The sequence below is a fragment of the Ruegeria profundi genome (assembly GCF_001507545.1).
In the GTDB taxonomy this organism is placed as follows: Bacteria; Pseudomonadota; Alphaproteobacteria; order Rhodobacterales; family Rhodobacteraceae; genus Ruegeria; species Ruegeria profundi.
In genome coordinates this window covers 1-113163 of record NZ_LQBP01000006.1, presented here as the reverse complement: position 1 = coordinate 113163, position 113163 = coordinate 1, and the positions used below count along the sequence as shown (strand labels likewise).

The window sequence follows — 113163 nt, the reverse complement described above, 5'->3', positions numbered from 1 at the left end:
CGGCTGATCTTTCGGCCAACCAACATGGCACTGGCCGCGATCTGTTTGCTACCTTCCGCGATACCGTCGGTTCAGCCGACACCGGCGCCAGCATTTTCGGAGCTTAAAGATGTCCAAAACTCAACGCACCCGCGAAATCTGCGGTCTTGCCCCAATTGTTCCGGTTCTGGTGGTCGATGATGCCGCGCAGGCCCGCCCGTTGGCCGAAGCCTTGGTCGCTGGTGGTCTGCCCGCCCTCGAAGTCACGTTGCGGACACCTGCGGCTTTGGATGCTATTCGCGCGATGGCGCAGGTCCCTGGCGGTGTTGTGGGTGCAGGCACGCTGGTCACGCCCGAAGATGTCCGGGCCGCGAAAGAGGCGGGCGCGCAGTTCGGAGTTTCACCCGGTGCAACGGATGCCCTGATTGCTGCCTGCGAAGCCGAGGGGCTGCCTCTTCTACCCGGGGCGGCCACGGCAAGCGAGGCAATGCGCCTGCTAGAAAAGGGCTATGACATGCTGAAATTCTTCCCGGCCGAGGCCTCGGGTGGTGCACCGGCCCTGAAAGCCATCGGCGCACCGCTGCCGCAGATCACTTTCTGCCCCACCGGCGGCGTATCAACGGCAAACGCTCGGGACTACCTGTCGCTTTCAAATGTCATCTGTGCTGGCGGAAGCTGGGTCGCACCCAATCAGATGGTTGTGACCGGAGATTGGGCCGGGATCGAAACACTAGCACGTGAGGCTTCAAAGTTGATGGATTGACGCAGGATTTTGCTGCGATAGGGTGACCACAATTCAGACAGGTTGACCTCATGACACAGCAATACTCTCTCGCGCAGGGGCGTGAATATCTGGCGATTCCCGGCCCTTCTGTCATGCCTGACGCGGTTTTGCAGGCGATGCACCGCCCGTCGCCCAATATCTATGACGGCGCGCTGGTCGAGATGATGCCCGGTTTGACGCGCGATTTGAAACGCGTGGCGCGTACCGAACATCACGTCGCGATCTACATTGCCAACGGTCACGGCACGTGGGAGGCCGCGCTGTCCAACGTCATCGCGCCGGGTGAAACGGTGCTGGCACCGGCGTCCGGACGATTCACCCATGGCTGGGCCGAAATGGCCGAAGGGATCGGTGCCAAGGTTTCGCTGCTTGATTTCGGAATGTCCTCAACGTGGGATCTGGATCGCATTGCAGAGGCGTTGCGCGCTGACACGACTCATCAGATCAAGGCGGTGCTGGCTGTGCATGTGGATACGTCCAGCTCAATCCGAAACGATATCCCGGCATTGCGGGCGGTGCTGGACGATTTGAATCATCCGGCATTGCTCATGGCGGATTGTATCGCGTCGCTGGGTTGCGACCGGTTCGAAATGGATGCTTGGGGCGTTGACGTCATGGTCACGGCGTCCCAGAAAGGCCTTATGACCCCGGCAGGTGTTGGCTTTGTCTTCTTCAATGACAAAGCGCAGGCCAAACGGGCGGAAATGCCCCGTGTTTCGCAATACTGGGACTGGCAGCCGCGCGTCACACCCGAGATGTTTTACCAGTATTTTAACGGCACAGCCCCTACACATCACCTGTATGGCCTGCGCGCGGCGCTCGATTTGATTCACGCCGAAGGGATCGAGGCTATTTGGGCCCGCCATGCGCGCCTTGCCAAGGCAATCTGGACCGCATGTGAAATCTGGGCGCAAGGTGACGCGCTTCAACTGAACGTTGCAGATCGTGCGCATCGTAGCCACGCTGTGACTGCGTTGCGGCTGACGGATGGGAGAGGAACACCGCTGCGTCGCTTTACCGAAACCCAGTTGGGCCTGACCCTTGGAATAGGATTGGGGATGGAGGATCAGGATGGTTGCTTCCGTCTGGGCCATATGGGCCATGTGAACGCACAAATGGTGATGGCGATGCTTGGTGGTATGGAAACCGCTATGGCCGCGTTGAGCATTCCGCGCGGCTCGGGTGCCTTAGAGGCCGCGGCCGCCGTTCTTGCTGACCAGATTCAGGGCTAGACCCGTCAGTCTACGCTTTCGCAGCCTCCAAAGCTTTGGGCAGTGCAGCGGCGAAAGCATCCAGATCCGCTGCTTTTCCGCAGCTCACGCGGATACAACGGTTCTGCGGTGGGGCAAATGGCATTCGTACAAAGACACCCTGATCGACCAGAGACTCAAGAACTGCCTTGGCAAAAGTACCGTCCCGTCCACAATCAATTGCCACAAAATTGGTAGCTGACGGTAAAGGGTCCAGCCCGTTTTCACGTGCTATCTGGGCGATCCGCTCTCGCGCGGCACTGATCTGAGTCTGAACCTGCGATAGCCACACGACGTCTTGTAGGGCTGCCAAAGCTCCTGCCTGCGCGGCCCGGTTCATGCCGAAATGGTTGCGCACCTTGTTGAAGGCTGCGATCAATCCCGGCGCGCCAATCGCATAGCCGACCCGCGCACCAGCCATGCCGTAAACCTTGGAAAACGTACGCATCCGGATCACACGCGGATCATTCGGTGAAACCGGTGCTGCCGTACCATCCGGCGCACATTCCACGTAGGCCTCGTCCAGCACTAAAAGGCAGCCCTGGGGTAATGCCTCCATCGCCTCGACGATATCAGCGCCACTGTGCCAACTGCCCATCGGGTTGTCGGGATTGGCGAGATAGATCAGCTTTGCGGCCACCTCCGCGGCTTTGTCAAACAGCGCCGCAGGGTCCTCGTGATCATTCCGATAAGGGACTTTGTGCAATACGCCGCCAAACCCGACGACATGGTAGTTGAAGGTTGGGTACGCCCCGTCCGAGGTCACAACCGCATCACCCGGCCCAACGAGCAGCCGAACAAGATACCCCAACAGGCCATCGATCCCTTCGCCGACGACGATATTTTCTGGTGAAACGCCGTGATGATCCGCCAGCGCATGACGCAGATCGTGGTTCTCTGGGTCGCCGTACATCCAGATATCCGTTGCCGCCATCGCCTCGATTGCCCGGGGCGAGGGGCCAAAAACGCTCTCATTTGCGCCCAAACGTGCCACGAACGGGGCGCCACGCTGCCGCTCCTGCGTTTCGGGGCCGACAAAAGGCACGGTGGCGGGTAGCGACAGGGCAAGTGGGGTGTAGCGAGGATTGGTCATACGCTGAAATAACCGCATGGTCGTAGGACACGCAACCATGTGCTGCCCCGACGTTGTGGTGGAACTTGCCAATGCTTCCGGGCAAAGTTGGCCTAACCGGAGCTTGGAGGACCGCATGACACGCGTATCCGTCGAATACAAAGATCACATCGCACATGTTACGTTGACCCGCGGCGACAAGATGAACGCGCTGGATGACGCGATGATCAAGGCCCTGCTGTCAGCGGGACAAGAGGTTGAGGCCTCGGATGCTCGCGCCGTCATATTATCTGGCGAAGGCAAGAGCTTTTGCGCTGGGCTTGATATGGCGAGCTTCGCAAAAATGGCTCATATGGACCCGACCGAATGGTTGATGGAACGCAGCCATAACGGCGCAAATGAGATGCAGGAACTTGCCCTGATCTGGCACCGCATCCCAGTGCCGGTGATTTGCGCCATTCAGGGTGTGGCCTATGGCGGTGGTCTGCAAATTGCGTTGGGGGCAGATATCCGCATTGCCCACCCCGAGGCCAAGCTGGCGGTGATGGAGATGAAATGGGGCATCATCCCCGACATGGGTGGGATGGTGTTGCTGCCGCGATTGGTGCGCTCGGACGTGCTGCGCCTGTTGACCTACACTGCGCGTCCAATCGGGGCGCAGCAGGCGGCCGAGTGGGGATTGGTCACCAAACTCTCGGACGATCCGCTGACCGAGGCGCAGGCACTGGCCGAAGATATTGCTGGCAAAAGCCCATCCGCGATTCGCGCCGCGAAACGCCTGATCGAGGTGGCCGAGACCAGTTCGCGCGCAGACGTGCTTATGGCGGAGTCGGGTGAACAGGTGGAGTTGATTGGTAAACCCGATCAGATGGAGGTTGTGATGGCGCAGATGCAGGGCCGAAAGCCTGAGTTTAAGTAGTCAGCGCAGGAAGTTACGCCGCGCACCACGGCGCTTGTATGTGTTGGATTTGGTGAGTGCAGCCTAAACCCCTCTGGCAGCATCAAGCTTTTCGCGATTCTACGCCTTCTCAGGAAGCACAGCAGCTTGCGCAATGATTCGATACCCGGCCGCGATGACCGGATCGCTGTAGGTTTCGTCGACACGGCAGGGCAGAAGTCTTTTCTGAACGCGTTGAAAACAATAGAAAACCCCCACTGCGGGGCTGCGCGGTGGGGGTGTTTCGCTGTGGAATGAAAGAAGGTCAGGCGATTTCGTCTAGACGGGCGAGGGCTTCGTTCAGCTTGGCCTCTTCTTCTTCGCGGGCGGCGAGGTTGGCTTTGGCCTCCTCAACCACCTCCTCAGGGGCCGAAGCCACGAATTTGGGGTTGTTCAGACGTCCGCGCAAGCCGCCAAGTTCTTTGGCCAGCTTGCCCTTGGCTTTCTCCAGCCGCTCTTTTTCCGCGCCGATATCGATGATATCCGCCAAAGGCAGGCCGAAGGATGCACCGGGCGCAGCGATTGAGATCGTGCCTTTAGGCAGCTCGTCGGCCTTGGTCAGGCTGTCGATCCGCGCGAGACGCTTTATCAACGCCTCGTTCCGGTCCCATGCGGCTTGGCCATTCGCGTCGATCTCAGTCACCAGCATCGGCACATATAGCCCAGCCGGCACCCGCATTTGCGCACGGGCCGAGCGGGTGTTTTCGATCACCGAGATCACCCAGTTCATTTCGCGATCCGCGTCGGCGTCGATTAGGTCGGCAGCGGCATAGGTCGGCCAGTCGGCGTGGACGACCATTTTCGCGCGGTCGCCGGTCAGACCCCAGAGTTCCTCGGTGATGAAGGGCATGATTGGGTGCAGAAGGACCATGCACTGATCCAAAACCCAGCGCATTGTGGCGCGGGTCTCGGCCTGCGCCTCGGCGTCATCGCCTTGCAGCAGCGGTTTGGACAGTTCTACGTACCAGTCGCAGACTTTGCCCCAGACAAAGGCGTACAGACCGTTGGCCGCATCGTTGAAACGATAGCTTTCCAGCGCCGCGTCGACCTCTTCCCGCACGCGGGCAGTCTCGCCGATGATCCAGCGGTTTACGGCCGCCTTGGGTTTCAGATCGGCCACATCCAGTTGCGGCACGGCGTCGGTGAAGACCTCGTTCATCTCGGCGAAGCGCACGGCATTCCACAGCTTGGTGCCGAAATTGCGATAGCCGGTGATGCGTTCGCGGGACAGTTTCAGCACGCCGCCAATCGCCGCCATCGAGGCGTTGGTGAACCGCAACGCATCGGCGCCGAATTCGTCCACGATCTCCAGCGGGTCGATGACGTTGCCGGTGGTCTTAGACATCTTCTTGCCCTTCTCGTCGCGGACGAGCTGGTGCAGGTAGACGGTGTGGAACGGGATCTGATCGACCACGGCCAGTTGCATCATCATCATCCGGGCGACCCAGAAGAACAGGATGTCGAAGCCGGTGATCAGAACGTCCGTGGGGAAGTAGCGGCGCATCTCCTCGGTGTCCTCGGGCCAGCCCAGCGTTCCGATGGGCCAGAGTCCGGAGGAGAACCACGTGTCGAGGACGTCGGGGTCGCGGTAGATATAAATCCCATTTCGTTTGTTGGGAGGTAGACTCAGGATGTGTTTGATCGCTTCAGCTTCGGAATTGAACGCTTCGACATTTTGCCTTGTTCGTTCTCGAGCTAGAGCTAAAGCGGCTTCCTTATCAGGCGCACAATAGACGAGTGCTTCTGCGCCGAGGTTCCCTTTTCTAATTTCAGAAAGTTGTTGTTCGATTTCGTCTATCGTTGCTTGGATTTGCTCCTGCCGCTCTTCATCTTCCACACGCTTAGCGACCGCGGCTTCACGCCTCAATTCTTCTATTGTTCGAGCGATAATTGCTTCTCTATCTGCGGCATACCAAACCGGAATCTGATGTCCCCACCACAGCTGGCGCGAGATGCACCAGGGCTCGATGTTTTCCAGCCAGTGGTAATAGGTTTTCTCGCCCGATTCAGGGATGATCTTGACCGTGCCGTCCTTGACCGCATCCAGCGCGGGTCCGACAACCTTTTCGGCGTCCACGAACCACTGGTCGGTGAACATCGGCTCGATGACCACTTTCGAGCGGTCGCCGAAGGGCTGCATGATCGGTTTGCTCTCGACCAGAGGCACCAGTTTCTCCGCGCCCTCATGATCTGGCTTTAAGGCGGTCGACCCCAGTCGCGGGTCATCCGCGCGGGTCATCACGGCCAGACCGTCCGCAGTGATTTCTTCCACCACCTTCGCGCGCGCCTCGAACCGATCGAGCCCACGCAGGTGATCGGGGACCAGGTTGATCGCGTCGATCTCGTTCTCGGTGAATGTACGACCGCGCGCGTATTCCTGCGCCTTGCCCGCCTCTTCGGCATAGGGCGCGCCATCGGCCCGCATCGCGCCTTTGGTGTCCATCAGGCGGTACATCGGAATGCCGCCGCGCTTGGCGACCATGTTGTCGTTGAAGTCATGCGCACCGGTGATCTTCACCGCGCCCGAGCCGAAATCAGGATCGGGGTAGTCATCGGTGATAATCGGAATCTGACGGCGATGCTCTTTCGGACCAACCGGGATTTCGCAGAGTTTACCAACAATTGGCGCGTAACGCTCATCCGAGGGGTGAACGGCCACCGCGCCGTCACCCAGCATGGTTTCCGGTCGCGTCGTGGCGATCGAGATATAGTCGCGCTCTTCCTCGAGGATGACATTCCCATCCTCGTCCTTCTCGACATAGGTATAGGTCTCGCCATCGGCCAGCGGGTATTTGAAATGCCACATATGGCCCGCAACTTCGATATTCTCGACTTCAAGATCCGAGATTGCTGTTTCGAAATGCGGGTCCCAGTTGACCAGTCGCTTGCCGCGATAGATCAGGCCCTTTTCGTACATGTCGACAAAGACCTTGATCACCGCATCGTGGAAATTGGCCGAGTTCTCATGCCCCGTGCGCGGATCACCCGCAGCACCAGCCATGGTGAAAGCATTGCGGGACCAGTCACAAGAGGCACCCAGACGCTTTAGCTGTTCAATGATCGTGCCGCCGTATTCACCCTTCCACTCCCAGACTTTCTCAAGGAATTTCTCACGCCCCAACTCACGACGACCCGGTTGCTGCGTCAGCATCAGCATCTTTTCGACCTGCATCTGTGTGGCAATGCCCGCGTGGTCCTGACCGGGTTGCCACAGCGTGTCAAAGCCGCGCATCCGGTGCCAGCGGATCAGGATATCTTGCAGCGTGTTGTTGAACGCGTGGCCCACATGCAAGGCACCCGTCACGTTGGGCGGCGGGATCATGACGGTAAAGCTTTCGTCGCGCGATTTGTTCGCGCCTGCCTTGAAGGCTCCGGCCTGTTCCCAGGCCTCGTAGATGCGGGCCTCGGCCTCGGCCGCGTTGAATGTCTTTTCCATCGCCATGGGGTGCGTCCTGCGTCATCAATCTTGGGTCAGCGCCTGCAATAACGAATGCTTAAAGGAAGGGGAAGGGTCTGCGGACCCTCTGGACATTGGACAGGTGGAACCTAATGTCGCCCCTACAGGCCGCCGCAGGAGCAACCCATGGAAAAATTCGGAAAAAGTCAGCCGGTGAAACGGACCGAGGATCAGCGGTTTCTGACCGGGCAAGGGCAATATATCGACGACTCGGTGCCCGCTGATACGCTGTATGCTGCCTTCTTTCGCAGTCCGGTCGCGCATGGACGGATCAAGGCGCTGGATCTGGGCGCAGCGCGTCAGGCGGACGGTGTGCGGCTGGTCTTGGCGCTGGACGATTTGGCAGAGGCCGGAATCGATACTGTTCTCAGCGCAACGACGTTGTCGAACCGCGATGGCTCGAAGGCGGCAGCACCGGAACGGCATATGCTGGCCAAGGACCGTGTGCGCTTTGTAGGCGAGCCTGTCGCCGTGGTGATCGCAGAAACACAAACACAGGCCCGCGATGCGGCTGAACTGATCTGGATCGAAACCGAGGACCTGCCCGCCAAGCTGGATTTGGCTAGTGGTGGTGAACCGCTGCATGACGACGCGCCCGACAACCGTGCGTTTGACTGGGGTTTGGGTGATGAGACGGCGACCGAGGCGGCCTTTCAGAATGCGGCCCATACTGTCCGGCTGGATGTGGCTGACAACCGGGTCATAGTAACTTCTATTGAACCGCGCGGGTGTCAGGCGCATTGGGCTGGCGAACGGTTGCACTTTGCTTACGGCGGGCAGGGTGTCTGGGCCATGCGTGGACAATTGGCGCAGAAGCTGAAGCTGGAACCTGACTCCATCCGTGTCACGACCCCGGATGTTGGCGGCGGGTTTGGCATGAAAGCCATGCCTTACCCCGAGTATTTCTGTGTTGCCGCAGCTGCGATGAAACTAGGCCAGCCCGTTCATTGGATGTCCGACCGGTCCGAGGCGATGCTGTCAGACCATCACGGTCGTGATCTGACTTCTCTGGCAGAGCTGGCTTTTGACGCAGATCACAAGATCACTGCGTATCGCGTGCACAGCAAGGTCAATCTAGGGGCCTATAACAGCCATTTCGGGCAGGCGATCCAGACCAGCCTGTTCAGCAAAGTATTGATGGGCGTCTACGACGTTCAGACAACTTTCCTGAGAGTCGAGGGCTTTTATACCAACACCACGCAGGTTGACGCGTATCGTGGGGCGGGTCGGCCCGAGGCGATATATGTACTTGAACGGGCAATGGACCGCGCCGCGCGTGAGCTTGGCGTCGACCCATGGGAGTTACGCCGCAAGAATTTCATCCGGCCCGAGGCGTTCCCGTACAAAAGCGCAACGGGCGAAACCTATGACGTTGGTGATTTCAACATGGTCCTGTCGCGCGCGGGCGAGCAAACCCGCGGCTTTGCCGATCGCAAGGCCGCTGATGCCGCGCGGGGTCTGATCCGGGGGCAGGGTCTGTGTTACTATATCGAAAGTATTCTGGGTGATCCCTCCGAGAACGCAGAAGTGGAATTCTGCGAGGATGGAACCGTGAAGCTTTACGTCGGGACGCAGTCGAATGGGCAAGGGCATGAAACGGTTTATGCCCAATTCCTGTCGGATCAAACGGGCATTCCGATGGATCAGATCACTGTTGTTCAGGGGGACAGCGATCAGTTGCCCCAAGGCGGCGGAACGGGGGGGTCGCGCTCGGTCACGGTTCAGAGCACAGCTACGCTGGCGACAGTTGACGTCATGATCGCCGCATTCACGCCTTATCTCGCCGATAAGATGGGGGTGGAGGAGGCTGAGGTGAGCTTTGACCACGAAACATTTCGCGCGCCGGTTTCAAACCTGACACCGACATTGACTGAGGCGGCAGAGATGGCGCGCGCCGATGGACGCACCGACCTGATGAAGCATGAGGCGCGCATCACGCTGGACGCGCGCAGCTATCCCAATGGCGCCCATGTTGCAGAGGTGGTTGTCGACCCTCAAACGGGTGAGACATGGGTTGACCGGTATACCGTGGTTGATGATTTCGGAAACCTTATCAACCCGATGCTCGCCAAAGGTCAGGTACATGGCGGTGTTGCACAGGGTATCGGTCAGGCGCTGAGCGAGCATGTGGTTCATGATGCGCAGGGGCAACTGCTCACGGCTTCGTTGATGGATTACGCCTTGCCTCGCGCCACCGAGATACCCATGATTAAGTTTACCTCGGCGCCGGTTCCGTCAACGTCCAACCCGATGGGAATGAAAGGATGTGGTGAGGCCGGCACCGTGGGTGCACTGGCCGCAGTGGCAAACGCGGTTCAGGACGCGCTTTGGGAACACGGGGTGCGGCAGGCGGATATGCCCTTCACACCCCTCAGAGTTTGGGAAATGCTGACACATGAATCTGTCGCGGCTGAGTAGAAAGGTACTGGGATGGCTCGGACGGCCTTTGCGGTCCGAACACTCGGCCGAGGCGTTGCACCGCGAGCCTATTAGTCATGTCATTATCCTCGACGGCACAATGTCGACACTTGAGCCGGGTTTTGAAACCCACGCCGGCCAGACATTCCGCTTGTGTCAAGAGATGGGCAGCAAGGTCTCGGTTTTTTACGAAGCAGGGGTGCAGTGGGAAAGCTGGAAATCCTCGCTTGATGTGATGATGGGGCGCGGTGTCAACCGACAGATCCGTCGAGCTTATGGGTATCTCGCATCGCGCTACAAACCCGGCGATCGGGTGTTCTTTATCGGGTATTCACGCGGGGCTTATGGCGTGCGCAGCCTTGCGGGTGTGATTGACATGATCGGCTTGCTCAAGGCGGAACATGCGACTGAGCGCAACATCAAACAGGCTTATCGCCACTACGAATGCAATCCAGACGGAATGGCAGCGCAGGTTTTCCGCCAGCGGTTCTGCCACCCGGAGGTTGCTATCGAGATGATTGGGGTCTGGGATACGGTCAAGGCGCTCGGTCTGCGCCTGCCTCTGCTGTGGCGCTGGGCCGAGGACAAGCATGCATTCCACAATCATGAACTTGGCCCCGCCGTCCGGCACGGGTACCACGCGATTGCGCTGGACGAAACACGCGAAGTTTTTGAGCCGGTGCTTTGGAAATGCACGCCTGACTTCAAGGGTCACGTTGAACAGGTCTGGTTCCGGGGAACGCACGGCGATGTCGGCGGGCAATTGAACGGTTTTGAAGAGGCGCGCCAGCTTAGCAACATCTCACTTATCTGGATGTTAGAGAAGGCCGAGCGGCACGGGCTGCCGCTGCCTGAAGATTGGCGTCACAGGTTTCCCGCCTCGACTTCTGGACCGTCAGTTGGAACGTGGCGAGGTTGGGGTAAGATTTTTCTGCTGCGTAAACATCGCACAATAGGCCGCGACCGGTCTGAGCGGTTGCACGATTCGGTTTCGCCAGAGGAACTGCCGGGATGGGTTGCGATGCCGGATGTGCCTTCGCATCCCGCGCAATAGATAAAGCCAAAGGGCCTTGGTCCTAGTCCACCGAATGGAAACACTTGTCTTTTAGTGCAATTCGTCCAAGACCTGTGGACCTCGGAAACGATAGGCTTTTGTCCGAATGCGTCGGAATGGCACTAAACATCACAGGAACTGCCGGTGAAGTGCTGGCCGATGTTTGGCCAGCGCCGTGTAGCGATTCACGTGATCAAACCATTGTTTTTGTTTGCGGCTTTGACCATCGGCGCCGGTATCACCGACGACGGTCGCGGCGTGAACTCATCGGTTGGAAGGCAACGCCCACATGAGCCTCGCAATAGGGTTTGCCGGGCTCAACGGGCAGTCCACAGAACCAGAAGTCCTCGGTTGCGGGGTCGCCTACGGGCCATTTGCATGTCTTTTCCGTTAGCTCCATAAGCGTCAGCTTTTTGGCCTTTTTCTCGATCTCATTGACCTTGGCAAGCGCTTCCGGGCTGATTTCATTGGCCGAGGGCTGAGGCGGCAGCGGCTGACCAGCCGGGATGATCTGGCGGCGTGCGGGCGCGGCGGGCTTCGCCTCAGCCGTTGGGGCGGGGGCAGGGCGGGCCGGTTCGGTTTTTGGCGCGGGTTTGGGCTTCGCCTCGGCCTTTGGTGCAGGAGCCGGTTTTTCCTTGGGTTCCGACTTGGCCGGGGCCGCGCCTGTGGCGCGGTTCGACAGGCCCAGACGGTGGACCTTGCCGATCACGGCGTTGCGGGTCACGCCACCCAGTTCCTTGGCGATCTGGCTTGCCGACTGGCCCTCGCCCCACATCTTTTTCAAAAGTTCTACGCGCTCGTCAGTCCAGGACATCATTTGCCTTTCAAAAGCGGAAAGCGGCCCCAGATTCGGACCGCCTTGGGAATTCGTATCAGCCCCCTATTCTAATCACTGCGCACCGAGTTACAAGCAGTCTTCGAATCAGGTTAAGGATCAAGGATGCAAATTCCCTTTGAGCAGAACAAACGCCGTTTCGGAACGGTCAACTGGATGGGCCTGTACACGCTGGCCAAGCGCGAGACCCAGCGCTTTCTAGTGGTATGGACGCAGACCCTGTTGGCACCTTTGGTGACTGCCGGGTTATTCCTGCTGATTTTCAACATCGCCATTGGCCCCAGCCGCGCTGACGTAATGGGCGTGCCATTTCTGACTTTCCTTGCGCCCGGCATAATGATGATGACCGTGATCCAGAACGCGTTTGCCAACACCTCGTCTTCGATGGTGATCGCCAAGGTGCAGGGAAACATCGTCGACACGCTGATGCCGCCGCTTTCACCATTGGAAATCCTACTGGGGTATTTGGCCGGGGGGATCGCGCGTGGTGTTCTGATCGCTTTTGTTATCGCGCTTGCGCTTGCTCTGGTGCTGGGCTTGGTGCCGCAGAACCCGTTGATTGCATTAATTTTTGTTATTCTCGGAGGTGCCTTCATGGGCGCGCTGGGTCTTTTTGCCGGGATTTTTGCCAACAAGTTCGATCAGATGGCGGCCATTACCAACTTTATCGTCACACCGCTCGCCTTCTTGTCTGGCACGTTTTACTCGGTCGAAGCGCTGCCGCCTATTCTGAACCGCCTAAGCCATGTAAATCCGGTTTTCTACCTGATCGACGGATTACGTCATGGCATGATCGGAGTGTCCGACAGCGCTCCGGCGTTGGGGATTGCAGTGTGCAGTGGCGCGACCTTGGCTATTTGCGCCGTGACCTGGCAGATGTTGCGCAAGGGGTACCGGCTGAAGGCATAGGGCGCGAAATTTTTTTGCCCGAGGCGGGTTCGGCCGATCTTTACGTGAAGCTTGGTAAACCTTCGGCCTACGCGGTTCTGACACGCGCTTCGCGCCAGACAAGAATAAAGCCTCCGGTTAGAATGATGGCTGACCCAAGCTGGCTGATTGCGTCCGGAATGACGCCAAACACGGCAAAATCGTAGAGGGCTGCAAAAATCAGCGTGGCATAGCTGATTGGGGCCACAAAAGATGCATCCGCCCGCGCCATCCCGTTGACAAAGCAAGCCTGTGCGCAGGCCATCAGTAGGCCGATCCCCACCACCGCGGCCCATTGTTGGGGCGTTGGCATCTGGAACACGAAGCTGACCGCGATTGAGGCAATGGTCAGCCCCATCGCGTTGTTGATCAGCAGAATCTGTATCGGCCTCTCACGCCCGGACAGCTTTTTGATGAAAATCAACTCCATCCCGATCATCATAGCTGCTGTCAGAGCAAGCAAGGCCGCAGGTTGAAAGCTCGCGGGCGTTGGACGCAGCAGGATCAACGCTCCGGTCAGGGCCACGGCAGCGGCCAGCCAGCGCCACGGTCCCACACCCTCTTTGAGCAACGGAATTGCCAGAACCATGGCGAAGACAGGGTTCAGAAACGATAGCGCGGTGGCATCCGCGATTGGAATGAAAGCAACCGAGGCAAACATCAGCGTGATCCCCGCCCAGCCAAAGCTTGTCCGTCCGATATGCAGACCCCAATGTGGGCGGCTCAAACGCGGGCGTAGTACGCCGACTGCGCCGAGGATCGCCAGAAACGCGAACAGAAACCGCCCATGGCTGATTTGCATCGGATGCAAGGCCGGACCCAGTGTGTCTGTCCCCAAGGCTTTGGCCAGCAAAGTTGTGCCCGCGATAAAAGCGCTGGCGGCAACGATCAGCAGAGCTGCGAGGGGGGGATTATGTCGTGCCGGAGTCATGGCTCAGCGGTGCGTCACTGTGCAGGGAATGGCAAGCAGGAAATGCCGCGTATCACGTGAAACTTCCGTGACGTGAATTTCAGGGTTTCCACTGAGCGCGTGCCCCGCTATACCACGTCACATGATCAAACGTGCAAATATCCTGCGCCTCCGACGCCGACGCTTGACCGCGTAACCGGCCAGTTTGATCACTTGCGCGCTGTAAAACCGCGCAGACCCCACCAAATCTGTTGACGAACATGGGCCTCGTGTATCACTCACAAGGCTTAACTTATCTGAAAAGGATGATCCGATGATCCCGTCCGTTCTGCCGACCTATAACCGCGCGCCATTGACATTCTTAAAGGGTGAAGGCGCCTGGCTGACCGAGGCGGACGGCCGACGTTTTCTGGACTTAGGTGCCGGGATCGCGGTGAATGCACTGGGCCATGCGCATCCGGCGCTGGTGAATGCGTTGACGGAACAGGCGCACGCGCTGTGGCACGTATCGAACCTGTATCACATCCCTCAGCAGCAGGCGCTGGCCGACAAGCTGGTCGAGCATACCTTTGCCGACACTGTCTTTTTCACTAATTCCGGCACCGAATCCTGCGAATTGGCGGTGAAGATGGCCCGCAAGTGCTTCTATGATCAGGGCCAGCCCGAGCGGGTCGAGGTCATTACCTTCGACGGTTCGTTTCACGGGCGGTCTTCGGCAGGTATCGCCGCGGCCGGGTCCGAGAAGATGACCAAGGGTTTTGGCCCGCTTCTGCCCGGTTTCGTGCATGTCGCGTTCGGCGATCTTGATGGCGTCACCAATGCCATCACCGAAAAGACCGCAGCGATTATGATCGAACCGGTTCAGGGCGAAGGCGGCATTCGCCCTGTGCCAGATGCCGAATTGAAGGCTTTGCGCCAGATCTGCGATGACAATGGGCTGCTGCTGATCCTTGACGAGGTACAATGCGGCATGGGCCGGACCGGCAAGCTGTTTGCGCATGAATGGGCCGGGATCACTCCGGACATCATGCTGGTCGCCAAGGGCATTGGTGGGGGCTTTCCGCTGGGCGCGGTGCTTGCGACCGAAAACGCCGCAAGCGGTATGACCGCTGGGACGCACGGGTCGACCTATGGTGGAAACCCTCTTGGCTGCGCCGTGGGCTGTGCGGTTCTGGATCAGGTCGCAACCCCTGCCTTTCTTGAAGGCGTGAGCCGCAAGGCGGGATTGCTGCGTCAAAAACTGGAAGGTCTGGTGGCTGATCACCCCGAGGTTTTTGAGGAGGTACGCGGCGTGGGTCTGATGCTGGGATTGAAGTGCAAGGCCCCAAATCTTGACGTGGTGAATGCAGGCTATGACAACGAAGTCATCACCGTTCCTGCGGCGGACAATGTGATCCGGCTGCTGCCGCCGTTGATCCTGACCGAGGATGACATCGCACAGGCGATGATCCGCCTTGATAAAGCCGCCAAGCAGATCGAAGCCCAGCTTGCGGACGCCTGATTTTTTGTTGTTCCGGGGCCTTGTCCCTGGGCAACCCAACCAATAGCCAGAAGTGAAACGAAATGAACCATTTCCTTGATATCCACAAAACGGACGCGGGCGATCTGCGCACGATGATCAACACGGCCGGAGAAATGAAAATGGCCCGCCATGGTCGCCCCAAGGCCGCACCGGATGATGATCAGCCGCTAAAAGGCCGCATGGTTGCGCTGATCTTTGAAAAGCCCTCGACCCGGACGCGCGTGTCCTTCGATGTGGGTGTACGTCAGATGGGTGGGCAGACCATGGTGCTGTCCGGCAAGGATATGCAACTGGGGCACGGTGAAACGATTGCAGATACGGCCCGCGTGATGTCGCGCTATGTCGACATGATCATGATCCGGACCTTTGACGAAACCATTCTTACGGAGATGGCGGAATACTCGGACGTGCCGGTCATCAACGGTCTGACGGATCGAACGCATCCGTGCCAGATCATGGCGGATGTTCTGACATTCGAAGAACATCGCGGGCCGATCAAAGGCAAGAAGGTGGTCTGGACCGGCGACGGGAACAATGTCTGCGCCTCATTCCTGCATGCGGCTGGTCAGTTCGGCTTTGACCTGACCTTCACAGGCCCGGCGCAGTTCGACCCCGAGGAAGAATTTATGGGATTTGCCCGTCAAAAAGGGTCGAAGATCGTGGTTGAGCGTGATCCGTTCAAGGCCGTTGAGGGCGCCGATCTTGTGGTCGCTGACACTTGGGTTTCGATGCACGATTCCCAATCCGCCAAGGAACGCCGCCATAACCTCCTGCGCCCCTATCAGGTCAATTCCGAGCTGATGTCACATGCCAAACCCGACGCATTGTTCATGCACTGCCTGCCTGCGCACCGCGAGGAGGAAGCGACATCAGAGGTCATGGACGGGCCGAACTCGGTGATCTTTGACGAGGCAGAAAACCGTTTGCACGCGCAAAAGGCGGTTATGCGCTGGTGTCTGGGTGTCTAACTGCGGCGGCGGATATCCCACACGCGCAATCTGATCAGCGTTCGGGCGGCTGCCAACACGGCCAAGGCGCACAAAGCTGTCTTGGTCATGATCTCCATCGTGCCTTCGATCAACATGGCATGTACAACGCTGCCGATGATGGTGACGGTGGCCAGCCCGGTGTGGCTCAACCTCCAGACCCGAAACCGCAGGGCCAGACGTTGTCGGTATATTCCCAGCGTGGCGGCCGCAAGTGCCGCCCACATTGCGACGACTCCCCAAGCTGAAAACGGTGTGGGTGAGACAAAAAGCAACGCGTCAACCACGTCTGGTGGGCTGGTAACCCAGAGCCCAGCCACATGGATCAAAATGGCGATGACCAGCGTGACGCCGACCCATCTGTGCCAGTGACGACTTTCCAAGGGGGTCAACCCGGGCAGGTCTCGCCCTGCCAACAAGGGCTGCAGGACCAAAAGCCCCATGCTCAGCACTCCGGCGAAACCGGCCAGGATGTAGATCGGATCGCGCCAAGCCAAAAGTGGGCTGAAGGCCGCCGCAACAAGCGGCACCGCCAAGACGGCGGTCACAACAGCCCAGATCACAAGAGTCCGGATCACGAAGGTCAGACAGGTTTCAGGACAAAATGTGCCGCCAGTGTCTGGTCCTTGGAACTGGCCATAACCGGGCGCAGGAATACGGTTTCGAAATCTCCGCTGTCATAGGCTAAGTGACCATGTGGCTGCCCAAAGGCGGGTACGATTTGCGGCATCTCAAGCCGGAATTCACCATTTGCATCAGTCAGGGTCGCGCCGTGGCTTTGCGGGTCACGTTCGTGACCTTCGGTGGTGTGCGCCCATATCTGAATGCGCTGGCCGGGCAGCGGGGCACCGTCACCCGCGCGGCGGACTGTGCCCGTCATCCAGAACCCACCACCGCCGATCCGGTCAACGATTGGTGCGCCAGGGCGGTAGTTGTTGGACCCTCCGCGCATGGAAGGCGTCGGTGCCAATCCGGCTGCGCGCGCGGGCAGCAGCAGCCCCGTGCCGCCGGTGGCCAGTACTGCCCCGCCCAAGGCCATCACAGAGCGGCGGGATAAGTGTGGATGCGTCATAACGGAACCTCCTGAAGGGATTCATGCTTGGCAACATAGATAGCACGGTTCAGATCAGTTCCGAGTTGACGATCACGATTCTGTGATCATTCTCGTCCTGGCCGAATTTCTTTGACCTATCGCGGGCAGGATGTCCGCAACAGGTGAGCATATATGCACCCACATGCCAAACTTCCGCACTCCGATTGTGCGCCGCTGCGTCTGCCATTGTGAACGAAACGCTCTATACTCCGAAACAAGTAAGTTATCTATTTGATCGCAGGAGTGACGTCATGAGTTGGAATCCGACCCACAGCCCCGAATGCCTGTCTGAAAATGCGGCGTTGGACACTTTGATCATTCCCCGCGCCCGTGATCTGGGCGGGTTTGAGGTGCGCCGGGCATTGCCTTCGGTCAAACGTCAGCTCGTCGGACCATTCATTTTCTTCGACCAGATGGGTCCGGCTGAATTCATCACCGATGGCGGGATTGATGTACGCCCGCATCCGCATATCGGACTCGGGACGGTCACTTATCTTTACCAAGGTGAGTTTGAGCACCGCGACAGTCTAGGCACGCATCAGATGATTTACCCCGGCGAGGTCAACTGGATGGTTGCCGGTCGCGGCGTGACCCATTCTGAGCGCACAAGTGCAGAAACCCGAAGCACAAAGCACAGCCTGTTTGGCATCCAGACCTGGATCGCGCTGCCCGAAGCGCATGAGGATATGGCACCCGACTTCGAGCATCACAAACAGGCTGCGTTGCCGCACATTGAGGACTCCGGTGTCAGCGCCCGGCTAATCCTGGGGTCGGCCTATGGTGAATCCAGCCCGGTAACGATGCTGTCGGAAACCTTTTATCTGGATGTCCAGCTTGACCCGGGCGCATCCTTTCCCCTGCCAGAGGATCACGAAGACCGAGGGGTTTATGTTACGCAGGGCTCGGTCGAAATTGCGGGTGATACATTCGACGAGGGAAGGATGATGGTGTTCCGCCCCGGTGATCCCCTTTCGGTGAAAGCCGGACCAGCGGGGGCGCGCCTGATGTTGCTGGGCGGCGCGACCATGAACGAAGATCGCTACATCTGGTGGAATTTCGTGTCATCCTCGAAAGAAAAGATCGAGGCGGCCACGCGCGAATGGAAAACTGCGGATTGGGCGAATGGCGCTTTTCATTTGCCACCGGGCGATGATGAGGAATACATCCCGATTTCGAAAGAGCTGGAGCGGACCAGCCCGAGGTTGGCGCGCTGACCACGCGTCAGGGGGGCTTGCCCCTGACCCCTTAGACAGCGATCCTATTAGGTGCGGAGGGTTGCCATGAGGATTGTGATCGCGGGGGCAGGCAGCATAGGATGCTATTGCGGTGCACTGTTGGCGTCTTCAGGGCACAGAGTCACGCTGTTGGGCCGCAGCCGCATTCTTGACCCCATACGCGACAAGGGGCTGACGGTGACGGATTTCTCTGGCCTTTTGCGAAACGTGGCCGCGCAGGACGTTACCCTGACTGACGACGCCAGATGCCTTGCACATGCAGATGTGGTTATCGTGGCCGTCAAGGCCGGTGCGACATCGGACATGGCCACTCTGATTGCGCAACACACCCCGGTTTCCACGCCGGTCCTGTCCTGGCAAAACGGGATGGACAACGCGCGCTGTCTACGGTCGATATTGCCGGACCATGATGTCCGTGCCGGGATGGTGCCGTTCAACGTTGTACCGACTGAACCGGCTTGTTTTCACCGTGCCACCTCTGGTGAAATCGTCATCCAAAGCGGCCCCGGAGCGTTGGCTCAAAAGCTGGGCTGCACTGACCTGCCAATCGTGGAGAGCGACACGATTGACGCCGTCCAGTGGGGTAAGCTGCTGATAAACCTAAATAACGCTCTGAATGCACTGTCGGGATTGACCTTGAAAAAGCAACTGCTGGACCGGAATTGGCGTCGGCTTATGGCAGATCAGATGTCCGAAGCTTTGTCCGTTCTCAAGGCTGCTGGCCATCCTGTCGCGTCGACCACGCCGCTGCCGGCGTGGATGACGCCATACATCCTGCGCCTGCCGACGCCTGTCTTTTCCCGCATTGCGGCCCGCATGTTGACCATCGACCCAAGCGCACGCACCTCAATGTCGTATGATTTATTGGCAGGCCGTCCGACCGAAATCGACAGCCTGCAAGGGGAAATCATGCGTCTGGGCCACCAATTTGGCGTCGCAACACCGATCTGTGCCAAGGTCAGCGCCCTTATTAAGCAGGCACCAGAGGCTGCGCTGTTACCGGACCAAATAGCACCCTAAGGGTGTCAGACAAAAGCCGTCAGAAACACGAAAATTGCCGCCGACATCGCCGCCGCAGCAGGAACCGTGACGACCCAGGCCGCGACGATAGTCATGAAATGCGAGCGACGCACCAGCTTGCGACGTTGATGTTCTTCGCGCGCCAGACGCTGTTCGGGCGGGCGCTGACGGTTTGACTGTTTCCAACGCTGGTCCGAATGCCATTCGCGATAGAACCCAACGCCGAACACGGCACCAACGGCGATGTGGGTTGAACTGACGGGCAGACCCAGCCAGCTGGCCACGATCACGGTGATTGCTGCCGAGAGGGCCACGCAAAATGCGCGCATCGGGTTCAGCTTGGTGATCTGGCTGCCCACCATTTTTATGAGCTTCGGACCAAAAAGAAACAGGCCAAATGAAATACCAAACGCTCCGATAACCATGACCCATGTAGGGATCGACACTTTCGAGGCGAAATCGCCGAACTCGGCGGCGTGTACAATTGCGGCCAACGGGCCAACGGCGTTGGCGACATCATTCGCGCCATGTGCGAAACTGAGGAACGTCGCTGAAATGATCAAGGGCAAGCCGAACAGCGTTTTCAAAGACTTGGTGCGATTTTCCAGCCCTTCGGACTTGCGCCGCACCCATGGCACCGTCACTGACCACGCCAAAACTCCAAACGCCAGCCCGATCATCAGCGCCACCTCAAGATCGATCTTCACGATACGTTTCAGACCTTTGACCGAAAGATAGGTTGCAAATGCACCTGCCATAACGGCCACAAGGATCGGAACCCACCGCCGGGCCGCGGCAATCTTGTCGTCCTGATACTGGATTTTTGCATTGATAAGCGCCAAAAACATGGCGGCGATCACACCGCCCAAGACGGGCGAGATCACCCAGCTGGCGGCAATCGCGCTCATGGTGCCCCAACTTACCGCGCTCAGCCCCGCAGCGGCGATACCTGCACCGACCACGCCGCCCACAACGGAATGGGTGGTCGATACCGGTGCGCCGAACCATGTCGCGATATTGACCCACATGGCCGAGGAAATCAGCGCGGACATCATGGCCCAGATGAACACAGAGCTGTCCTGAACGGAGGCCGGGTCGATAATTCCTTTAGAAATGGTCGAGACCACGTCCCCACCGGCAAGCAAGGCCCCTGCGCTTTCTGCGATTGCGGCGATGACGATCGCGCCGCCCATGGTCAGGGCATTGGCGCCAACGGCTGGCCCCATGTTGTTGGCAACATCGTTTGCGCCGATATTGATCGCCATGTAGGCCCCAAAGACTGCCGCAGCGACGACGATCAAACCGCCATTTGCCTGCCCGAAAAAGACCGCAGCCGACAATCCGGCCAGGGCGATGAAGGCCAGCGCAATACCTGGGGCCAGAATCGGGCGCACGATGTGTGAATTCGCAGTTTCAACCCGCGAAATGCGGTTTAGATCGCTGTCCAGAGCTTGCCAGCGTTTTTTGGAAAGTGTGTCCGACATCAGATTTCTTTAGGTGGCGTGGATCGAGTGGCGCGCGTATCCGGTTTCAAAACACGGGGCAAGCTGACTCACAAAGAGTTGTTGCCAAAGCGTTACAATTGCTGAAGAAGCGCGCTCAGCTCCGGTTCACGGACCAGTTCAGCCGCCTGTTGCGGGGGAAACCAGCGCCGGTCTCGCTGTCCTGCCTCGGGGTAGTTCTCAGCCAGCCCTTTGACACGTATGCGATACACGTTGGCGTGCACCGGAATGGACGAGCCGTCGTCCATAACCTTGTCATAGCTAAAATGACCGATTGAGGTACGATCCAAGTGATCCGGCTGCACCCCAGCCTCTTCCCAGGCTTCCTGTTGCGCGGTTTCGGCTCCGTCTTTTCCGTTGATTGGCCAGCCCTTGGGAATGACCCAACGCCCCGTGTCGCGGCTGGTGATCAACAGCACCTCGGGCCCGTTCGGCGTGTCGCGCGTGCATATTGCGGCGAACTGCACCCGTGGGGGGCGCCGGAAAACAGGCCGCGCCACCTCTTGCCAGATTTTTTGATACCATGTCGACATTGATGAGTTTGAGCTTTTGCCACCGAGTGAACGTGATGGTGAACTTACAGTTGAAAAGGGGTATTTCAACCACCCCTTAAAAACAGACCGTTTTGCAATGAGTTGCGAAACTACCGCCGCCTTTTTGCCCGCAATGTCGGATCGGCCTGTGTCGGGTCTTCGGGCCAGGGGTGTTTGGGGTATTGCGCGCGCATGTCCTTTCGGACGTCAGCATAGGTTCCCGCCCAGAAACCGGGCAGGTCGCGGGTGATTTGGATCGGGCGCTGTGCCGGAGACAGCAGGGTGATCTTCAGTGCCTCGCCCCCCACAATCGGATGCTGTGTGACACCGAACAGCTCTTGCAGACGCACCGAGATCTCAGGCACCGCGCCGCTGTAGTCAATCGCCACTTTGCGCCCCAAGGGCGTTTCAAACGACCCAGGTGCGCGGCGGTCCAACTCTTGCATCTGGGTCCAGTCCAGCCGCGTGCGCAGGGCGGGTAGCAAATCAAAGCGTTTCCAGTCCTCGGCATTGCGCACACCGGACAGCATGGGCAGTAGCCAATCTTCAAGTGTGTCTATCAACCCTTCGGTCGTAAATTCAGGCAGGTCCGCTCCTTCGGCCCGTATCAGTTCTACCCGAGCCGCCAATCGCGCCGCTGCCCCGTCCAGCCGCAATCCCAGGTCGCGAACGCCATCCAGCATGGCCTGCGCGACCATCTCGTCGGGTACGTCTTTCCAGATCCGGTCACTCAAAGTGATCGCGCCCAGCCTTTCCTGCTTGCGCGCCACAACACGACGGTCGCGTTTCGACCACTCACAACTGTCTACCCAGTTGATCTGATCCGCGAACAGGTCTCGGATTTCGCGTTCTGAAATTTGTGCGGCCATGCGCACGCGGGCTTCGCGTGGGTTGCCGTCCGTATCCGTGACCACCAAATAGGGCGCGGCGGCGAGGGTATCATCGCTGTCCAGTACCACACCTTTTCCGCCAGACAGAACGTAACGGGGCGTGTCACCCTTGCGCCGTTGCCCGATGCGGTCGGGATAGGCCAGTGCGGCCATTGCGGCAGGGCTTAGATCGCTGGCGTTTCCTTTGGTGCGCAAACGCTTGGCTTCGGCCCTTATGCGGTCCGCGACGCCGGTGTTCAGCTGCCAGACGCGGTTGCGTTGAAACGCTTGCGGGTCGCGCAGGGCCTCGAGCCGGAGCAATATATCCGCTGGTGCTGCTTTCAACGGGTCGCGTTCAGCCATGAGCGCGGCTAAAGGCGCAGCATTAGGTCCTGCGTGTTCAAGCATGTGTGCCAGTCGCGGATGCAACGGCAGCGCGGCAAGAGCGCGCCCGTGGTTGGTGATCCGCCCTTTGGCGTCCAGCGCGCCCAGCATGGAAAGCAGCGCCTTGGCTTCGGCCATTGTGCCTTCGGGTGGGGATGTCAGGAACGCCAGATCGCAGGGTTCCGCACCCCACAGCGCAAGTTCCAAGGCCAGCCCGGTCAGGTCCGCTGCCTCAATCTCGGCGGGCGGGTAGGCGGCGAGCGCGCCTTCCTCTCCTTTGGACCACAAGCGGTAGCACACCCCTTCTGCAACACGACCGGCGCGGCCTGCGCGCTGCGTCGCCTCGGCCCGTGTCACCCGTTCGGTCACCAGGCGCGACATGCCAGATCCCGGATCGAACCGCGCGCGCCGGGCTTGTCCCATGTCGACAACGACCCGGATGTCGGGGATTGTAAGAGAGGTTTCGGCAATCGAAGTGGCCAGCACCAGTTTGCGACCGCGTTCCACCGGCGCAATCGCGGCACGCTGGGCAGCAAAAGGCATCGCTCCGAACAGGGGGCGCACCGTGCACTCCGCTGGCAACAGTCCGGACAAAGCGCCCTCGGCCCGGCGGATTTCGCCCTCACCGGGTAGGAACACCAACATGCCGCCACCCGTGTCGCGCGTTTCCCGCTCGGCGCGAACGACCAGATCGACCAGCGCGTCCAGACGCCGCGCTTGAACGCCTAAGGGCCGGTCTAACCAACGCGTTTCAACCGGGAAACTGCGGCCTTCGGACGTGATCAGCGGTGCATCCATCAACCGACCGACAGGCTCTGCATCCAGCGTCGCGGACATGGCCAACAGGATCAGATCATCGCGTAGCGCACCGGTGACTTCCAAACACAGGGCCAGCCCCAGATCCGCGTTCAAAGAGCGTTCGTGGAATTCATCGAAGATCACCGCGCCAACACCGGGCAGGTCAGGCTCGGATTGGAGCATTCGGGTCAAGATACCCTCGGTCACAACCTCGATCCGGGTTGCTTTGGACAGTTTTGCGTCGCCGCGCACGCGGTAACCGACTGTTTCGCCCGCACGTTGACCCAGAGTTTCCGCCATACGCTCGGCGGCGGCGCGCGCGGCCAGCCTGCGCGGCTCCAGCATCACGATCTTGCCATCGCACAAGCCCGCTTCAAGCATGGCCAGAGGTACGCGTGTCGTTTTACCCGCCCCCGGAGGCGCCTGAAGTACAGCGCGGCCCGAAGCCTTTAGGGCGGCAAGCAACTCTGGGATGGTGTCATCGATTGGCAGGCGTGTCATGCGCGCTTTATCTGCCAACCGTCCGGCAAGGTCCAGTTCCGCAATCGGCGCAGCCCCAAGCTCATGTACGGTTTTCGAACAAGCGCCACGCCAAGAAGGGGCAATAAGAAATAAGAAGCGAGTCTTGTGGGCGAATGGGGACATCTTGCGCATTTCCCAAACGCTCTGGACAAATACGGTATTCCCGCGGCAAGTAGTCATGCCGCAAAAGATCGGGGTTGAAATGGACATACGCAGCCTGGGTGACAGGATTTTGAAAGGCGAGCGTCGTGCGCTGGCCCGCGCAATCACTTTGGTCGAAAGTGGCCGAGAGGATCACAGGGCGCAGGCGACGGAATTGCTGACCCATTTGGCGAAATCCAATCGGCAATCGCTGCGTATCGGACTGTCGGGCACTCCGGGCGTTGGTAAATCCACCTTTATCGAGAGCTTTGGCATGATGCTAATCGAACAGGGCTTGCGCGTGGCGGTGCTGGCGGTTGATCCTAGTTCGACCCGGTCGGGAGGCTCCATTTTGGGCGACAAAACCCGGATGGAACGCTTGAGCCGTGAGAAAAACGCCTTTATCCGACCATCCCCCAGCCAGTCTCATTTGGGTGGCGTTGCCCGACGAACGCGTGAAGCGATTGCCTTGTGCGAGGCTGCTGCTTTCGATGTGGTCCTGATTGAAACCGTCGGTGTTGGCCAGTCCGAGACCGTGGTGTCCGAAATGTCTGATTTATTCCTGTTGCTTCTGGCTCCCGCAGGTGGGGATGAGTTGCAGGGTGTCAAGCGCGGTATTATGGAAATGGCGGATATGATCCTGGTCAACAAGGCGGACGGGGATTTGAAAGCCACCGCGACCCGGACCTGCGCCGATTATGCCGGTGCCCTGCGCCTGTTGCGCAAGCGCCCGCAGGACCCAGAGGGTTTTCCCAAGGCCATGACCGTTTCGGCGGTCGAGGAACACGGGTTAGAGAAGGCCTGGGCCGAGATGCAGTCCCTGGTCCAATCGCGTCGGGAAAGCGGCCATTGGGATGCCAATCGCGCCGCACAAGCGCAGTACTGGTTCGAGCAGGAAGTCCGTGCCGCCCTGTTGGCAAGGTTAACAACCCCGCAGGCGCGTACCGACATGGCCCATCTGGGTGCTCAGGTCCGCACCGGTGAATTAAGTCCTTCGGCGGCGGCCGAAACCATGCTGGCGTCTTTGCTGCCGCGTTAGGCGGCGCGCCGCGGTACACAGTTCCGATAAAAGTTTCGTCATAGACTAAAGATCGCAAGGAACCGTGCTATTCTAACGGTCTGAATGTGCTGGACTGGTTTTGATGCCCAGAATTGACGGGACAAACGGTGACGATGATATCGACGTCACGAATGACAACGGAACGCTGAACGGTGTACCGCAGGGCAGCCCAATCGACAATATTCGGGCGCGCGGCGGTGATGACGACATAGACATCACCAACAGTACGATCGCCAATAATGTCCTCGGAAATGCCGGGAATGACACTATCACCGTTACAAACAGTACGGTGGGCGGGCGAATTGCCAGCGGCTCGGATGCGGATACGGTCGATATCACAGGATCAACCGTTGGCTCCATTCGTCTGGGCAGTGGAAATGACACGCTGAATTTCAGCAGCACAACGGTTGACGGAGACATTCGCGGGGGCGGAGGCACAGACACGCTGAACCTGCCGGCCGGGACAGTTATCGACGACGTCGCGTTTGGCAGGATCACCGTCGAGGACGGTGTTCGATATTCGGTATCCAGTGGCACGTTTACTCTGCCCTCTGGCATTGTGGTTACCTATTCGGCCTTTGAAAACGGGGCGGGCGTTCCATGCCTTGTCCGGGATACTGGTATCCTGACACAGAATGAGGTGCGACCAGTTCAATGCCTGCGGATTGGCGAAATGATTTTAACTCTGGAACACGGGGCGCAGCCGATCCGGTGGATCGGACGGCGCCGGTTTGACCGTGCCGCCTTGTTGAACAATCCGCGCCTATGGCCGGTTCGGATTCTGGCGGGGGCGCTGGGCAACGGGTTGCCCCGGCGCGACCTCTTGGTATCGCGTCAGCACAGGATGCTCGTGCGCTCGAAGATCGCAGAGCGGATGTTTGGGACAACCGAGGTTCTGATTCCCGCAATCAAACTGACCGCATTGCCGGGCATATTCATCGATGACAGTGTGCAACGCGTCGAATATTTTCACCTGCTCTTTGACTGCCACCAAGTCATCTTTGCCGAAGATGCACCGACCGAAAGCCTGTTTCTTGGTGAGGAAGCCCTGAAAACGCTGGGCTCGGATGCCAGACAAGAGATATTCGAGATTTTTCCCGAACTGCGCGACAAAAAGCTGATACTGAAGCCCGCTCGCCTTATCCCGCGTACGCAGCAGCAGAAGCGTTTGCTTCAGCGGCACCACAGAAACAAAAAACCCTTGTTGCGGAACCCACAACCAACCTGCTCTGGCTTGCACGCAAAGATTTCGTGCGAGCCATCTTGACCCCCTTGGCGATTCCCACTACACGCATCCAACCAGTTTTCGGGCGCGACTTCGGGTTGCGCCTCTTGTGATTTGGCCGCAGGTGTTTTACCCGGCCTCCAGAAACAAAGGAAGAAACCATGTCGCGCCGTTGCGAACTGACCGGAAAAGGCCCGATGACTGGCAACAATGTCAGCCATGCCAACAACAAAACCAAACGTCGTTTCCTGCCGAACCTGAACGATGTTACCTTGCAGTCGGAAACACTGAACCGTGGCGTCAAGCTGCGCATTTCGGCGGCTGCGCTGCGCTCGGTCGATCACCGCGGTGGTCTGGACGCGTTCCTGGCCAAAGCCAAGGATGAAGATCTGTCAGCAAACGCGCTGAAGGTGAAAAAGGAAATCGCGAAGGCGCAAGCCTCGGCCTAATTCCTTTTCAGACCGCGAAGAATTCGAACCCTGTACCGATTGGTGCAGGGTTTTTCTTTGCTCGCCGTTCTTCAATTGGAAATAAATAACGCCGCTTGGTGATATTGTTCACATACAATGCGCCCTTTTTAGCTTATGTTTGTTCATATTCATCTGACGGAGTTCAGTCACATGTCATATAAAACTTCTGATTATTTCTCCCTGTTGGCTGCCTTTTTTGGCAAATCGGTTGGGACATGCTTTCGGATGCAACGGCAGGTGAACAGGTTGCATACGAGCCTGACCAAGGGGTCTGTCAAACGTCCACCTGCGGACAGTTGACACGATACCAAGTTCTGCGGGCTTTGGGCGCATCCGATTGTGCTTGAAGCTCGCTTTGTGTCGGGCCTATACCTAGCGCAGGATGAAACCCGTTCTGAACAGACTCTTGCCATTGGCGATTTCTCTGCTTGTCATCTTGACGGGGCAGGGCGTGGCTGCGTCGCGCGGAATGGATGGCCCGGTGGGGCAGATGGTTCTGTGTACAAGTACAGGCCCGGTAGTGGTCTATATGGACGCCAGCGGTCAACCAACGCGACCTGCACATTTCTGCCCAGACTATGCCTTGGCGCTATTGGGCGCGATCGACGTTCCGGCGTTGGATTTACCGTTGGCGTCGAAGGTCACCCAGCCTGCTCCGCTGCGGAAGGCAGACAACTTGATTGCTTTGCCGGTCCCGAGAAAACCAGCGCGCGCGCCGCCTATTTTTCTCTGAAACCCTCTGTAATATTGAATGAAATCTAGACCAGGAGAGACGCGATGTCCCTCAAATCCAACCTGTTGGCCACGATGGCTGCGGTTACCCTTGCAACAACTGCATTTGCGGAAAGTACCATTGCAGTTGACGATGCCTACGCCCGGTCTTCGGGAAAAACGGCTAAGGCCGGCGCGGCTTTTATGATGATCCAAAACAGCGGTGACACGGATGACCGGCTAATAGGCGCGAAATCGGATGCGGCTGCGCGTGTCGAGTTGCACACGCATAAGATTGATGACGCCGGCGTGGCCAAGATGATCGAAGTCGAAGAAGGCTTTGTCATTCCGGCTGGCGAAACTTATATGCTGCAACGCGGTGGCGACCACGTGATGTTTATGGGCCTGACCGCACCCTTTGAGCAGGGCGCGAAAGTTCCCGTAACACTGATTTTTGAAAACGCCGGGGAAGTCGAAATAGAGATCCCGGTTGATCTTGATCGTAAAGACAAGGGCGGTCACGGGTCTCATTCCAACTAGGGCAACGCCTGTCTTCGGGCCGCTGCGCGGCCGTCATCCATGCGTCAGGCCGGGTCATACCCGGCCTGCTGTCGTTTTCGCCGATCCGTTAGCGATTGACGACCCGCATGGCAACACGGTCATGGGCGCGTTTGAATCGTGCAGTCAGCCAGAACATCATCGCAGAAAACGCCAATGCGCCGAAGGCGATGGCCCAACCCAGCGCGACCATGCCGCTGCCCGGCCAGAATATGAGAACCAGTCCGATTAGCAGTGCGATAATCCCCGAATTGCGGACCGATGGCGCGTCGGGATGCTGATCCGACATTTGTCGCCATGCCATCAGCGAACCAACCCCGACAATGAGTGCCCAAGCACCCAAGAGGAAGAAGGTCAGGCGCGCCACGCCCTCGGGCCAGATCAACAGCACCAAACCAATCAGAAGCGCGCCGATACCGACCCCTCCGATCAGACCGCGCCGCCCAAAGCCCAGCAGCGTCAGGCTGCCATCCACGATCAGGACCAAGCCAACAAGGCGCAACAGCAAGGAAATACTGCCAGTTGGCCAGAACAGTGCTGCAATCCCCAGAAGCCCGGCCAAAATGCCACGCAGCAGGAACGTCCACCACAGCCCGGCAAGTTGATCGCCAAGGGCATCACGGTTGTCCAGGCTGCCCACCTCAAGGATTTCTTCGCGAGGGGAATTGGGATCGGTCATTGTACCCTCCTGACGTATCAGGGCTTCACTATAGGTTAAAATCTCACTGTGTGTCTGCTGTTATCTACGGCTGAGCAGACCCTCTACCCAGCGTGGGACCGTTTCCGTTGCCGGACCGAGTATGACATTGTCAAAGCTGGAAGCGCCAGACGAGGGGTCAAGGTTCAGTTCCACCGTGCGGGCACCGGAGCTTTGAGCTTCGTAAACGAACGCGGCAGCGGGGTAGACCTGGCCTGAGGTGCCAATGGCTGCAAATAGGGTCGCTTCGGCAAGGTGGTCATAGATTTCATCCATGAAATAAGGCATCTCGCCAAACCAGACCACATCGGGGCGGGCTGCAGGGGCGGTGCAGGCTGTGCAGGGCTCACCTACCATCATCTCGGGCGGAGCAGGCCATCGGTGACCGCAGGACGCACAGAGCGCACCGGCGAGTGTACCATGCATATGGATCACGCCTTGCGCACCGGCGGCTTCGTGCAGGCTGTCGACATTCTGGGTGACGAGTGTGACCTTGCCGTGAAAATCCTTTTGAAGACGCGCCAGTGCCTCATGCGCTGCATTGGGCCGCGCCTTTGCGGCTTGTATGCGGCGAGCGTTGTAAAACTCATGGACAAGGGCAGGGTTGCGTGCGAACCCTTCGGGCGTGGCGACGTCCTCAATCCGGTGCTGTGACCACAACCCGCCTTCGTCGCGAAAGGTGCCTAATCCGCTTTCGGCGGAAATCCCGGCCCCGGTCAAAATGACGATCTTTTCCATCCTAGCCTCATGCGATAACCCTTGCCCATGACCCACCGTATCCTCTTTGTCTGCTTGGGCAATATCTGCCGTTCCCCTGCTGCCGAGGGCGCGTTTCGCGCGCGTGCGCCGCATTGCATCACCGACAGTGCCGGGACCTCGGGATGGCATATTGGTGATCCGCCTTATGGGCCGATGCAGGCTGCAGCGCGTGCACGCGAAATTGACCTCAGCGGCCTACGGGCACGGCAATTCGTGGCCGAGGATTTTGACAGTTTTGATCTGATCATAGGAATGGACGCAGATAACATCAGGAATATCGAGGAATTGCGACCTGCCGGAAACGAAACGCCTGTGCGATTGCTTACAGATTTTGCGCCAGAGTTGGGTACGGATCATGTGCCGGACCCCTATTATACGCGGGACTTTGATGGCGCTTTGGACTTGATCGAAGCCGCTGTTGCGGGACTTGACGCGTATCTTCGGCGCTAACCCATTACCCTGAGGCGATCCGCAAGCCACGGCAGTTGTGCCAGCGCCGGATCAACGACCTGGTTGCGCATCAAGCGGCGCATCATGCCGGCAACATCCTGTGGCACCTGATCAGACCAGTCGTTTCGCGTAAACAAGGAAATGGTGCGTGCGAAATCACCGAACGGGGCGGGGTGTGCCTCAAGCGCGTCGTGAAACCGTGTTGCCCGCATGTAGCCAAGCGGCGTGGTGATTGCCCAACCCAGCCCACGCGCCACCATCGCCATCAGGGCCAGATGCGAGCCGATTTCGAAACGTTCCTCGTAGTTGAGCTTGTGCCGAGCCAAGTGGGCCTCAATCTGCCGGCTGATAAGCTGTTCGCGGGCATAGCGCAGAAACGGCAATTCCTGTACCGCATCTGTTGCACCTTTCGGCGTTACCAGAATAAATGGATCCTGCACCAGCGGGTATTCGACCACGTCTTCGAGCACCTCACCGGAATGGGCCGAAACCACCAGATGCAGGCGCTGTGCCTCAAGCTCATCGAATAGGTCGAGGCTGGGCAGGGTGATCAGCTTGAACTTTGACCGGGTCAGGCTGTCGGCCAACAACGTGGCCAGCCGTGGGGTCAGGTCGTTGTCGAAGTCATCAATCAGCCCGATGGACAGCGTGGTGAGATGCCCCAGATCCATCAAGGTCAGCTCGCTCTGGGCCATTTGAAGCTCGGCCAGAACCGCCTCGGTCCGGGCAAGAAAGCTGCGTCCGGCCTGGGTCAAACGCATCGGACGCCGACCATGATCGACCAGATCGGTGCCCAGAGCATTTTCCAGATTGCGCAGTTGCTGCGACACTGACGGTTGGCTGAGCCCCGTGATCTCGGCCGCCTGCGCAACCGAGCCTGTCCGCGCCAAGGCCTCGAACACTTCGAGCCCGCGCAGGGTCAGCCCTTTCATAACCATCAGATATCCCTTTCGCTGCGCCTTTTCTGGGGTGCAGCGCGGGTCAGGTCAAGGTTTCAGAATAGGTCAGCTACAGATCGCCTGCGCCATCTGGCCAAAGTTCTGATACCGATCCCACAACGCATCGTCACGCGCCGTCCGCGACATCTTTAACTCTTGCGCCTGATGAGGGTCCTGAAACCATTTCGAGATGGTTTTCTGATCACTGCGCGTCAGCGCCTGATCTGCCACTCGCTGAATGCAATTGCACCGGTCGCGCGTTGCCTCTGCCCGGTCGGATGCAAGGCAAGCGCGTTTAATATTCGCCGCCTCAAGGGATTTTGGCGCCACAGCCAAGATAGACGTGGCACAAAGTGCGATCAGAAGGAACTTTGTCATGCTCATGCCTCGTTGTTTTGCCTACCCGGACGGGTCTTGCGCCCCTCTCGGTCTAGGCGGAAGTATGAATCAAACGGGGTGCCTGTTCAATGGCCAAGATCTCCCGTATCAAAAATACCGCTTCGCGTCTTGTAAGCGCTAATCTTGCCGTTTTTGTGGCTGCCGAGGCAAAGCCTGCAAGGTCGCTGAAAAACAAACTGTCCGGATTCGCAGCGCAGGACGCCGGAGAAGACAAAAGGCTTTCGGACGCCGCGCCATTTGCAAGGATCACAGCGTGCTGGTCCAGCAAAAGGTGATGATAACACGCGGTTTTCTTGTCGGACAGCCATGCAGCGCCAGCATCAACAAAGCTGATGGCCGGGGCAAACACCTCTGACGAACCGAAATGCAATTCGGCCATGGCGTGTGTGATCAACAACCTATGTTGCTGCGACACCAGCAGGGGGGCAAAATTTGACAGCGTTCCACAGGGGATTTCGACCATTTTGAACCGCCCGGTCGCGATCACATTTTGCATTCCGACCCACCGCACGGGGACATACCCACTGTCTTGCGTCCAGACCTTATCGCCCGGTTTCAATTTTTCTATGCGGATCTGGCCTTGATCAGTGCGAATCCACGTGCCGCGGTCATAGCAGATCGGTGTGACGTAATCGGCTGCTTGGAAACTTGGCCCTTCCTGCGTATCGACCACAGTCAGCTTCACGCCGGCTGGTGGGAAATCGCCGGGGCCGCCGATAAATGCGATGCCTTCGACGGTTGCGTAGGACAGGTTCGAGTTGTTTACGTTGAACGCCACGGCCTGCCATGTGTTGGTACCATCGGTCAGCGTGATGCCATATTCGGCCTCGACCCGGGTGCCATCGTTGAACAGAACGCCGTCGATCGTCTGATCACCGTCCAGACGTTGGTTCCCGTCATTGTCGGCAAATCTATTATCGCTGCCGTTATCTCTGATAAAAACCTCGGTCGCAGACCGCGAGTCGATCGTGATTGTTTCACCAATCAGATGAACCCCGGTCCCCTGATTGAGACCGTCGAGCCCCTGTGGAACCGAGACCGAGAGTTGGCTTTCTCCCAGTATGAAAATGGAATATCTCGCCATAAACTAAACTGCTCTTGAATTGGTATTTTAGTCTCTTGCTAGCAAAATCACCTCTTGACCTCAATTTTAGGTGAACGGCACAGGTGTAACTGTTGCAAATGGCAAACGAACGTGGCGCTTCGCCGCTTGACGGGGCCTCATTCTGCGGACATATCCCACTGCATGACAGACCTTGCTCATATCCGTAATTTCTCCATCGTCGCGCATATCGACCATGGCAAATCCACCCTTGCCGACCGGCTCATACAAGAGACCGGGACGGTGCAGGATCGCGACATGAAGGAACAGCTGCTTGACAGCATGGATATCGAGCGTGAACGCGGCATTACCATCAAGGCCAACACGGTCCGCATCGACTACACTGCCGACAACGGCGAAAAATACGTGCTGAACCTGATCGACACTCCAGGCCACGTGGACTTTGCCTATGAGGTCAGCCGCTCCATGCGCGCGGTGGAAGGTTCACTGCTGGTCGTCGACTCCACCCAAGGGGTCGAGGCGCAGACGTTGGCCAACGTGTATCAGGCCATCGACGCCGATCATGAGATCGTGCCGGTGCTGAACAAGATCGACTTGCCCGCGTCTGACTGTGACCGTGTCGCCGAACAGATCGAGGATGTGATCGGCATCGACGCCACCGACGCCATTCAGGTTTCCGCCAAGACGGGGCAGGGCATCCACGAAACACTTGAGGCCATCGTGCAGAAACTGCCTGCACCGCAGGGCAATCTGGACGCGCCGCTCAAGGCGATGCTGGTGGATTCGTGGTACGACGCCTATCTCGGCGTCATCGTTCTGGTTCGCATCATGGACGGCACGTTGAAAAAGGGCATGCGGGTCAAGTTCATGTCGAACGGCACCCTGCACCATGTCGACCGCGTCGGCGTTTTCCGTCCCGCGATGCAGATGGTCGACTCGCTTGGCCCCGGTGAGATCGGGTTTCTGACAGCGTCCATCAAACAGGTCCGCGACACCCGCGTCGGTGATACCATCACCAATGACCGCAACGGCACTGACAAGGCTTTGCCTGGCTTCAAACCCGCGCAACCGGTGGTGTTCTGCGGCCTTTTCCCCGTCGATTCAGCCGAATTCGAAGACCTGCGCGACGCGATCGAAAAGCTGGCGCTGAACGACGCTTCGTTCTCTTACGAAATGGAAACCTCAGCCGCGCTGGGCTTTGGCTTCCGCTGTGGCTTCCTCGGCCTGCTGCACCTTGAGGTCATCCGCGACCGCATTGAACGCGAATATGATATCGAGCTTATCACCACAGCGCCGTCGGTGATCTACCACGTCTTCATGAAAGACGGTGAGATGATCGAGCTGCACAACCCCGCCGATATGCCGGACCTCAGCAAGGTCGACCACCTTGAGGAGCCGCGCATCAAGGCGACCATTCTGGTGCCCGACGAATACCTGGGCGACGTGCTGAAACTTTGTCAGGACCGCCGCGGCATCCAGATGGACCTGACCTATGCGGGCCAACGCGCCATGGTCGTCTATGACCTGCCGCTTAACGAGGTCGTCTTCGACTTCTACGACCGCCTGAAATCGGTGACCAAGGGTTATGCCAGCTTCGACTACCAGATGACCGGGTACCGTGAGGACGCGCTGGTCAAGATGTCGATCCTTGTCAACGACGAACCCGTCGACGCGCTATCCACCATGGTCCACCGCGACCGGGCCGAGATGCGGGGCCGGGCGATGTGCGAAAAACTCAAAGACCTGATCCCGCGCCATATGTTCAAAATCCCGATCCAGGCCGCCATCGGAGGCAAGGTCATCGCCCGCGAGACCCTCTCGGCCCTGCGCAAGGACGTGACCGCCAAATGCTACGGAGGCGACGCCACACGGAAACGTAAACTGCTGGACAAGCAGAAGGCGGGAAAGAAAAAGATGCGTCAGTTCGGGAAGGTTGATATTCCTCAGGAGGCGTTTATTAGCGCCTTAAAAATGGACAGCTAAAAGCTGGCCATTTTTACGGCGGGTAGGCGAAAGCGGTTGGCGCAGCCAACTGCGTGCCCACACGGTAGTCGGACAACAAACATTTAGTTTGAAGGGCATGCTTGAGTGCATGTGCGTGCTATGAGAAGTTATTGAAACGCAACCAATTTAGGCGTTTCCAATGAGCGAATACGATAGACACTTCAAGCTAACTGAAACCCGCGACCATGAAATTGTGGTATTTGAAGAGCAGTACCGGTCTCTACGTAAAGAAATCTTAGATCGGCAACAGAGACGTTTCTTTATCGTTGCTGGTGCTGCACTGGGAATACCCAGTGTGTCCGGTTTGAAAATAACTGGCGTAATGGAAGGAACATTTTTGTACATTGTTCCGCTAGTTGTTGTCGCAATGTCATTTTTGTTTGTCATTGAGGTTAACGGCATCGCGAGAGCCGGGCGTTTTATTGAAAAACGTATTGAAAACCAATTTAAGAATGTGGCGGGCTGGGAGCATTTCCTGAAGGACTTGAGAGCTACAAACGATCTGACGCCTTCGGTAGTAAAGGTAGCGAACTCAAGCTTTTTGATCCTGATGGCCGTATACTTTGTTTTTTCCGCTTTAGTTTCCGCTTCAAGGCTCTGGTATCGAGAAGTCGGAGATGGTGGAGGTTTTTTTGAAGCTGCGCAGACTAGTGGGGCATTCTGGTCATTGACCTATTCAGCGTTCATGTTGGCTGCATTTTTTGCTTGGATCTATGGGATGTGGCCCCATTTGAAGTTCTCAGCCGAAACCCACAAGTGAAGCATTCAAACTCTAAATGTTAACCCCCGACCGGCGGCACTGCCGGGCCGCGCTGACCTGTCCCTGTAATACCGAAGAATTGTCTCCCCCAAAACACCCAACCCACCTAACAATCCAATGGGCCATTCATGAAGTTTCCCTAGCGTAACTTGCAGTCTCCCCAAGCCACCCCAATCTCGTAGTCACAGGTTTCACGTAGCCTGCGGATCGGCTTGTCCTACAGAACTGGCCCGTCCGACAGGTGAACCGAAGCGTTTCCGGCCCGTCCGGTCTGTAGGGGTACTGGCTGCGGTAGGTCGCGGCGCGTAATAGGTAATCACGGCCGGGTCGGAGCGCTTCTCAAGAACGGACACCTTAACTGGGCTGTGTGTTGTCTTGCGGAAACGCTGCCGTCCGATCTTCCCCCGCATGCTCAACGCGCCACCAATGACGGTCGCTGGCAATGTGATTCGAGGGAAATGGGGCCTGAGGCTCTAAGAATGCCCCCAGTTTTGAATGCTCAAGCAGCCCGATGACCTTCGCACCTGCAGAAAACACTCGAAAACCGGGAGTTTTCGGCCAGATTGACTTATCCACCAGTAAAGCTGCACCGCAGCAAGATTTCCCGGGTTATCCACAAAGCTCTCCAGCCGGATATCAACATCTTATCCCCGTCAAATTTTCATGCTGCAGTGCTATTTTCTTGTCGGACACTCAGACCAATGCAACAGTCATTCCATCGCAACGGTTCTCAGGAACCTGAGCGGAGCGCAAAGGCCAGGGGGTCGCAGCGGTGAAAGAGAGTTCTAGGACTTTTCCTTTCACAGCAGGGGCTTACCGGTGGGTGATTGACTGGGTCGGAGTTACCTTCGGATCAGGTGGTCATCTTCTCAGACGGCCGGCGCGTGCTGCGAAGTGCCGCTTGGTGCTAGGCAGTGGTTTCGGCCCTTTCCGGGGCTGAGGCAATCGGTTCGGAACGTCCCCCGGACGTACCGATCCACTAAGGCGTCAGGAGTGTCCGCAAGGATACATGCATGGACCGCGTCTGCGCACCTGACGCCTTTTCCTTTACGCGTCTTAGAAGAACAAGCAGGGCACCACTCTATCCCTTGTATACAAGGGAACGGGGTTCTTGTGATGCCACAAGAACCCCGTCGACGTGTCAGAAATGCAATACCGCGTCTATGCACCTGTACGACTGTACTTACAGTGTATCGGTGTCGATTTCAACTACATCTTGGGCGCGAGGCCCATAGAGTCACAGATTGTAGGGGGCGGTCTACAGGCTCTGCTGAACGTCCGTGGCCGCATTCTGGATCGCGTCGCCAGCTTTCTCAATATCTTTGCCAGCGCCTTTTGCCGTTTCGCAGGCGGTAAGGGTAAACAAGGCAAGCCCCAACAGAATCGCACGGATCATCGGTGTCTCCATTTGTGTCAGTCGAATGCTGCGTAACAGTTTTCCCAGCGCGGAACCAGACCATACGGCGCAGCCTCTGTTGAACCCGGCAAGTCGCACAAACACCGGGTACTGAACTGTTATTTGGCAGAAAACGAGTGGAATGCGCCGCAAGAGATGACAGGCGCGCTATTCCTCGCCATTGAATAGGTCATAGACGAGTGCAAGCAAGCGGCGCGGGCGGTCATCTGCAAGGCGATAGTAAATTGCCTTGCCCTCCCGTCGCGGTACAACAAGCCCCTCAAGCCGCAAACGTGACAGTTGCTGCGACACGGCGGCCTGTCGGGCTGACAACAGCTCTTCCAATTCGGTCACGGATTTTTCACCCGACACCAGATGGCACAGGATCATCAACCGGCCCTCGTGGCTGATGGCCTTCAGGAAATTTGCCGCGTGGGCGGCGTGGGCGACCATCTTGTCGAAAGCCTCGGGCGTTGCATCCTGCGATACTTGGGTAAGGGCCATTGGTTATTTCCTTGTTTGCCCCAGGAGCGGGGTAGTTTGTGAGTGGTTTCGGTGCTTTTGAATAGAACCCTAGCTATATAGTCTGTCTGTGCATTTCTACATGCACGGATCAAAATGGTGTGATGTGAAGGTGTTAATATGTGATTAACTTTTTTCACCCGGGTCCTCGCCAACGCCTGTTTTGCTGTCGTATCGCCGCGGTAGTGGATGAAGTATCGTGGCCCCCTTGCAGCCCCCCGATGGCGACACTAAGACTCGGGTAACGTTTTTTTGGGTAGTGTCCCAATCCATAGCAAACAGGCAGGTTCATAATGTTCGATCCAGTTGACACCTACATGAATACGCTCGTTCCCATGGTGGTCGAACAGACCAGCCGGGGCGAACGCGCTTACGACATTTTCTCGCGCCTTTTGAAAGAGCGGATCATTTTCATCAATGGTCCGATCCACGACGGGATGAGCCATCTGGTGGTCGCTCAGCTTTTGCATCTTGAGGCGGAAAACCCCAGCAAGGAAATCTCGATCTACATCAACTCGCCCGGTGGTGTTGTGACCAGCGGTTTGTCGATCTACGACACAATGCAGTACATCAAGCCGAAATGTTCGACATTGGTTATCGGTCAGGCGGCGTCGATGGGGTCGGTTTTGCTGGCCGGTGGCGAGAAGGGGATGCGGTTTTCTCTGCCTAACAGCCGGATCATGGTTCATCAGCCCAGCGGCGGATATCAGGGTCAGGCCAGCGATATCATGATCCATGCGGCCGAGACGCAGAAACTGAAAGATCGCCTTTACGACATTTATGTACGTCACACGGGTCAGACCAAAAAGGCGGTTGAAAAGGCGCTGGATCGCGACAATTTCATGAGCCCGGAAGAGGCGAAAGATTGGGGTCATATTGACGAGATCGTCGAAAATCGCGCCAAAATGGACGGCGAGGATTCCTGAACTCACACCCGCGCGTCGGTAGCGCGGGTAACATTTTGAGATTGTAGCCGTCTCGGTGCTGGCCTAAGCTGCACCATAAGACAATAAGCGCGGCCGGATGACGGCCGCAGGGAAGAAGCCCGAAAGGTAGAACATGGCGACGAATTCAGGCGGTGACGGCAAGAACACGCTCTACTGTAGCTTCTGCGGCAAGAGCCAGCATGAGGTGCGCAAGCTGATTGCCGGACCGACCGTGTTTATCTGCGATGAATGCGTCGAACTATGCATGGATATCATCCGCGAGGAAACCAAGGCCAGCGGGCTGAAATCCTCGGATGGTGTTCCGACGCCAAAAGACATATGCGAGGTTTTGGACGATTACGTAATCGGTCAAGCCACAGCCAAACGCGTTCTGTCGGTTGCCGTTCACAACCATTACAAGCGCCTCAATCATGCTCAGAAAGCGGGCAGCGATATCGAGTTGGCAAAGTCCAACATCCTGCTGATCGGCCCGACGGGGTGCGGCAAGACCCTGCTGGCACAAACGCTGGCGCGGATTTTGGATGTTCCGTTCACCATGGCGGACGCGACGACGCTGACCGAAGCCGGCTATGTGGGTGAGGATGTTGAGAACATCATTCTCAAACTTTTGCAGGCCAGCGAATACAATGTTGAGCGCGCGCAGCGCGGTATCGTCTATATCGACGAGGTCGACAAGATCACGCGCAAGTCTGAAAATCCTTCGATCACGCGCGACGTATCAGGTGAGGGTGTGCAACAGGCGCTGCTTAAGCTGATGGAGGGCACCGTGGCCAGCGTACCGCCGCAAGGTGGGCGTAAGCATCCGCAGCAAGAATTTCTGCAAGTGGACACCACCAACATCCTGTTCATCTGTGGTGGAGCGTTTGCCGGGCTTGACAAGATTATCGCGCAGCGTGGCAAAGGCTCGGCGATGGGCTTTGGTGCTGATGTGCGTGACAATGACGAGCGCGGCGTAGGCGAGATCTTCCAGGATCTGGAGCCTGAAGACCTGTTGAAATTCGGATTGATCCCTGAATTCGTCGGTCGTCTGCCGGTGTTGGCAACGCTTGAAGATTTGGACGAAGATGCGCTTGTCACGATCCTGACCAAACCTAAAAATGCCCTGGTTAAGCAATACCAGCGGTTGTTTGAGCTGGAAGATGTTGAGCTGGCCTTTACGGATGATGCGTTGAAGTCGATCGCCAAGAAGGCCATCGAACGCAAAACCGGAGCGCGTGGCCTACGCTCGATCCTGGAAGACATCCTGTTGGATACGATGTTCGAACTGCCTGGCATGAAGAATGTGACCGAAGTTGTGGTCAACGAAGAGGCAGTGTCGTCCGACAAGCAGCCGTTGATCATTTACGCGGATGCAGCGGAGTCGGCCTCGGCGGGATAAGTCCTTAACAGTAAATCAGAGATGGCGCGGCAAAGACCGCGCCTTTTTCTTGTGAGGTCAACATGACGATCAAACGCATATCTTCGGGCGGAGAGTATGAGGCCAAAGTCGGCTATTGCCGTGCGGTTGTTGCAAAAGGCTTTGTTTTTGTGGCCGGAACTTGCGCGCAGGGTGACGATATTCCGGAAGACATCGTTGGTCAGTGCCAGTCAGCGCTTGATGCGATTGGTAAAGCGTTGGCCGAGGCTGGCGCAAGTTTCGCAGATGTCGTCAGGGTGAACTATTACCTTCCGGACATGAGCGAGTTTGAACTGTGTTGGCCGCTACTGGTTGAAACATTCGGCGCGAATCCCCCGGCCGCTACTGTGACAGAATGCAACTTAATTACTCCTAAAGACCGTATTGAGATCGAAGTGACCGCTGCGTTGCCGTAATAGTGAGTGCGGTCCTAGCGACACTGGACCTTGGCGTGCCTTTGGTCCATATCTGCGGTGATAGAAATGCCGGAGGCAGCCGATGGGTATCTTGAACACATTATTGCGGGCCGTGACCTGGTGGAATGGGGCCACTTTGGGCACGCAAATTTACACCGCGCGTAAAGGCCAAAAAGTCGGCGAGGACAATGAGGGCAACGTCTTTTATCGCAACGCCGACGACAGCAAACGCTGGGTGATTTTCAACGGTGAGGCCGAGGCCAGCCGGATCGATCCTGATTGGCATGGCTGGTTGCACCGGACGTGGGATGAGCCGCCGACCGATAAGCCGCTAAAGCACAAGACCTGGGAAAAGCCGCATCAGGAAAACCTGACAGGCACTGCGATGGCCTATACGCCTGCCGGATCCCTGCGCCGCAAAGACCCGGTCGAACGCACAGACTATGAGGCCTGGAGCCCGGAATAAACGAGGCGAGCAATGTCGACTTACAATTTAACCGAAGTATTGGTCGGTGGGGCCGTATTGGCCTCTGCCGTTGCGTTTGGCGTGTATGCCAGCCAGTCCACCGGACTGTCGCAGAGCGCCACGGGCTACCAGTTAGAGGCTTCGTTTCGCTCACTCGAAGGGGTGAGCGTTGGTACGGATGTACGGCTTGCCGGTGTCAAGATCGGTACGGTGACAGGGGTAGATCTGAACCCTGACACTTACCGTGCGGACACGACGTTCACGATCCGGGATGGCATACTGGTGCCTGACGATAGCGCCATTGTAATTTCGTCCGAAGGGTTGCTCGGTGGCAATTTTGTCGAAGTGATGCCCGGCGGTTCGCCGTTTTTCTTTGAACCCGGTGATCAGGTTACGGATACGCAAGGCGCGGTCAGCTTGATTTCGCTCTTGGTCAAATTCGTGGCCGGAGATGGCAGCGAATGAAACACTTTGCCCTTGGCGCTGCACTGTTGGCCGCGACGACTGTTTCAGCACAACAAAAGGTCCAGTCCGGCCCCGGGGCGATTCTGCGAGGGCTGGACAAGGTCAGCGGCCAGACCGTGGATGTCGAAATGCAAAGCGGTCAAAGCGGAGAGGTTTTTGGACTGGACGTCGCTTTGGGAGATTGTCGCTATCCGCCGGAAAACCCGACGGGTGATGCCTTTGCCTATCTGACGATATGGGAAAAAGGAAAGTCGGATCAGCTGTTTGACGGGTGGATGATCGCGACCTCTCCGGCATTGAACGCGCTGGATCACGCCCGTTACGATGTCTGGGTCATACGTTGTATAACGCCCTCGGCTGATTGAGCTAGTGGCGCCGTGAAATCAGCGCTGGCGTTAATCGCCTCTTCCAGTTCCTTTCGGTATTGCGAGCGCGGAATTTCGATCGCGCCAAGGGACGCCAAGTGCGCCGTGAGGAACTGAGTATCGAACAATCGAAAACCGGTTTGACGCAGACGATCCACCAGATAAGCCAATGCGATCTTTGAAGCGTCCTTTCGGCGGGAAAACATGCTCTCGCCGAAAAAGGCTGCCCCCAGCGTAACGCCGAAAACGCCGCCAACCAATTGGTCGCCCTCCCAAATCTCTAGCGAGTGCGCCTGACCTGAGTGATGGATTTTCAGGTATAGGTCACGCAGTTCAGCATTGATCCAGGTATCAGAACGGTCGGCACAGCCATCGACCACTCCGGCGAAGTCCTGGTTGATCGTTACCGAGAACCCGCATTTTCGAATGCGACGCGCCAGACTGCGGGAAACGTGAAAGCCATCCAAGGGAAAGACGCCGCGAAACTTGGGGTCAACCCAGAAAAGCTCGGCCGCGTTGCGGTGCTCGGCCATCGGGAAGATACCGATGGAATAGCCGTGCAGTAAAAGGTCCGGGGAAAGGCTCATCTGGAATGCTCAAGGGGCGAAGGATTGGTGTCCTTCGCCCCCGGTATGTTACTGGGCCATATTTTCCTCAAGCCAGTGCTCCAACCAGTGAATGTTGTAGTCACCGCTGTGAATATCGGGATCCTGCAACAGGGCGTGAAACAGAGGCACGGTGGTGTCAATGCCATCGACGATCAGTTCACCCAGCGCGCGTTCCAGCCGTGCCAGTGCCTCGGCCCTGTCGCGGCCCTGAACAATCAACTTGGCGATCAGCGAATCGTAATAGGGCGGGATCGAGTACCCGTCATACAGCGCCGAATCCATACGTACCCCAAGGCCGCCGGGCGCATGGTAAGCCGTGATCTTGCCAGGGCAGGGGGAGAAGTTCGGCAGTTTCTCTGCGTTGATCCGAACCTCGATTGCGTGGCCGTTGATCTCCAGATCGTCTTGGCTGAACGACATCTCTTCCCCGGCGGCGACAAGGATTTGCTCGCGCACCAGATCGACGCCAAAAATGCCTTCGGTTACAGGGTGTTCCACCTGCAGGCGCGTGTTCATTTCGATGAAATAAAACTCGCCGTTTTCATACAGGAACTCGATTGTACCCGCACCGATATAGTTGATTTTTGCTACGGCATCGGCACAAATCTTGCCGATCTTCGCGCGTTCTTCGGGGGTGATGCAGGGGCCGGGGGCTTCTTCGAACACCTTTTGGTGGCGGCGTTGCAGCGAACAGTCGCGCTCACCCAGATGCACCGCGTTGCCCTTCCCGTCGCCAAAGACCTGAATCTCGATATGGCGCGGCGTGGTCAGGTATTTCTCGATGTAAACCTCGTCATTGCCAAAGGCGGCTTTGCCTTCGGCGCGTGCGGTCAGGAAGGCGCTTTCCATCTCATTGGCGCTGCGGGCGACTTTCATACCACGTCCACCACCGCCGGCAGTGGCCTTGATGATGACGGGATAGCCGAACTCTTCACCGATCTTTTTTGCAGCTTCCAAATCAGGCACGCCACCGTCCGATCCGGGAACGCAAGGAACACCCAGTTCCTTCATCGTGTCCTTGGCGGTGATCTTGTCGCCCATGATGCGGATATGCTCGGCGGTTGGGCCGATAAAGGTGATGCCGTGATCTTCGACGATCTGAACGAACTCAGAATTTTCGGACAGAAAGCCATAGCCCGGATGGATCGCCTGCGCGCCGGTGATTTCACAGGCCGAGATGATGGCAGGTACCGAAAGATAGCTTTGCGGGCTGGGGGCCGGGCCGATACACACCGATTCGTCTGCCATGCGCACATGCATCGCGTCGCTGTCGGCGGTGGAGTGGACGGCGACCGTCTTAATCCCCATCTCGCGCGCGGCGCGGATGACGCGCAGGGCGATCTCGCCTCGGTTGGCAATCAGGATCTTGTCGAACATGGGCCCGCCTTACTCGATGATGACCAGAGGGGAGCCGAACTCCACTGCATCGCCGTCTCCGACCAGAATGCGTTTGATTGTGCCCGCCTTGGGTGCGTGGATGTGGTTCATGGTCTTCATCGCTTCGACGATCAACAGCGTGTCGCCTTCGGATACAGATGCGCCGACCGAGATGAACGCGGGCGCGCCCGGTTCGGGTTGCATGTAAACGGTACCAACCATGGGTGACGTCACCGCGCCGGGATGGTTTGCCGGGTCTTCAACAACGGCGGGCGCATCGGCAGGGGCAGGAGCAGGGGCGCCAGTGGGTGCGGCAGGTGCAGCGGTCGGAACGGCGACCTGAACCGGAGCGGCAGCGGCCTGGGTCAATCGGCTGACGCGTACGTTCAGGCTGTCTTCTTCGCCATATTCACGTTTGACCTGCAATTCCGTCAGGTCATTTTCGCGCAGCAATTCTGCCAGTGCCTTGATGAATGCCACATCCGCTTCGTGTTTGGTGTCTGTCATGAGTGTCCTCGACGGTTCCCCTTTGGCCCGTCTGTTCCTGCGGGCTTTGGTCTGATTACGCAGCGTTATAAGCCAAGCGCCCGGTCATGAAAAGCGCAGTCTGGCCTTGTGGGAAGGCGGTTTTTTCAGGTTCTCGCAAGGCAAAAGGGGTTAAAGCGGCATACCCGAAAGTTTCGCCACCAGTTCGGGCAGTTTGCGGGCGCCGAATTTCTCCAGCAGGCGCGCTCGGTAAGCTTCGATCGTGCGATAACTCAACTCTAACTCTGCCCCGATTTCTTTTGCCGACAGTCCACGGCAGGACAGGATGGCGACCTCGCGTTCGCGGGCGGTCAGTTCAACCAGCGGACGTTCCTCGGAAATGTCGGAAAAGCTCCAGATTCCATGGCGGAACGGATCATCGGGCGTTAGTGAGCGCCCACGCGCGCGGCACCAAAACAAACCACCATTGCGCCGCCGCATGACCCTTTCGTCCGTGTAATATCCGGTATCACGCATCACTTGCAGACTGCGGGCACCAATACGCTCCCAATCGGCGACAGATGGGTAAAGGTGCAGCAGCGGCATATTGCGGTAGTCTGCGGCTTCACCGCCAAAGGTACGGGCGAACTGTAAATTGCACCGCCGGATGACCCGGTTTTCCAGTTCGACCAATCCGATTGGGGCATATTCAAAGGCGGGATCGCTCATCGTGCTATCGTGCCGGTAATTCATCGAAAATAGAAGGGGTGGTGCGCAGATTCTGGCCTGGGTTGTGGTGCGGAGTCGTGTTTCAGTTTGTTAAGCCTGTAAATGCACTATGAAAATAAGTAATTAAATAATACAAATACAACAAGAGTTCTGAAAATTACGGGATGATCCCAACGGATGGTTTCGCTAAGGGAGGGGCGAGAGCATGCGCGATACTCTGACAGGCAGCCGTATACGGGAAAGGCGGCAGATTGCCGGTCTGCGGCAGGCCGAGCTGGCGCGGCAGGTTGGGATTTCGGCCTCATACCTGAACCTTATCGAACACAATCGCCGGCGGATTGGTGGCAAACTGTTGGTCGATATCGCATCGGCGTTGACGGTGGAACCTTCGGTGCTGACGCGGGGTATCGAGGCGACTTTGATCTCGGCGCTGCGCGAGGCTGCGGCGGATTCCGTCGGGCAGAAGGCAGAGTTGGACGGATTAGAGGAATTCGCCGGCCGTTTTCCCGGATGGGCGGGCGTTCTGGCGCAAATGCACCGCCGGGTCGTGTCCCTTGAGCGTACGGTTGAAACGCTGTCTGACCGTCTGACGCATGATCCGCATCTGGCCGCATCCATGCATGAGGTTTTGTCGACCGCTGCTGCGATTCGCTCAACCGCTGCGATTCTGGCTGACACCCAAGAGATCGAGCCGCAGTGGCGGGACAGATTTCACAAAAACCTGCATCAGGATGCAGAACGTCTGGCGGACAGCTCGAAATCTCTGGTCACTTATCTGGACAACAGCGATTCTGATGGGGATCACCGCGGTGTTCCGCAGGAAGACGTCGAGGCGTTTTTTGACGCCAACAACCATCATTTCAACGATATCGAGCACGGTGGAGCAGCGGCGGACGTCGACCTGTCCGAACTGGACTCGGCAGCGGCGAAATCTCTGACGCAGGACTTCCTTGCTATTTATGCCGCAGACGCACGGGCGATGCCGTTGAAGGATGTGCAGGCCGCTTTGGCGGAGGCACCGCTTGATCCACTGCAGCTGGCATCCCGGTTTTCGGTGGATGTTGCAACGGTTCTGCGTCGGCTTGCGACCTTACCGGACGGGTATCTAGGCCGCCCAACCGGTTTGGTCGTGTGTGACGCATCCGGAAGTATTCTGTTCAGCAAATCGGTTCCCGGATTCGCCATGCCACGTTTTGGCGAAGCCTGCCCCTTGTGGCCGTTGTTTCAGGCGCTGAACAGGCCATTGGTCCCGATCCGTCAACGCGTCGCTCAGCTTGGGCGGGCAGCGGCTGTCTTCGATTGCTACGCCTACGCCTGGCCGCAACCGGGATCCAAGTTTGACCAGGCTCCGGTTTATCGTTCGGTGATGCTGGTGCGCTCGGTTGAGGATGTCGCGCAGGATGCGCAGGCCGTCGCGCGCGTCGGCCCCAGTTGCAGGGTGTGCCCCCACGACAATTGTTCGTCCCGGCGTGAGCCGTCGATTCTGAGCGAAGGTTTTTGACAGTTTCCCGACATCGCGCGTAAGCTGACGTGGATAGGTCGTCCAATCAATGACCTGTCACGGGGAGGACAGACAGTCATGAGCCGTAAGGTTCTGTTAATTGAGGATGAACCCAACATCGCCGAGGCTATTCGGTTCCTGCTGACACGCGAAGGGTGGCAGGTGGAAACCCATGCAGAAGGCGCGGACGCGTTGCAGGTTATCCGGGTGGCAAGCCCGGACCTATTGATTCTGGACGTGATGCTGCCGGGAAAAAGCGGGATGGAGATTCTACGCGACCTGCGTGAGTTGGAGGACATGCAAGGATTGCCAGTTCTCATGCTGACGGCGCGTGGCCAGACCCGCGACCGCGAGATGGCCGAAAATGCGGGCGTCAGCCGCTTTATGACCAAACCTTTTTCCAATTCAGAGATGCTGACGGCTGTACGCGATCTGCATGCACAGGCGACACAGTCATGAGCACGCACGAAGACCGACCGCCCTCAGGTGCGCGGCCTTCGCTGTTTCTTGAGCGGCAAAGCTATCGCCGCCGCAGGTTGACGGATGCGGCGCGGCTTTTGCCCTTTCTTGGGGCAGCGTTGCTGGCTGTTCCTTTGCTTTGGCCGGATGATCCGAACCGCCAGCAAGCGGTGCCGTTGTCTTCTGCCATGTTTTACATCTTTGCCTGCTGGGTTGGTCTGATCGTCGCCAGCCTTGTTTTTGGGTTTGCGGCTCGTCGCATGTCGGCGCAAGACGAATCCAAACCCGGGTCGGACCAATGGCCACGCTGAACGTTCTGATCCTGGTTTGCCTAGGGTATGTCGTGCTGCTGTTCGGTGTGGCCTTTGCCGCAGACAGGTTGGCAGCAGCCGGTAAGGGGGCATGGCTTCGGTCTTCGCTGATCTATACGCTGTCCCTTTCGATCTACTGCACGGCGTGGACGTTTTATGGCGCCGTGGGCAATGCCGCGCGGTCAGGGCTGGAATTCGTGACGATCTACCTCGGCCCAACGCTGGTGATGATCAGTTGGTGGTGGGGTCTTCGAAAACTGGTGCGGGTCGGGCGCAGCCATCGGGTGACGTCTATCGCTGACCTAATTTCCTCGCGCTATGGCAAATCCAACACGCTGGCGATCTGCGTGACCATTCTGGCGGTACTGGGTGGAACGCCCTATATCGCGCTGCAGCTTCAATCCATTACATTGTCGTTTTCAATATTCGCCGACGCCGACCCTTCGGGCCTTTACCGCGAAGGCTCAAGTGTATTCTGGGTTGCAGCTGGCCTGGCCGTTTTTGCGATCCTGTTTGGCACCCGAAACCTGGATGCGAATGAGCGTCACCACGGGGTCGTGACGGCTATCGCACTGGAGTCCGTGGTCAAGCTGTTTGCCCTGCTTGCCGTTGGCGCTTTTGTTGTCTGGGGTGTCGCGGGGGGCGTTGGTCCGATGATGGACCGCATCGATGCCTCTGAGATCGGGCACTGGAATGTCGATACGGGGCGCTGGACAACCTTCATCTTTCTATCCGCAGCGGCCTTTGTCTGCCTTCCTCGCATGTTCCAGGTGATGGTGGTCGAAAACACGGATGAGGGACACCTGAGGACTGCCGCCTGGGCCTTTCCCCTGTATCTGCTGCTTATCAGTCTTTTCGTGGTGCCGATTGCCGTCGTCGGTCTGGACATTATGCCCGAAGGCTCGAACCCGGATTTGTTTGTGCTGACGGTACCTTTGTCGCAAGGCAATGACTGGTTGGCGATGCTGTCATTCATTGGCGGATTCTCGTCGGCCACGTCGATGGTCATTGTGACGGCGATGGCGCTGTCGACGATGGTTTCGAACCACGTGGTCATGCCCATATGGCTGAGCACGCAGGGAGGGTCGGGGTCCGTATCTGGTGATGTCCGACATATCGTTTTGCTTGCACGGCGCATATCGATTGCCGTGATTATGGCGCTGGGATTTTTCTACTATCGTTTGTCCGGTGGCGGCGCGGCTTTGGCGTCGATCGGACTGATAGCGTTCGCCGGCATTGCGCAGATACTGCCGGCCTTGGTTGGTGGATTGTTCTGGCGCGGGGCAACACGCACCGGCGCGCTTGCGGGTTTGACGGTCGGGTTCTTGCTCTGGATCTACACTCTGCTGCTGCCGGGGATGGGCGGCGTGTTGATGCCCGAGTCTGTTCTCCACAGCGGCCCATTTGGCTTGAGTTGGTTGCGTCCACAGGCATTGTTCGGCATCGAAGGGATGGATCCGATGGTGCACACGGTCATGTGGTCCCTTTCACTGAATACAATCGCGTTTTGCGTAGCCTCTTTGTTGAGCTTCCCCAGCCCGTTAGAGCGTTTGCAGGCCGCACAATTCGTCAACGTCTTTGATCATTCCGTCGCGCCGCGTGGTTGGACCGGTTCGGTGGCGCAGAGCGAAGATCTGATGATCATGACCCAGCGTATTCTGGGTGCAGGCCCCGCGCACGAGTTCTTTCAGGCCGAAGCCGAAAAGCAAGGTGGCAGGGCTAGTCTGCCCGAGCCCACGCCGGCCTTTCTCGAACGCTTGGAGCGCGAGCTCAGCGGGTCTGTCGGGGCTGCGACCGCGCATGCGATGATCGGTCAGATCGTTGGCGGCTCGTCCGTATCGGTTGAGGACCTGCTGGCCGTGGCTGACGAGTCCGCACAGTTGCTAGAGTATTCCGGTCAGCTTGAAGCAAAGTCTGCCGAACTTACCCGTACCGCGCGGCAATTGCGCGAGGCCAACACCAAACTGACGCAAATCTCGGAACAAAAGGACAGTTTCCTGAGTCAGGTCAGCCACGAGCTGCGTACACCCATGACCTCGATCCGTGCCTTTTCTGAGATCATGCGCGATACTGACGAGCTTAGCCCCGAAGAGCAGACACGCTATGCCGCGATCATCCACGATGAGGCTTTGCGCCTGACCCGGTTGCTGGACGATCTTCTGGACCTGAGCGTTCTGGAAAGCGGTCGCGTCAGCCTGAATGTGGGCGATGATACATTGCGTTCTGTACTGGATCGGGCGGTTTCCAGCACGCTTGCTGGAACTAGTAAAACCCTGACAGTTCGTCGAACAAAGGCAGCCGAGCGTATCCCGCTGCAAACCGATCTGGACCGGCTGGGTCAGGTATTCATCAATCTGATCTCGAATGCCCTGAAATACTGCGACGCAGATGAGCCAGAGCTTACGATTTCAGCCCATGATGTGGGTGGCCATGTGGTGATCGATTTTGTTGACAACGGCAGCGGTATCCCGCCCGGTTCGCGGTCGGTGGTATTTGAGAAATTTGCCCGCGTGGGCGGAGACAAGGCAGGCGGCGCAGGGCTGGGACTGGCGATTTGCCGCGAGATCATGCAGCGTCTGGGCGGTGAGATCATGTATCTACCCGGGCAGGGCGGTGCGGCATTCCGTGTGAGGTTGCCATTGGCGTATCAGCAGGCCGCTCAGTGACACAGATGTAAAGTTATTCTTAACCAGAGCTGGGTTAGACCCAAGGCCAGACGCAGCAATACACAGCGGATTCGGGCATGACGCAAACGGTCAGCGCAGCTTTGGCGCGCAAGCTTTCGGTAGGGCGGGAAGAGCAGGAAGAAAAGCCGCGTTCAATCATGCGCGCGCTACGATTGGCCTTTGCCCGCGCAGCCAGCGACCGGCTGCAACTGCCGTTGGCTGTAATCGGCGCAAAGCAGTCCAGTCGATCAACAGATGCGCTAACGGATGGAATCGGGGAAGACTGGCTGTTGCTACGATTTGTGGATCGTAACGGTAAGGCAGCATCAGTCTGCATGGAGCTTGGTGTCGTTGCGGCCATTGTACAAGTGCAAACTTTTGGAGAGATGTTGGCTGACGATCCTGCGCCCCGCGTGTTTACGCATACGGACGGGGCAATGGTGGCCCCATTGATCGAAGACGTTTTTTCGCGGGCGGTAGAACTTGTGGATGCATCGGCGGATCAATCCATTCTAACCGGGTATGAATTTGCTGCGCGCTTTTCTGATCTGCGTACGTTGACCTTGGCGATGGTCGAAGACGTATATCGAGCGTTTGAATTGACCATTGAGCTGGGCGGTGGACTACGGCAGGGGCGTGTCTCGATCTTATTGCCGGAGCGCCCTGACGAGGAAAACGACCCAGACCTGCCAGAGGACAACGGCCCCAAACTTGAACAGGCGTCGGGAGTACTACGGGCTGAACTCAATACAGTGATCTGCCGTATGTCACTTCCACTGGCGACATTGTCGGACCTTGTGGTTGGTGATGTCCTGCCATTGACAGGATCAAGGCTGGATCATGCCGAAGTGCTGACAATCGACCGCACGCGCACTGCAATTGGACGTTTGGGACAATGCAGTGGAATGCGTGCGGTGCGCCTGAATGAATACGTGAACGTAGCGTCGCTGCCGCAATCCGAGAATGAGGAGTTTTCAGATTCACCTTCGTCTATGGTGCCGCACAACGAACCCGAGATGCCCATACAGACTGAGGTTGCGCAGGTGCCCGCCCTGTTCGACCCACCTGCGATGAACGCATTGAACCTGACCTGAACTTTACCGAGTCAGATGAACTGCTTGTTGATCCTGCGCAATTTGCAGAGCTGGCTACATCAGAAACCGAACCGGGCAGTCACAGCTAAATCAATCCGTACCGGCGCGATTCTGATCAAGGATCGGTCGCAGGTTTTCAAGCGCATAACCCGCCTTGGTGGTAGCGCGCAGGATGTCATCCGTGCTCATCTGGTCGCACTGACCCAACGCCCACACCACAGAACACCGCGTGCCCGAGGCGCAATAGGCCAAAACTGGTCCGTCACAGTTTTCGGCCATTTCGCGTTGCAGGGCTACATTCTCGGGTGTCATCGTCTGGTGAGTCAGCTCAAGAACTTCGTACTCCATACCAGCCGCGCGTACCGCTTCTCCGATTACGTCCGACTGCAGACTCGCCGGAACCTCGATATTGGGGCGGTTGCAGATCACTTTTACAAAGCCGGCTTCGGCGATTGCTGGAACGTCCTCGACCGTGATTTGCGGCGAGACAGCATAGCGGGGTGTAATTGGGCGAATCTCCATGAGTATTGCTTAGGCCGGGTTCGCTGATCTGTCCAGTTGGGCACCAACCGATGGGGCCGCAACCATTCCTGCAATCATAGCGATCAGAAAGATCACACCGCCGATTCCGCCATAGCTGAGCGATGCCAGCGCCGGGCCGGGGCACAGCCCTGCCAGACCCCAGCCCATTCCAAACAGGGTTGACCCCAGGATCAGGCGGCGATTCATCTCAGGTGTGCTTTTTGGTGGAAAATGACCGCCGGTCAGAGGCTGACGGTTTGTCGTCAATCGCCATGCAAACAGCATTGGAATGATTGCGCCGCCCATTACAAAGGCAAGCGTTGGGTCCCAGTTGCCAAAAACATCCAACCAACCCAACACTTTTGTCGTGTCCGTCATGCCTGAGATCAGCAAACCTGTGCCAAACAAGGACCCGGCCAGAATCGAAATCAACATGCGCATCAGATCAGCCCCCAGACATGGCGCAGCAGTGCGACTGTTACGCCTCCGGCCGCGATATAGACGAGAGTGGCGGCAATCCCACGGAAAGAGAGCCTTGAGATGCCGCAGACACCGTGCCCCGACGTACATCCATTGGCGATGCGTGTTCCCAGCCCCACCAGCAGGCCCGCGACGATTACGATTGTGATATTCCCGGTCAGATGAGTTTCAGTCGCAGGCGAGATCAGTGGACGCAGCAACAAGGGCATGCCGATAAGACCGGCCAAAAAACCAAGCCTTTCAAGCGAGCGGTCGCTGCCGTCGATCAGACCACCGAGAATGCCGCTTGCCCCCATAATGCGCCCATTGCCCAGCAGGTAGATTGCAGCGCCCAGCCCAATCAGAAGGCCTCCGCCAAGGCCTAAAATCCATTCAGTTTGCATTCTTCTTCCTTTGTGAGATCGCAGCCAGCGTTTCAGAGTTTGTTCAAAGGCACCTTGAGGAACACGTTGCCCTTTTCATCTGCTGGCGGCATTTGGCCTGCACGCATATTGACCTGCAATGACGGCAGGATCAGGCGTGGCATTGGCAGTGTGGCGTCGCGCGCGTCGCGCATTTCCACGAATTCTTCGATCGAGCGACCTTGTCCGATATGAACGTTCAACGCTTTCTGTTCGCCTACCGTAGTTTCCCACGCGTAGTCATCGCGCCCCGGTGCTTTGTAGTCGTGGCCGACAAAGATACGTGTCTGATCCGGTAAGGATAATATTTTCTGGATCGAGTTGAACAGCGTTGCGGATGACCCGCCCGGGAAGTCACAACGCGCGGTACCAAAATCGGGCATGAACAAGGTGTCACCGACAAAAGCCGCATCCCCGATGACATAAGTCAGACAGGCGGGTGTATGGCCAGGGGTGTGCAGAACGTCGCCGCGCATCTGACCAACGTGAAAGCTGTCACCCTCGCGAAACAAGGCGTCGAACTGGCTGCCATCGCGCTGGAACTCGGTGCCTTCGTTGAAGACTTTCCCAAAGGTTTCCTGAACAGTCACGATCTGATCACCGATCCCGATTTTTCCACCCAGTTCCTGCTGTAGATAGGGGGCTGCAGACAGGTGGTCGGCATGGACATGGCTTTCGAGTATCCATTCCACCCGCAGGCCATTCGCCTGAACATAGTCCACTATCTGATCCGCTGATCGTGTGCTGGTGCGACCAGAGGCGTGGTCGAAATCCAGAACGCTGTCGATAATTGCGCAACCTTGCCCCTCGGGTTCTTGCACGATGTAAGAAACCGTAAACGTGTCTGGATCAAAAAAAGGCTTCACTTTCGGTGTCATATGGTCCTCAGCCGCCGGAGTCTAATCAAGTATTAGTTGCAGATTCTGTTGCGATCAACACTACGCAGTTTGATGCCGGTCAAAGCAAGGAGCGCGCATTTCGAGTAAATTTTAAACAATCTGTATCTGGGTGCTTTGATTACGCGTGTGACCGGCGGGATTCCGCGCGCAATTGACCTAGGGTAACCAAGTCGTAAAACAGTTACCAGTTTCCGGGTACGATAACGTTATTGGGAGGATGTTATGTCAGCAGTAAATTTGTATTCCGAAGCCGAACAGCTTGAGAAAAAGCTGAACGGTGCAAGCCTCGACACGCGCCTTGCTTTGCAGCCGAGTGTCACCAAGGTGATCGAAAGGATGCGCCAGCAAGGGGTGCATGTGCCGTCGCGCTTGCGTCGGCTGGACGCGGCATTGTGCGAAGACGCAATGGAAGCGCGTTTCGATAATCTGCCGGTCTGACTACAGCTTGTTAGCCAAAGGATATTCCAACGATCACGACCATCAGTCCGATCACGGAAAGAAAAAGAGCCGCCAAGTTCCACGGCAGAACACCTTGAACAACTGCGCGCAGTTCGTCGTCTGACAAACCGGATCTGCGCGCTTTCATCACACGCAGGATACACCAAACGAGGCCCAGCAGCCCGGCGAGTGAAAGGGCGGCACCGCCCCAGGTGATGACTTCGAACATGGTTCCCCACATTTGCGTATCATTGCCGTCAGCGCTTAGCGGATCGCCCGCTTATTCACAAGTGCGGTAGGATTGGATGCTTGCGGCTTAGGCAGTGGCATTGTATCCGGCGTGATACCCGCTGTTGCAGCATTGAAACCAGGGGATGCCCGAAGCCCTACTGAAACCCAGTCGGATTTTTGTTCTTAAGGAACATGAAGTAAGCGGAATACATGACGTGCAGCAGGAATTCCTTCACCACAACAGGCCAGTATCAGGAACAGCAAGATGAGCATGACCGAAGACGCAGAAGCAAACTACAAAGTCACCGCCGGTGAGCTTCGCCAATTTGTTGAGCGTATCGAGCGTTTGGAACTAGAGAAAAAAGACATCGCCGATCAAATAAAGGAAGTTTATTCCGAAAGTAAATCTCGGGGCTATGACGTGAAGGCCCTGCGCAGCATCATTTCTCTGAGAAAACGAGACAAAGACGATATTGCAGAGCAAGAAGCCGTTATCGAGATGTACAAAGAAATTCTTGGTATGACTTAAAACCGAGTCTATGAACCGGCCCTGAGACTCAGGTCACTTGCCCATGGCGTGGTGATTGAGGCTGGCGAATGCAAAGAAGCGCGACATAGCACTGCTATCTGGGGCGGAGACATCAACCATCGCAGCCCCAGGTAGCAGTGCGGTTATCCTTTCAAATCACTAACGGGTATTTGGATTGAATACCCATTTAAACTTCCGCGCCTGTACCAAGCAGAAAAGCTAGTTTGGATTTTCAATTTCTTCGAGTACGAACCTAACCGTGTTGCTCGAAGATTTGTCGTAAGTACGTGAAGAACTTTCCGTACTGTAGGTTGTTGGCTTGTGCAGTCATTTTGAACCAGGCTTCATCTTCTTCCAAAATCGATAGATGCAGTTGCCCAACATACTGAGACCTTGGCCTACCACCGTTTCGAGCTGGCTTTTCACCCGAAGCAAGGCGCGGTTTGACAAAAGTCTTGTGGTCTTTTTCGAGAGTCAGTCGCTCCAAGAAGCGTATTTCCAGTCTGTTCAGTATTTCAATCATCTGGGCTTCTGTCAGATGAACTCTTTCCGCCATGTAACGGCCCTCGCTTTTTGCCAAACCTTTGTGCTGTTGGATTTTACTCTGAGATTCAAAGTATACTGTATAGACGACTAGCGTTGCGTGGGCGATTTGTCAAAACATGGCGAACGAACCAGAAGACCAATTGCTAGCAGCATTTTCCAGAGTTTTGCGCCGTCACAGACTCGCCAAGAAGTTATCGCAACTAGAGCTCGCCACCCAGGCTAACCGAAGCATGCAATATATCTCACTTCTGGAATCCGGCCACCACCAACCAACTCTCGGAACACTACAACTTCTTAGTGGCGCGCTTGGTCTTTCTTTGACCAAATTGGTTTCCGAAATTGAAGAAGAGGCTGAGTAGCAAATAGCGATTTCTCGGTAAACCTTTGGACAGCGAATCTGTCGCTGAAAACAACACTGAAAATAGTCACAACTGCCACCGCTCAAGGAACTTCTCGATTTGAATGACGTTGGCTTTGAGCTTCGCTTGCAGCCTCGATGCCAGGATACCTGCCGTACGCGTGTCCTCATGCTGCGTGATGAGACCATCATTGCCGGTCCACCGGATTTCGAAGAAATCAGGGCAGGGCATCTCCATGCCGCGGAGGGTAGCTTTCTCGTATTCCTCGAAAAACCACTCCCTAACGCTTCGCTTGATATACTCTGGTGCATCATCGTCTTCGAGCTGAAGGACCATTTGCTCTCGCCAAACGGCCCAACCATAGGCAATATCTTCAGGTCTCAAATGAATCCCATTCATTTTGGCCTCCTTTCAGCCACTCCGCCTTCGCGTCGATGATCTCAGAGCTCCGCTCTTCCGTCATCTCTTCATAAGTCAGGTCTGGGAAATCCTTTGGTCCGATGGGAAACCACCGGCCGCTTTCGCCGTTTCTGACGGCAAATGTCATCCGCTAAAAACGCGGATCTTCAGTCTCGGTGTAAACCGGCTCAATCACTCTCATCGTCATTCTCATCATACACTTTGCGCGCCCTGATCTCTTCTGCGGTGATCGGATCAGACAGCGGCAGTCGCCCGGCGATAAACTCGGCCTTTTTCCTCGCCAGGAATGCCCTGGTCAGTTCATCACCTCGCTCACCTGTTTTCCGTATCCAGAGCGTTGCGGCCTTCTCGACCAAAGCCCAGACGGTCTGCTTGCGCTTGTGGCTCAGGATCTCGTCCTTGATGCCTCGCTCTGCAATGCCGAGCTTGGCGCATTCTCTTTCGTTCATTTGGACTTCATAGTCGGAGATATCAGCGAGGTCGCTGATGTTGCTCAGGTGAGCCCTGGCAACCTCTCTCTCATTCACAAAAACAACGACTTTGAGCATGTTTCACCAATTCTTCTTAACGCAAGCAGGGCAACGTCCGTGCTCATCAGTCCGGTCGATCTGCCCCCTATAGCCACACACATTGCAGGCCATCCTATCCTTCACAGGCCGCCCATCTCCGAAAAGGCGCTTACTCTGCGGACGCCTGGACGACACGAGCTCATGCGCACACCAACAGCACAGCGTTGTGACAAAGCCCTCTACGAGCTGCACCTGGGCTGCGTTGCTGCACTTTTCGCAGCTGTGATTGGCTCGTTCGATTGTCGTTTGAAACAAGCTGTCGATCCGCTCGTCCTTAACCACAGTCCCGAAATAGATACGCAACTGGCCAAACTTTTGCTTGATCTGAGAGACCACAGGATACTCGATCTCCTGCTTGTCGCAGTGCTCCTTGATCTTCCGGAAAAGATCCGTGACCAGACCTGCCCAGCCGTCGGGCGTGTAGCCCAGCTCTTTCTCAACTGAATTCTTGATGTCGTCATAATCGACGACGCCGATATTGCTATCCGACATGACGGACTCCTCCTAAATGGTAGGAGTGGAGGGGCATGATCCCTCACCGTCGACGCTAATCTGGCGTAAAGAGCTTATAAGACTCCTGGCCCACCATGGCACTCCCAAAGGCTCGCTGAATCAGCGAGTTATTCGGGTGCTCAATTGGTGTACACAGCAGGTCATAGCTTAGGCATAGCTCAAGACGTCACAGTTGTGAAGTGCCTTTCATGCCACACTCAGATGTGTCCGCGGGCACAATCCTATCCGGTTACCCCCGTGCGGACACTGTGCCTGAGTCCTTGTTTTGCGGCAAACCCTGTGCTCGTTGTAGTCTCTCGGTGCTACGATCCAGGAACTGGCCTTCGACGAATTCCCCAACTTGAACCCAAAACCTGTCTGGCGTCGAAATAGTCGATACGGCCCTTGCCAGTGATCTCCACCGTTTCGCCGGGTTTGGCATCTTCGTAGGCGTCAGAAGTCGCAAAAAAACCGATCATGTTTTCCAACGAGTTCATATCCGACGGAAATACGTAGGTTATCATCAGTTAGGTTCTTAACTCGGTATCGCCATTCATACTCGATTTCTGAGTTTGGTGCGTTGCAAAGGCTCCAGAAACTCGACACGGACGCCCGTTCGGTTGAAATATACGATTCCTAAAAAGAATGAGACAGATACTTCGAGGGCGGATCATTCTTTTCATCATCATCCTAGGCAATACCAGATCGCGAGGAGTCTCGCTCTGATCCAAATCCTTGCGGGATTCCTCGATAGGTTTATGAGTGGATATCAAAGTACTCGACAATCAGAACGACCAAGGGGATTAAAGTAACGCCTATGCCATACCAAATGCGGTATCGTCTGCTCATTTTGCGCCGCTCGACACTGACAAAGCACTGTTATAACTAGGATTGCGGCACTACAACCGGTGGCCAGCAGAATCGGCGGAGCCGGGAAGTCTAAAATGCTTGTTACAGTTGCTGTCGCCGGATATCGATCCCTCCGAAATCTGGTTCTGCCACTTGCTCCCCTGACGGTAATTACCGGTGGCAATGGGGTCGGAAAGTCGTCGCTGTATCGCGCGCTTCGAATGTTGGGCGAGGTGTCACAAGGTAGTGTCATCTCTACACTCGCGTCTGAAGGAGGGTTGGGCTCCACAATGTGGGCGGGGCCTGAAGTGCTGTCTCGAGGGATGAAAACGGGTGAAGTGCCCATCACCGGAACGACTCGGAGCAAACCAGTCGGCCTAAGGCTTGGCTTTGCGTCCGAAGACTACGGGTACGCAGTCGAGCTTGGATTGCCAGCAGAAACCTCAGCCTTTTCTAATGATCCTGAGATCAAGTCCGAAGCATTGTGGATCGGCGAGACATTGAGCCGACACAACGCGCTTGCAGAGCGCCGTGGCCCGTGTGTACGGGTTCGGTCGGAGTACGGTTCTTGGAACCAGGCGGCCACTAACCTTCCACCGTTTGACAGTATGATGACCCACGCAGCCGATCCGAATAACGCATTAGAGCTGCTGCATTTACGTGACCGTATGCGGAATTGGCGGTTCTATGATCAACTTCGGACTGATCGTGAGGCCCCGGCCAGAAGGCAACAGGTCGGCACCCGAACTCCAATTCTTGCGAGTGACGGCTCGGACCTGGCGGCAGCTATTGAGACAATTCGGGAAATCGGCGATCTGGCAACACTTGAAAAGACCATCATGGACGCATTTCCGGGAAGTTCAATTGAGGTTCATGCGAAAGGTGGGTTATTCAGCCTCAAAATGAAGCAGCACGGGTTGCTGCGCCCGCTCAGCACTGCGGAATTGTCGGATGGGACCCTGCGATACCTGCTCCTCGTGGCGGCCTTACTGACGCCACGACCTCCTAGCCTGATGGTCCTAAATGAGCCCGAAACAAGCCTGCATCCTGACTTAATCCCACCTCTAGCTCGGTTGGTCAAAGAAGCCTCCGCGCGAAGTCAGATCATCGTCGTTTCTCACAACCGAGCGTTAGCCAAAGCTTTGAGCAAGGGTAATGCGCTCACGCATCACCTCGGCAAAGCCACTGGGGAAACCTTTGTCGAAGCGGCGGAACCCATACCTTGGTCGTGGCCCAAACGATAGCCTTTAGGGAAGTGCTAACAGCGCGTGATTGAGTTGTGCGTTACACGGAATCGCCTTGACCCACACTGACCTCGCGCGTGATATAACCGCATGGTTTCCAAATCTACGGTACATCTTGCCGCTATCTTGTATGGCTTAAGTTCATCGATTGTAGTGGCCGAAAAGGTTCATTTTTCTGGACTCTATGTCCCGGAAGGTCTTTCGTGCGCGGAAGGCGCGCGGATTTCGGAGGAATATGGGGACCTTCGTGCCGGATACGTCATCTATGACGACGAGGGGCGCAAATCGGACGACGGGTCTTGTGCTTACGCTCAAGTTCAGGCTCTTCGCGGAACCGCTGTGCAAATCGTTGATCTGGCCTGCTCATTTGACGGTGCAACCTATTCTTACCGCCAGCTCTTGACCCCGCTTGAGAAAAATAGGCTGCTGGTTGTAAACTCACCAGACGAAGAAACCTCCACTTACCAGATCTACACTTTATGCGGATGGGTTCCTGAGAGCTGAATGCGGTAGCGCTCTCCCGGCGACTTCGTGAGCTAGTCTTAAAGGAAACTCATCAGGCGGTTGGCCACACCAGATTTAGCAAAAGAATAACGACTGCAAAGGCGACCGCAAGTGTCAGCCGCTGTCTTCCCTTGCTCTTTCCGTCAAGGACACCGGTAAGCTGCATTAACCAATAGGTGGCGTAAAGTAGGGCACCAGAAGCAAGCGCGTGCGCGACATCATAGTTCATAGGTTTTCCGTCATTTGATGATTCCATAAATCTCAATGATGAGTGCAGATTCCCGTTATTTCCATGGCTAAGATGATCTTCGGGCCGTATTCTGCATAACCTAAATCGGTGCAAGGTTAGTTACATCTGGGTCGCCCGTTGAAAAGCCCCTCTATGGCCCACTTATATCCCTGCGGCGTCGCAATCAAAGAATAAGGGCAACGATACTAATAGGGCTCGAACGTAGTAGATGACGTATTCGCTAGGGTAGAACATAAAATGTCGTTTTCTACATTCGACGTTGTGTTGGTTACAATCGGTTGCGTGCCTGTGAATTCGACAATCCACTGGTATGCTCGCCGACCATCGTTGAGCCGCTCGATATTGCTGGGCGGACCCTGATCCAAAACCACCGACAGGGTGTCCGGTCACGCGCCGCCTTGCCGGACGGGATCTGCACATCCCGCCAGAAGCAGAAAGCTGAAGATCAAGGCTGCGGCAGAGAGTGCTATCTAAGTTTTTCGACCATAGATTTTCCTCTAGCAGACCCGCACAATTGTTCTATTTCGATGCAGGAAGCTGCGCTAGCAGAGTCATTGGTATTCACGCACCGCAAGATCGGCGGCCTCCTTGGGAAGGATGAGGTTCCATCGCCTGTTCGCGATCTCCTCTCTGACCGTCACGGCGCTAACCATCCTGTTCCCAACTCGCAGCTCAAGGTCCTTTCCGATCTTCGCCCTTGTCAGGCCCGCCACGGCGAAAGCAGCGTCTTCGTTTAGCTCGAGCCGAAGTATCACTTGCTCATTGCCGGTCTCTTCGGTGCTCATTTCGCGGACAGCAGCAGGCAATAGAGCAATCGGGCCGATGGAAATCCAGTCAGGAAATCGCTCTACCACGCATACCGGGTAGTCCCCTGGATGTCTTCCACCGCCGAGGTCCAGGCACTTGTCCTCCTGTACGGCCAGCTGTACACGCGCGCCCGCCCAGAACGCGGCAGTCACCAGCACTACCATCGCCGCGACTAGGGCGAAGAGCCGCATTAACGGTTCCAAAAATAAAGAAACAGCGACGTCAGAAGCATCGCCACTGCACCTAAGGTGAATATCCACCCAAGGCCGAGAAGGAAAAACGCTTCGCGCAGCACTCCGTCCTCGTCAATCTGCACACCTTGCACCCAATAGAGGACCCATAAAGCCGCACCAATGGTCAAAGAGAACAGCGCCGAGATCAGGGTCACTTTCGCGGCGCGCCTAGTTGCACTGATCATATCGATAGTCTCCGTATTCGATCCAACGCTCTGAACCATCTTCAAAAACGAGAAACTCGGAACGGTCCTGGCCCAAGAGAGCGACGATAAAGCCACGCGGCGGCTCTGCATTGCCGAAGTAGCTGTAGGACGTCATTGCGTCCATCGTTTCACCGTTGACCGTAACACGCGCGTCCCAGTCGCTGCCGGTGTCGACAATGGCATATTCGATCTGTCGCTGAGTGCCGCCCCCACCGCAGTAGACTACGCCTTCAGGTGCTTCCGGACGGGAACCTGAACCCGACGAGGCGAGGTTACTACAACTGCGTTTCAACGAACGGATGGCCGCCGAAGACCCCTTCAATTCGAGGATCGCATACGAAATGTCCTGATCGGTCATAGAGAGATTGAGCGTCGCGTTAGCGGCAATCTGATCCAGAATAAACACGTAGTCATTGGCGTCATTGAACTCAATTTCTACGGGGTAATTGTCCACAACCCGGAAGGAACTGTTGGCCCGCCCGGCCTGAAACGCACCGACTTCAGTTGTGCCGTTGCTCATGAATCGAAACGAAAGCCCCTGCTTGTTCACGATGTCCTGGCTGTCTTCATAGCCTGCTGGAGCAAACCGTATGCGGTCGCATTGCAGTTCTAAAGTGATATTGTTCGCCTGAATGAATGCATTAGGGCTTGGGCCTGAACTAAACTGCCAATCTGCCATTGCCGACAATGGAGCAGCGAGCAAAAAGGACGTAAATAATATGGAAAGCCTGTTCATTTATGACCTCATTATTGTAGAGAGCGGAACCGGCGGCTGCCGGTGTTCAAATTCGTGAGAGCCAGTTGACTCATCAACCTAGTGCCCAAAGCTACACCCGCTTCACATCTTTTTTCCTCTTGGAATAGGCGGCTCTTTAGACCGTCCGCTTCAAAGAGCTTATCCTTCACCCATGAAGAACACGGACGTGACAGCGCCGGACGGAGTCGTCTCGCAGACCCAGAAATTTTGTGCGCCGGGTACGTTCATGAGCAGGCTAAAGCCATCTTCAAGGCGAGTAACGTCGTTCACTGACGAACCGGTGACACCGACGGTAGAGTTGACATCCGCGACGCAATTGGCGCGCGCGACAGCTTCACCGTCTCCAGAGCCGGGTTGCGTTGTCTCGACACAACCTGCGACAGCCGTTGCAACGAAGACTGCAAAGCCAATTTTTGAATAGTTAGACACTTTTTCCCCCCTAATTTGATTCTGTTGGTTGTAGACAGTCGGAATAGCGAGACCTGTGCAGGCAAACCGTAGATTCTTCCTTAGTATTCTCCCAAGCAACTTTACTTAGTCCCCGCAAAACCTCTGACCAAGTCTGCGTCATAGCGTCAAACTGGAGCGGGACCGTATGCATTATCGCCTTCTTGTGACGGTCGACTTAGCCACCAGATCATGAGCACTGTGAGTATGAGTTGCAGAATACCGACAACCATCAACCCGGTGACACCGAGGAAAGCCGCTGGGCCCCTCAGAGTTTCAGGATCATTCGCGCCTTGCTCGAGCGCAGAGAACACTGCGATGCCACTGAACAGCATGAGCACAGTCGCGATGCTTAGTGCTGCAGGCAAAAGCAAATACCAGCCCGGTCGACCTGTGTCGTGCAGTCGACGCCATCCAGCAGCCAGCATGGGTATTAGAACGGCCAGCTGAAAAATTGGGGTCAGGACTTGGATGCCTTGTCCGGTTTCGGGATCCGTCCCAAAGATTGATGCGTCGACGATTGCAAAGATGAGGCTTACGAGAACAACAAACAGCACAAACCACCAGTACTCAGACCTCACTGCACGCCCGGAAAAAACAAAGTACTTTCCAAAGCACGTTTTGGTTGCTTGAACAAATCCCATATTTCCGAACTCCTTAGAGCGGCGGCCCGATCTCTCTGAAATCATGGACCCTACTCCACGGCTTAGTCAATCGCCTTGGCACTGCTCCCTCAAAACCGGTGAGTGTCCAAATTAGCCACCTTAGAATCTTCTCTGAAGCAGCGCTCGGTTTCCCTGTAGCGGAAGTACAAAATGCACCTAGTAAACCCTACCCATACCTTGGCCTCCGTGTCACCTCATCTTGCTCTTTGAGTGAAGCACGCTTCTAGGGTAAACCAGACGCGAAGACGCACGCACTCTTTCTCGGGCGTCGATGCTAAACTGTCACGTGGGGTCGGCCGGTCAAAATGTGGGCGCGCGCCGCCATTCGGGATCGAGAGCCCGCAATTCTTGCAGGGTCCCCGCGCCATGCGCTGCGCCATAGAGGACAACGACGTTACCCGGAGCGGTATCGATCACGGCTGCCAAGTGTCTGTTACGTGCGTCAACTGTGATCTGCGTGACCCGCGCAGGGTCCGCAGTCGGCAGAACGAAGTCTCTCATGGGCGTCGACAGGTTCTCTTCGCTGATTTCGAGTGGTCCAATCAGCATTTCATAGGCGTCTGCGATTTGTGCTGGTGTCAGATCCACGTTCACATCCTGACCACCTGGGAAGCCAAGGAAAGCCTCGTTGTCCTGTGCAACAAGACCGTCCGACACGTTCTCGGCATAGAAGGCCGGCGAGGGCAGCATGCCCAGCATTGCGCGTATCCTTCGTTTGTCGGCGACGCTGGCCGTGTCGAAGTCGATAAACTCGTAATAGAGGTCCGCTCCATTTAGCTTGAGGCGTTCGACCTCAGCGGCAATACGATCATAGAAAGGCTGCTCGGCAATATGGATCATGGGGATGAAATACAGGCTTCGCTCGCCATTGGTGAAGGTAAAGCGTTTTGCGCCACCTGCAGATCCATCGACAATGAAGTCTTCCTCGGTCAAGGTGCCAATGTCGCCAGGTGGACCCTCGGGTATAGGATCCCCCGCAGCGTTGTTCCCGATCACAGCTGCAGCCAATAGTGAGATGGCAAACGATGTGGACAACTTTTCTCTGAAAGATGTCGTTGCACTCCTCGCAGTGGCCGTGATTCTTGTAATGGTTGCCATTGTTGTGGGAACGCAAGAAAAAATGAATTGGGACGCGGACATGGATGTTTCTTACCTTCGCGGTACGCTGAATAATGTGTAGCTGTTCGTCTGGGTCAGGATTGGCACACCAGTCTGTGCCATGAGTTCATCCATATCCGTCGAACCGGTCGAACACGCTACAAGATCGGCAGCGTCGTCTAAGAAATCGAGGGTAAAAGCGCTTTCGCCAACGAGGCGGCAATCATCAGCAGCGCTTCTGTAGCCGCGGACGAAGATCAATTCCGGATCAGATTCGCTTGTGGCAACCTCAGGAGTGGTTTCAGCGCATCCCGCAACAGCCAGCACCGATGCGATGGTGCCGATATAGAGCATAATCATTTCGAGGTGTCGTTTCAAATACGCTACTCCCACTCAGCGCGCGTGCTGCGCCACACCTTTTCTTCTGAATCCCATGCGCTGGCTACGATGCAGGGCGTTGGGTTGATACCTTCACACTGCGAGCCATGCACATCCGCCAGAAGCACCCGGAACGGGCCGATGTTCGCCATCTCCCAACCCTGATTGAGAAGCGAAAACGCACGATCCTCGATCAGGAAATGGGACATGCAACCGCCTGTACCACAATAGAGTGATGCAGCGGTCGAACACGAGAATCCACTTTCGTCCAGCCCCCAGTCCCGCTGGAGGTCTCCGTCCAGATCCACGCGGCGAACCGCACCGAACTCCAGGGCGAACTGTCCGTTCTCGAATTCAGAACAAGCCCTTTGGGCGGCTTCGACCTTTTCGGCCAACTGCGCCGGCAGCGCAGACCAATCTTGTGCAATTGCCGGACCAGTGTTGAATGCCGTCAAGATTGTACAGAGAAAGAACGCCCATTTCCGGGCATCGTCGCGATTGCTCTTTCTGGCTATCTTAGTCTCCATTTTCGATTCTCCATCATGTACCTAAGGTTCCGCTGCATGGTTCGCCGGAGTTGTCACCGAATTCGATTTAGTTTCGTCACCATCACTGAAGACAAGGAATTTCGACCGTTCTTCGCCAAGCAGCCCGAACTGGAACCCTGTCGGCGGCTGTGATCGAAAAAGCTGCGCGACGTCATCGCGCGAATGGTATCGCCATCTTAAGCAACACTGATACTCCAAGGGTCGTATGGCTCTCTAACGAAAGCGTTGTCGATGACCTTCTCTGCGGCACCATTTCCGCAGCAGACTATGCCTTCAGACGCTTCCATGATCCGAGATTTCGACACGCCGGAGTTGCAGGCTAAGCGCTGGGAATTGACCGCCGTGGACGAGCCTTTGAGCGTGGCGAAACCGATATCCAGTCCAACTTTCCGCACTTCCACCGTGGGGCTCCTTTCCCTGCAGAAGAGTTCCTCTGCAGTTCGCCGCGACGCGTGACAGTTGGGCGCAAACATCATCCGCCCAATCCATAGTTCTAACACCGGCATTCGACAACTCGCTGCACTTTGATTGAACGACCGCTGTATGCGCTTCGTCGCAGCAGCCGGACGTAACTGGTGTGCTTTCTGCATGCGCGAATACTCCGGGTAGAGTTCTTGCAGTTTTGTGAGTGAATTCTATCGCGGGGCGAATAATCTTCAAGCGGCACTGTTGCGCCGCGGCCCCCATTAAAAACCATTCGCCAAAGCGTTCTGTCATCCGAGTACTTTTTTGTGCTCAAATGATCTCCGGATCATCGCAAAAGGTTGTGACCGCGTTTGTGAAGTTAGTGGAGAGAGCTTATGGAAACAAAGTATCGAGTTCAGGCAAGCGTAGCGCCTTACGTTGATCGCGCACTTTTCTCTAAGCTCACTCTGGGAGCCTTGGTGTACTTCTTACTGCCCGGCGATGCCCAGGCCCAAAGTTCGCAATCTTGCGTTGAAGTTGGTGCTCCGCGTCAAGAATACACTGCTGGAACAGAGACCATTCTTAGCGGGCAGACGATATCTTCTACTGTGAAAACCTGCCTGCCAATTCCAAACGGGCCCACCACGGCGCTTCTGATTGGTAATTCCACCATAACGCCTTCTGGGGAAATTGAGCTGTATGTCCCGGGGCAGAGTCAAAATCCAGACAGAGCATCGGTACTGGCTTTGCTGAACGTCGATGTCGCGGCTGGGAGCGGCGACTTTGTTTCACGGGAGGCCCTGACGACGGAAATCAACGGCAAGCTAAGAGTCAATATTGTAGGGACTTCGATAGGATCAGGACGCTCCATGACATTTGCGCCCGCAAATGGGAGTGATGTTGATCCAACCGAGGTATATTTCCAATCAGACACGCCGTTAACTTACGATAACTTGACAGTAACAAACGCGACGGAAATCGCGTTTGGTGTGATCAACATTCAGACAAGAAGTGCTCAAGCGTCTGATTTTACACTGACCAACAGTTCAATGTCGGCCACCAGTAATATGGTGATCGGTGGTGGTTCAACACTTAGGCTTGACGCGTCCAGCAGCTTAACCACGGTCGATTTTGATAACTTTGGTACTCTGGCCGGTAATGGCACCGTGAATGCATTCAATTTCAACGTGAGAAATGGCGCTGTTCTTTCACCGGGCTCTTCGATTGGGACGTTGAATATTAATAGTGCAATTTTCTTCGATGCGGGGTCGACGATTTTATCAGAAGTCGACCCCACAGCGGCACAAAACGCGGATCTGGTTTCGTCAACAGACGCAGTCACTGGTATCAACAACGCCACCATACAAGTCGAAGCCGCTCGTCCTGGCCTGACTGCGCAGGACTATGCTGCTGGCAACGACTACACGGTTTTTCAAGCCTCGAGTTTCGATGGAAACTCCCCAACTCTTGTTGCCGGAGGATCTCTGCCCGCCCTATCCAGTCTGAGTATCTCAAACACGCCAACCGCGGACGGTAGAATCGACATAGCGTTTTCGACCCTCCCCGTTTCGAGTTTACCGCAACATCCATCAGTTGTTGGATCTCCCAATGCAAGCAACCTTGCTGGTGCGGTGGCCAACACTACAAACACGTCACCTGGAACTAATCTGACCAATGGCTCAACCTTGGGTAATACCGTTAACACGCTTACCAATTCAGGTTTGGCTGGGTTTAATCGTGTGCACGCAGAACCCTATTCCTCCAATTTGACCGTTGGGCTTGAGCAACTTGACCTGATAACCAACACTGTGCTGAGCCACGCTGACTGCCGCAAGTATCAAGCGGTTGGCTTCAACAATGAGGATCAACCTATTGCATCGGGAGACATCGACTCGGCCCAGGGCCCGAGCGGCGCAATAGACTGCTCTGATCGGCGCTGGTGGATCGACACGGCCTATGTGAGCGGGGACGTTGATGGAAGCAATGGCCTTGGGACATTCGACTATTCGCTGGGCACCATTTTGGTCGGAGCGGATGTCGCAAGCACCGACAGAGGTGTGGTCGGCGTGTACGCAGGTTTTGGGACATCCTCCATGGATGAACACGATCAAGTCGATCAGGACTTTTCGACCGACAGCTATCATGTGGGCGTCTATGGGCGTACAACAACCGGAACTTGGGAGTTCTCCGGGCTGGTCGGTTACATGTTCGGTGAAACCGACGCTAAGCGAAATAACCCTTCTGTTGATGGCTTTACAGGAGGCGAGGCAAAGTCTGATTTGGACCAAGAGGGCATCCATGCCGGTATCCAGGCACGGAAGTTGTTTAACCTGGACAGCGGTGCAAGGGTTTCCACGGTTTTTGGATTGAACTACGGGCGTATTCAACAAGGTTCAGGCACAGAGACGGGCGGTGGTGATTTCAACTACTCGATTGAAAAAGCGAACGCAGAGTCTCTGGTTGCTTCCATTGGAGTTGATTATCAACGCGACTTCTTGACAGAGAATGGTGTGCTAACCCCAATTGCCTTTGCTCGTTACGAGTATGATTTTTTTGCCAACAAGGACAGTGAACACGAAATCACTGTCACGAGCCCGATATTTGGCACGTTCACACAAGTCGGACAAAACCGAGGAGCAAATGGTTTCGTTCTTGGTCTGGGGCTAGGGTATCAGATTTCTGATCTGGCCAGACTGACGGCAGGGTATGGTTACTCAGTTCGTTCCAACGGCCAAGAGCATGGTCTCGGTGCAAACTTAAGCGTTCGGTTCTGATTAGGGCGGACCAAAGAAGAGGAATGGTAAGCTAGCTGCAACAACTTGCGTAAGCTAACGTGGCGGTGTGAGCGTCATTCTCTAGCGATCAAAATTTGGGGATATTAAAAACATAAAGCCGCGATTTCTTGGCGTCGTCTGTCAGGATATAGAAAAGCCCTCGGGTCTCATCGAGGGCGATCCCTTCGGGATGTTTAACTTCTTTTTGTTTTCCATCTTCTGTGAACGTCAAACTGATAGACTTTATGGACTTGGACTCTGGATTGTAGACGAAGATTTGACGGCTTTTGTCACTCACAATCCAAAGAGAACGTGAGGACGGGGACCATGCCAGGCCGCTCAAATCCAGTTCATCATCATCTACACGCTCGGAGATAAAACCTGCATCGCGGGCTAAAGGAATCATCTCAACAATTTCATCTAGCTCTGGTGATACGACCATTAACAACCTTGGTTGTCCCTCAATGCCAATGAAGACCCGCCCAGATTCCGGTTCGACGGCGATGCCCTCAGGTCCCTTGTTCAAAGGGTTGCCGACGAGCAATTCAGCGGCGTCCGAGTAGCCTTTGAGAGATGTGAGAGGGATTGTAGTTAGTTGAATGGGGTCAGTCGGGTGAACGACTAGAATTGATCGATCAGTTTCCTGAAGTACTAAAACAGACCCATCTTTTCGTGATGCGACGCCCTCCAGATCTGATCCCGCCAATGAAGGCAGCTTGAATGAGTTTCCTAATGCCCCGTCGATTCCAAGTAGGTGCAGTTTAGGTTCAGCGTCGCTTACTGACCATAAGAAGCCTTCCGCGTTGGACAGAGACAATCCGGAAGGCTCCGAGAAGCCTTCCGATTTATCCGCCACCTTGAAGGAGTCGATGAGTGTCAAGCCTGGACTCTCGGCATGGGCACCCTCGATCCATGCCAGAAATGAAACAGTCGCGCTTGCAAAAGAAGCTAGTGTTCCAAGCTTGGGGAAGCACCGTGAAAACCCAAGTTTCGACCGAAGTGGCTTGTATTCTGTCATTGGATTTTCTCGCGCTTGGACCACATCTCCGTATCAGCGTTCGTATCACAGTCTGGATGCGATGTCCGAAGAGTGCATTGTAATCTCTTTACCTGATCCCGACTGTTGCGATTGAATTGGACAAGAATTGTCTTTGGCGGAACGTAATCTGCTAGAGTAAGCAGGAAGGAAGTTAAGTTGAACACGACGTTCCCACTTATGGCCGTGCTATTGATGGTGCTGTTGCCAGGCGCTGCGGTGTCACAAGTCGACCCCGCGACCTTGTTGGCCGGTACTTCGGAGTCGGAAATACTTATCGAACGACGTTGGATACAGTTTCGGGGCAAACAGGAACTGTATTTCTTTACTCTCGACGTCATCGTAACTGTCATATTGACTGGACTAATCGTTTATCACCCTGTGAGGCGGAGAGCCCGCAGAAGTGTCAGCGATATCGTCATGCCGCGACTGTTCTTCCTATACGCGCTTGTCGGCATGGCGGTTGGGTTTCTGGTCGTACAGCACGGATCAATGATCGGGTTCGTGATTTTTGGAATTGGAGCTCTGTTAAGGTTCCGATCAAATATGGATGACCCGGTCGACACGGTGGAAATGATTATAGTCACCGTGCTTGGGCTGGCGGTAGGGCTGGGCTTGCCCTTGATGGCCACACTGGTGGCGGTTGTATGTTGGTGTTTCATTTGGCTCGGTGGGCGAAACAAGGGCGTGGAAGTTTCGCTCAAAGCTTCAGATGAAGAGCACTCATTGAAAGTCAGCGGTGCCATTGAAGCCATGGCCGCAGACGCCGGCTGGAAGCTGGTCAGAAAACACCACGTTCCCGGAAAATCTCGCGTTTCATTGCTTTTCATCACCTCGGGTGGACTGACGGAAGCCCGGATCGAAGAGATGATAAATGATCTGGTCCCTGAAAAAGTCGAACTGAAACTCAACCTCTAGTCACTTAACAAGGTCCAAACGTGTCAATACCGCGTTCGGGGATCTGATCTCTTTCGGAAGCGACTTGAAGTTTACCGACCTTTCGAAATCGGGTCCTCGATATACGGCTATCCCAAACTCTCCGTTCGGCTGGAACGTAACATGAGTGAAGCTGTGAGGTGATCTGGCGCTATCGCCAATAAGCCGCCGCGGACCACCTCCCAAACAAGCTTGAGAGACATAAGCCACACCGTCTTTCCAACCGGGGTAGAAGGCATGATGGTGGCCTGACAGATGCAGAACAACACCGCTTTCCAGGTAGATTTTTTCAAGTGTTGGATCACCAATAATTTCGCGTTCGCGCTGAATCGCGAAGGGCCAGAGTGGGAGGTGACTGAAAGTGACAATCGGGTCTCCATTTGCCCCCAGTTCCTCAAGTCTGTCCAGCTGGTCGCCGGATAGAGGTCCTAAGGTCGTAGCGTCCAAAGACGCAAACGTTACGCCCTGCATCTCAAAAGCGTAGAAGAACGGGTAGTCATCCGAAACCAGGAAGTCGACGCCTGGTTTTCTCGGCGTCCATTCCTCTGCGTATATTTTCCTTTCACGCTCGAACCCTCGGTAGGCGGAGGCATCATGGTTTCCAGGTGTGACCGCAAATGGAATGCCGGCAGCCTCTAATGGATCTGATACGGCCTCGTGAAACGCATTCCACATCTCCCTGACCTGTTTGTCGGACAAGTTGGGAATGCGCTGTCCCGCAACCATATCTCCGGTCGAAATAACCAGATCTGGATCAATCTCGATTATGCGCTCAATCGCCTTGTCGACGCGGGCATCGTATCTTACCGAACCATAGCTTCCATTCAGATCCGATATGACGATGACATCCAATGCCGCCGCTTTGCAGGCGAGCAGAGCGGTCCAAATGAACACCGCAATAAGAGCAGAACACCTACGGTACATAACAGTCCACAGCCTCTACATCGGTGCCGTTTCTCAAAAAGAATGCGACAGGATCCAAGTCGAACATCAAATCGCCATTTGAGCAATTGCTCTGGAGAATGGACGTTGCCAGCGCAGTATTTTTGACAACTTGTGCAATCTGACTGTCTGACAACCCAAAGCTTTGCGATAGCCAGTCATAGACTGGGCCTTGGGATTGAAGGTCACTATTCAATGCAATCAAGCGCCGATACGTGCTTGGAGAGAAGTGGCGAATTTTCTCCAGCATTTGAGTAGATTTCGCGAAGTTGGCGTATTCGACACGCCCACCAGCATCGTTGTCGTTTAGATTGCTGCGACGGATCAGTAATGCGTCGTCGGGAACGTCTCCATCGTTTGGCTCATGGTGCTTGGCTTTCTTATGCTTCAGCTTTCCGTCTTCGACCCAATACCAATAGGGTGTGAAGTCTATGTTTCCTACGCGGTCCTGCTGGCTAAAGATGAAATCGAGGAGTACAATCTCGGTAAGTTCTTGCATCCAAAAGGTCATCTGTTGGTCGCTGACATCGGGACCGAGATCCTTGTTGATCATCCGGTCTCTTCGACCTTCTCCGACGCCCTCTACAATGGCCTCTGGCAAGGGTTTTGAAGAACGCAAAGCCAAGAAAGCAGGAGTTTCCTGAAAATCGCGGTTCTGACCTTTCCCCCAACCAGATTTACGGGTGCCGTTGATTTCCGAGCCGTATCGATGCCCAGGGCTATCAAGCAGCACACCGTATATCTGCGTTCGATCTGCGGTGAACAGATCGTCGGTTGGCTGGTATGAGTTCGGGTCAGCATCCGCAGCTGCGAAGACCCGCCAGCCTTCGTGGTTCATGCGCCCGCCATGAGAGCCACCAGAAATCGCAAGACCAGGCTCGGCGACCTCGTAAAAATGCGCCTGGGCGTCCATGCTACGCCAAACGGCGACTGGAACTTTTACAGTCGCGTCGAAATATCTGGAGAAATGATAGTAAAGCAGTGAAGACGTGGAAAAGGTTCCACTGGTGCCTTTTTGGTTCATGGTGGACTTGAATTTAGCCACCCTGTCCTTGGCCAGATCTTTTGCCGCCTTCCCCTCCTTGCAAGCGTTTCTCTCGAATTCAGAACGGTTCCCCACGTAAGGTCCTTCCGAAATATCGTAGACTGCCATTCCTGGGCTGGTGCTCCAGGTTTTTGGGCAAATAGCAATTTCGGAGGCATAGAAATCGATCTCGCAATAGGCCGTTTCTTCCTCAAGATCGCTTTTCTTATACTCGCCCGTTGGAACTTTTTCGATCCGAATACAGCGTTCAGTAACGCCGTTGGGACTATCAAATGTCGTGGCTTCACCGAGAACATCGTCGTTCGCCCACAAGACAGTGGGTGCAATTAAAGCAAGTGACCCCAGAAGATTGAACTTCATTTGGATAGTCCTCCCAATATCATTTGGGGCAAATCGCTGCCTGTTGCTCGTTGGAGATCTTCAATTTTGGGTCGACACTGAAGTTGGAAAATTTTGAGCCAATCCACTGGTCGCACCCGCCTGAACAAGGGGCTCCGTTTCGGGCATCATTCCAATATTCCTTGGCCCTTTCTTCTGTCCAACCGCAAAACTGAACGAGCGCCATCGCCGACAATGCACCTGAGGAATGAACGCCCCACATGCAGTGCACCAGAACAGGGCCCTTTCCAGGGTTTTGAATCACCTCGTGTATGGACGCCATGACAGCATCGGGTCGGGAGGATCTGGCGCTCTGATAGTCAAAGGATCCGTTTCCGCAGCTGGTGCGACCGTATTCAGTGTTTTTGCCGAAGTCGGCATAAAACCCTGTTGAAAACCCTTCATTGCACAGAGTTTCGCGTTGACCTTCACTTAGGCCAGTTCGATCCTTGTCGCCGCCCTTGAAACCGGATCGATACAACACTCCGCTTAAGACTGGGCGAAAGAAAGCGACACCATCAATGCCTCCGTCACCACCCTTTGAAAGCATTTGACTGTTGCTTGGACCGCCATTTCGACTGGTCACGTCAGAATTCGCAGCGGTTGCGAGAACACCAATGAATATGAGGGAAGCCAAAAACCGCATGCCAAATCCTTTCTATTCTTGAACCTTTGATGCTCAAACTCTTGCGACCTGATAGTCTCTCGGAAAGGCTAGTTCATGAAAACCATATCAAGTGGGTAAATAGCTTTCCGCTGTGAAACTTTAGATGGGCCACACGAGATTGATGATAAAGACGACCACGAAGTAGGCCAGAAAAACTTTCCAGTTCCATTGGTGTTTGTTTTCTTCGTTTATCGCGCCGGCCGATTTCAACGCCAGGTTTGTTATAATTAGAGCGACGATGGTGACCGCCGCATGCGCCAAGTCGAAATGCAATCCAAAGCTCCCTTTTGCAAATGTTTGATTGATGAAAATGTGTCAGCAGTCACCTGATGGCAGCATATTTACATCTGAGTACCTTCCCTCAGACGTCGTGATCTGAGCACATGCACCAGTATCCTTGTTAAACCAGTACGAGGTCAGCCCTTCGCTTCGGATGAGTTCAAATCCGAGACTTTGGATGCCCATTTCAGCTTGGCCCGCTCTTGCCCCTTCAAATGACGAAAGATCGCTAGAGCTACCCACAGTTGGTGCAGTTGCATCCACTGATCCGCCACTGTCGTCGCATGCTGCAAGCGCAGCAATACACGCCGTGCCGACCACCAATAGGACCTTGGATTTCATCTGTTTTTCCCTCTCTTTTTTGGACTTGCGTTCCTGGGTTTCTGGTTGATCACCTATTCAATTCCGAAAATTACGTTGTAGTCGACGGAAGAGTTGCTGCGATTGATAACCTCCACAACATGATCACCGGATTGCCAAAGCTGCCCACGATACTCCTTGTCCGCCGACATCAATCCCAACAGTTCAGAACCATCGGGGTTGCGAATAACGTAGTCCAAGGAGCCATTTCGCGGAGCAACGCGAACGTAAAGGAACTGTTCGTTTTTGGCACCCAGAACGTATTGCTGCGACGCTCCGGGCGCGAGTTCACCAACGAGTTCTGCGCCAGTGGAACCAGAATCAAATTTGACACGTTGGCTACCAGTAGACCCGGCAGCGCCTGCCATGGCTCCACCGCCATCATCCATCGCGTCGACAACCGACATCTCGCCGATGCTTCCATCCTTGTACGCGATGCAGCGCCAAAGCGTTCCGCCTGCGTCACGTAGCATGACGAGCGTGCCCGCTTCTGAGAACTCCGAGCTTTCAATCGTACCTGATTGACCGTCTGGTCCTCCAACCTGCCGCAAATGATCGATACACGCGTCGTCTGCTTCAGACATTGCAAACGAAGCTGTGCCTGCGATTGCGAACATCGGTGCGAAGAATTTGAGTACAGCGAATTTCATCAGATGGTCCCTTGCTGGCTAATCCTTAGAGTTTTGTTCCGTACAAAGCGGAACCTCACTTCGCTTCTCGTAACTTTGACAGAAACTCATCGCATGCCTGTGCGCTGCCGACGATCTCGCCTGTCGTTTCAATTCCTTGCAGAGATGCCATCTCGGAATTTACGCGATTGAGGATCTGATCCGCTTGCTCGGCGGTGATCAGGTTCTCGGCTTGCGCTCCTTTCAATGTGGTGCAGACACCGGCGGACAAGCCTGTCGCAACGCCGACACCCACCGCGGCCCCACCACCCAAGGTCATCGCCCCAACCACGCCGAGGACGAGCCCGATCACAATTCCCAAGATCACTTTTCCCATGTTTTCCTCCCTTTTGGTGAGACAGAGCTCTTCCTTCATTTCTGGTGTAAACTGCGAGCCCACCTGCAAATGAAAACCAGCGCCAAAATGTTGAGCACCGGTGCAATCGCCGCGAACCACGGCTTGGCGGAATCCGAAAATAAGTCCGCCACAAGTATCCAAGGTAGTCCCAACGGCAGCAGGAACACTCCGGACAAAGGGTCTCGTTCCTGTCCCAACCAGCCAAATGTGCCCGTCAAGAATGCAACCAACGCCAACAGGTACAGGACCGCGAATACGATGATGGTGGTTCTACAAACCAAGTCGAGCCTCAGCAGATCAAGCCAGTGCTGCGCAGCCGTTTTCAGCAACGCAGCAGACAGGTTACAATGCGCCTTCGTCACCCAGGAACTCGATACCAGCTGTCGTGCCATCACTGTAAGCAATGCAGTTCCAAGGAGCGCGATCCTCGCCAACGCCGACTGTGACCTGTGTTCCCGCCTCGCTAAACGCGGATGAGAGCACCACGACTTGTGAATTGTTCGTTGTGCTGGCTACATCTCGCAAACACGCTTGCTGAGCCGGCGTGAGTTCGGCGGACGCATTGGATGTACCCGTGTCGTCGCAGGCCGCGAGCAGTGCAAAACAAGTTGCGCTTGCAATCATCACCATCTTGTTGGTCATTTTCTTCTCCCTCTGAGTCTGTTGAAGTTAATGAACTTGGATGCGCTTGTTTGAGGCTCTCGCCTTTGGGCAGCCGACAGAACAGACAACGTTCCTGTGACGACCTTTCCCAAAACTTGCCGCGGGGGGCTTGGCGGGCAGAGCACTATTACTTTGACTGCCAAGACCTCCAACAACGTGGGATGGCCGAATGAAATCACTGGCAAAAGCTAGAGCAAACTCTGGAAAGAGGGCGAGTACATTAAGTCTAAGCATCGCGCTCTCCCAACGACTGATCCGTGTAAAGTGCCTTCCGACCGCCAGCACTCACTCTAGCAGTCAGAAGGGCCCGAGACATCGGGCAACAACGACAACAACGGAGGTAAAATGAAAGTTGTGTCAAATTCACATGTTTGAATCTAATTTTTAATAAATCAACATTTTTTCCGCGCGTAAAATTCTTAATGCTCTCGTACGATAGGCTTCTGCTTTCAAACAAAAAGGTAGGTGGGAGCACCCATAGGGGTGAGTGCAGCTTAGTGGTTTGCAGGCAAGGATAGCCAAACAAGTCGAATTGTCCGGGCGGGTGTCGGGTGATCGGCGACTTGAGATTGAGGTTGGAGTGATGCCTGTAGACTGATTCCAGAATCTCGGCACTGGTTGGCTGACGTTTAAGCCCGTTTTATTCGTTCCAAAAAAAATTCTTTGTGTCCAAATTACCATGAACAGTAACTTATTCTTGCTGTAAAAATAATTGGATATGCAAGAATAAGGCCCGAGATTTAAAAACTATTGTTCATTGTTAATCTTCGAGTTCAAATGAAATTTGGAGACTATTCTTGCTTTTCAAGAGTAAAATTGAGAGTTCAAGCTCCCTTTTCTAGCGCTAGCGTTTTTGATTTTTATTCGCGATATTCCGCCGATTTGAGTTGAACGAAAAATATTTATCAATTCTGAATTTTTTGATGGCACTCCTTCTGCTTTGCGCAAACACTACCGGTAGGCGAGAAAAAATCTAGTTTGGGAGTAAGAAGTTAGGCGCAGTTTTCCAGCTTTAGTAGGAGGCAATAGTTCTGAGTAATTTCTTATCTCTTTTTGGTGAGTCGGCAATTGCCAAATCACGTATTTTTGGACGCCTATGCACGCGGATATATAAGGAAGATTTCATGGCGTTTTTGGAAATGACAGATAAAAAACGATCTGAAGAGCTTGGTATTGGTCAGATATCTCACATTCCAGTAATCTGGTCCCAAGACTGGAGGCTGATGGCGGAGGCCTCCAAGTATCTTATTTCACGTGGACTTGGGCAATGGGCGCCTCGAATGGGGAAAAAATCCCCTTACAGTATAGCTTCGAAGCCTGCAGCCAACAGCATGTTACTCTATGCCCGTAACCTTGAGCATTTCCTTACATATTGCGAACGGCGAAACTTGGAATGGCAGGAGATTTCTTATGAGCAACTGCTGAACTCTTACCAAACTGAGATGCACAATGGTCAGGCAGCAAACAGTGGAGACCCACTTTCACCTGGGACAATCAACAACCGAGTTGATACAGCATGTGACTTTCTGACCTATGCGGCCGCTCAAGGTTGGAGGAGGCCATTCGCGGTAGGTAGTGAGCCAATAAGGAGATCTTCAGCATCTGGAAATCGCAAAAGCTCGACCCGTCGGGTAGGGCGTGTTCGTGCAAACCCTGCTGATTTGCGGTTGCCAACAAGAAGCGAGATTAAGAACTGGCTTGATTGCGTGTTGAGGGGGTTTCCCGGGGTTTTGGGTATCACGGCATACATGATGTGCCGAATGGTCATTGAAACTGCGATGCGGGCAGAAGAAGTCATCCTGTTTCGCGCTGACCAGTTGCCAAACCCAGATAGCATTGATCCGAGTGAACAAGCTGTCTTCATTCCGATCAAGTACGGCACAAAGGGTGGCAGAGATCCTCAAGATATAGAAAAGAGAGGCAAACTACGGTCAATCCGAATGTCCCGGGAGTGGTTGGTCCGTTTGAGCGACTACAAGCGGATGACTCGAAAACTCGCATTGAAAGTGCACAAGGAGCTCTACCCGGGTGCCACATTGCCAAAAGAGCTGTTCCTCTCACCTTATACTGGAATGCCATATAGTTATTCCCGCTTTCGGGAGTTTTGGGTGCAAAAAGGCTTGCTGAACAAGTCTTTGCCATTCGAGGCGTGGTCGCCTCATGCCGGACGTCACACATGGGCATGTTATCAATTGCTTGAAAGGATGGAGGCTGAACTCGACGTTCTCCGTTTCGAGATGAAGGCAAGTCAGGGTGAGGTAACCACGCCATCTATAGAGTGGACCACGCGAATTGGAGAGACCCTAATCAAGTTACATGTTCAACCGTTTTTGGGACATGTGAACCAAGAAACCACCGACTTATACCTACGATGGCTGGCCGGGCAGGTGCAGTCAGATCGTTATGTGCGCGAGTGGTCGCACTGGCTTGACTCGTAGACCGGGGCGAACGCGTGAAAAAACTGCAAAAGCACAAAACTGACTTAGAATTCTCCAAGGGCGGAGAAGGAAAAACACGAAGAAAGACAGGGGCTTCTAGGGTTAGTGGGGCCAACGCCAATCCACTTACTTGGACGGTGTTCAATCCAAGAGAAGGTGAATTTGATGTTGATTTAACCAAATTCAGAGATGGATCCGATGAAACTGGGTTTGTCGGTCGCCCCGCCTTGATATATGATCTAGCGCCTGAAATTCGGATATGGACATCCAACAAGGCTAAGTCTTCGATTAAGAAACGACTGGAACTCTTGGAGAAGTTCTTTCGTTTTCTTTCTCAGTTTGAAGTCCAGTGGGACTCCAGAGTAAGCCGTTGCCTCGATGTGGAAGTCGCCCACGGTGAAGCGTTCAAGAGGTTTCTCTTGGAGCAGAGATTTGGGGTCGGTCGAAAGCAAGAGACGTTACGTGCAGTGGAGGCAATTCTGAACGCCTCACGTCGTCGACTGATGGACGGCTTAGATGACGCCCAAACTCGCTTAATTTGGCCGACAATCGAAAGTGGTAACGCACCCAAGATGCATAGGGATGTGAACCCTAAGGCGCTTAAGGTGATCTATACCGCCGCAAAGAGGCTTCACGACAAAAGTGTCGAGTACGGTTTGGAGGGCAATAAAGCGCTCGAGAAGGGCTACGATCCACGAGGCGAGATCAAAGACCCGGAAACGTTGGAAAGTCCTTGGGAAAACGTTTTCAACCTTTCAGTACTTGCGCGCGAGCGGCTCAGCACGCGTGTACTTTTGTACCGCGACATAGATCAGGACGATGTTCTGCAACTAAATCAATGCTCACAAAGGTACTTTTCCACGCCTTCGCTTGCACTTATGGAGCAGCACAGTCCGTCCTGTAGGTCCACTTTGGCCAGCTACATGCTTGTGTCCTTTCACACCGGTTGGACGGATACTGTCGGCGCAATCTCTGTCGTGGACGAAGACTTCGAAGACTGTGAGGATTGGTATGTTGATCGATCAACAAGCCCGGATGAGCGGAATCAGCGTCAGTCTTCGGTAATGATTTTAGCCAAGCCGCACGGTATTGACACATCAAGTAACGAGGTAGACTTGAAAGCAATTCGGCCAAAAACAGGCCGTCTTCACGCTGCGCTTTCATTCAAAAACTCGCGATACCGACCGTACTCGGTATTGCGAGATCAAATACAACGAACGAAACACCTGCGCGATCTGCTCAGAATGTTGCGATGGAGGTATCTAGCGAAGGAGAGGCTAAGAGATCAGAAGCGGCGTGAGATTTTCGAGATTGAGCGAAAGCTGCGATCCCCCTGGATCTATTTCAACCATAAACGCAAGGGACATGAAGCTGTTGGACTGTTGGGAGTGACGGAGCCGATTGCCGCGACATTCAAGAGGTATCTAACACCTGCCGCCATTCAAGCCGCGCAGCGACGGGGTAAAGGTCATCTTTGTGAAGACATCGAACGTATGACCGCCGGTGACGTACGGGATGGCTTTGCCGCTTACATTTATGACGCCTCAGGTGGTAACCCCTTCGTCACCCAACATCTTTTGCAGCACCAGAGCATGAGAACGACGAGAGTATACCTCAGACAAAACCGTCAAATCCAGAACAGACTTCGGACGTTCCGAGATATGTGCAAGCACTTTTTTGAGGCAATCGAGAACGGACGAGACGTTGATCCAACGGCATTACACATGGCAATGAGTTCGTCAGGCTTCACGGATAAGGACCATCAGAACTTACTAGACTTTAGATCACGCTACGGAATGGCTTGTTCAAATCCATTTGAGCCACCTACAGAAATTGCGCCCAATCACATTGCTGGTACTCTATGTGCGACCCAGCGCTGTCTTCTGTGCCGACACGGCAGGTTGACAGCAGAGGCGATTCCACACCTCGCGCGCCGCCTCGCTGAGCTGCTCGAACTAAGCCGTTCAATTCCGGCACAACGTTTCTTAGAATCATCCTTTGAGATTGAACGTCAGGCAATTCTGATTGTTCGTGAAGAAACCTACCCGGAGCTTGGGGATGCCTTTAACAGGGAATTGGCCAATCATCGTAGGGCTCTCACCGAAGGGCGTGCACTGATTTTTGATGAAGTTCCGTTGGGAGAGGTCGCATCCGAATTCAAGGCCTTTACTACTGAGGGTGGGGAGGTCAATTGATGTCGAGAGGCTCTTTAAACCCAATCTTAAACGCGCATCGCGACGAGCTTACTCAGAATTCGATACGTCTTGATCTGGTTTGGAGCTTGCCTTGGGATGATGTCTGCAATTTGCCAGTGATGCCCGGATTCGCGCTTTCTGATGATATTGTCGAGGTTCCGGCCGAAATGGTTCCTCCCGCAAAGACCAAACTCAGCTTGCGCCAGATCGACTTTACCAAAGCGTTGCCGCAAAGTTGGTCACGGTCAGAACATCGCTCAGAGATGGCCCTGAGACGCCTCAAGAGGATCGCCCTCTTGGACTTGACGCAGACCGTGAAAAGCAATCGAAAAATGAGTCCTCCGCAGGCACTCACCTGGGTGTCAAGAACTGGGTTTCTCGTACGCGCCGCAAAAATGGCTCTTCAGATTGACACGCAGGAACCAAGCGCCATATCGACGTGCCCGGACGGCGTTTCGATTTTCAAGCATTTGTCGCCGGCGGCATTCCAGGATCTCAGGAAAGCCAATCCAAATTTCTTTCAAATGAACACGTCTCGCTTGAATGCCTTTCTTATGATGGGCTTGTTTGACGATTGGCCGGCAGAAGATGTGTCGCCTAAAAGGTTCAAATCGCAAGCAATTCAGCCTTTTAACGATAGTGCATTCTCTCAAATTCTTCGCGCCAGTTTCTTCCTGGCCAGTATCCAGCACGACCTCGAGAGTTGCTACGCAGAAATCTCAAGCATAACGGAGGATGATCAAGGGCGTTATGGGCAAGATCTCGTCAGGCGCGTAAGAAACGAAGCAATCCAGTCCTGGCGTGGTGATGTCCTGGAACCAGGTTTCTCATTCCCTTTCGAGTTAGGAGTCCCCGGTGAGGCACGGACAAGTAAGTTCTTTTCGGGCTGGCCGGTGGAAACACTCGACGGGGTAAAATCACTTCTTTTGCTCTGCCAGTGCGCTAATGCGCAGATATTACTGTCCGCAACGGCGGGGCGTGTTTCCGAGTTGAAAGTCCTATCTAAAGAGCCACTTAAGCGTTCTGATGATGACACAATACTTGTTGGATACACGTTCAAAGAGACAGACACTCCCGCGGGAGAACAACGTCACTGGGCTCTACCTGATCACGCAGTCGCAGCGGTAAAAAGGCAGCAGAGCCTGCTAAGAACGTTCGGTAAAACAGGCCGATACCTTTGGTGGTCAAAAGAAAACAACACGACAGAAATCTCCGGTATGGAGCAGGCGGTCGCACTTTTTGGCTCGCGTGTCCGAACTCTTAACGGCGTGGCGCTCGGAGAGCTAGACGGCAAACTGACTACACACCGTTTCCGAAAAACTCTATCGCGACTGGTTGGTTTGGCCTTGGAGGGTGCAAACAACATCCTGTTTGACGTACTGGGTCACACAGATATGGACGTTACTCTCGGGTACATGCTCTCTGACGCTGAGTTTCAGGCGGATGCAGAAAAAGTTAGGCAGGAGCACAAGCATTTGCTCCGAGTGAGGATCGTCAATGAAATTGATGAGTGCGGTGGACCAAGCGCGCCTAGAATTCGAGTGGCGCGCGACGAACTCCGTTCGCGAGGTATACGGGAAGACCTTGGAGACGATGACCCAGAGCTGCTTCTGGCAGTACTGCCTAACATTCAACAAGTTGGCCCAGAAAGATATTGCACTGCTGGGGATATGGAGAATGGGCTCTGTTCGAAGTTTACAGGTCAACGTGACGTTGGAGCTTGCAACTCTTCCTGCATATTTCGATTGGAAATGGCTGCGGCTCGACAAGATAGAAAGGAAGCAATCAGGAATGCCCTACAACTCCTTTCCGGGGACGTGGGAAGGGGAATCCGAGTATTCTTTCAATCGCAGATTATAGGGCACTTGTCCGTCTTTGAGTCAATGATTGACGAGTTTCTCGACGACAAGCGATTTAAAGCTGCTCTGTTCGACTGTGAAAAGAAACTGTTCACGCCGCTCCCACCATCGACCCGAGAAAAACTGGCTCAACTTGTTGGTTAAGCATGGAACGCGAACCAAAAAAACAAAGCAGGAAATCGGCCCCCTTGAAAGACTATCATGCAAACCGTAGCAAGAGAGCTCGCGATGGTATTAACGACATGATGAAGCAGATCGATACGGAGATTTCTGCGCGAGGTTATTATTGTGATCCCAAGGACCCTGACCGGCCTCTTGGCCTTTCGATGGCAGAGGTTCTGCGAAGGTCCGGTCTTGGTGTTAACTACTTGAGGAACGAGCGCCATCTAGACCTTCGCGAGCAAGTCAGAGCCTGGTTAAGGAAACATAAGAGTTCTGACACAGCCGCCAAACGAAAGTCTAAGAAAGCGAGGCGGGACTCGATTGCATTTCTTCAAGAAGCAATAAGAGAGATGTCATCCGAGGCACAAGCTTGGCTGATCGAGAAGGAAGAACTTCAAACCAAAATAGAAAACCTAGAAGCGGATATTCGCAAAATGCGTGACAGCGGAAATGTTGTTGGGATTGGCTCAAGAAAAAAAAGTGACGATACTTTTTAAAGCCTTTTGGCTAAGTTTTGACGACCTTGCGCCGCACAGTTGACCTGCTGGGCGCTTTGCTGAGCTCAGGACTTCTTCTCTGAAAGGCCTTCGACTCACGGTTGGGAAACTGGGTGAGATCTTTCGCGGACTCATACCGCGATTCGAACCCTTTAGAAGACGAACTTCAGTTTTATTCACTTCCGCAACGGATCGTCGCGGCCTAGTGCCTATGGAGCGGCTGAGAACCGCTTCAAAGCCAAAGCGAATAGTAAACTAAGCTACGACTCGGTTTCTCAGCCAACATAATAAAGAAGCCCTTGGCATGAACTAGCAACAGCTATGCCAAAAGGTTTGTCTTGCCGGGCTGGGAGCATTTTTTCCCAAAGCCTGCTTTGCCCATCGAAAGCCTTTTTATGCGGCCGCTCAGGCTAGGCTGAGCAGCCGCGGATCAGGTTTACCCTAGGAAGGACAGAACGTGGCTGGTCACGTCTTGCGGGGCGTCTTCTGGGCTGTAATGGCCTGCTTCGGGAAGGCGGTGAATTTTGCCGTTCGGGAATGCGGCTTCGAACAGCGGAAGAAAATGCTTGGCATGAAGTGTCCGGTCTTTTTCACCCCAAAGCGCAAGCGCGGGTTTCGCGCTGATCGCTGCTCGGGTCGCCGCATCTGGTTCTTCGAATTTGTGCGCCCCGGCCGCAAACCCCTTGGCCCACCCGATGGCTCCGGCAGCCTCGGCCGGTGTCGGAAAAGGTGCGCGGTAGGCGTCTAGCCAGGCGTCCGTCACGATTGAGGGGTCTTCAAAGCCGTTCAGTTTCAAAGTTGAGAGGATGGTATAATCCAGCTGGCCTAACAGCGGCTCAAGCGTGCCGTTGTCATGTGCCTTGAGAATCCATTGAAACCACGGCGCATCACCCGCATTCGCGACCAGCCGATCAATCAGGTCTGGCTGGCCCAGTGGTGTTGGTCCGTTGACCGAGACAATCTGTTTGACCCTGTCGGGATGGCGAACCGCAAACCCCATGCCGGTCGGCCCGCCAAAGTCATGCATCACAAGCGTCACATCTCGGAGGTCGAGGGCAAGGGCGACCGTCTCCAGATTGTCGACATGATCCTGCAACCAATAGGTTCGGTCTTTTGGCGTGGCGCTTTTGCCAAAACCCATATGGTCGACAGCAATGACCCGATGATGGCGCGACCATTCAGCGATTTGATGCCGGAACAGATAGCTCCACGTGGGTTCGCCATGCAGTAACAGCAAAGTCTCGGGTCCCTCACCAACGTCAATATAGTGGGCGGGATAGCCGGGTGCGTCCGTGTAGTTTGCAGTAAAGGGCCAGGTACCGTCAAAAGTGGCGTCAGACGGTACGGCGGGGGTTATTGTGGTCATATTGGAGTCTCCAAAACTTTGAGATGGCCGCAGGCCCGCGCCAAGCGCGCCTGCGACGACGGTCAACTGCAGCATTTTGCGGCGTGTGAAGTTACTCTTGTGGGCGAGTGGCTCGAACGGGCTCATCCCGGCATCCTTCCAATGTGCATACAGAATTTGAGTTCTGAGTTGAGGAAGCCCGCCTCCCGGCAGGCAAAACGGTGTAACCTTTCCAACGGGCGCGCAGTTTCACGAGACGCCAGTTGGGCGTTCTCCTTTCCGCTACATGGGGGACGTAATGTGGCGCTCGACGCCTTACCAATTCGAAAAAGGCGTACGAGCAATCTATTTTTTAGATGGCTGAGTGATGACGCTTCAGGTTTTGATCTCGGCAAAAGCCCCGGTCAACCAATCGGCAAACACCGACATCGCTGGGGTAAAGGCGCGTCCCTTGGCGCTGACCAGCCAATAGCCAAGGCGTTGGTCCACAATCTTGGGGTCTGCAAGCCACTTTAGTCGACCTGCGCGCACAAGCGGATCAACAAGCAACTGACGACCGATTGCCACACCTGATCCGTCAATCGCGGCCTGGACGACTACGTTGTAATCAGTCAGCGGCATGCGTTTCGCACCGGCCAGCGTCACGCCTTGCGATTTCGCCCAGACTTGCCATTCGTGTTTTTTGAGGCTGAGTAGAAGCTGTTCGTCGGACAGATCTCCGAGCGATGTGGATCTTGCAGCATGCGCAACAGGTGCAATCTTTTCGACATGCAGAAGCGTGGCATCAACTCCGGTCCACGGGCCGGTTCCGTATCTTATGCCCAGATCGGCCTCATCCCGCGTAAAGCTGATATTTTCAAGTGATGGATCAAGTTCGATTTCGATCTCTGGATGCGCTTCTGAAAACGAAGAAAGACACGACACGAGCCACAATGAGCAAAAGGACGGAAGCGCCGTCACGCGCAGCGTTTGCAGTCCAACCTGGGCCCGAAGCTCTGCTGTTGCATCTGTGATGGTACGGAAGGCAGCGTCAATATGACTGAGATAGCGTTCCCCTTCAGGTGTTAGAGAAACGCTGCGTGCATGTCGTACGAACAGCGGTGTCCCAAGCGTGTTTTCTAGCTGCCGGATGTGATGGCTGACTGTACTTTGTGAAATCAGCAGCTCATCTGCTGCCTTTCGAAAACTAAGCAGCCGCGCCACCGCAGAAAAAGCGCGAAGGGACAAGAGCGGTGGAAGGTTCGGGCTTGAGCGCAAACAGAGGGTCTCTTTCTTTCCAGTGTTCCGGTTTCAGACCAGTACAGCCCTTTGCGGCGGTGCCCGCAAGCGCAAGGATCGTTTGGCGTTCAAGCCAGGGTCAGTCCGCTTGACACATTCGGTCTGGCCGGGCATCGCCGGGTTCTTCAGGGCCTCAAGACACGTACGCCGGGCATCGTGCTCAGACGTTCAAGGTCTTGTTCGTAGAGTTCCGAGAATGCTTCGACTATCTCGGTACTCCAGCCGGGCATGTCCAGTTCTTCCTCAACCTTATCAGGCTGTGCGTGATCTTCGAAGATCTGAGCCAGCATGTCATTAAGGTCCGACTTGCCCAATTGCGTATCCCGACCGGTCAGTTCCAGAACCTTTTCGCGGCCAGTATCATCCAGCAAGCTTGTCAAAAGCTCATATTCGTCTGCCAGAACGACGTCTTCGTCCAGATTGCTGAGCGCACGTATAACATCCCCCCAAATGAAGGGGGTGTCTTCATCGCTCCACAAGGTAATCTGAACGCTGGGTGCAAGGTCCCGGATATCTTCGACCATACCAATCCAGCTAAGGCAGCTTAGGTCGGTGTTCCGAACGATGTCTTCGCGCGCCTCTTCAGTGAGGGACATCAGAAGTTTCGGAACCAAGCTTCCTGGATTTCTGAGCCCCATCAGCAGCTCAACCTGATGGTCGCTATATACCTGTTCCAGCAGTGCCATCCTGCGACCAGCTTGCGGGTACAACTGCCCGTCCTTCAAAGCATCGGCCGGATCGCCCGCAAACTTTCCGCTGCAAAAGATCGCGCGCCGGGTGTCCGGTCCGGTTGGAAGAATGGCTTTGAGGTTTTGATATGAGGTTAAATGGACAGCCTCGGCCTCAATCTTGTCGAAAGCGGGCTTGAAGATTCTGTTATAACGACGCCAGCCGAAAAACCTGACCCCCGTTGCAGAGAGGGTAGCAGAGTTTTTCTTCAGCGAGCTTAGCACACGCCCTTCGTCGGTAAAAGCCGCGCCTGCGTGGATAGCAACCTGCATCTTCGGGTCTTGTCCTTGCTTTTCACCTCGCTTGTCGGGTTACAACCTGTAACTTGAACAGTCAAATCCGCTTAGTCGCGGTGGGGTTCGCCGCGCGATTCGTGCACAGGAAAGAAGCGCAACAGATCGGTCATCTACGCCAACAAGGACACCGGAGGCGTCGGATTACCTAAACCTATTGATTTTATGCGGCTTTCACGGTTGCTCGGCCCTGTATACGATATAAGAATAGACTGTATTAACAAGCTGCACCGCAATACGTTCTGAAAGTGCGGACTGCGCCGTGCGCGTAAGAACAGACTGCCCGAGGTCCGCGTCACCAGCGCTAAACGCGATGAAAGCAAGCGCAAAGGTTCCCTTGCCCGGCAGGGCATTGCGCAGCAATGTCCCGAGAGGGGGTGATCACAACACGGGGTTTACCGAATTGTGAAATCAACCGCTTCAGAAAGCGCTTGGCTGCCTTTGTATTCCTCAGAGGTTGGACAAGGACATCCAAAGTTTCACCGTTCGCATCCACGGCCCGCCAGCGCCAGCATTTCCGACCGTTGATCGGGATGACCACTTCGTCCAAATGCGGCCGCCCCAGGCCGGTCTAGTTTGTTTTTAACCAAAGGCGTTGGCTATCATTTAATAATTGGCAACCTGACGGATGACGAGATGGGCTAAGGCTTTGAGACGCATAACAATGCAGCTTGCGGAGTTTCCCGTTAAGAGCGCGCGCGTTATGTAGTGAACCGTGCGACATCAGCCTTCTGCGCTCCAAAATCAACCTGACAATCCCGTCTTTCGACGGGCGAAGTACTTCGGCACAAAAACCGACAGATTTTGCTTCCGACTGGTTCTTCGTTTAAGCCCTTTGCGACAGATCTACCATTTCTCCCCAAATGGCCGCAGTTCTACATCGAATGACCATGTGGATCGGTATTGATGAGCGGTGTGGAACACCTCTTCCGCGATAGCGTCCGGCTTGCTGAAAAATTCTTCGGGTTCATCGGGATTAAAGGGGATACGCGTCCACGGTGTATCAATGGCTGCATCTATCACAACATAGGCCACGTGGATGCCCTTTGGGCCCAGCTCACGCGCAAGCGACTGTGCGAAAATTCTTTGCGCGGCTTTTGTCGGCGCAAAAAGCGCAAAGTTCGGCACACCACGCAATGCGGCAGTGTTGCCCGTTACGATGATAGAGCCGCTGCCGCGTTCTACCATGGCCGGGGTCAGTTCACGCGCTAAGTACAGCAGACTCGTGGTGTTGACCCTGAAATTTCGCTCCAGCTCCTCTGGGTCGGCCTCCATGAACGACTTAAAGGTGGCCCGTACCGCGTTATGGACAATCACGTCGGGTGTGCCCATCTCATCCTTGATCTGGCGACACACCCTGACGAGTTGGTCGAGATCTTCGAGGTCGAATGCAAAGGACCGCGCATCTGGCAGTTCTTTTTCCAACTCTGACAATCGCTGAGTATTCCGGGCCAGCAAAACGACGCGGTATCCGTCCCATGCGAACCGTCGGGCAACGGATGCCCCGGTCCCGTCACCTACGCCGGTGATAAGGCACAGTTTATCCTTCATGTTGGCACTCCTTTCGGACGGGCAGCTTGTTTCAAGCTACCGATGTCAAAGATTAAAAATCAGCCGCGAAGGTCGGAACGGCACAGCGCGAAGGCTTGAGGTCGTGGCGGCTTGTCAGTCGGCCTCCAGAACCGCGGCAACCTGATAGATCAGATCCTCTCGGTACGCGGCGGATGCTATTGAAACACCGATGGGCAAACCGTCAGAGTATCCATATGGCAGGGAAAGCGCTGGATGCCCTGTCAGATCATACTGCGATGTAGCCCCCAGCATTTCCCAGGCTCTTGCCGCAATTTCGGAAACGTCGGCGTCCGGGCCGGGCAAGCGTGTCGCTTTCATGACCACCGTGGGTGTCAGAATGACATCATACTTGGCAAAGGCTTCGTCATATTTGCGCGTCAACCGACGGACGATGTTCTGACCCTTGGCGTAATAAGTCCCGAAGTAGTTCTTTTGGGCATAGCGTCCGACGATCATGGCGATCCGCAGGGTGGTGGACAATTCATCGGCGCGGGAACGCCAGTCTTTATGCGCCTCCATCAGGCCGACGTCGTACAAGCCTTTCCAATTATATCCCATGCCGTTTCCAAGCATCATTTGGGCGGTCAAACCCTCCATGCCGAGAGGGGCCCAAAGCGCAGCCAGTACATGGTGTTCCGGAAGAGAAAATTCTTCGACGACCGCACCGTTTTCAGCCAACTTTTCAGCGGCAGAGCGGGTCGCATCCGTGACGTCTTTTTCGGCAAGCGGCAGTTCGAACCCTTCTTTTAGTATGCCAACTTTCAAACCATCGACGCCCCGGCCAAGGGAGGCCGTGTAATCGGGTTTATGGTCGACGGATTGCCGGGGATCGAGGCCGTCTTTGCCCGCCAGCACTTCCAGCATCTGCGCATTGTCTCGTACGTTTCTGCTCATCGGGCCAACGTGGTCCACCGTCGCTTCGATCGGCATAATTCCGGAATATGGAACCAAACCATAAGTCGGCTTCATGCCAACCACGCCGCAGAACGCGGCAGGCACGCGGATCGAACCGCCTTGATCGCCGCCTATAGCGAGGTCAATCTCACCGCACGCCAGCAGAGCCGCACTGCCCGAGGAGGAACCCCCGGCCGAGAAACCATGCAGATGAGGGTTGTGCACCGGCAACGGCCAGGACGTGTGGCTTCCAGCTGATAAGCAAAAGCACTCACATGTTGTCTTGCCAACGATGGACGCGCCTTCGTCGAGCAGCCGTGTCACAACCGTGGCGTCGAATGCGGGGACATGACCGGCAAGCGTGGGTGAGCCGTTGGCCATTGGCACGCCGGCAAGGTTCACGTTGTCCTTAATGCCTACCGTTTTTCCAAACAGCTTGCCCTCTGGCGCGCCATCAATGCGAACCTTCACAGTCCAGGCATTCATGTCATTCTCGCTTGGAGATGGCTCCACGATCTCACCGCGCGGATAATTGACTGGCGGAATGTCGTCATCCAGTGAATCCAGAAGGTCGTAAGCCTCAAACACCGGCCCCATTTCATTCAGAAATGCCGCAGCTTTCTCGGGCGGCAATGCCATGCCAAGCTCTGATGCAGTCTCTTGAACCTGTTCAACGGTTGGTTTTTGAAACATCACGCATCCTCCCTGTATATGTTTGTGCCGGATGTCTGGGACGCCGGGTCAGACGGTGCTTTGGTCACGACCTCTTTGACCGATACGTCCATATGAAGCGAAAAGAGGTCGGCCCTTGAATAATGTCCAACCGGGTCAAAGTCGAATTTGCTACGGATCAGGCTCGCGTTGTCCAATGTCGCGTAGAGGATTGTTCTTTCGTTAAAGACCGGTGCTTCGATCACTTCGCCAAGGGGGGAGATAATCGTGCTTCCGCCACGCATCACAACCGCCTCCGGGTCATCGGAAAGTACACTGCGATAGTCGGGACCGAAATCTTTCAACTGAATATACTGGCATGCGCTCAGGACATAGCACCGCCCTTCAACCGCGATGTGACGCATGGTCGGCAGCCAGGTATCCCGATCGTCCGCCGTGGGGACAAGATAGATTTCGACGTTCTGATCATACATAGCCAACCTGACGGCCGGCATGTAGTTTTCCCAACAGATCACTGCCCCCAGTTTTCCAAGGTTTGACGAAACCGCCTCAAGCGTGGATCCGTCGCCAAAGCCCCAGATCAAGCGTTCTGACCCGCTTGGCATCACCTTGCGGTGCTTCCCGACAAGGCCCTTTTGCGGGTCAATGTAAAGCGCGGTACAATAGAGCGTGAACCCATCGCGTTCGATGACGCCAATAACCACAAAAATCCCGCACTCGCGTGCTATATCTACAAGTTGGGCAACCTCGGTGCCGTCTATTTCAACGGCATTATTAAAATATCGCAGAAAATCCTCGCGGCCTTCAGGCAAGCGTTTTCCGACTGGCGCGTCAAAATTAAGCCCCTTGGGATAGGTTCCCACAAAAGCTTCGGGGAAAAGCGCAAGCTCTGCACCGTTTTCAGCCGCTTCCCTAATCAGATTGCAGGCCTTCTTTGTCGTAGCCGTTGCATCGAATGGAATGGAGCTGTCTTGAATCACTGCAACCTTAACAGTTTCTTTCATTTTTTACCTTTCCGACGCGTTGCCGTTTGCAATTATTGAAGTCTTGAATTCATCGTACATTAAAAATGCTGGCGAAAAACTCGCAATCATGCGAATGATGTGTTCGATATATTGGAACACCAAGGATGTGGAATCGTGCATATAACCAGCTTCCGATATTTTCTTTCCGTTGCTGATAGCGGATCCGTGCGCGCGGCTTCTGAAAGATTGAATGTGTCTGCTTCCGCAATTAGCAGGCAAATAAAACTGCTTGAACACAGCTTTAAAACTGAACTGTTTGAACGGCGTTCTGACGGTATGTTTCTTACCCCTGAAGGCAAGATACTATCCCAACACATGCGCCAAACGATGCGCGACCTTGATCTGGCGCGTGGTCAGATAGATGAAATACACAACATCAAATCCGGCACAGTTAGGTTTTCAGCAATCGAAGGCGTCATGTCGAGCTGGGTGCTTCGAATAATTTCGTCATTCTCTGAAAAATACCCAGGCGTTGATTTTGAATGCAACGTATCAGCGTCAAAAAATGTAATTGAAGATGTCATCAGCAACGAAGTTGATTTCGGAGTTGCCATTTTTTCCCAATCCCCGCCCGAGATTGATACAGTGCTAAAGCTCGATACGGCAATTGTTGCAGTGATGCAAAATGACCATCCTCTTGCCGCGCAAAAGATTGTGAAACTCAACGACTTGGTGAAGTATCCAATGATAAGCTTGGATGATGGGTTTGAAACAAAAAGACTTTTTGACGAGGCCGTCAATCAGTGTGATATCCGGCCGCGGATCATATGCTCAATGAACCACATTGAATCGATAAAAAGCTATGTAAGAGAGTTTGGCGCAGTGTCTGTTCTGCCAGATTATGCGGTTTCCGAAGAGGTAAAGAGGGGGCAATTATGGGCGGCAAAAATTGACAAGTTGTTGAACGTAGCGCCAAGCACTGTATTGATCCGAAGAAGAGAGCGCCGCCTGTTGCCAGCAGCAAAGCTATTTATCGACTACCTGAATGAGCAATCCAACCTGCTGCATTAGAAAATCGTATATAGTTCGCCACGAAATTTCTTTCGCGGCGAAAATTGTTAGCAAAGCCCTACATATTCCTGAACAACACTGGGGTCTTGCAACCGTTTCGGATCCATCGCGCCGGTGATGCGACCGCTTTCCAGCGTAACCACTCTTTCCGAAAGATCTAAGATAAAATCCAGGTTCTGCTCAACCAGTACCAGCGAAAGGGACCGCTCTTTCTTGAAGCGCAGCAAGGTGTCTACTATTTCGTCGAGGATATTCGGTTGAATGCCCTCAGTGGGTTCATCCAACAGCACAACGGCGGGATCACCGATCAGGCATCGCGCCAGAGCAAGCAATTGCTGCTCCCCACCAGACAGAACTCCACCGTTTCGATCCAGAAGCCTGGAAAGCCGGGGGAAATAGTCGAGAATTTTGTCGACATCAGTTTTGCATTTGCTTTTGATATTGCACTGAAGGCCCATGAGAAGATTTTCCTCAACGGTCAAATCCGGAAAGATTTGCCGACCTTGCGGAACATATCCCAACCCAAGCAGAGCCCGCTCATGGATTGACAGGCGCGTGATATCCTTCCCCCGAAAGTGCACGGAGCCGCTCCACGCCGGAAGATAACCCATGATCAAGCGGATCAAAGTGCTCTTGCCCATTCCGTTGTGCCCGAGAATGCCCAGAAATTCGCCTTCTTGCACGTCCAGCGACAGTCGGTTCAGCACTTTTATTGACCCGTATCCTGTCTCGGTATTTTGGACGCTGATGAGTTTATGAGGTCCAACCATGATCAAGCCGCCTTTCTGCCAAGATAAACTTCACGCACGCGAGCATCTGAAAGTACGGCTTCCGCGGAGCCCTCGATCAGGATGGCACCCTGGCAGAGGACTGTAATCTTATCCGCAATCTCACGCACAAATTGCATGTCATGTTCCACGATTACGACGGCCGATTTCTCATTCACAGCCTGAATGATTTTGGCCAATTGACATGTTTCGGCATGTGTAAGCCCGGCGGCGGGTTCATCCAGCAGCACCAGATCAGGCGCTGCAGAGATAACCATCGCCAGTTCAGCACGCTGGCGAAGTCCATGCGCCAGATTTTTGGGAAATTCATCAAGGAGTGACTCTGTCCGTGTAAGCCGCGCAGCTTCGGATATTCGGTCCTGTGCTTCGTTTTTCGATGCGTTGCTAGAAGCGGACAGCCAAAGGTTTTCATACACTGTCATGTCGTCAAACAGGTTCGGGACTTGGGTCTTGGTCCCTATTCCGCAGCCTGAAATCTCATGCATCTGTCTTCCGGTGATTTCACGCCCTTTGAAGAAGACATTGCCCGTTGTGGGAATGTGCTGGCCTGTCAGGCATCGGAAGAAAGTGCTTTTACCTGCACCATTCGGGCCGATTATACATCTGAGCTCCTTGGGTTTGATCGAGAAGTCGACGTTATCCAGGGCAACGACGCCGCCGAAGCTTTTTGTGAGATTTTTTGTTTGCAGGAGTGTGTTCATGCCTTCTCCTCCTTCTTCTGATCTTTTCTCCAGAAATCCAGAGATATGTTGTTGAGGGCAGCCAGACCCTTGGGGAAAGCAAGAACCGCAGCCATCATGATAACGCCAAGTGCGATATTGGGACCGATTGCTTTCTGACCGGCGAGTTGCAGCGTCAAGTACTGAAGCACCCAGGTTGCGATGATCGGCCCCAATAGTGTACCGCGCCCGCCCAGCATGACCCAAACCAAAGCTTGGGAAGACATGGGCAGGGCGAACACGTTGGGGTCGATGAAGTTTTGGTATGCCGCAAACAGGCCTCCGCCCAATCCAGCGACTGCCGCTCCGATGGCGAAAACATACATCAACTGGCGCCGCGTATCGTAGCCAAGCAGCTGAGCGCGCAGCGGGTTTTGCTGAGTGGCATGCGTGACGCGCCCGAATTTCCGCCAGTTCAACTGCGCGAGAAACAAATAGCACAAGATAAGCAGCAACGCGCTGAAGGTAAGCGTTTCGGGTGGGGCTAGAAAGGACGTGCTGTCAAACGGAACGTTCAACGGAGGAATTCCAGGAATACCGTTATAGCCACCCAAGCTGGCTTGACCGATTTGCAGACTTGCGCCGCTGCTGTTGCCCAGCAGTTTGTAGAAGATAAGGGACACGACCAGCGTAACAATCGAGACGATGTCCGCCCTGAGCCGTCCGAAGAACATAAAGTATCCAAGGGCCAGGGCGAAAAATGCGGATGCGGCGGCAGAGATCAGCAGGCTTATGGTGCTTTCCAAGCCGTTGATCGTTGCAATCGCATAGGCGTAGCCACCGATGCCAAAGAACATTGCCTGCCCGAAGCACATGATCCCACCGTGCCCCCAAACATAGGCAAGGCTCAGGGCCAGAAAGGACAGGGCCACAAACTGTGTCATCTGTATCGCTTGGAACATCGGCAGCATACTGGGTACAAACACTGCCGCCACGCTTGCGATGACAACGATGGATGCAGCCGAGACCGTTGATTTATTACGGTTCGCATTCATGACCTTTTTCCTTTCAGAAACTCACTGAAGCCGCCGGGCATGACGCGCAGAATGACAACTGCAACGAACAGCACCATGGCTTCGCCCCAAACGGCTCCGGACACGAAAGTGACGGCCTGACTAATGCCGCCAAACACAACGGATGCACTGAGCGCACCTGCTACGATTGCAGCGCCGCCGCTGATGACTGTAATGAAAGCTTTTGCGATGAACGCAGCCCCCATCGTTGGCACGACGCCGGAAATCGGGGCAAGAACGCCCCCAGCCAGCCCGGCAACTGCTGCGCCGGTAGCAAACGTGCGCGAATAAACCTTTCGGTGATCGACGCCCAACGCTTCTGCCATATCCGGGTTTTGGATCGTTGCCCGAACGACCGTTCCGAGACGCGTTTTGTTCAATACAAGCCACGTGGCCATCAGAACGGCCACCGCCGACAATACAAGAACCAGAGAATAGGCCGAGATAGAATACTGCCCGATATTGACTGCCCCGAGTGGTGTTGGAATGCCTTTCGATGTATTGCCAAAAATGCTGGTAACAGCGCCAATCATGAACAGGCTAAGGCCCCAGGTTGCCAAAAGCGTATCCGCGACGCGGCCATAAAGCCGCCGGATGAGCAGAAACTCAACAATGGCCCCCCAAATGCCAGCCACCAGCGGTGCGACAATGAACACCGATATCCATAGATTGAGGCCGGCTGTATACGCCATCAGCGTCGCATAGGCGCCCAGCATCATGAATTCGCCATGTGCGACATTGATTACACGCATCATACCGAAGATAATTGCGAGCCCTGCCGCGATTAACACGAGCGTGGCGATCGCAGTAGACAATTCAATCGCGACGACAGCTAAATAGTCCATTGGATCCTCCCTGAATGCACCCGGCGGTTTCCCGGATACATTCGAAAAGTTTTTCGGGCAGAGCGGCCGAATACTCCGCCCTGAAAGTGATGGTGACGTGGGTCTACAGCTTGTGCTGAAAGTTGGCGTCTGGGTCTGCGCTCAAATCGCAGACTTCTTGCGTGGCCGTTGGCGGCACCTGCTGTGTTGTCTCCAAAACCGTCCATTTCCGGTCCGACAGTTCCGAGATGTGAACATCACGGATGGTATGATGCGTTGCTGGATCTATTGAAACGCGGCCGGACGGCCCCTCAAAGCTGAGACCGCTTTCAAGCGCTTCAATCACTTTCATCCTGTCCAGGGACCCTGCCGCTTCTACCCCTTTTGCCCAAAGCATCATGCCTTCGTATGTTGTGCAGGGCAGTTCCGACATGAACGGAGCATCATCCCCATAGAACGCGTTCAGCCGCGTAAGGAAGTCCTGATTGGCCTTGGATTGGATTCCGGAAACATATGTTGCGGCATTGATGATGCCATCCGTTTCCCGTGTCTCCAATTGTTTGATGTCGACGCCACCAGCGCCGAACGTCGTTGACGCCAAAGGTATGCGAGACAGCATTTCAGCCGCAGCCCACTGACGATAGAATCCAAGATGGGTCGCACCTACCAGGATCGAGATAACCGCATCCGGCTTGGACGCCTGAATCTTGGAAATTGTCGGGCCGAAATTGCCAAAATCAAGCGGGAAGTACTCGGTTTCTATGACTTCCCCACCGTTCTCGGTGACGTATTTTTTCACCCAATTTGCGCTGATCTGACCAAAATTATAGTCCGCAGCCAGAACGTAGACGCGTTTTCCATGCGTTTTCATGACATAACGCATCAGGTTCGCCACAGTCTGATCGGGCATTGTCCCGATTGCGAACTGGTTTCTGTCGCAAACTCCGCCTTCGTAAAGTGTGTTGTAGAAGTACAGAGTTTCAAAGCGGCGAAGAACCGGGCGAATGACCTCTCGGCTGGAACTGGTAATTCCGCCGTGAACAACACTGACCCTGTCCTGAAGCGCCAGCTTTTGGGCCAGTTGGCCATAGAGTTGCATGTTGGACTGGGGATCATACTCAACCAGTTCAAGCGGCCGGCCTAACAGACCTCCGGCCTGGTTGATTTCATGCACGGCAAACCGCGCGAGTTGCGCCATGGGCTTGCCAAGAATATCCAGAATGCCACTTGTGTCATGGATGCCACCGACAGTAATCGGCTCGGCCGCTTTTGCACGACTGCTCAAGAATGGTGCGCTGACCATGCCACTCACAAGCGCAGTGGCCCCTGTCTTTACAAAATTTCTACGCGTCAAATGTGTCATCTGTTCCTCCCACATCAACTGTTTCCGATCTTAGCGGCAGGAGGCTGTTGCTGAAATCAACAAGACTCTAACGATCCGTTGCTGAAATTCGCACGCTTTGCCGTCAGTGGGCATTGTCAGGCTGTTTTGCGCCGGGCAAGAGCGGGGTAGAGTGCTGGTTAAAAGCGGCTAAGTCCTTTGCATGCTCGGTCCAAAGTGCGAAGGCATCGGTTCGGGCGTGGCCCTGGGAACGGGCAGAAAGTCGGTGGCGTTGTCGGCGGAACCGTGCGGCGGTTTTATCGTAGACCGACAAGAACCTTTAAGCCTGACCAGACGACTTAAACCGGCTCACTGTTTTCTCTCGCCGTTGCGTATGTCTGTGTGAGGCCTCGGAGCGGTTGTTTAACCCCTTGTGATGGCGATACTCAATTTCTGGGGCCAGTTCCGCTGGGGCTATTACATAAAACGCCAGGGCCTGGCGGGTTCTGCTTAGCGTACCCCCCACCGGAACAGGCCCCCTGATCACCATATGCATGCAATCAACTTGCAGCGCTGATCATTATCACCGCGATGTGACTTATTTGCATGTGCATGCAGGATTGATCACCGGCATAGATTTATCTATTTGCATGCGCACGCATAAATATAGGGAAGACCTCTAGTGAACTCCATCACAGTCTATTCAGACTACGTATGTCCTTTCTGTCTTCTGGCGGAGGCACGGCTTTCCGAAGTGATCGGGGAGCGGGACATCCATATAGAATGGCGCGCGTTCGAGCTAAGGCCCGATCCCGTTCCAACACTTCGCCCGGAAGACCCTTACTTGCCCGCGATCTGGGAGCAATCGGTTTACCCCATGGCCGAACAGCTTGGGGTCCCAATCAAGCTTCCATCCATCTCACCGCAACCCAGGACGGCAAAAGCGTTTGAACTTCTTGAGATGGCCAAGGATGCTGATAGGGCGCATGCCTATTCCATGCGTGTGTTGCGAGCCTTCTTCCAGGAAGATCGCGATATAGGCGACACGGATGTCCTGATCGATCTGGCGGCCGATGCCGGTCTCGATCTCGATGCCGCCAGGAAAGCACTGGAGAACGGCACATACACAGAGCGCCATCGCGAAGCTCTGAGACACGCCCAAGACGATATGGAAATCACGTCCGTTCCGACCATCGTTATCGGCCGCCGGATATTCCGCGGCACGCCATCGGTAAAGGACCTGACGATCGCGATTCATGATCTCGAACTGGATGCGGCACTCTGATGCGACCAGCAGCCTTTCGCCGGAGAATGAACGTGTCTTGGTTATACCTCGGCACTCCTTCAGACGCTCGACTTCCTCAGCGCAGCGCTAAAGAAGACTGATGTCGGGTTCGGCTCTGTCGGGGTGGCTTATCTTGCAAACGTGCGGCTCGATCCGTCGCTTGCGCTCACTCAAGCTATTTGGCTGGCTGTCATCATCCTCGGGGTGATATGGCTAAAGCTCGCCATAGTCCAAGGATACAGAGAGCCATGGGTTGCATCGGCTGACGCCGATTCGGGCGCGCCGCCTATTGATCACGGCGCGCCACCAACAAATGGGAACACAGTATGACTGAAGATGCGAAGACGCGCCTCGTGCGCCTTATGAAAGAAACCATCGCCCATTCGACACAGCACGTGAAGGCGGGCGGCATTCCGTTCACCGCCATGGTTGTTGACCGGGACGGGACAGTTCTCGGGCGAGGGACCAATACTGTCACTGCGATGAATGATCCCACGGCACATGCCGAGGTCGAGGCCATCCGCGACGCCTGCCGGGCGAAACGGACCTCCTATCTGCCGGGTGCCGTTCTACTGGCCTCCGGAGAACCCTGCGCCATGTGCTACATGAACGCGCTCCACGCCGGAATCGCCGAGATCCATTATGCCGTGGATCGCGACGAAGCCGCCGGAATGGGCTTTGATTATCGGTTCACCTACTCGCTCTTTGCTCAGGACCCGCAGACTTGGCACACGCCCTCTGTCGGCAGGCTGGAGGTGCCGGGAGCGATCGCGCCGTTCGAGGAGTTCCACGCCTTGCGAACATCGCGACAATAGGCTTGGTTCGAATTTTGCATGGACATACATCCACCGAGATCGATAAGAGGAGTGTTGCTTCACGATGTCCCGCAAGAGAGAACTTTGGGAACGGCTGATCCATCAGATCGCAGAGATTGAGTCCGAGTTGGCTGCTGCCCTGCAGTCCGGCCATGGTCTTGGCCTCTCAGAATACCGTGCCCTGCGGGCGCTTTCCATGTCACCGACATCCGAACTACGCCTTCAGGAACTCGCCTCCCAGCTTCGCCTGAACCAGAGTTCAGTCTCCCGTATGGTGGAGCGGCTCGAACGCCGTCAACTCGTGGCGCGCGACCCATGTCCTGATGACAAAAGAGGCATTTATGCCGTGCTTACTGACACTGGGCGCGAAGTGTTCAATCGGGCATCCGCCGACTATGAGGCTGCCCTGAACACCGCCTTCGACCAGCGTGATTCCGAGGAACTTCTTGCGACGCGATTGTTCAGCGCGGATATCCGCGAGCATCGCTGAGACGGATCCAGGGCAGGGGACCATATTGCACGGATCGGTTTCAATAAACGTGAAATCAGACTGACAGCTGGGCAGCGTAAGCGTTCCAAAGGTCGAGTGCGTCAGTTCTCGCGCGGCGGTAGGACAGAGCGGGAAGGCGATATCGGCGGGTTCTGAAGATTGTGTTGATCTGATCGTGGGCGGCAAGGAATCGTTGCGCTCGGTTTGTTGACTTGAATCGGCCCATGATCTTTTTTCCGCATTTGCGTCGACAGATGTGATCCTTCGCTCCGATTGTTGGGGCCCTTGTGCGCACGATGGTCGGCACCCGGCGTGATAGCCTTGATCGGTTTCGTATAGCTGCGCAGCTTATCGGTGATCACAACACGCGGATTGCTGTAGGTGGCGACCAGCCAACCCAAGAGACGCCGTGCGGCTTTGGCATTGCGGCGAGGCTGGCTCAGAATGTCGAGTACATCTCCATTGGCATCGATTGCCTTCCACACCCAGTGTTTCACGCCATTGATCGGACGACCTCATTCATATGCCATTTGTCGTTCGGCCGGGGCCGGTCGTGTCGGATAGAGGACATCTGGTTAGTTGTTTTCATGATGGTAAGGGTCCTTAAACAAAATAAATCCGCAGCCTCCCCGATCATCACAGCGACACTTTGAAGCCAAATGGCGGTGAACTTAGAAAAGGGGCTTTCCGCTGCGACGTTGCGCCTTCCAAGACAAACATGACCTCATCAACGATCACGTCTGATCTTTATGCTTCCAGCCCCAATAATTTGGTCAACAAACCAGATTTTTTCTGATTTTCAGCCACTTAATAGAAGAATGAGGGCCGTCCAATTGAACGCCCAGAAAGCCTCCGCAAACAGCGATTCCCAACTCGACTGAGGCCAAATGTGATTTATTAGTGTTTACAACTCGAGCTTATAATAAACGCAAGCTGCGTGTGCCTTTAAGGTATTGATTTAATATAATTTAATGGTGCCCCCACACGGACTCGAACCGCGGACCTACTGATTACAAATCTTATCACCATATTTTCGATAGCATTATAGCCAATTCGATTGGGCAGTATATTCTCTTAAATAACAGAAGCTTTAGCGTGCAGAGGTTTCTATAAGACCCTTCCCAACGCTCCGCACTTTGCTTACCTTTTGCTTACCCAATCCGTCCGAGACCAATATGCCCAACGTCAGATTAACAAAATCAAGTGTCGATCGCCTTTCAGCAACAAACCGGGACACGATCTATTGGGATGACGGTCTGCCGGGTTTTGGACTCCGCGTGAAAACAACCGGTGTCAAAAGCTTCGTAGTTCAATATCGAAACAAACAAACCGGACGGTCGAAACGCAAGACACTTGGGCGATATGGGCCGACCTTGGCATTGGGTGCCGCCCGCGAAATGGCACGCGCGATTCTTGCTGACGTGGTGCGTGGCGGAGACCCTGTCGCGGACGCTCAAACGCTCAGGCATTCACCAACAGTGAACTTACTTGCCGAGCAATACATGACCGCACATGCGGAGCCAAAGAAACGTCCCGGGAGTGTTCGGAATGATCGGTCAATGCTGGACCGATACATTCTCCCCAAGCTTGGTGACCTTAAAGTCATTGAAGTGACGCATCAGCATGTTCAGAAGCTTCACAATCAAATGCGTCGTACGCCCTATCAAGCCAATCGCACTCTGGCCCTCATGTCGAAAATGTTTGAACTGTCTGTGCGCTGGGGTCAGCGTTCTGACAATCCGGCGCGCGGCATAGAAAAGTTTCCCGAGGAAAAGCGGGACCGCTGGCTGTCGGACGATGAGCTGCAAAGGCTGTTGGTGGCTCTGTCAGAGCATCCAAATCAGGTTGCAGCCAACGCTATCCGACTGCAACTCCTGACAGGTGCACGGATCGGCGAAGTCCTGACGGCAAAATGGGAAGACTTCGATTTGGATCGAGCGGTCTGGACAAAGCCGTCCCACCACACAAAGCAAAAGCGACGAGAGCACCTGCCAATATCGTCAGCAACCTGTGATTTGCTTGCGGCAATGAGCGCAGGGGATTCTCCTGAGAGTCGCTGGTTGTTTCCGGGACGCTCTCCGGACCAACCGTACAAAGATCTGAAGAAATTTTGGCGCTCGGTCACCACATCAGCAGGTCTTCAAGACTACCGTATCCACGACAATCGGCATACGCATGCGTCGCATCTCGTTTCCAGCGGTCTGAGTCTGCCTATAGTCGGTCGATTGCTTGGACACACGAACCAGTCTACCACGCAACGCTACGCGCACCTCGCAGATGACCCGTTGCGGCAGGCAGCGGATGTGATGGGTAAGAAGATCAGCGGTGGCAGTTCCTGAAACCTGAGAATTTCCTGTGCTGAAGACACGCGAGCGGCAACTAGACTGCAGCTGTCGGCACAGTGTCGATGTTTGGGACGGAAGGGAATGGACGGAGATATAAGATGTCCAAATCTCTACTTCCCGTTCGCAAAGCCCAACGATGAATGTCCGGTTCGGGCTGAAAATACTACAAAGCCACAGCCGCAAATCGCAGGATTAAAGTTTGTCGCGATAGTTGTGAGTGTCTGAGTCTGGTGGCGATACCCGCAAAGCGAAACTCGAATTATCGTTCATTCTTTGGTATCAGGCACACCCAGTTTTCGCAGATCTTCTACCCATCGATTGAGATACGCCTCACTCTCGAATGGCGCATTCATCGCCTCTTGGATAGTGAATTCGGGATTGGCCGCTAGAAACTCATCGATAACGGTCTGCGCATCACTGGGAAGACCAAGGCGCAAAAGAATTGGCGCGTAGGTGCGTTTCAAGCCGTCGGGTATTACGTTCATTTGTTCAACTGAAGCCTTTGCATCTTCATACTCCTCGGCGAAGTACTGAGCCCAACCCAGATTCCAAAGATACCAGTCTTGGTGATGTGGGTTCAGCCGGATCGCCAGTTTCATGCGCTCAACGGCTTCAGGCGCCTTGCCGCCATAGACGAGCGGGTCGATGGAATCTGCCAGAACGGATGCCGAATTTGGGTTCAGAGAAATTGCTTTGTCGTAAAGCGAAGCAGCCCGCTCAAGGTTACCGCTCTGAGTAGTTGCATTGGCTAAGACCCAATGACCTTTGAAATTGAAGGGTTCCAGTTCAATGGCTTTCCGCGCCATCTCAAATGCGCGCTTCAGTGATTCCTCGCGCGTTAAAGAGTTCGTCCACCCCCAACGATATCCGTTTATATGTGCCCAAGCGTTTTCGACATACGCCCCAGCATAGTTCGGATCGAGAGCAATGGCTTTTGCGCTAAGCTCTTCCGCCCTGATGTTTCCTTCTTTTGTGAAGGTAAACCACTCCTCCTGCGCGCGTTTGCGCAATTCGTAAGCGCCAAGACTATCAGTAGGCTGATGCTTAAGACGGCTGTACTCTGCCAAATCGATATTCGTGGAGAGAAGCGAAGCTATGGTTCGCGTTATCTCATCCTGTACTGAAAAAATGTCCTGTAGGTCTCGGTCATAGCTGTCTGCCCAGATATTCTGGCCCGTCGTCGCATCAATGAGTTGGGACGTCACGCGCAAACGCTCACCGGCAATTTGAACGCTCCCCTCAACAATATAGCGAACACCCAATTCTTCTGACACTTTCTGTATATCTGCCGGAGTGTCCTTATATGAAAACGTCGAATTTCGGGCGACTACGAAGAAGTCTGAAAAACGGGACAAGGCGGTCAAGATGTTCTCACTCAGTCCGTCGCTGAGGTAATCTTGGCTTGGGTCGTTGTTGAGATTGTCGAACGCCATGACCGCGATGGAGGGTTTGCCAGACAGGGCTGCGGCTTGTTCATCCGTGTCCGGGGATTGCACCACGGACCAAGGTTGAAGCCATGCCGCGACTACTAACGCCAGTACAATTGCGGTGCAACTAACCGTGGTTAGGCGATTTTTCCAAGGCTTGTTTGTAAGTGGCACGATAGGAGAAACGATGGCTTTCGCCTTTTCATCCATTGCAAGGCAGTAGATGTGAACGGGTTCGGAGATATTCTTGACCTCTCGCATCCCCAAATCTTCGATGGTGAGATCGAGCTTGGTATGGACCTGTTCGAAAACGCTAGCCGACATGTAAATGCCATCCGGGACAGCCAGGCTTTCAATGCGTGCGGCGACATTTACACCATCCCCGTGAATGTCATCCTGATCGACGACAATGTCGCCAACATTGAGACCGATCCGGTATCGCACCTGCGAATCTTGCGGCAGGTCCGCATTAGCGACGCTTACATAGTGTTGCATGTCCAACGCACACCGAACGGCCTCAACTGCACTTGCAAACTCAAGAAGCAAGCCGTCGCCCATCAATTTGACGATGCGCCCATGTCGCGAAGCGACAATTGGTTCAAAAAACTGCTCGCGATGGGATTTGACCCTTGCAAGCGTGCCGGCTTCGTCATTTCGAATAAGACGGCTATAGCCAACCACATCGGCGGCAAGTATCGCTGCTAGACGTCTTTCCAAAGACTGAACTCCCACAGTGGGCACCACGCTAAACGCAAAATTGCTTCTAGGCCAGATGCGCTAGCCGAACACACATTTCCAAAAAGAGCGATTGTTAAGTCTTGATAAGGCATCAGCCTTGAAGCTGTGTCTGACTGCGAAGTGTAGTAGTTCATTAAATGTCCGCTTGGGGCTGCCAACGGCCCTTGTTGAAGAGGAAGCGGGTGGCCGCTGTGTCCGCGTTCTGTGAGTTCGCTTGTGTTGAGATTTTGCGGTCGCAGGGAAGGGCCGCTAAGCGGGCTGCGGACGCAGAATTCGGCGGCTGTGCTCAAAGTCGGCTTTGGGCCGTTGTCACACATCCCGACAAACTGACTCATCGGCGGCTTCGTCTAAGGTTTGTGGCTGCTGTCAGCGTGAGCTGCAGCGGCGATAAATCTGACAAGGAGGAAAGCGCGGGCAGATTTCGGTGCTATGGGGTGCAATGTCTGGTGATGTGTCAGGCTGTCTAGCTTGGTTGGGATGGTACTCCCAAGGAACGCAGCAGGCGCGTCCTCATAGGATGGAGATTGTGAAGGCCAAAATCAAAGGCTCCGTCGGCCCAACCGACCGGTGAACGGGTGGTCGGCCCGTGTATGATGAAAGTACCATATTCGAAAAACCGCTCACAGCATCCATTCGACCGGTAGCCACCTGACGACTGCAGTAAGCCCTCGCTGAAAGCCACTGGTTTCCGGTTCAGTGGTATGCACAGTGACTGTCCCATCCTGTTCTTCTTGAATCCAAATCATCTCATCGTCTTCCTTCAGATCGACGCGATACGAATACTCGGGTTTGTTCAATTGCTCAGCCAGTGACGCAGCAATCGTTGGGCTTTCGATCATGATGCCCATTTCTGTGTTGAGATGCGCAGACCTTGGATCGAGGTTATATGAGCCAATGAAGATCCGCTCACCATCCGCCCCAAAGGTTTTTGCATGCAGCCCAGATGCCGACCCAGCCAGGATCTCTGGCAGGCTTCTGTCGCGATGTTCCCGACGCAAGGCTCGCAGTTCCAGAAGTTCTACTCCGCTGTTCAACAAATCATATCGATAACGCATATACGCAGCGTGAACCGGCATCACGTCTGTCGCGTCCAAAGAATTGGTCAATATACGGACCCTAACACCTAACTTGGCTAACTCCTCCAAGACCTTAGAGCCTCTTTCGCCAGGAATAAAGTATGCCGAAACAAGGTCCAGTGAGGTCTGTGAACTTTTAGCGAATTCGATCAGTTGTTCGACCATCAGGTCTTCACTTTTGGCTTCGCCCAATCCCTTCGCGGGATCGTCGACCAAAAGGGTGACCTCGCTCCAATCAAACTTCAGATTATGTGCCGCGATGTGGTCGGCCAGTTCACTTTCCTGAATAGCCTTTTGGTAACCTGCGCCAACGGCGGTTTGCCGTGCTGCATCCGCCTTGGATTGCAGGCTGTCTTCCGCTGGAGGATCTAAAAGTAGTCCAGCATCGTAAGACGAGGCACTGTTCCAGTAGGCGTCGAACGATTGTGAAACCTCGTCCACAATTGGGCCGATGGCTATCGCGTCTAAATCCAGGTAGTGCGTTCCAGCCCCATAGTCGAAATAGATGTCGCCAATGTTGCGCCCCCCAACAATCGTGGCAACCCCGTCTACAGTCATTGATTTGTTGTGCATCCGCCGATTCAGTCGGCTGAAGTCAAATGCATAAGACAGGAGCTTGGGTTTTCTCAACGTAAACGGATTGAATATACGCACGTTCGCATTGGTGAGAGCGTTTAGCTCTGAAAGCAGATCGTCCAGCCCCGAGATACCGTTGTCGTCGACAAGCAATCTGACCCGAACACCGCGTTCGGCTGCCGCCCTAAGCTCGTCAAGAAGCATAAGGCCGGTGACGTCATCTTGCCAAAAATAGTATTGCGCATCGATTGAGGAAGTCGCCTCTCTCGCGAGGATAGCCCTGGCCGCAAATGCAGCGCGCCCATCGCCCAAAGTCCGCACCCCATCGAGCCCGCGGTTGCGTTCAACAGCGTTTTTAATGGTTTCACCCAAGGGGCCGGCCCAATCGGCGTCCTGTTTCAACGTTTGCTGCGAAAAATTCTCCTCAGGCAGCGGAAATGCCAACCTTAACCCAACGACGGCTAGCGCAATCACCGCTATCAAAACCAAACAAATTCTGATCAGCCGCATTCAGTTTCCTGTAATTGGTGCGCCGAGTTGCCCCGTTTGTCGAACTTGAACTCAAATGTAGTTGAGTTTCTTATTGATCCAAAACAGGATTTCAGCCAGCACTGAAATTGCACCGGCCTCTTCCGTGATTATCAGTGCGGTTCCTGATGTGCCAAGCTGCGCACGATCTGAAGGAAGGCCATCTGGGATATCAATGGTGACAATGTAGCTTGACGTGCCTGCAAGTTCGCGCAGGCCAGGCAGCCCGCCCCTTGTGTCCAACGCACCTTCTCTCGTTCCCGGCGGGATTGACAGAATAGTGGTCTCAAACTCTTGACCTGGCATTGTGCCCAAAGCGATCCGGATCGTATCGCCAACGGACACGTTGGGATAACTGCTTTGCGGCAACCGCGCGATCAGCAGCCGATCCGAAGGAGCCATGAAATTTATTGCGCCTTGCAAGGTCGTGACGCGATTGCCAGGCCGAAGCGAGAGCGCCGTCACAATACCGTCAGCAGGCGCACGTACAACTGTCTGCTGCAATGCCCACTCAGCTTGGGCCAGCGCCTCTTGAACTTCTACAACTCCAACATCGACTCCGTCCACTTGCGCCGCGATGCGTCGTTCAAGGCTCCGCCTACGCGCCTGCGCTGCACGCAGACCAGCTTCGAGTTGTTCAATCGTGGAAACTGCCTCCTGCAATTGGAATTCAGCGGCAGCACCGCGCCCAGTGAGCTGAACGATATCGTCGCGACGCTGCACACCGAAAGAGAGTTGAGCTTCAAGAGAATCAATTTCTGCAAGCGCCGCCTCATAGTCTGTCTGCAACTGGTCCGCGGTCGACTGTGCTGATGCGAGAGAGGCTTGAAGTCGGGCAACTTCAGCCGCGTAGGTGGTGTCATCTATTCGAAACAACACATCACCCTTCGCCACCGGTTGGTTTGCCGTAACCGCCACTTCAGTGACAGGGCCGGATACGTTCGGTGCAATGTTGATGACAGCGCCTTGCACGGACACAGTCCCGGATGGTGTCGTGTGGTTTAAGGCTCCAACAACTACCAGTGCTATCACTAAAGCTCCACCATATACGACCGTCTTGAAGAACCCGTTCCAAGGCAGGATTTTGAGCTTCGCAAAAACCAGCCAGACAATGCCAAAATACAGTCCGAGAATAATGAGCATCGTTGATCGCCCTCACTGTGTTTCTTTTGATCCGTTGCCGTCAAAACTCGTGCGTATAGCTGATGCCAACAAGATCACGTGTTCCGAAACTATTGTCGATATGGCTGCCAAACACGCTGATGCTGTCTTCCGGCGACGCATTGAAGGTAAGGCCCGCACCAATGGTGTACCCGGAATAGTCGTTGGAACCGGCAGATAGGACACCACCGGTCTTTACAACCCATCGTTCAGACAATGGCTTGAGGCCAAGTATTCCGATATAACCGCCCTTGCTGGCAATTTCAGCGGGAAAGGCATCAGCAAATTCAAAGTCGCTGTTGCTGATCCGACCGTCGGTATAGTTTGCCCCAAGAGCCGGGAACAAAAGCCATCCTTTCGGTTGAACGCCAAACGCGGCAAGCGGCACAAAGGTCCCTATGGCGTATTGCGTTTGTTTGACGCCGCCTTCCAGCTCTTGCTCGGACGCTGAGAAATTAACTATCCCAAAATCGAAGAGATAAGAGCCACCAATGCGCCACTGATCGTCTTCTGAGACCGATATATTGATCTTTGTGACAGGCCCAAAAGCAACCGAACCGAATAGAGTGCCAAAGTCACTATAACGAACGCCGATTTTCGTAACAATTTTGGTCGGATCATCCGATAGTTTTTCGTTTTCTCCGGTCTGCGCCCAAGAAGCGGAAGCATCTATAATGACCATGGTGGCAAGACACGTTTGAACACTTGTCATGTATTGGTGCTCCGACCCTCATTCCCGGATTGGCTACGCCGTTTCCGTACCACCGCGCAGGCAATTGTGAACACAAGGTTGATTGGGACCATCAGCATCATGAAGGCCAGAACGCTCGCTGAATAGGCCGGATCAAAGCAGCACGCATCCACAAGTAGATAGACAAGACCGACATTGCGAAGGTTTGTGCAGGTCGCAAGGACCTGCCGATACTCCTTATTCTCGCCGCCTAAAAACCAGCCGAGCGCCATTAGGGACAGAATGAAAACCAATATGGCGATCAGGCTCGAAGGTCCCAATCCAACAGCGGCTTCCTGCCGGATGCTGATGCTTGCTACGACAGATGCAATGAATGAGACTGTCGATATCAGCATCGCCGGTTTGTAGATATGCTCGGCGACATCCGGGTAAAATCGTCGGATCAAAATCCCCAAAAGCAAGGGAATTCCGATCACACCCACAATGCGGATCATTAGCTGGTCCCAAGCGACACGTTCCAGCGTGGCGGTTGGAAGAACGACCTGTGCGGCCGAAGGTGCAAGAACCAAGCCGATAATTGAAAGTAAGACCAATAGGGCCCCGGCCGCGCTGACTTGTCCCGGCGCTTTGGTCGAAAACTGGACAGCGTTGATGCCGCCGGGGGCGACCGCTAACAAAAACAAAACGGCGCTGACCGGTCTGGGTAGGGGGAAAATCCCGATAATCAGGATTGCAATGACGGGCGGTATAAAGACATTTGCAGCAAGCAGGTGCGTTAGCTTTTTGCGTTCCAGAACCGCAGCACCCATTTCGCGCAGCGTGGCACTCATCCCGATGCAAAGCATGGCCAGAGTAATGAAGATATGGATGAACAGGGTGACGGATTGCTCAAAGGGCAGTGGCGACTCCATCACAGTGGTTCCACATTCCAAAGGATGCTGATTGTAGCGTAAATAGCGACCGCCAAGATCAACCCGGCTGAGACCAGCGCAGGTGAAATCGGAAATGGCTTTCCTGAGATATCAGAGATCCGCTTAAGAAAAGTAATTTGCTGTATGATGGCGACAGATAGCATTATTACTGCCAGTATCAGCATGAATAATCCGACAAAACGTGCATGTTCTATCGGAACCTCTTCCAACCCAGGCACATCAGTCAAAATTCTGAATAGTGCGGGTATAGAGAAGCCAAAACCAACGAGCGACGTAGCCGTTCTCATATACCCCATGGTCGTCCTGTCTGACGCGAGCCGAGAACGCTCGAATGCCAGATCTGTTCGGTCACTGGCCAACTGCGCGTTGGAACGGTGTGGCAAGTCCTCGTCGTCAAAGTCCATTAGGCGCCTCAGTCAGAAAATCAGGTTTCACTTGGTTTGTCCTCGACCCTCTCCTCGCGGACCTCTCGAACCAGAAAATAGTCGAGGAACGTTCGGACAAAGGCGATGGCGGTCAGCTTGGCAAGCTCTTCGATGCTTGGGTCTGTTGCGGTCGCGATGATGTCCGCGCCCAATTGTAGTTCAAGCGCCACAATCAGGTATTTCCCAAGGATACGCCGGGCGATCGGCTCGGCGTCCGACTTCCGGTTTTTGATGAGCGCAAGAGCGAAGGCGATGCCCCCTGCCGCCACAACGATAACACTCGCCGCTTCGAAAATGATCTGGATATAGCTCGCCGCTTGAACGATCAGAATCTCGAAACCATGCATGGTAACTATCCCGCTGCGACAGTTATATCTTGGCTATTTTCGTTTCCGACAGACGACATCATGCAAGAATTGAACAACTCGTCCAAATGCTCTGGATCGAGCGTTGACCCATGCGCAATCGCGACAAGCCTTGTTTGCGGAGTTTCTTCGCCCCATGGACGGTCCCGCGTCAGTTCAACGCGCCTGCCTACAACCTGCAACACGTATCGGTACGCCGAGTCCTCGGCCAAACGTACGAAACCTTTGCACCGGTAGATATTGCCGGGAAGTTCGCGTTTGACCATGCGTTCAAGCGCGCGTCGCGACGCCGGTTCAACCCAAGTTCCGTTCCAGGTTTTGAAGGTGATCCCATGATGATGCCCGTGGTGGTGTTCATGGTCTTGGTGGTGATCCGAGTCCGGAATTGACCGTGCGACATCAAAACGACCGACTGAAAGCAAAATTTCGAGCGGTACTTCGCATTTCACCGCAGGAACGATGCGCACCCGCTTGAAGTGCCCATCAATCCAGCTTTTGACTTTTGCAGCCTCTTCTACACCAGCCAGATCAACTTTGTTCAAGATCACAAGATCAGCAAAGCCGATTTGTTCCAGTTTTAGTTTCACGAGTTCCGGATCTTCATGCGAGAAGATCTGGTCGGTATCAACGACACAGGTCACACTGTCTAAGCGGATCATGTCCCGGTAAGACGAGTCCACAAATGTCATATAGATCCCCGAAGGATCGGCAACACCGCTTGCTTCGAGGATTATGTACTCGATCGGGTCGTCACGCTCCAGCAATTCAGCGACGGATTCAATCAGATCGTCTCTGATCTGACAACACACACAGCCGTTTGCGAGGCTGATCATCCCGTCTTCCACGTCGACAACGAGTTCGGCATCCACGTTGATTGCCCCAAAGTCGTTCACAAGAATGCCCACCTTGAGCCCATGATCACCGGTCAGAATGTGATTCAAAAGCGTTGTTTTGCCTGCCCCCAGAAAACCCGTCAGGATCGTCAGTGGAACAGCTTCCTTGAGTGTTTCGGTCATTTTCGAACTCGTCTCATTATAAAATGGGAAGAACGCCGCGCCGGATTCCAGCGCGGCGGATTGTCATTGGGCTATATGACTTAGCGACCCTCGCGAGCGTCGATCAGCGCTTGGATGTCCACGCGGAATGTTTCCTCATCGTAGTGCTGAGTTAACGGACGAATGACATCTTCTGGCATATAGATCGACGGTTCCAATTCCCGCTCACGCAGGAATGCATCCTGCTGTTCTTCGCGCGGAAGACGCGGTTTCGGCATTTGCACATATTCCGGCAATTTACCATCCGGGAATCGTTCCACCGGCAAGGTGGCAGGGTTAGGAGGCTGCATCGCGGGCGTCTCGGGCCGCAGGGCCATTCGTTCCCAGATCCGATCTTTCGTGACGTTGACCACCTTGATGTCAGGCCCCCCCCACATGAACAGACCATCCCAATGCGCCCTGATCTCTTGAATGGCTTCGCCTTCCGGGCTTTCGGTATAGTGACAAATCATACCAGCGCGGGGTTGGATTTCGTTCATCAGATACCCTGCCGCGTAGTACGGCGTATGGTAGGTGTCCAAAGTGAACTCCAATACCTCTTTCGGAGTACCGTACTTATAGTTCAACAGTTGCGGCGTATCGGCCTGACCTTCTGTGACGAAGATATCGCAGCCTTTTGCAAACTTGATCGTGCTTTCGTCCGGACGACCGTCACCCGTCCATACAAAGGACAGACCCGCTTCTTCCCAGTCCACACGATAGGCCGACGCGCCATTCTTCACGTGGCTGCGCGCCCAGTGGGTGACTTTCAGACCAGGCTCTTCGAGGATTACGCCGCCCTCGTCTTTATAGTCAAATTCGACGACTTCCGTGTTGTAGCCTTCGCCAATTGGACAATGGTCAAAGTTCTCCAGATGCCACGTCATCATTTCGTGCATCTTGTCGACCATATATTGCGTGCCCGTCTCCGGACGGTCGCCAGTCGGGCCAAAGATGCGCAGACCATTGCGCCAACCACCGCCCCAAGCGCGGAACGGCATGAAGTAGGGCAAGTCCGCATAGTGGTCGACATGCAGGTGGCTGATGAAGATGTCGCGCACCATCGGCGGCAAAATTCCAAGCTGGATTATGTTCTTCACGCAACCATTGCCAAAATCAAAGAACAGGCGGCGCGGGAAGGGCGTACCGTTGCCGAGTTCCAGCACAATTGAGGTGCCCGATTGCTGCAAAGTGGGTGGCCAAGGTGTACTGCCGGTGAAACAAATGCGCATCTCACCTTCTGGCAGAAGCTCATTCGGTGGAAAAAAGTTGTTGCTGCTGCAGCCTGGTGTTGGGCGGTAGTACTCTGGCAGCGTAATACCACCGCCGGGGCGTTGCCCGTAAGGGTTGCGTGGTTGGCTCATGTTTGGATCCTCCGAGTAAAGACTGGGTGCTCAGCGTTTGGCTTGCCGTTGATCCCTGACAATCAGGATCAACGGTTCGGTCGCATCTTCGATGTCAAATTGCATCGCTTAACCTCTGCGTAAGTCTTCGAATTTCAGTTAGTAGTTCATCTCGAATGGTCTCCCACTCTTTTCGCACTGAAGACTCTTCTGGCGAGAGGGCTACATGCTTAAGGGCTTCATCAAGGTCTTCCACCGCCTCAAGTACATTTTTGTTCCTTAGGGCTCTGGACAGAGCCGCTTCGGAATACTCGGGTATGAGGGTGTGGAGTTCCCTGCAGTTCATGGCAGAATGTGACCTTTTTGTATTCACTTTAGTCAATATGTTAGAAGGTGGATGAAGCGAAAGGAAAGTGAGTTACGGTGAGCTAGGGGTAAGTTCAGCTTAAATTCAGAGGATCAGGATGGTCATTAATAGATTGAAAAGACTGCTTAAATCAGGTTTTTTCTAAGAAAATGGTAACAGCTGAAGAAATTAGACAAGCACTTGAGCGCGTCCTTACATCTGCAGAGTTTGCTGGTTCACCCAGACTGCAGTCCTTCCTGAAGTACATTGTCGAGCAGGAACTTGACGGTCATGGGAGTTCTATAAAGGGCAAAGTTATTGCGACCGATGTCTACGATAAGGAACTTGACGAGAACGGAGGGGCACTAAACCTCGTGCGGGTTGAAGCCCGTCGCCTTAGGCGTGCTTTGGAGAACTACTACAGTGGCGCGGGCAGATCGGACCCTTTGCGCATAACTATGCAAACCGGGGGGTATCGACCACAATTTGAACGATCCTTCGCGACGAAGCCAAGTGTTGGACAAAGCCAGTCGGAATCTTCGAACTCTTTCGGTTTATGGCGTCACAGACTCCTGCTGCCCTTCGTCGGATCAACGCTTTTGTTGGCAATTGTACTGGGGTATGTTGGACTTAGCGGTTCCCAATCGAAAACGGAGTTCGCAACCGTTAAAAGCTCCGCAGAACTGGCTGCGCTTCGGGAACGGTCAATTACCAGTGTTCAGGCTGTCAACTTAGCCGAGCAAACACGGGGATTGTTTTTTCCTTTGATCGACCTCCGACGGCAAGCTATCAACCTGGAAACGTTTCGGTATGTGATTGAACTCGATCCGAACCTTGCTGCAGGTTACGCGGGTTCGGCCCAGGTGCTCACACTTAAGTCACTTCTGACAAGCGATACTGACGCATCAACCGCTTTAGTTGCTGAAGCTTTGGAAATGGCAGAACGCGCTACTACGCTAGACCCCTTGGATGGTTGGTCCCAGGCCGCTCATGGCTGGACTCTTGCCGTGACTGGAGATAGTTCAGGAGCGCTTAGACGTGCCCGCATTGCCTTGGACCTTAGCCCTCAAGACGGCCATACTTTGGATCTGATAGGCATCACGGCCCTAGTGGTAAATGATCCAGTATTTATGGCCGAAGTGTCTGACCCACAACGGTCTCGACTAGGCGTCGGCCGTTTCGCATACAACAATATCTACGGCGCTTCACAACTAATGCTGGGGAACTATGACACAGTCATAGAGGCCTTCTCCAAAGCGGCAGAGCGAGGCCATCCCGTAAGTCCTCCAAGCCTCTTTTTGCTCGCGACCGCCTATCACGAAACAGGCAATACTGCAGGGGCGGAGAAGGCAATCGTCGAAATGTTGGACACTTGGCCGGACTTTCCTGCCCATGAAGTTATAGCTCGGTTTTTCGTGAATGACTCCGCAACTCGTTCGCGCGTTCTTTCGGTGCTTGATATGTATTCACCAAGTTGAGTCAGCAGAAGTTCAGCTAGCCGAAGGAGTCCGCGCGACCAACTCGCCACCTTCCATCCAGTCGATAACAGCAACCTCAGTCTAGTTGTTTCAACCAACTTGGCTGTAAGTGCTCCTATCTACACATCGCAGACCTTCGCGCCCTGAGCACCACTGGCAACTTTGGGCTCGACGCAGTCATCCGAGTCTTTTGATCAGATGACTGGTAATGTGCGTTTAGCAGACGCTAAGAGCGAAATTTTGAATGTTCCGACCATGAGTAGCTGCTTCGCGTAGGAGCGGACAGTGGCGAAAAACGCGGCTATGTCCGAGTCGCGGACTTTTCCTCCGGTCGCCGATGCTGCGAAATCCGCTTCAACACGACGTGCTGTTTTCGGCTCCTGACGCGGCGTTGCAGCACGTGTCCCGAAACCGGACATTCAAAGGCGTGAAACAGACTGAAATCCAAACCGGCCATTCGCTGCGCCCACGTCCGATGTCTCACATGCGGACAAGGACGAAACCGCTCTCGCGGTATTGGCGCTGGTGGCGTTCGCTGGGCACTGATTGGGGCACAGAGATTTTGTAGATGGGCGCGTCTGCCTG

Annotated in this window: 115 protein-coding genes, 1 tRNA gene and 3 pseudogenes (1 of these 119 only partly in view); 47 read left to right on the top strand and 72 right to left on the bottom strand. The window is 55.0% G+C overall.

What is annotated here, in order from left to right; translation table 11 throughout:
- The 3 genes in view from edd to AVO44_RS12725 are tightly spaced (at most 50 nt apart) and all read left to right on the top strand, a layout consistent with a single transcriptional unit that may run on beyond the window.
- Positions 1-107, top strand: the 3' portion of a protein-coding gene (gene edd / locus AVO44_RS12735) for a phosphogluconate dehydratase (RefSeq protein ID WP_068337878.1). It extends 1699 nt beyond the left edge of the window; the window shows 107 of its 1806 coding nt (coding positions 1700-1806); its start codon lies off the left edge, out of view; it ends in the stop codon at positions 105-107.
- 2 nt (positions 108-109) lie between these two features.
- Entirely contained in the window at positions 110-742 is a 633-nt protein-coding gene (gene eda, locus AVO44_RS12730) for a bifunctional 4-hydroxy-2-oxoglutarate aldolase/2-dehydro-3-deoxy-phosphogluconate aldolase (RefSeq protein WP_068337551.1), read from the top strand.
- Positions 743-792: 50 nt separating this feature from the next.
- Positions 793-1995, top strand: a complete 1203-nt coding sequence (locus tag AVO44_RS12725) for a pyridoxal-phosphate-dependent aminotransferase family protein (protein WP_068337549.1) — start codon at positions 793-795, stop codon at positions 1993-1995.
- A 10-nt stretch (positions 1996-2005) separates the two neighbouring features.
- On the opposite strand, the gene AVO44_RS12720 is transcribed toward AVO44_RS12725, so the two are convergent.
- Positions 2006-3106 carry a pyridoxal phosphate-dependent aminotransferase gene (locus AVO44_RS12720; RefSeq protein ID WP_068337876.1) on the bottom strand — a complete coding sequence of 367 codons (1101 nt, stop codon included), beginning with the start codon at positions 3104-3106 and terminating at the stop codon, positions 2006-2008.
- 115 nt (positions 3107-3221) lie between these two features.
- Here AVO44_RS12720 and AVO44_RS12715 point away from each other — a divergent pair, with 115 nt between their 5' ends.
- Entirely contained in the window at positions 3222-4004 is a 783-nt protein-coding gene (locus AVO44_RS12715; protein WP_068337545.1) for a crotonase/enoyl-CoA hydratase family protein, read from the top strand.
- A 283-nt stretch (positions 4005-4287) separates the two neighbouring features.
- Here AVO44_RS12715 and AVO44_RS12710 read toward each other — a convergent pair whose 3' ends face one another.
- The gene (locus tag AVO44_RS12710) at positions 4288-7464 is read right to left on the bottom strand and encodes a valine--tRNA ligase (protein ID WP_068337543.1); all 3177 of its coding nucleotides are present in this window, start codon (positions 7462-7464) and stop codon (positions 4288-4290) included.
- A gap of 141 nt (positions 7465-7605) precedes the next feature.
- Here AVO44_RS12710 and AVO44_RS12705 point away from each other — a divergent pair, with 141 nt between their 5' ends.
- Positions 7606-9897 (top strand): xanthine dehydrogenase family protein molybdopterin-binding subunit, encoded by a 2292-nt coding sequence (locus AVO44_RS12705; protein WP_068337541.1) that lies wholly within the window; start codon positions 7606-7608, stop codon positions 9895-9897.
- A complete protein-coding gene (locus tag AVO44_RS12700) occupies positions 9875-10951 on the top strand; it encodes a DUF2235 domain-containing protein (RefSeq protein ID WP_068337537.1) in 1077 nt (358 codons plus the stop codon). Before AVO44_RS12705 ends, AVO44_RS12700 begins: the two co-directional genes overlap by 23 nt.
- Positions 10952-11189: 238 nt before the next feature.
- Here the strand turns inward: AVO44_RS12700 and AVO44_RS12695 are convergent, their stop codons facing one another.
- Positions 11190-11765, bottom strand: a complete 576-nt coding sequence (locus tag AVO44_RS12695) for a GcrA family cell cycle regulator (RefSeq protein WP_068337874.1) — start codon at positions 11763-11765, stop codon at positions 11190-11192.
- A gap of 126 nt (positions 11766-11891) precedes the next feature.
- Here AVO44_RS12695 and AVO44_RS12690 point away from each other — a divergent pair, with 126 nt between their 5' ends.
- A complete protein-coding gene (locus tag AVO44_RS12690) occupies positions 11892-12695 on the top strand; it encodes an ABC transporter permease (protein ID WP_068337535.1) in 804 nt (267 codons plus the stop codon).
- A 67-nt stretch (positions 12696-12762) separates the two neighbouring features.
- Here AVO44_RS12690 and AVO44_RS12685 read toward each other — a convergent pair whose 3' ends face one another.
- Positions 12763-13644: a DMT family transporter gene (locus tag AVO44_RS12685; protein WP_068337533.1), complete on the bottom strand. Its 882-nt coding sequence runs from the start codon at positions 13642-13644 to the stop codon at positions 12763-12765.
- Positions 13645-13936: 292 nt separating this feature from the next.
- Between AVO44_RS12685 and AVO44_RS12680 the strand changes: the two genes are divergently transcribed.
- Both AVO44_RS12680 and argF read left to right on the top strand, forming a co-directional pair.
- On the top strand, positions 13937-15124 hold the full coding sequence (locus AVO44_RS12680; protein WP_068337531.1) for an aspartate aminotransferase family protein: 1188 nt from the start codon (positions 13937-13939) through the stop codon (positions 15122-15124).
- A 62-nt stretch (positions 15125-15186) separates the two neighbouring features.
- On the top strand, positions 15187-16113 hold the full coding sequence (gene argF / locus AVO44_RS12675; RefSeq protein ID WP_068337529.1) for an ornithine carbamoyltransferase: 927 nt from the start codon (positions 15187-15189) through the stop codon (positions 16111-16113).
- On the opposite strand, the gene AVO44_RS12670 is transcribed toward argF, so the two are convergent.
- On the bottom strand, positions 16110-16706 hold the full coding sequence (locus AVO44_RS12670; RefSeq protein WP_420865718.1) for a ferric reductase-like transmembrane domain-containing protein: 597 nt from the start codon (positions 16704-16706) through the stop codon (positions 16110-16112). The genes argF and AVO44_RS12670 overlap by 4 nt on opposite strands.
- A gap of 8 nt (positions 16707-16714) precedes the next feature.
- Positions 16715-17203, bottom strand: a complete 489-nt coding sequence (locus AVO44_RS12665; protein ID WP_068337527.1) for a peptidase associated/transthyretin-like domain-containing protein — start codon at positions 17201-17203, stop codon at positions 16715-16717.
- A gap of 272 nt (positions 17204-17475) precedes the next feature.
- On the opposite strand from AVO44_RS12665, the gene AVO44_RS12660 reads away from it, so the two are divergent.
- Both AVO44_RS12660 and AVO44_RS12655 read left to right on the top strand, forming a co-directional pair.
- Positions 17476-18438, top strand: coding sequence for a pirin family protein (locus AVO44_RS12660; protein ID WP_068337526.1), 963 nt, complete (start codon positions 17476-17478; stop codon positions 18436-18438).
- Between the two features lie 66 nt (positions 18439-18504).
- Entirely contained in the window at positions 18505-19479 is a 975-nt protein-coding gene (locus AVO44_RS12655; protein ID WP_068337523.1) for a 2-dehydropantoate 2-reductase, read from the top strand.
- 5 nt (positions 19480-19484) lie between these two features.
- Here AVO44_RS12655 and AVO44_RS12650 read toward each other — a convergent pair whose 3' ends face one another.
- From AVO44_RS12650 to hrpB, 3 genes are all read right to left on the bottom strand, one after another.
- Positions 19485-20963 (bottom strand): inorganic phosphate transporter, encoded by a 1479-nt coding sequence (locus tag AVO44_RS12650; RefSeq protein WP_068337521.1) that lies wholly within the window; start codon positions 20961-20963, stop codon positions 19485-19487.
- A gap of 92 nt (positions 20964-21055) precedes the next feature.
- Positions 21056-21514 (bottom strand): NUDIX hydrolase, encoded by a 459-nt coding sequence (locus tag AVO44_RS12645; protein ID WP_068337519.1) that lies wholly within the window; start codon positions 21512-21514, stop codon positions 21056-21058.
- Between the two features lie 110 nt (positions 21515-21624).
- Complete coding sequence (hrpB, locus tag AVO44_RS12640; RefSeq protein ID WP_068337872.1) at positions 21625-24066, bottom strand: ATP-dependent helicase HrpB; 2442 nt, start codon at positions 24064-24066, stop codon at positions 21625-21627.
- 223 nt (positions 24067-24289) lie between these two features.
- Here hrpB and meaB point away from each other — a divergent pair, with 223 nt between their 5' ends.
- The 5 genes from meaB (at position 24290) to AVO44_RS12615 (ending at position 28234) form a co-directional block, all read left to right on the top strand.
- On the top strand, positions 24290-25267 hold the full coding sequence (gene meaB / locus AVO44_RS12635) for a methylmalonyl Co-A mutase-associated GTPase MeaB (protein ID WP_068337870.1): 978 nt from the start codon (positions 24290-24292) through the stop codon (positions 25265-25267).
- Between the two features lie 103 nt (positions 25268-25370).
- Entirely contained in the window at positions 25371-26555 is a 1185-nt protein-coding gene (locus AVO44_RS12630) for a Hint domain-containing protein (protein ID WP_068337517.1), read from the top strand.
- Positions 26556-26674: 119 nt separating this feature from the next.
- Positions 26675-26962: a 50S ribosomal protein L28 gene (gene rpmB, locus AVO44_RS12625; RefSeq protein WP_068337516.1), complete on the top strand. Its 288-nt coding sequence runs from the start codon at positions 26675-26677 to the stop codon at positions 26960-26962.
- Between the two features lie 433 nt (positions 26963-27395).
- Positions 27396-27716, top strand: coding sequence for a hypothetical protein (locus AVO44_RS12620; RefSeq protein WP_233421984.1), 321 nt, complete (start codon positions 27396-27398; stop codon positions 27714-27716).
- Between the two features lie 44 nt (positions 27717-27760).
- A complete protein-coding gene (locus AVO44_RS12615) occupies positions 27761-28234 on the top strand; it encodes a copper chaperone PCu(A)C (RefSeq protein WP_068337512.1) in 474 nt (157 codons plus the stop codon).
- Between the two features lie 88 nt (positions 28235-28322).
- Here AVO44_RS12615 and AVO44_RS12610 read toward each other — a convergent pair whose 3' ends face one another.
- Both AVO44_RS12610 and AVO44_RS12605 read right to left on the bottom strand, forming a co-directional pair.
- Complete coding sequence (locus AVO44_RS12610) at positions 28323-28931, bottom strand: HdeD family acid-resistance protein (protein ID WP_068337510.1); 609 nt, start codon at positions 28929-28931, stop codon at positions 28323-28325.
- A gap of 60 nt (positions 28932-28991) precedes the next feature.
- Positions 28992-29687 carry an NAD-dependent deacylase gene (locus tag AVO44_RS12605; protein WP_068337509.1) on the bottom strand — a complete coding sequence of 232 codons (696 nt, stop codon included), beginning with the start codon at positions 29685-29687 and terminating at the stop codon, positions 28992-28994.
- Between the two features lie 27 nt (positions 29688-29714).
- Here AVO44_RS12605 and AVO44_RS12600 point away from each other — a divergent pair, with 27 nt between their 5' ends.
- The gene (locus tag AVO44_RS12600) at positions 29715-30158 is read left to right on the top strand and encodes a low molecular weight protein-tyrosine-phosphatase (RefSeq protein ID WP_068337507.1); all 444 of its coding nucleotides are present in this window, start codon (positions 29715-29717) and stop codon (positions 30156-30158) included.
- Here AVO44_RS12600 and AVO44_RS12595 read toward each other — a convergent pair.
- From AVO44_RS12595 to AVO44_RS12585, 3 genes are all read right to left on the bottom strand, one after another.
- Positions 30155-31096: a LysR family transcriptional regulator gene (locus AVO44_RS12595; protein WP_068337505.1), complete on the bottom strand. Its 942-nt coding sequence runs from the start codon at positions 31094-31096 to the stop codon at positions 30155-30157. The genes AVO44_RS12600 and AVO44_RS12595 overlap by 4 nt on opposite strands.
- A gap of 66 nt (positions 31097-31162) precedes the next feature.
- A complete protein-coding gene (locus AVO44_RS12590) occupies positions 31163-31474 on the bottom strand; it encodes a hypothetical protein (RefSeq protein WP_068337868.1) in 312 nt (103 codons plus the stop codon).
- 52 nt (positions 31475-31526) lie between these two features.
- The gene (locus tag AVO44_RS12585) at positions 31527-32579 is read right to left on the bottom strand and encodes a Hint domain-containing protein (protein ID WP_068337503.1); all 1053 of its coding nucleotides are present in this window, start codon (positions 32577-32579) and stop codon (positions 31527-31529) included.
- A gap of 162 nt (positions 32580-32741) precedes the next feature.
- On the opposite strand from AVO44_RS12585, the gene lepA reads away from it, so the two are divergent.
- Positions 32742-34541 carry a translation elongation factor 4 gene (lepA, locus tag AVO44_RS12580; RefSeq protein WP_068337501.1) on the top strand — a complete coding sequence of 600 codons (1800 nt, stop codon included), beginning with the start codon at positions 32742-32744 and terminating at the stop codon, positions 34539-34541.
- A gap of 160 nt (positions 34542-34701) precedes the next feature.
- The gene (locus tag AVO44_RS12575) at positions 34702-35322 is read left to right on the top strand and encodes a hypothetical protein (RefSeq protein ID WP_068337499.1); all 621 of its coding nucleotides are present in this window, start codon (positions 34702-34704) and stop codon (positions 35320-35322) included.
- 1258 nt (positions 35323-36580) lie between these two features.
- On the opposite strand, the gene AVO44_RS20705 is transcribed toward AVO44_RS12575, so the two are convergent.
- Together AVO44_RS20705 and AVO44_RS12570 are read right to left on the bottom strand one after the other, a co-directional pair.
- Complete coding sequence (locus tag AVO44_RS20705; RefSeq protein ID WP_082677497.1) at positions 36581-36718, bottom strand: entericidin A/B family lipoprotein; 138 nt, start codon at positions 36716-36718, stop codon at positions 36581-36583.
- Positions 36719-36886: 168 nt separating this feature from the next.
- Entirely contained in the window at positions 36887-37222 is a 336-nt protein-coding gene (locus tag AVO44_RS12570) for an ArsR/SmtB family transcription factor (protein WP_068337498.1), read from the bottom strand.
- A 311-nt stretch (positions 37223-37533) separates the two neighbouring features.
- On the opposite strand from AVO44_RS12570, the gene AVO44_RS12565 reads away from it, so the two are divergent.
- The 6 genes from AVO44_RS12565 (at position 37534) to AVO44_RS12540 (ending at position 41295) form a co-directional block, all read left to right on the top strand.
- Positions 37534-38166, top strand: coding sequence for an ATP-dependent Clp protease proteolytic subunit (locus AVO44_RS12565; protein ID WP_068337496.1), 633 nt, complete (start codon positions 37534-37536; stop codon positions 38164-38166).
- A 133-nt stretch (positions 38167-38299) separates the two neighbouring features.
- Positions 38300-39565, top strand: a complete 1266-nt coding sequence (clpX, locus tag AVO44_RS12560; RefSeq protein WP_068337494.1) for an ATP-dependent Clp protease ATP-binding subunit ClpX — start codon at positions 38300-38302, stop codon at positions 39563-39565.
- Between the two features lie 62 nt (positions 39566-39627).
- A complete protein-coding gene (locus AVO44_RS12555; protein ID WP_068337492.1) occupies positions 39628-39999 on the top strand; it encodes a Rid family hydrolase in 372 nt (123 codons plus the stop codon).
- 82 nt (positions 40000-40081) lie between these two features.
- Positions 40082-40465, top strand: coding sequence for an NADH:ubiquinone oxidoreductase subunit NDUFA12 (locus AVO44_RS12550; protein WP_068337490.1), 384 nt, complete (start codon positions 40082-40084; stop codon positions 40463-40465).
- A 12-nt stretch (positions 40466-40477) separates the two neighbouring features.
- Positions 40478-40930, top strand: coding sequence for an outer membrane lipid asymmetry maintenance protein MlaD (mlaD, locus tag AVO44_RS12545; protein WP_068337488.1), 453 nt, complete (start codon positions 40478-40480; stop codon positions 40928-40930).
- Entirely contained in the window at positions 40927-41295 is a 369-nt protein-coding gene (locus AVO44_RS12540) for a DUF2155 domain-containing protein (protein WP_068337486.1), read from the top strand. The genes mlaD and AVO44_RS12540 overlap by 4 nt, the downstream gene beginning before the upstream one ends.
- Here the strand turns inward: AVO44_RS12540 and aat are convergent.
- From aat to AVO44_RS12520, 4 genes are all read right to left on the bottom strand, one after another.
- A complete protein-coding gene (gene aat, locus AVO44_RS12535) occupies positions 41250-41882 on the bottom strand; it encodes a leucyl/phenylalanyl-tRNA--protein transferase (RefSeq protein ID WP_068337484.1) in 633 nt (210 codons plus the stop codon). The two genes, AVO44_RS12540 and aat, sit on opposite strands and share 46 nt — an antisense overlap.
- 48 nt (positions 41883-41930) lie before the next feature.
- Positions 41931-43280, bottom strand: coding sequence for an acetyl-CoA carboxylase biotin carboxylase subunit (gene accC / locus AVO44_RS12530; RefSeq protein WP_068337482.1), 1350 nt, complete (start codon positions 43278-43280; stop codon positions 41931-41933).
- Positions 43281-43289: 9 nt separating this feature from the next.
- Complete coding sequence (gene accB, locus AVO44_RS12525) at positions 43290-43787, bottom strand: acetyl-CoA carboxylase biotin carboxyl carrier protein (RefSeq protein WP_068337481.1); 498 nt, start codon at positions 43785-43787, stop codon at positions 43290-43292.
- Between the two features lie 150 nt (positions 43788-43937).
- Positions 43938-44474, bottom strand: a complete 537-nt coding sequence (locus AVO44_RS12520; RefSeq protein ID WP_068337480.1) for a LuxR C-terminal-related transcriptional regulator — start codon at positions 44472-44474, stop codon at positions 43938-43940.
- A 205-nt stretch (positions 44475-44679) separates the two neighbouring features.
- Here AVO44_RS12520 and AVO44_RS12515 point away from each other — a divergent pair, with 205 nt between their 5' ends.
- The 5 genes from AVO44_RS12515 to AVO44_RS12495 all read left to right on the top strand — a co-directional run bounded on the left by AVO44_RS12515 (position 44680) and on the right by AVO44_RS12495 (position 50505).
- A complete protein-coding gene (locus AVO44_RS12515; RefSeq protein WP_068337479.1) occupies positions 44680-45975 on the top strand; it encodes a helix-turn-helix transcriptional regulator in 1296 nt (431 codons plus the stop codon).
- 78 nt (positions 45976-46053) lie between these two features.
- Positions 46054-46434: a response regulator transcription factor gene (locus AVO44_RS12510; protein WP_068337478.1), complete on the top strand. Its 381-nt coding sequence runs from the start codon at positions 46054-46056 to the stop codon at positions 46432-46434.
- Positions 46431-46745, top strand: coding sequence for a hypothetical protein (locus tag AVO44_RS12505; RefSeq protein WP_068337476.1), 315 nt, complete (start codon positions 46431-46433; stop codon positions 46743-46745). Before AVO44_RS12510 ends, AVO44_RS12505 begins: the two co-directional genes overlap by 4 nt.
- Positions 46733-49411 carry a sensor histidine kinase gene (locus tag AVO44_RS12500; protein WP_068337474.1) on the top strand — a complete coding sequence of 893 codons (2679 nt, stop codon included), beginning with the start codon at positions 46733-46735 and terminating at the stop codon, positions 49409-49411. The genes AVO44_RS12505 and AVO44_RS12500 overlap by 13 nt, the downstream gene beginning before the upstream one ends.
- Positions 49412-49488: 77 nt before the next feature.
- Positions 49489-50505 carry a FliM/FliN family flagellar motor C-terminal domain-containing protein gene (locus AVO44_RS12495; RefSeq protein WP_068337471.1) on the top strand — a complete coding sequence of 339 codons (1017 nt, stop codon included), beginning with the start codon at positions 49489-49491 and terminating at the stop codon, positions 50503-50505.
- Positions 50506-50595: 90 nt separating this feature from the next.
- Here AVO44_RS12495 and AVO44_RS12490 read toward each other — a convergent pair whose 3' ends face one another.
- From AVO44_RS12490 to AVO44_RS12475, 4 genes are read right to left on the bottom strand one after another with little or no spacing between them, the layout of a single operon-like run.
- Positions 50596-51027 carry a protein tyrosine phosphatase family protein gene (locus tag AVO44_RS12490; RefSeq protein WP_068337470.1) on the bottom strand — a complete coding sequence of 144 codons (432 nt, stop codon included), beginning with the start codon at positions 51025-51027 and terminating at the stop codon, positions 50596-50598.
- A 9-nt stretch (positions 51028-51036) separates the two neighbouring features.
- Positions 51037-51468, bottom strand: coding sequence for a DUF6691 family protein (locus AVO44_RS12485; RefSeq protein WP_068337468.1), 432 nt, complete (start codon positions 51466-51468; stop codon positions 51037-51039).
- A complete protein-coding gene (locus tag AVO44_RS12480; protein ID WP_068337466.1) occupies positions 51468-51890 on the bottom strand; it encodes a YeeE/YedE family protein in 423 nt (140 codons plus the stop codon). Before AVO44_RS12480 ends, AVO44_RS12485 begins: the two co-directional genes overlap by 1 nt.
- A gap of 32 nt (positions 51891-51922) precedes the next feature.
- Entirely contained in the window at positions 51923-52786 is an 864-nt protein-coding gene (locus tag AVO44_RS12475; protein WP_068337464.1) for an MBL fold metallo-hydrolase, read from the bottom strand.
- A gap of 243 nt (positions 52787-53029) precedes the next feature.
- On the opposite strand from AVO44_RS12475, the gene AVO44_RS12470 reads away from it, so the two are divergent.
- A complete protein-coding gene (locus AVO44_RS12470; RefSeq protein ID WP_068337463.1) occupies positions 53030-53245 on the top strand; it encodes a hypothetical protein in 216 nt (71 codons plus the stop codon).
- 10 nt (positions 53246-53255) lie between these two features.
- On the opposite strand, the gene AVO44_RS12465 is transcribed toward AVO44_RS12470, so the two are convergent.
- A complete protein-coding gene (locus AVO44_RS12465; protein WP_068337460.1) occupies positions 53256-53474 on the bottom strand; it encodes a hypothetical protein in 219 nt (72 codons plus the stop codon).
- Positions 53475-53741: 267 nt separating this feature from the next.
- On the opposite strand from AVO44_RS12465, the gene AVO44_RS12460 reads away from it, so the two are divergent.
- Positions 53742-54005: a DUF2312 domain-containing protein gene (locus AVO44_RS12460; RefSeq protein WP_068337459.1), complete on the top strand. Its 264-nt coding sequence runs from the start codon at positions 53742-53744 to the stop codon at positions 54003-54005.
- A gap of 253 nt (positions 54006-54258) precedes the next feature.
- Here the strand turns inward: AVO44_RS12460 and AVO44_RS12455 are convergent, their stop codons facing one another.
- The gene (locus AVO44_RS12455; RefSeq protein WP_068337457.1) at positions 54259-54561 is read right to left on the bottom strand and encodes a hypothetical protein; all 303 of its coding nucleotides are present in this window, start codon (positions 54559-54561) and stop codon (positions 54259-54261) included.
- Positions 54562-54667: 106 nt separating this feature from the next.
- On the opposite strand from AVO44_RS12455, the gene AVO44_RS12450 reads away from it, so the two are divergent.
- Positions 54668-54910 (top strand): helix-turn-helix domain-containing protein, encoded by a 243-nt coding sequence (locus AVO44_RS12450; RefSeq protein WP_068337455.1) that lies wholly within the window; start codon positions 54668-54670, stop codon positions 54908-54910.
- A 66-nt stretch (positions 54911-54976) separates the two neighbouring features.
- On the opposite strand, the gene AVO44_RS12445 is transcribed toward AVO44_RS12450, so the two are convergent.
- The 5 genes from AVO44_RS12445 to AVO44_RS12430 form a co-directional block, all read right to left on the bottom strand.
- A complete protein-coding gene (locus AVO44_RS12445; RefSeq protein ID WP_157769980.1) occupies positions 54977-55309 on the bottom strand; it encodes a hypothetical protein in 333 nt (110 codons plus the stop codon).
- Complete coding sequence (locus AVO44_RS21310) at positions 55284-55457, bottom strand: hypothetical protein (protein ID WP_169794855.1); 174 nt, start codon at positions 55455-55457, stop codon at positions 55284-55286. Before AVO44_RS21310 ends, AVO44_RS12445 begins: the two co-directional genes overlap by 26 nt.
- A 40-nt stretch (positions 55458-55497) precedes the next feature.
- Positions 55498-55878, bottom strand: a complete 381-nt coding sequence (locus AVO44_RS12440) for a hypothetical protein (RefSeq protein WP_068337451.1) — start codon at positions 55876-55878, stop codon at positions 55498-55500.
- Positions 55879-55881: 3 nt separating this feature from the next.
- Positions 55882-56391, bottom strand: coding sequence for a hypothetical protein (locus tag AVO44_RS12435; protein WP_068337448.1), 510 nt, complete (start codon positions 56389-56391; stop codon positions 55882-55884).
- 323 nt (positions 56392-56714) lie between these two features.
- On the bottom strand, positions 56715-56915 hold the full coding sequence (locus AVO44_RS12430) for a hypothetical protein (protein ID WP_068337446.1): 201 nt from the start codon (positions 56913-56915) through the stop codon (positions 56715-56717).
- 420 nt (positions 56916-57335) lie between these two features.
- Between AVO44_RS12430 and AVO44_RS12425 the strand changes: the two genes are divergently transcribed.
- Positions 57336-58484 (top strand): AAA family ATPase, encoded by a 1149-nt coding sequence (locus AVO44_RS12425; protein WP_068337445.1) that lies wholly within the window; start codon positions 57336-57338, stop codon positions 58482-58484.
- Between the two features lie 90 nt (positions 58485-58574).
- Complete coding sequence (locus AVO44_RS12420) at positions 58575-58988, top strand: hypothetical protein (RefSeq protein ID WP_068337444.1); 414 nt, start codon at positions 58575-58577, stop codon at positions 58986-58988.
- A 52-nt stretch (positions 58989-59040) separates the two neighbouring features.
- Here the strand turns inward: AVO44_RS12420 and AVO44_RS21055 are convergent, their stop codons facing one another.
- The 9 genes from AVO44_RS21055 to AVO44_RS12380 form a co-directional block, all read right to left on the bottom strand.
- A complete protein-coding gene (locus AVO44_RS21055; protein ID WP_157769979.1) occupies positions 59041-59217 on the bottom strand; it encodes a hypothetical protein in 177 nt (58 codons plus the stop codon).
- A gap of 572 nt (positions 59218-59789) precedes the next feature.
- Positions 59790-60236 carry a hypothetical protein gene (locus AVO44_RS21050; protein WP_068337442.1) on the bottom strand — a complete coding sequence of 149 codons (447 nt, stop codon included), beginning with the start codon at positions 60234-60236 and terminating at the stop codon, positions 59790-59792.
- Positions 60236-60463, bottom strand: coding sequence for a DUF3955 domain-containing protein (locus AVO44_RS12410; RefSeq protein WP_068337439.1), 228 nt, complete (start codon positions 60461-60463; stop codon positions 60236-60238). Before AVO44_RS12410 ends, AVO44_RS21050 begins: the two co-directional genes overlap by 1 nt.
- Positions 60447-61004 (bottom strand): hypothetical protein, encoded by a 558-nt coding sequence (locus AVO44_RS12405; protein WP_233421983.1) that lies wholly within the window; start codon positions 61002-61004, stop codon positions 60447-60449. The genes AVO44_RS12410 and AVO44_RS12405 overlap by 17 nt, the downstream gene beginning before the upstream one ends.
- Positions 61005-61379: 375 nt before the next feature.
- A complete protein-coding gene (locus tag AVO44_RS12400; RefSeq protein ID WP_068337434.1) occupies positions 61380-61670 on the bottom strand; it encodes a hypothetical protein in 291 nt (96 codons plus the stop codon).
- 146 nt (positions 61671-61816) lie between these two features.
- Positions 61817-62332, bottom strand: coding sequence for a DUF805 domain-containing protein (locus AVO44_RS12395; protein ID WP_233421982.1), 516 nt, complete (start codon positions 62330-62332; stop codon positions 61817-61819).
- A gap of 321 nt (positions 62333-62653) precedes the next feature.
- The gene (locus AVO44_RS12390) at positions 62654-63388 is read right to left on the bottom strand and encodes a hypothetical protein (RefSeq protein WP_157769978.1); all 735 of its coding nucleotides are present in this window, start codon (positions 63386-63388) and stop codon (positions 62654-62656) included.
- 114 nt (positions 63389-63502) lie between these two features.
- On the bottom strand, positions 63503-63829 hold the full coding sequence (locus tag AVO44_RS12385; protein ID WP_205626544.1) for a hypothetical protein: 327 nt from the start codon (positions 63827-63829) through the stop codon (positions 63503-63505).
- 5 nt (positions 63830-63834) lie between these two features.
- Positions 63835-64356 carry a hypothetical protein gene (locus tag AVO44_RS12380; protein WP_068337427.1) on the bottom strand — a complete coding sequence of 174 codons (522 nt, stop codon included), beginning with the start codon at positions 64354-64356 and terminating at the stop codon, positions 63835-63837.
- Between the two features lie 821 nt (positions 64357-65177).
- On the opposite strand from AVO44_RS12380, the gene AVO44_RS12370 reads away from it, so the two are divergent.
- On the top strand, positions 65178-67556 hold the full coding sequence (locus tag AVO44_RS12370; RefSeq protein ID WP_233421981.1) for an autotransporter family protein: 2379 nt from the start codon (positions 65178-65180) through the stop codon (positions 67554-67556).
- Between the two features lie 88 nt (positions 67557-67644).
- On the opposite strand, the gene AVO44_RS12365 is transcribed toward AVO44_RS12370, so the two are convergent.
- Positions 67645-68574, bottom strand: a complete 930-nt coding sequence (locus tag AVO44_RS12365; RefSeq protein WP_068337420.1) for an SdiA-regulated domain-containing protein — start codon at positions 68572-68574, stop codon at positions 67645-67647.
- 177 nt (positions 68575-68751) lie between these two features.
- On the opposite strand from AVO44_RS12365, the gene AVO44_RS12360 reads away from it, so the two are divergent.
- Entirely contained in the window at positions 68752-69510 is a 759-nt protein-coding gene (locus AVO44_RS12360; protein ID WP_157769977.1) for a hypothetical protein, read from the top strand.
- Here AVO44_RS12360 and AVO44_RS12355 read toward each other — a convergent pair whose 3' ends face one another.
- The 7 genes from AVO44_RS12355 to AVO44_RS12320 form a co-directional block, all read right to left on the bottom strand.
- Positions 69511-70452: a metallophosphoesterase family protein gene (locus tag AVO44_RS12355; protein WP_068337415.1), complete on the bottom strand. Its 942-nt coding sequence runs from the start codon at positions 70450-70452 to the stop codon at positions 69511-69513.
- Positions 70442-71875, bottom strand: coding sequence for a hypothetical protein (locus AVO44_RS12350; RefSeq protein WP_068337413.1), 1434 nt, complete (start codon positions 71873-71875; stop codon positions 70442-70444). The genes AVO44_RS12355 and AVO44_RS12350 overlap by 11 nt, the downstream gene beginning before the upstream one ends.
- Positions 71876-72659: 784 nt before the next feature.
- Positions 72660-72833: a hypothetical protein gene (locus tag AVO44_RS21045; protein WP_157769975.1), complete on the bottom strand. Its 174-nt coding sequence runs from the start codon at positions 72831-72833 to the stop codon at positions 72660-72662.
- A 42-nt stretch (positions 72834-72875) separates the two neighbouring features.
- Positions 72876-73181: a hypothetical protein gene (locus AVO44_RS12340; RefSeq protein WP_068337409.1), complete on the bottom strand. Its 306-nt coding sequence runs from the start codon at positions 73179-73181 to the stop codon at positions 72876-72878.
- A gap of 53 nt (positions 73182-73234) precedes the next feature.
- Entirely contained in the window at positions 73235-73849 is a 615-nt protein-coding gene (locus tag AVO44_RS12335) for a hypothetical protein (protein WP_068337407.1), read from the bottom strand.
- Positions 73850-73904: 55 nt separating this feature from the next.
- Positions 73905-74204 carry a hypothetical protein gene (locus AVO44_RS12330; protein WP_068337406.1) on the bottom strand — a complete coding sequence of 100 codons (300 nt, stop codon included), beginning with the start codon at positions 74202-74204 and terminating at the stop codon, positions 73905-73907.
- Between the two features lie 363 nt (positions 74205-74567).
- Positions 74568-74867, bottom strand: coding sequence for a hypothetical protein (locus AVO44_RS12320; protein ID WP_068337404.1), 300 nt, complete (start codon positions 74865-74867; stop codon positions 74568-74570).
- A gap of 1145 nt (positions 74868-76012) precedes the next feature.
- On the opposite strand from AVO44_RS12320, the gene AVO44_RS12315 reads away from it, so the two are divergent.
- The 4 genes from AVO44_RS12315 to AVO44_RS12300 are packed head-to-tail and all read left to right on the top strand — an operon-like array spanning position 76013 to position 82039.
- The gene (locus AVO44_RS12315) at positions 76013-77326 is read left to right on the top strand and encodes a site-specific integrase (protein ID WP_068337402.1); all 1314 of its coding nucleotides are present in this window, start codon (positions 76013-76015) and stop codon (positions 77324-77326) included.
- Between the two features lie 14 nt (positions 77327-77340).
- The gene (locus AVO44_RS12310; protein WP_068337401.1) at positions 77341-79521 is read left to right on the top strand and encodes a hypothetical protein; all 2181 of its coding nucleotides are present in this window, start codon (positions 77341-77343) and stop codon (positions 79519-79521) included.
- On the top strand, positions 79521-81524 hold the full coding sequence (locus tag AVO44_RS12305) for a site-specific integrase (protein ID WP_068337399.1): 2004 nt from the start codon (positions 79521-79523) through the stop codon (positions 81522-81524). Before AVO44_RS12310 ends, AVO44_RS12305 begins: the two co-directional genes overlap by 1 nt.
- 2 nt (positions 81525-81526) lie before the next feature.
- The gene (locus tag AVO44_RS12300) at positions 81527-82039 is read left to right on the top strand and encodes a hypothetical protein (RefSeq protein ID WP_068337398.1); all 513 of its coding nucleotides are present in this window, start codon (positions 81527-81529) and stop codon (positions 82037-82039) included.
- Positions 82040-82475: 436 nt separating this feature from the next.
- Here AVO44_RS12300 and AVO44_RS12295 read toward each other — a convergent pair whose 3' ends face one another.
- The 7 genes and pseudogenes from AVO44_RS12295 to AVO44_RS12265 form a co-directional block, all read right to left on the bottom strand.
- Entirely contained in the window at positions 82476-83405 is a 930-nt protein-coding gene (locus tag AVO44_RS12295; protein WP_068337861.1) for an alpha/beta fold hydrolase, read from the bottom strand.
- 354 nt (positions 83406-83759) lie between these two features.
- Positions 83760-84611 (bottom strand): LysR substrate-binding domain-containing protein, encoded by an 852-nt coding sequence (locus tag AVO44_RS12290; RefSeq protein WP_169794853.1) that lies wholly within the window; start codon positions 84609-84611, stop codon positions 83760-83762.
- Between the two features lie 176 nt (positions 84612-84787).
- Positions 84788-85663, bottom strand: coding sequence for a hypothetical protein (locus AVO44_RS12285; protein ID WP_068337395.1), 876 nt, complete (start codon positions 85661-85663; stop codon positions 84788-84790).
- Between the two features lie 397 nt (positions 85664-86060).
- A pseudogene (locus AVO44_RS12280) lies at positions 86061-86237 on the bottom strand (DDE-type integrase/transposase/recombinase); the annotation flags it as partial.
- Between the two features lie 293 nt (positions 86238-86530).
- Positions 86531-87235, bottom strand: coding sequence for an SDR family NAD(P)-dependent oxidoreductase (locus AVO44_RS12275; RefSeq protein WP_068337393.1), 705 nt, complete (start codon positions 87233-87235; stop codon positions 86531-86533).
- A 114-nt stretch (positions 87236-87349) separates the two neighbouring features.
- Positions 87350-88843, bottom strand: coding sequence for an amidase (locus tag AVO44_RS12270; RefSeq protein WP_068337391.1), 1494 nt, complete (start codon positions 88841-88843; stop codon positions 87350-87352).
- Entirely contained in the window at positions 88843-89826 is a 984-nt protein-coding gene (locus AVO44_RS12265) for a carbon-nitrogen hydrolase family protein (RefSeq protein WP_068337389.1), read from the bottom strand. Before AVO44_RS12265 ends, AVO44_RS12270 begins: the two co-directional genes overlap by 1 nt.
- A gap of 135 nt (positions 89827-89961) precedes the next feature.
- Between AVO44_RS12265 and AVO44_RS12260 the strand changes: the two genes are divergently transcribed.
- Complete coding sequence (locus tag AVO44_RS12260) at positions 89962-90858, top strand: LysR family transcriptional regulator (protein WP_068337387.1); 897 nt, start codon at positions 89962-89964, stop codon at positions 90856-90858.
- 47 nt (positions 90859-90905) lie between these two features.
- On the opposite strand, the gene AVO44_RS12255 is transcribed toward AVO44_RS12260, so the two are convergent.
- The 5 genes from AVO44_RS12255 to AVO44_RS12235 form a co-directional block, all read right to left on the bottom strand.
- A complete protein-coding gene (locus AVO44_RS12255) occupies positions 90906-91628 on the bottom strand; it encodes an ABC transporter ATP-binding protein (protein WP_068337386.1) in 723 nt (240 codons plus the stop codon).
- A gap of 2 nt (positions 91629-91630) precedes the next feature.
- Positions 91631-92347 (bottom strand): ATP-binding cassette domain-containing protein, encoded by a 717-nt coding sequence (locus AVO44_RS12250; RefSeq protein WP_068337384.1) that lies wholly within the window; start codon positions 92345-92347, stop codon positions 91631-91633.
- Positions 92344-93360, bottom strand: a complete 1017-nt coding sequence (locus AVO44_RS12245; protein WP_068337382.1) for a branched-chain amino acid ABC transporter permease — start codon at positions 93358-93360, stop codon at positions 92344-92346. The genes AVO44_RS12250 and AVO44_RS12245 overlap by 4 nt, the downstream gene beginning before the upstream one ends.
- Entirely contained in the window at positions 93357-94223 is an 867-nt protein-coding gene (locus AVO44_RS12240) for a branched-chain amino acid ABC transporter permease (RefSeq protein WP_068337380.1), read from the bottom strand. The genes AVO44_RS12245 and AVO44_RS12240 overlap by 4 nt, the downstream gene beginning before the upstream one ends.
- 103 nt (positions 94224-94326) lie before the next feature.
- A complete protein-coding gene (locus AVO44_RS12235) occupies positions 94327-95565 on the bottom strand; it encodes a transporter substrate-binding protein (protein ID WP_068337859.1) in 1239 nt (412 codons plus the stop codon).
- Positions 95566-96205: 640 nt separating this feature from the next.
- Between AVO44_RS12235 and AVO44_RS12230 the strand changes: the two genes are divergently transcribed.
- The 3 genes from AVO44_RS12230 to AVO44_RS12220 all read left to right on the top strand — a co-directional run bounded on the left by AVO44_RS12230 (position 96206) and on the right by AVO44_RS12220 (position 98113).
- A complete protein-coding gene (locus tag AVO44_RS12230) occupies positions 96206-96808 on the top strand; it encodes a DsbA family oxidoreductase (RefSeq protein ID WP_068337378.1) in 603 nt (200 codons plus the stop codon).
- Between the two features lie 326 nt (positions 96809-97134).
- Positions 97135-97623, top strand: a complete 489-nt coding sequence (locus AVO44_RS12225; protein ID WP_068337377.1) for a nucleoside deaminase — start codon at positions 97135-97137, stop codon at positions 97621-97623.
- A 64-nt stretch (positions 97624-97687) separates the two neighbouring features.
- Positions 97688-98113, top strand: coding sequence for a MarR family winged helix-turn-helix transcriptional regulator (locus AVO44_RS12220; protein WP_068337375.1), 426 nt, complete (start codon positions 97688-97690; stop codon positions 98111-98113).
- 55 nt (positions 98114-98168) lie between these two features.
- On the opposite strand, the pseudogene AVO44_RS12215 reads toward AVO44_RS12220, so the two are convergent.
- Together AVO44_RS12215 and AVO44_RS21040 are read right to left on the bottom strand one after the other, a co-directional pair.
- Positions 98169-98675: pseudogene (locus AVO44_RS12215) on the bottom strand (IS6 family transposase); the annotation flags it as partial.
- Between the two features lie 410 nt (positions 98676-99085).
- Positions 99086-99176, bottom strand: a tRNA-Thr gene (locus AVO44_RS21040).
- Between the two features lie 112 nt (positions 99177-99288).
- Here AVO44_RS21040 and AVO44_RS12210 point away from each other — a divergent pair.
- Positions 99289-100452 (top strand): tyrosine-type recombinase/integrase, encoded by a 1164-nt coding sequence (locus AVO44_RS12210; RefSeq protein WP_068337371.1) that lies wholly within the window; start codon positions 99289-99291, stop codon positions 100450-100452.
- A 272-nt stretch (positions 100453-100724) separates the two neighbouring features.
- On the opposite strand, the gene AVO44_RS12205 is transcribed toward AVO44_RS12210, so the two are convergent.
- The 10 genes and pseudogenes from AVO44_RS12205 to gntH form a co-directional block, all read right to left on the bottom strand.
- Complete coding sequence (locus tag AVO44_RS12205) at positions 100725-102095, bottom strand: tetratricopeptide repeat protein (protein WP_233421980.1); 1371 nt, start codon at positions 102093-102095, stop codon at positions 100725-100727.
- 63 nt (positions 102096-102158) lie between these two features.
- Positions 102159-102566, bottom strand: a pseudogene (locus tag AVO44_RS21820) (adenylate/guanylate cyclase domain-containing protein); the annotation flags it as partial.
- A 677-nt stretch (positions 102567-103243) separates the two neighbouring features.
- Positions 103244-104596 (bottom strand): phospholipase D family protein, encoded by a 1353-nt coding sequence (locus AVO44_RS12200; RefSeq protein ID WP_233421990.1) that lies wholly within the window; start codon positions 104594-104596, stop codon positions 103244-103246.
- Between the two features lie 240 nt (positions 104597-104836).
- Complete coding sequence (locus tag AVO44_RS12195; protein WP_068337366.1) at positions 104837-105946, bottom strand: HlyD family secretion protein; 1110 nt, start codon at positions 105944-105946, stop codon at positions 104837-104839.
- 40 nt (positions 105947-105986) lie between these two features.
- Entirely contained in the window at positions 105987-106676 is a 690-nt protein-coding gene (locus AVO44_RS12190) for a hypothetical protein (protein ID WP_068337364.1), read from the bottom strand.
- Positions 106673-107566: a bile acid:sodium symporter family protein gene (locus AVO44_RS12185; protein WP_068337362.1), complete on the bottom strand. Its 894-nt coding sequence runs from the start codon at positions 107564-107566 to the stop codon at positions 106673-106675. Before AVO44_RS12185 ends, AVO44_RS12190 begins: the two co-directional genes overlap by 4 nt.
- Positions 107566-107991 carry a YidH family protein gene (locus AVO44_RS12180; protein ID WP_068337360.1) on the bottom strand — a complete coding sequence of 142 codons (426 nt, stop codon included), beginning with the start codon at positions 107989-107991 and terminating at the stop codon, positions 107566-107568. The genes AVO44_RS12185 and AVO44_RS12180 overlap by 1 nt, the downstream gene beginning before the upstream one ends.
- 20 nt (positions 107992-108011) lie before the next feature.
- The gene (locus AVO44_RS12175) at positions 108012-108359 is read right to left on the bottom strand and encodes a DUF1622 domain-containing protein (protein WP_068337358.1); all 348 of its coding nucleotides are present in this window, start codon (positions 108357-108359) and stop codon (positions 108012-108014) included.
- Between the two features lie 5 nt (positions 108360-108364).
- Entirely contained in the window at positions 108365-109393 is a 1029-nt protein-coding gene (locus AVO44_RS12170) for a CobW family GTP-binding protein (RefSeq protein WP_068337356.1), read from the bottom strand.
- 80 nt (positions 109394-109473) lie between these two features.
- Positions 109474-110775 (bottom strand): guanitoxin biosynthesis MBL fold metallo-hydrolase GntH, encoded by a 1302-nt coding sequence (gene gntH, locus AVO44_RS12165; protein ID WP_068337354.1) that lies wholly within the window; start codon positions 110773-110775, stop codon positions 109474-109476.
- A 495-nt stretch (positions 110776-111270) separates the two neighbouring features.
- Between gntH and AVO44_RS12155 the strand changes: the two genes are divergently transcribed.
- Positions 111271-112578 (top strand): tetratricopeptide repeat protein, encoded by a 1308-nt coding sequence (locus AVO44_RS12155; protein ID WP_068337349.1) that lies wholly within the window; start codon positions 111271-111273, stop codon positions 112576-112578.
- Positions 112579-113163 lie beyond the last annotated feature (585 nt).

Coding starts and splice junctions, on each gene's coding strand:
- eda (WP_068337551.1), top strand. CDS start 110: ATGTCCAAAACTCAACGCACCCGCGAAATCTGCGGTCTTGCCCCAATT.
- AVO44_RS12725 (WP_068337549.1), top strand. CDS start 793: ATGACACAGCAATACTCTCTCGCGCAGGGGCGTGAATATCTGGCGATT.
- AVO44_RS12720 (WP_068337876.1), bottom strand. CDS start 3,106: ATGACCAATCCTCGCTACACCCCACTTGCCCTGTCGCTACCCGCCACC.
- AVO44_RS12715 (WP_068337545.1), top strand. CDS start 3,222: ATGACACGCGTATCCGTCGAATACAAAGATCACATCGCACATGTTACG.
- AVO44_RS12710 (WP_068337543.1), bottom strand. CDS start 7,464: ATGGCGATGGAAAAGACATTCAACGCGGCCGAGGCCGAGGCCCGCATC.
- AVO44_RS12705 (WP_068337541.1), top strand. CDS start 7,606: ATGGAAAAATTCGGAAAAAGTCAGCCGGTGAAACGGACCGAGGATCAG.
- AVO44_RS12700 (WP_068337537.1), top strand. CDS start 9,875: ATGAATCTGTCGCGGCTGAGTAGAAAGGTACTGGGATGGCTCGGACGG.
- AVO44_RS12695 (WP_068337874.1), bottom strand. CDS start 11,765: ATGTCCTGGACTGACGAGCGCGTAGAACTTTTGAAAAAGATGTGGGGC.
- AVO44_RS12690 (WP_068337535.1), top strand. CDS start 11,892: ATGCAAATTCCCTTTGAGCAGAACAAACGCCGTTTCGGAACGGTCAAC.
- AVO44_RS12685 (WP_068337533.1), bottom strand. CDS start 13,644: ATGACTCCGGCACGACATAATCCCCCCCTCGCAGCTCTGCTGATCGTT.
- AVO44_RS12680 (WP_068337531.1), top strand. CDS start 13,937: ATGATCCCGTCCGTTCTGCCGACCTATAACCGCGCGCCATTGACATTC.
- argF (WP_068337529.1), top strand. CDS start 15,187: ATGAACCATTTCCTTGATATCCACAAAACGGACGCGGGCGATCTGCGC.
- AVO44_RS12665 (WP_068337527.1), bottom strand. CDS start 17,203: ATGACGCATCCACACTTATCCCGCCGCTCTGTGATGGCCTTGGGCGGG.
- AVO44_RS12660 (WP_068337526.1), top strand. CDS start 17,476: ATGAGTTGGAATCCGACCCACAGCCCCGAATGCCTGTCTGAAAATGCG.
- AVO44_RS12655 (WP_068337523.1), top strand. CDS start 18,505: ATGAGGATTGTGATCGCGGGGGCAGGCAGCATAGGATGCTATTGCGGT.
- AVO44_RS12650 (WP_068337521.1), bottom strand. CDS start 20,963: ATGTCGGACACACTTTCCAAAAAACGCTGGCAAGCTCTGGACAGCGAT.
- AVO44_RS12645 (WP_068337519.1), bottom strand. CDS start 21,514: ATGTCGACATGGTATCAAAAAATCTGGCAAGAGGTGGCGCGGCCTGTT.
- hrpB (WP_068337872.1), bottom strand. CDS start 24,066: ATGACACGCCTGCCAATCGATGACACCATCCCAGAGTTGCTTGCCGCC.
- meaB (WP_068337870.1), top strand. CDS start 24,290: ATGGACATACGCAGCCTGGGTGACAGGATTTTGAAAGGCGAGCGTCGT.
- AVO44_RS12630 (WP_068337517.1), top strand. CDS start 25,371: ATGCCCAGAATTGACGGGACAAACGGTGACGATGATATCGACGTCACG.
- rpmB (WP_068337516.1), top strand. CDS start 26,675: ATGTCGCGCCGTTGCGAACTGACCGGAAAAGGCCCGATGACTGGCAAC.
- AVO44_RS12615 (WP_068337512.1), top strand. CDS start 27,761: ATGTCCCTCAAATCCAACCTGTTGGCCACGATGGCTGCGGTTACCCTT.
- AVO44_RS12610 (WP_068337510.1), bottom strand. CDS start 28,931: ATGACCGATCCCAATTCCCCTCGCGAAGAAATCCTTGAGGTGGGCAGC.
- AVO44_RS12605 (WP_068337509.1), bottom strand. CDS start 29,687: ATGGAAAAGATCGTCATTTTGACCGGGGCCGGGATTTCCGCCGAAAGC.
- AVO44_RS12600 (WP_068337507.1), top strand. CDS start 29,715: ATGACCCACCGTATCCTCTTTGTCTGCTTGGGCAATATCTGCCGTTCC.
- AVO44_RS12595 (WP_068337505.1), bottom strand. CDS start 31,096: ATGGTTATGAAAGGGCTGACCCTGCGCGGGCTCGAAGTGTTCGAGGCC.
- AVO44_RS12590 (WP_068337868.1), bottom strand. CDS start 31,474: ATGACAAAGTTCCTTCTGATCGCACTTTGTGCCACGTCTATCTTGGCT.
- AVO44_RS12585 (WP_068337503.1), bottom strand. CDS start 32,579: ATGGCGAGATATTCCATTTTCATACTGGGAGAAAGCCAACTCTCGGTC.
- lepA (WP_068337501.1), top strand. CDS start 32,742: ATGACAGACCTTGCTCATATCCGTAATTTCTCCATCGTCGCGCATATC.
- AVO44_RS12575 (WP_068337499.1), top strand. CDS start 34,702: ATGAGCGAATACGATAGACACTTCAAGCTAACTGAAACCCGCGACCAT.
- AVO44_RS20705 (WP_082677497.1), bottom strand. CDS start 36,718: ATGATCCGTGCGATTCTGTTGGGGCTTGCCTTGTTTACCCTTACCGCC.
- AVO44_RS12570 (WP_068337498.1), bottom strand. CDS start 37,222: ATGGCCCTTACCCAAGTATCGCAGGATGCAACGCCCGAGGCTTTCGAC.
- AVO44_RS12565 (WP_068337496.1), top strand. CDS start 37,534: ATGTTCGATCCAGTTGACACCTACATGAATACGCTCGTTCCCATGGTG.
- clpX (WP_068337494.1), top strand. CDS start 38,300: ATGGCGACGAATTCAGGCGGTGACGGCAAGAACACGCTCTACTGTAGC.
- AVO44_RS12555 (WP_068337492.1), top strand. CDS start 39,628: ATGACGATCAAACGCATATCTTCGGGCGGAGAGTATGAGGCCAAAGTC.
- AVO44_RS12550 (WP_068337490.1), top strand. CDS start 40,082: ATGGGTATCTTGAACACATTATTGCGGGCCGTGACCTGGTGGAATGGG.
- mlaD (WP_068337488.1), top strand. CDS start 40,478: ATGTCGACTTACAATTTAACCGAAGTATTGGTCGGTGGGGCCGTATTG.
- AVO44_RS12540 (WP_068337486.1), top strand. CDS start 40,927: ATGAAACACTTTGCCCTTGGCGCTGCACTGTTGGCCGCGACGACTGTT.
- aat (WP_068337484.1), bottom strand. CDS start 41,882: ATGAGCCTTTCCCCGGACCTTTTACTGCACGGCTATTCCATCGGTATC.
- accC (WP_068337482.1), bottom strand. CDS start 43,280: ATGTTCGACAAGATCCTGATTGCCAACCGAGGCGAGATCGCCCTGCGC.
- accB (WP_068337481.1), bottom strand. CDS start 43,787: ATGACAGACACCAAACACGAAGCGGATGTGGCATTCATCAAGGCACTG.
- AVO44_RS12520 (WP_068337480.1), bottom strand. CDS start 44,474: ATGAGCGATCCCGCCTTTGAATATGCCCCAATCGGATTGGTCGAACTG.
- AVO44_RS12515 (WP_068337479.1), top strand. CDS start 44,680: ATGCGCGATACTCTGACAGGCAGCCGTATACGGGAAAGGCGGCAGATT.
- AVO44_RS12510 (WP_068337478.1), top strand. CDS start 46,054: ATGAGCCGTAAGGTTCTGTTAATTGAGGATGAACCCAACATCGCCGAG.
- AVO44_RS12505 (WP_068337476.1), top strand. CDS start 46,431: ATGAGCACGCACGAAGACCGACCGCCCTCAGGTGCGCGGCCTTCGCTG.
- AVO44_RS12500 (WP_068337474.1), top strand. CDS start 46,733: ATGGCCACGCTGAACGTTCTGATCCTGGTTTGCCTAGGGTATGTCGTG.
- AVO44_RS12495 (WP_068337471.1), top strand. CDS start 49,489: ATGACGCAAACGGTCAGCGCAGCTTTGGCGCGCAAGCTTTCGGTAGGG.
- AVO44_RS12490 (WP_068337470.1), bottom strand. CDS start 51,027: ATGGAGATTCGCCCAATTACACCCCGCTATGCTGTCTCGCCGCAAATC.
- AVO44_RS12485 (WP_068337468.1), bottom strand. CDS start 51,468: ATGCGCATGTTGATTTCGATTCTGGCCGGGTCCTTGTTTGGCACAGGT.
- AVO44_RS12480 (WP_068337466.1), bottom strand. CDS start 51,890: ATGCAAACTGAATGGATTTTAGGCCTTGGCGGAGGCCTTCTGATTGGG.
- AVO44_RS12475 (WP_068337464.1), bottom strand. CDS start 52,786: ATGACACCGAAAGTGAAGCCTTTTTTTGATCCAGACACGTTTACGGTT.
- AVO44_RS12470 (WP_068337463.1), top strand. CDS start 53,030: ATGTCAGCAGTAAATTTGTATTCCGAAGCCGAACAGCTTGAGAAAAAG.
- AVO44_RS12465 (WP_068337460.1), bottom strand. CDS start 53,474: ATGTTCGAAGTCATCACCTGGGGCGGTGCCGCCCTTTCACTCGCCGGG.
- AVO44_RS12460 (WP_068337459.1), top strand. CDS start 53,742: ATGAGCATGACCGAAGACGCAGAAGCAAACTACAAAGTCACCGCCGGT.
- AVO44_RS12455 (WP_068337457.1), bottom strand. CDS start 54,561: ATGGCGGAAAGAGTTCATCTGACAGAAGCCCAGATGATTGAAATACTG.
- AVO44_RS12450 (WP_068337455.1), top strand. CDS start 54,668: ATGGCGAACGAACCAGAAGACCAATTGCTAGCAGCATTTTCCAGAGTT.
- AVO44_RS12445 (WP_157769980.1), bottom strand. CDS start 55,309: ATGAATGGGATTCATTTGAGACCTGAAGATATTGCCTATGGTTGGGCC.
- AVO44_RS21310 (WP_169794855.1), bottom strand. CDS start 55,457: ATGACATTTGCCGTCAGAAACGGCGAAAGCGGCCGGTGGTTTCCCATC.
- AVO44_RS12440 (WP_068337451.1), bottom strand. CDS start 55,878: ATGCTCAAAGTCGTTGTTTTTGTGAATGAGAGAGAGGTTGCCAGGGCT.
- AVO44_RS12435 (WP_068337448.1), bottom strand. CDS start 56,391: ATGTCGGATAGCAATATCGGCGTCGTCGATTATGACGACATCAAGAAT.
- AVO44_RS12430 (WP_068337446.1), bottom strand. CDS start 56,915: ATGATAACCTACGTATTTCCGTCGGATATGAACTCGTTGGAAAACATG.
- AVO44_RS12425 (WP_068337445.1), top strand. CDS start 57,336: ATGCTTGTTACAGTTGCTGTCGCCGGATATCGATCCCTCCGAAATCTG.
- AVO44_RS12420 (WP_068337444.1), top strand. CDS start 58,575: ATGGTTTCCAAATCTACGGTACATCTTGCCGCTATCTTGTATGGCTTA.
- AVO44_RS21055 (WP_157769979.1), bottom strand. CDS start 59,217: ATGAACTATGATGTCGCGCACGCGCTTGCTTCTGGTGCCCTACTTTAC.
- AVO44_RS21050 (WP_068337442.1), bottom strand. CDS start 60,236: ATGCGGCTCTTCGCCCTAGTCGCGGCGATGGTAGTGCTGGTGACTGCC.
- AVO44_RS12410 (WP_068337439.1), bottom strand. CDS start 60,463: ATGATCAGTGCAACTAGGCGCGCCGCGAAAGTGACCCTGATCTCGGCG.
- AVO44_RS12405 (WP_233421983.1), bottom strand. CDS start 61,004: ATGAGCAACGGCACAACTGAAGTCGGTGCGTTTCAGGCCGGGCGGGCC.
- AVO44_RS12395 (WP_233421982.1), bottom strand. CDS start 62,332: ATGGGATTTGTTCAAGCAACCAAAACGTGCTTTGGAAAGTACTTTGTT.
- AVO44_RS12380 (WP_068337427.1), bottom strand. CDS start 64,356: ATGGAGACTAAGATAGCCAGAAAGAGCAATCGCGACGATGCCCGGAAA.
- AVO44_RS12370 (WP_233421981.1), top strand. CDS start 65,178: ATGGAAACAAAGTATCGAGTTCAGGCAAGCGTAGCGCCTTACGTTGAT.
- AVO44_RS12365 (WP_068337420.1), bottom strand. CDS start 68,574: ATGACAGAATACAAGCCACTTCGGTCGAAACTTGGGTTTTCACGGTGC.
- AVO44_RS12355 (WP_068337415.1), bottom strand. CDS start 70,452: ATGTACCGTAGGTGTTCTGCTCTTATTGCGGTGTTCATTTGGACCGCT.
- AVO44_RS12350 (WP_068337413.1), bottom strand. CDS start 71,875: ATGAAGTTCAATCTTCTGGGGTCACTTGCTTTAATTGCACCCACTGTC.
- AVO44_RS12340 (WP_068337409.1), bottom strand. CDS start 73,181: ATGAAATCCAAGGTCCTATTGGTGGTCGGCACGGCGTGTATTGCTGCG.
- AVO44_RS12335 (WP_068337407.1), bottom strand. CDS start 73,849: ATGAAATTCGCTGTACTCAAATTCTTCGCACCGATGTTCGCAATCGCA.
- AVO44_RS12330 (WP_068337406.1), bottom strand. CDS start 74,204: ATGGGAAAAGTGATCTTGGGAATTGTGATCGGGCTCGTCCTCGGCGTG.
- AVO44_RS12320 (WP_068337404.1), bottom strand. CDS start 74,867: ATGACCAACAAGATGGTGATGATTGCAAGCGCAACTTGTTTTGCACTG.
- AVO44_RS12315 (WP_068337402.1), top strand. CDS start 76,013: ATGGCGTTTTTGGAAATGACAGATAAAAAACGATCTGAAGAGCTTGGT.
- AVO44_RS12305 (WP_068337399.1), top strand. CDS start 79,521: ATGTCGAGAGGCTCTTTAAACCCAATCTTAAACGCGCATCGCGACGAG.
- AVO44_RS12300 (WP_068337398.1), top strand. CDS start 81,527: ATGGAACGCGAACCAAAAAAACAAAGCAGGAAATCGGCCCCCTTGAAA.
- AVO44_RS12295 (WP_068337861.1), bottom strand. CDS start 83,405: ATGACCACAATAACCCCCGCCGTACCGTCTGACGCCACTTTTGACGGT.
- AVO44_RS12285 (WP_068337395.1), bottom strand. CDS start 85,663: ATGCAGGTTGCTATCCACGCAGGCGCGGCTTTTACCGACGAAGGGCGT.
- AVO44_RS12275 (WP_068337393.1), bottom strand. CDS start 87,235: ATGAAGGATAAACTGTGCCTTATCACCGGCGTAGGTGACGGGACCGGG.
- AVO44_RS12270 (WP_068337391.1), bottom strand. CDS start 88,843: ATGTTTCAAAAACCAACCGTTGAACAGGTTCAAGAGACTGCATCAGAG.
- AVO44_RS12265 (WP_068337389.1), bottom strand. CDS start 89,826: ATGAAAGAAACTGTTAAGGTTGCAGTGATTCAAGACAGCTCCATTCCA.
- AVO44_RS12255 (WP_068337386.1), bottom strand. CDS start 91,628: ATGGTTGGACCTCATAAACTCATCAGCGTCCAAAATACCGAGACAGGA.
- AVO44_RS12250 (WP_068337384.1), bottom strand. CDS start 92,347: ATGAACACACTCCTGCAAACAAAAAATCTCACAAAAAGCTTCGGCGGC.
- AVO44_RS12245 (WP_068337382.1), bottom strand. CDS start 93,360: ATGAATGCGAACCGTAATAAATCAACGGTCTCGGCTGCATCCATCGTT.
- AVO44_RS12240 (WP_068337380.1), bottom strand. CDS start 94,223: ATGGACTATTTAGCTGTCGTCGCGATTGAATTGTCTACTGCGATCGCC.
- AVO44_RS12235 (WP_068337859.1), bottom strand. CDS start 95,565: ATGACACATTTGACGCGTAGAAATTTTGTAAAGACAGGGGCCACTGCG.
- AVO44_RS12225 (WP_068337377.1), top strand. CDS start 97,135: ATGACTGAAGATGCGAAGACGCGCCTCGTGCGCCTTATGAAAGAAACC.
- AVO44_RS12220 (WP_068337375.1), top strand. CDS start 97,688: ATGTCCCGCAAGAGAGAACTTTGGGAACGGCTGATCCATCAGATCGCA.
- AVO44_RS12210 (WP_068337371.1), top strand. CDS start 99,289: ATGCCCAACGTCAGATTAACAAAATCAAGTGTCGATCGCCTTTCAGCA.
- AVO44_RS12205 (WP_233421980.1), bottom strand. CDS start 102,095: ATGGATGAAAAGGCGAAAGCCATCGTTTCTCCTATCGTGCCACTTACA.
- AVO44_RS12195 (WP_068337366.1), bottom strand. CDS start 105,946: ATGCTCATTATTCTCGGACTGTATTTTGGCATTGTCTGGCTGGTTTTT.
- AVO44_RS12190 (WP_068337364.1), bottom strand. CDS start 106,676: ATGACAAGTGTTCAAACGTGTCTTGCCACCATGGTCATTATAGATGCT.
- AVO44_RS12185 (WP_068337362.1), bottom strand. CDS start 107,566: ATGGAGTCGCCACTGCCCTTTGAGCAATCCGTCACCCTGTTCATCCAT.
- AVO44_RS12180 (WP_068337360.1), bottom strand. CDS start 107,991: ATGGACTTTGACGACGAGGACTTGCCACACCGTTCCAACGCGCAGTTG.
- AVO44_RS12175 (WP_068337358.1), bottom strand. CDS start 108,359: ATGCATGGTTTCGAGATTCTGATCGTTCAAGCGGCGAGCTATATCCAG.
- AVO44_RS12170 (WP_068337356.1), bottom strand. CDS start 109,393: ATGACCGAAACACTCAAGGAAGCTGTTCCACTGACGATCCTGACGGGT.
- gntH (WP_068337354.1), bottom strand. CDS start 110,775: ATGAGCCAACCACGCAACCCTTACGGGCAACGCCCCGGCGGTGGTATT.
- AVO44_RS12155 (WP_068337349.1), top strand. CDS start 111,271: ATGGTAACAGCTGAAGAAATTAGACAAGCACTTGAGCGCGTCCTTACA.